Raw genomic sequence first — 115,343 nt, forward strand, 5'->3', positions numbered from 1 at the left:
AAGATCCCGGCGTTGACCGAGGCGTTGATCGGCCGGTTCAGTGAGCATCACGCGTTTATGTCCCGGTTGTTCCTTGACCGCATCGATGCTCACACCGCCGATATCGGTCGCCTCGATGAGCGCATCGAGGAAGCGATGGCGCCCTTTCGCCTCACCCGGGAACTGCTGATGAGCATTCCGGGATTCTCCGGCAAGACTGCCGAGGTGTGAATCGCCCTGGAAATCCCGGAGGCTCCTGACCTTGGAAACGAGGATGCAGGTATGCCGAAGGAACAGTCGTCTGGGAAGCCCACGGCGCGTCGTTACAGCCCGGAGGAGAAGGCCGCTGCAGTGCGGATGGTGCGGGCACTGCGTGCCGAGTTGGGCACCGAGCAGGGAACGGTGTCACGGGTAGCCCGCCAGCTCGGCTACGGGGTCGAGTCGGTGCGCTCCTGGGTGCGTCAGGCCGATATCGACGACGGGTATGCACCTGGGGTGTCCACTGCGGAGTCACAGCGGGTCAAAGAGCTCGAGCAAGAGATACGAGAACTGAAGCGGGCGATCGTTATCTTGGGCGGGCTCGACTGTTTGGGGGCGTGATCTGGGTGTTTGTGTCGTGGACGGTGTCCGTGATGTGGGTGTCGGCGATGCGGTTGGCGCGGAGCTGTCCGTGCAGGAGTGCGATCTGGTTTCGTAGTTGACGGTTTTCGTTGTCGAGTTCGCGGATGCGTTCGTGTGCGAGGGTGAGGCGTTGGCGCAGGGAGGCGTCGGAGCCGCGCTCGACTGGGGCAGGTGGTGCCGGCTCGGGCGTCTCCGATATGGCGGTCAGTCGGCGGAGTTGGTCGCGCAGTGCGGGCTGGGCATACAGCCATGAGCGGGAGACGCCGGCGAGGGCGGCGATCTGTGTGATAGTGCGCCGCTGGCCGGTTTCGCCGAGTTCCTGCAGGGCTTGCCGGGCGCGTTGGAGGGTGTCGGCGCGGCGGCGTTGGGCAGCGGCGAGGAGGTAGTGGCTGTTGTCATGGCGCATCGGATGGTTCCTTTCCGCAGCATGTTTCGCTGCCCGCTGCAGCGCACCGGCAGTCGCGTTGGTCGGTTTCGAGGGTGGCGATGATGGTAAGCAGGTTGGTTTCGACGGTGTGGTTCATCTCGGCCAGGCGGGTGTGGCCGTCGGTTTGAGCACGCGAGATCAACGTGCGGGTGTCATCGAGCTGCTTGCGGTGTTGGGGTAGGAATTCGGCGGTCGTGATGAACAGCGGACAAGTCAAACATGCGTTGGCGTGCGGGCACGATTTCTGTAGTGGCAGACCACAATAGCCGTTGGGCAGCGCTATTTTCGCGCGTGCAAGGTTCTGCTTCATCCACTCGCCATCGGCGAGGGGCCCGTCGACGGTGATGTCGACCGGCTCACCGTGGATGTTGATCTTCTGGGCGCGTTCCCACTGCTCTCGTATGGTGGTGTCGGCCAATCGGGCATACACGGCGGTCATGGTGTGGCTGGTGTGGTCGAGCAGGCGTCGGACCACTTCCTGCGGCACCTCATGGTTGATCCATCGTGTGGCCGCCGTGTGCCGGAACTGATGAGCGGTGATATGCGCTGGCTGACCGAGTTCATCTGTGACACCACATGTTTCGAGCCACTGCCCGAGCTGGAGGTGGAACGTCACGGTGGGAATGGGCAGCCGTCCGTCGGGGTTGGCGCTGCTGCGCGGCAGCAACACGGCGGTGGTTGGAAACCGCTGCCGGGTGCGCTCCTGCTGCGTCTGGATCATGGCGGTGAGTTCGTCGTCGATGGGCACCACCGCGTCGCGGCGCATCTTATGGTTGCGGTAGCGCAAATAGACCGCGCCCTGCGGGTCGCGAACCAGACAGTCCAGCGCCAGCCGGGTGGCGTCGCCAATGCGCAGGCCGGTGCGGATGAGGACCTCCACCAGCAGCCGGATCCGCGGGTCGCTGATCCGGTCGAGGTTGGCCGGGCTTTCCAACTGGCCCATGACGAACTCGGGAATCGCCCGCGGTGCCGGTGTCTCGTCACGGCGGGGCTGGTCGCTGGGATACAGCTGCGCCTCGGCCGGCAGCGATGCCCACCGGTGCTGGCGAACGGCATTCAGAAACCCGGTCACACAGCCGATCTCGGCGCTGCGGGTCTTCGGTTGTGGGATCTCAACGGCCAGTCGAGCCAGGTAGGCCTCCAGCGCTGCCCGCTCGAGCGCACCCGGGCCCGACGAGCTCGCTAGTCCGGGCATGAACTGCGACAAACGAACGAGCGCGAGGCGATCACTGCGTAGCTGCCCCAGCCCGACTCCGCACGACATGCGCCACCGGCACCATCGTTTGGCCAGCTCTCGAAGCCAGACTGGGTGCACCGCAGTGAAATCCAGTTTGGCCCCGTCATGGCCGGAAACACCGAGCCGCCGTAGCCGCCACACGTCACGCTGGTATTCGCTGTCCCAGCCGGTCCCGTCGCGCAAATCGAGCACGCACTCGATCGCGTAACCGAGGAACGCGCGCGGGGTGTTGACCGACGCCGCGGCCGGCAGCCCGGCCAGCCAGTCGGCCAGCGGACGATCCAGCAGCGACTCGGCCCCGGTTGCCGACAAGTGGTCCAGCAGCGGCTTGATCGATCGCGGTGTGGTGCGGGTTCGGTTCAGGTCGACGCGGCATTGCAGCGCGTAGCCGATCTCCAGCCGCAACTGCGGCCGCAGCGGCCGCAAGTCGAAGCGATCCTCGCCGTAGCTGGCGCAGTAGGCGATGAACTCCGCCGCCGACGGGCGACCACGCAGCCGCCACCGCCGGTGGTGGGAATGACACCACCCGGCGTCCAGTTCGGCCCACAACATGCACCCCGGGATGGCGCACACCGCTGCCGGCGTGCCGGCCACGTCCGGCTTCCACCGATCCACCACTGGGCGTCCGGCCTTGTCCCAGGCGTGGGAATGCGTGTAGCACAACCGATACCGATGCTGCCCGAAGCCGCAACCGGGCACCAGGCACGATTGCAGCGGCCGGTACCCCATCACCTCTGGATCAGCGGTCGCCGCCCACGCCCGTCGGTCATCCGGGCGACCCGCCTTTCTCCACCGGCCCAGATGGGCCGGGCAGAGCCCGGCGTAGCGACTCGAACGCACACACCCGGGCACCGCGCATGCCGGCGACCCGAGAATCGGATCCGCGACGGCGGGCACCAGCACCTCGACCCGGAACTCCGCACGCACCGCTGCGCCCAAACGCGCAACCCAGCCGGGCTCAATCGGCGGCGCCAGCACCTCGACGCTCACCACGACCCATCCCGGTCCGCCAGCCACCCCGCGGCCACCAACGCGCGGCGGGTGTCCTCGACCTTCAGATGCGCGTACGCGTCACTGGTCGTCGCGATCGACGCGTGCCCCAACAGATGGGCCACCACCTCGACCGGCACCTGGCGGCGCAACAACTCTGTCGCATACGAGTGGCGAAAAGTATGCGGCCCGAACATGATTCCGGTCCGCTCCCGCAATCGGCAGACCAAATCGTAGACGCTGGCATACGTCAACGGATACCCAATAGGACCGGACCACAAGTTGACGAATACGTAATCGCTGTCCAGCTCGCCGTACTCGCCATGCAGATAATCCGCATACAGCCGGATCACCGCGCCCGGCACCGGCACCTGGCGACCCCCGCCCTTGGCTCGGGCACGATTCGTATTCACCCTCGGCACCACCGTCACCAGCCGAGCAGCCGCATCGATGTCGCTGTGCCGCAACCCCAACGCCTCACCAACCCGCAGCCCGGATGCAGCCAGCAGAGAAAACAGGAACCGATCCCGCAGCCGATCACAGGCCGCCACGATCGCCGCGACCAGTTCCGTGTCCAGCGTGTCCGGGATGCGCCGCTGGGCCCGTAACCGGATCCGCCTGCTGCGCTCCGGTCGAGATCCCAGGTGCGCCAGCAGTGGTCGCCACGATCCACCATGTCCCTTATGCCGCTGCCAGGTCGTCAACAGATCACCCAGGTCCACTCCGTGGCGCTGATGGAATTCATAAAACGCCGAGATTGCCGATAGCTTGCGGTTCACCGTGGCCTCCGAGCACATGCTCTCCGCCGTCGGCAGCGCTGACACATTGCCCACTCGCCCCGCCGCGGGTAGTCGCAGCCACGCCACGAACCGGCCCACCTCCTCCAGTCGCACCCGCGACCACACCAGGCCGCCCCGATCGAGGAACTCGAACCAATCCCGCAGATCATGGGCATAGGCCTTGACCGTGTTCGGTGAGCGCTCGATCGCGTGCAGATGCGACAAGAACGCCTCGACCGGCTCCACCACCACCGCATCCTGATCCACCAGCGTCCACGATTCGCGGTCGCCGAACGGCATCACCACCGACTGCACCCGCAGCCCAGGACTCGTCACAGACACCGAAGATAACTGGTCCACAACGCATTTCCCGGCATCTCCGAACGCGTGTCGTCTACATGGTGAACAGCTTCCTCACGGCCTCAGATAACCAACGAGATTCTGAAACGAGCGGCCAGTTTCTTCGGCGCGGAGCTCGACCGCCAACACAAGAAGTAGTCGACTTCATCGACACCCACCGTGGGGAATTCGGGGTCGAGCCCATCTGCACCGTCCTGCGCACCGCAGGGGTGTCGGTGGCCCCGAGTACTTACTACGACACCAAGGCACGGCCGCTGTCGGCACGGGCCCGTCGAGACGCCGAGCTGGCGCCCGCCCTGGTGGCGCTGTGGGACAACTACCGGGTCTACGGCGCCCGCAAGCTGTGGAAAGCCGCCCGCCGTGCCGGCCACGACGTCGGGCGAGACCAGGTCGCCCGACTGATGCGCGCAGCCGGCATCCAAGGAGCGCGGCGCGGCAAACGGGTCCGCACCACCAAACCCGACCTGACAGCGCCTCGCCACCCCGATCTGGTCAAGCGGAAGTTCACGGCGACTACGCCGAACCAACTGTGGGTCACGGATCTAACATTCGTGCCGACCTGGGCTGGGGTGGCGTATGTGTGCTTCATCGTCGATGCCTACTCCCGGATGATCGTGGGCTGGCGGGTGGCCTCCCACATGCGCACAACCATGGTGCTCGACGCGATCGAGATGGCCCGCTGGTCACGTGGAAACACATTGCCGGGCTTGACATGTCACTCCGATGCCGGGTCCCAGTTCACTTCCATCCGCTACGGTGAACGTCTCGCCGAGGTCGGTGCGGTGCCCTCGATCGGCACCATCGGGGACAGCTACGACAACGCTCTGGCCGAGACCGTCAACGGTTACTACAAGGCCGAGCTGATCTACGGGCCGGCTCACACCGGGCCCTGGAAGACCGTCGAGGACGTCGAGCTGGCGACCCTGGCCTGGGTGTACTGGCACAACACCAGCCGCCTACACAGCTACCTCGCCGACGTTCCTCCGACCGAGTTCGAAGCCACCTTCTACGATGCACAACGGACCGACCAACCCCTGATCGGAATCCAATAACCCGAGCCTCCGACAGAACCAGGGCGATTCATCACGCAGCTCCGGCGGATACCTCCTCAATGAACCACCTGACATGACTCCAACCTTCCCAAGAAGTGGAGTCTCCGGACATGCCGGGGCGATTCAGTGTGGAGCTCTTAAAGGCCATGGCCTGCATTCCAGACGGTCGCGACGAACGCTATAGTTATTGGCCATGAGATTAGATTCGATTCGCCGTTCGGGCGTTGTAGTGCTTGTCTTGGCCACGGCCTCGGTAGCAATGGTCGTGGAGGCGCTGGGGTGGCGCCGTTACCTTGTGCTGGGCACGGCCACACTAGCACTTGTCGTCAAGGCGGCGGGAGGGCGGCGTCGCCTCGGCGTCCGGCGCAGTCTGGGAAGAAAAGGCAAACGAACGGTCGCGTCCTAAAGCCGGTGTAAATGGGCCGGGCATAGGTTCTGCTTCGAGACCTACCAAGTCATCGAAGAAAGGACCTATGCCCGTGCCTGCACGAGTATCGCCGACTGATCGTGTTCGCGCCAAGATCGACGAGCTGTTCGCATCCGATCGTGAGCTGCCCGAGATTCTGGAGGAGGTGGCCCGGCTCGGCGCACAGTTGCTGATGCAGGCCGCGCTGGAGGCCGAGGTGACCGAGTTCCTCGGCCGTGACCGCTACCAACGCGCCGCGGCCGCGCCGGATGCGCAGCCCCGGGGCGCGCAATGGTTATCGGCCAGCGACGGTCAAGACCACCGTCGGCCCAGTCACCCTGGAGCGGCCCAAGCTGCGCGGCACGACCGCCGCGTTCGTCTCACGCCTGTTCGGCAAGCACGTCACCAAAACCAATGCGCTGGAATCGCTGGTGATCGCCTCGTTCGTGCGCGGACTGTCGGTGCGTGATGTCGAGGCCACCCTTGCCGATGCGCTCGGTGATCAGGCCGCGATCTCGAAATCGACTGTCTCGCAGGTATGCCAAGCGATAAAAACCGAGTACAACACCTGGGCGCGGCGCCCCTGGGCGATGTCGTGCTCGATTAGCTGTTCCTGGATGCCTCCTTCTTCCGGATGCATCCCGGCTCGCCGGCCGAGCCGATCCTGGCCGCGTGGGGCGTCACCACCGCCGGCAAGCCCGTCTTTGTTGGCCTGGCCCCCGGCGTGGTGGAGTCGACCGAGGCCTGGGCCGATTTCCTGACCGATCTCACCGACCGTGGGCTAGCGTGCCCGCTGCTGGTCATCTCCGACGGTGCCCGCGGCCTGATCGCCGCGATCGAGCAGGTCTTCCCGACCGCGCTGCGGCAACGCTGCCTGATCCAGCGGTTACGCAACGTGCTGGCCAAGATCCCGGCCGGGATGCAGGCCGAGATCCGCGACGGCTACTGGGCCTGCTTCGACACTGAGGACCTCAAAACCGAGCCCGGTCCGCGGCTGGTCGAACTGGTCGACGCCCGGCTGACCGCGTTCGCTACCCGCTACACGACCACCTACCCGGCAGCGATGAAGATCATGCTGACCGAGCGCGAGGGCCTGACCGCCTATCTGCGGTTCCCGCCCGAACATCATCACCGCATCCGCCACTCGAACTTCATCGAACGCACCTTCGGAGAAACCCGCCGCCGCGCAAAGGTTATCGGCCGCTTCCCTGGCGAGACCAGTTGTAACAGCATCGCCTGGGCCGTGCTCGACCGCGCATCCCGCGGCTGGCGCGGACTCACCATGACCCCCGCCGGGCTGCGCCAGCTCCAAGACCTGCGCCGCAGCCTGCTGCAACCACCCCGGCAACTGTGGCCCCAGCACACCCCGGACTTCGCTAGCAGCACCACCGAAACCGTCAGCGCCACCGCGTAGCATCACTCACCGAAGCCAGAACCTCCGCAGGCCGATTTACACCGGATTCCGGACGCCACCCAAACGAACTAGTGCCCTGAGTCATTAATTTTGGTGCAGTAGTTGCCGACGATGCTGATCAAGATTTGGTCGACGGTCTTGGTCCAGACGTATGGGGGCCCTCGTTCCGGGTTTCGACTACTGCGGTGATCGCCGCCCACTGCGAGGGGTACTGCGGATGCACCTCAGCGACCATGCGCACTGCACGCTCACGAAGCTCGTCGGGATACTTGCTCGGGCGTGCCATAACTCGAATCCTCCCAAGATCGGGAGTCTCCGGAAACGCCGGGACGGCTCAGTGTGTGGGAGCTGTTCAGCAGGTGCGTAGACATTGCCGACGCAGTGCTCGTTCAGTGTGTCGGATACCTGAACCAAGCAACGGCTCGATAGCGCGCTGGAGGACTTTGCCCGCGAGCCCACCGGGGAACTTGTAGTCGGCAGTTATGTCAACGCGGGTCACTGCTGATCCCATCGGCGTCGTGGCAACGGCTGCCAAGGCAACTATGCCGTTGTTGGTCACCAAGGCCTCTGTGATGCGCCGGCACGGCTCCCACTCGGTGATGCGACTCGTTCCGGTCATCGCGATTGGGCCGATCTTGCCGGTTCCTCGAAATTCGGCGCCGACCCCGTCTGATAGTTCGCCGATTGGCGTAATGGTGCGCAACCCAAAGACCCACTCCGGCATCCGGCGGTAGTCGACAGCGTAGTCGAAAACCGCCTCAGCCGGCAATTCTAGAGTGCCAGACGCGAACACCATCGTCATGCGCCACCAGCCCAGGCCAAAGACTCCGCCGTGGCATCGCCTACAGAATGATCCCTGCAGTCAGTGCGCATGGGTTGATGGTGGCATCACCGTCACAACCCGTCAATAGAATTGGATTTCGAATCTCCCTCGTGGTGGGTCGGCCGGCCGCTACGATGAATCGCGTTCATGATGGTGAAGACGGATCGTCACGCGCGGCGCGACGTTCAGGCGCTTCCAGGCGGGCACCGAGAGGCTCAACGCGTGAGGAGTTGCCTGACGCACCGTTGGCTTGTGCAGTAGCTTTAGCTTTTAGATTAGAATTTCGGGGTGTCGATGAACCTGGGTGCCGTGGGGCGGCTGCTACCGGAGTTGACCGGAGATGCCCGAGCCGATCGTTGGCGCGAGCATCGAGCTGCTGTGCGGGCGGAGCTGATAGAAGCGACGCTTCGCGCGATCGACGAGTATGGGCCTGACCTGTCCATCGACGATGTCGTAAAGACCGCGGGGATCCCCAGGCCCAAGCTGTATCGATTCTTCGCGGATAAGGACGCCTTATTCGCCGCGGTCGGCCAGCGGGTGCAGGAGATGATCATCGAGCAAGTCGTGCCGCAGTTTGATGCCGCCACCACGGCGCTGGAGCTGGTCAGCTCCGCGGTGGCCGCTTACGTCGGGCTCGTGGATAAGCGGCCTAATCTTTTTCGTTTCCTGGTGAATTCCCACTTCAGGGACGGGCGTTCGCCCGCGGATTTGATCGAGGGCGGCAGGCCGCTCTCGGACGCCACGGTGGATGTTTGGTCAGCCGCTATCGAGGCGCGTGGTGGCGAGGGCGCCAACTTTGAATATGTTGTGGATGCTGCTCTGGGAGCGGTGGGACTTGGTGTGCTGCGCTGGCTGAATTCCCCGACCGTCAGCAAGGATGCCCTTGTCGAAGAGTTGACCGCTTTTTTGTGGGGCGCCTTTTCGGCAATTGCGGAAGTGCGTGGGGTGCACCTCACTCCTGACACGAAGCTAGAGTCATCGGCCGAGGCAAATTAAGCGGTCGCTTTCCCAGTTCGGGCGGCTGGCGGCGCCGACATGCTGAACCTGCCCTGAACCGTAGAGGCATACACTACGAGGAGTGGATGTGCCGGAGACACGGATCGGGAGTGGAGATATCGTCAAGACCTGTGGATCGGTGAGTTTCAGGCGACCTGCGATCCGACGGTTTGAGGCTCAGCTGCCGACGGTTCGGGTGTGATGTCGATAGGCCGTTCGAGCGGCTTGCCCTTGTGGAAGACGGCGCTGGCACGGACGAGGGCGACCAAGTGTGGTGCGTTGACCGCGCGCCAGCGGGCCTGGGCGGCCTCGATTAGCTTGTAGGCCATCGCCAGCCAGGCCGCGCGGGAGCCCGGCCCTTTGGTGACTTTGGTCCTCAAACGTACTGTCGCAAAGGTACTTTCGATCGGATTTGTGGTGCGAAGGTGGATCCAATGCTCGGCGGGATACCGGTAGAACTCCAAAAACACCTCGGCGTCGTCGACGATCTTGGGCGACCGCTTTGGGGTATTTGGCGCCGTAGTCGATCTCGAACGCTTTGATCGCGAGCTGGGCTTTGTCGATATCCTCGGCGTTGTAGATCTCCTTCATCGCCGCGACTGCACCCTGGGTGCACCGATTTCGGCAGTGCGGCAAGAATATTGGCCTGCTTATGCCACCAGCAGCGCTACTCTCGAATATCCGGGAACACCTCCCGCACGCCTTGCAGAAGCCCAGGGCGCCGTCGCCGACCGCGAGCACCGCTGCGGTCATGGCGCGGCGGCGGCAATCGCGCAGCAAATCAGCCCAGAACTCAGTCGATCCCCGGAAGCCGTCAGCCAGCCCGACGAGCTCCATGCGGCCATCAGCACGGACCCTCGGCACGGGCGCGGGGCTCTCGGTTCCCAACCAGCGCGCCAACGCGATGACCGATGCCCACGTTTCCATGACAACTGTTTTGGACCGTGAAAGAGTTGGCATGCGCGTTCAACCGCCCCGGCATGTCTGGAGACTCCATTTCTTGGAAAGGATGGAGTCATGTCAGGTGGTTTGTCGAGGAGGTACCAGCCAGAGCTGCGGGAGCGGGCGGTGCGGATGGACGCGGAGATCAGCGATCAGCACGATTCGGAGTGGGCAGCGACCAGTGAGATCGCCGGGCTACTTGGTGTTGGCACGGCCGAGGCGGTGCGCAAGTGGGTGCGCCAGGCTCAGATCGATGCGGCGCACGCGGGGATCACGACCGAAGAGTCCTCCGAGCTAAAACGACTGCGGCGAGAGAACGCCGAATTCGGAAGGACCAACGTTATCTTGGGCGGGCTCGACTGTTTGGGGGCGTGATCTGGGTGTTTGTGTCGTGGACGGTGTCCGTGATGTGGGTGTCGGCGATGCGGTTGGCGCGGAGCTGTCCGTGCAGGAGTGCGATCTGGTTTCGTAGTTGACGGTTTTCGTTGTCGAGTTCGCGGATGCGTTCGTGTGCGAGGGTGAGGCGTTGGCGCAGGGAGGCGTCGGAGCCGCGCTCGACTGGGGCAGGTGGTGCCGGCTCGGGCGTCTCCGATATGGCGGTCAGTCGGCGGAGTTGGTCGCGCAGTGCGGGCTGGGCATACAGCCATGAGCGGGAGACGCCGGCGAGGGCGGCGATCTGTGTGATAGTGCGCCGCTGGCCGGTTTCGCCGAGTTCCTGCAGGGCTTGCCGGGCGCGTTGGAGGGTGTCGGCGCGGCGGCGTTGGGCAGCGGCGAGGAGGTAGTGGCTGTTGTCATGGCGCATCGGATGGTTCCTTTCCGCAGCATGTTTCGCTGCCCGCTGCAGCGCACCGGCAGTCGCGTTGGTCGGTTTCGAGGGTGGCGATGATGGTAAGCAGGTTGGTTTCGACGGTGTGGTTCATCTCGGCCAGGCGGGTGTGGCCGTCGGTTTGAGCACGCGAGATCAACGTGCGGGTGTCATCGAGCTGCTTGCGGTGTTGGGGTAGGAATTCGGCGGTCGTGATGAACAGCGGACAAGTCAAACATGCGTTGGCGTGCGGGCACGATTTCTGTAGTGGCAGACCACAATAGCCGTTGGGCAGCGCTATTTTCGCGCGTGCAAGGTTCTGCTTCATCCACTCGCCATCGGCGAGGGGCCCGTCGACGGTGATGTCGACCGGCTCACCGTGGATGTTGATCTTCTGGGCGCGTTCCCACTGCTCTCGTATGGTGGTGTCGGCCAATCGGGCATACACGGCGGTCATGGTGTGGCTGGTGTGGTCGAGCAGGCGTCGGACCACTTCCTGCGGCACCTCATGGTTGATCCATCGTGTGGCCGCCGTGTGCCGGAACTGATGAGCGGTGATATGCGCTGGCTGACCGAGTTCATCTGTGACACCACATGTTTCGAGCCACTGCCCGAGCTGGAGGTGGAACGTCACGGTGGGAATGGGCAGCCGTCCGTCGGGGTTGGCGCTGCTGCGCGGCAGCAACACGGCGGTGGTTGGAAACCGCTGCCGGGTGCGCTCCTGCTGCGTCTGGATCATGGCGGTGAGTTCGTCGTCGATGGGCACCACCGCGTCGCGGCGCATCTTATGGTTGCGGTAGCGCAAATAGACCGCGCCCTGCGGGTCGCGAACCAGACAGTCCAGCGCCAGCCGGGTGGCGTCGCCAATGCGCAGGCCGGTGCGGATGAGGACCTCCACCAGCAGCCGGATCCGCGGGTCGCTGATCCGGTCGAGGTTGGCCGGGCTTTCCAACTGGCCCATGACGAACTCGGGAATCGCCCGCGGTGCCGGTGTCTCGTCACGGCGGGGCTGGTCGCTGGGATACAGCTGCGCCTCGGCCGGCAGCGATGCCCACCGGTGCTGGCGAACGGCATTCAGAAACCCGGTCACACAGCCGATCTCGGCGCTGCGGGTCTTCGGTTGTGGGATCTCAACGGCCAGTCGAGCCAGGTAGGCCTCCAGCGCTGCCCGCTCGAGCGCACCCGGGCCCGACGAGCTCGCTAGTCCGGGCATGAACTGCGACAAACGAACGAGCGCGAGGCGATCACTGCGTAGCTGCCCCAGCCCGACTCCGCACGACATGCGCCACCGGCACCATCGTTTGGCCAGCTCTCGAAGCCAGACTGGGTGCACCGCAGTGAAATCCAGTTTGGCCCCGTCATGGCCGGAAACACCGAGCCGCCGTAGCCGCCACACGTCACGCTGGTATTCGCTGTCCCAGCCGGTCCCGTCGCGCAAATCGAGCACGCACTCGATCGCGTAACCGAGGAACGCGCGCGGGGTGTTGACCGACGCCGCGGCCGGCAGCCCGGCCAGCCAGTCGGCCAGCGGACGATCCAGCAGCGACTCGGCCCCGGTTGCCGACAAGTGGTCCAGCAGCGGCTTGATCGATCGCGGTGTGGTGCGGGTTCGGTTCAGGTCGACGCGGCATTGCAGCGCGTAGCCGATCTCCAGCCGCAACTGCGGCCGCAGCGGCCGCAAGTCGAAGCGATCCTCGCCGTAGCTGGCGCAGTAGGCGATGAACTCCGCCGCCGACGGGCGACCACGCAGCCGCCACCGCCGGTGGTGGGAATGACACCACCCGGCGTCCAGTTCGGCCCACAACATGCACCCCGGGATGGCGCACACCGCTGCCGGCGTGCCGGCCACGTCCGGCTTCCACCGATCCACCACTGGGCGTCCGGCCTTGTCCCAGGCGTGGGAATGCGTGTAGCACAACCGATACCGATGCTGCCCGAAGCCGCAACCGGGCACCAGGCACGATTGCAGCGGCCGGTACCCCATCACCTCTGGATCAGCGGTCGCCGCCCACGCCCGTCGGTCATCCGGGCGACCCGCCTTTCTCCACCGGCCCAGATGGGCCGGGCAGAGCCCGGCGTAGCGACTCGAACGCACACACCCGGGCACCGCGCATGCCGGCGACCCGAGAATCGGATCCGCGACGGCGGGCACCAGCACCTCGACCCGGAACTCCGCACGCACCGCTGCGCCCAAACGCGCAACCCAGCCGGGCTCAATCGGCGGCGCCAGCACCTCGACGCTCACCACGACCCATCCCGGTCCGCCAGCCACCCCGCGGCCACCAACGCGCGGCGGGTGTCCTCGACCTTCAGATGCGCGTACGCGTCACTGGTCGTCGCGATCGACGCGTGCCCCAACAGATGGGCCACCACCTCGACCGGCACCTGGCGGCGCAACAACTCTGTCGCATACGAGTGGCGAAAAGTATGCGGCCCGAACATGATTCCGGTCCGCTCCCGCAATCGGCAGACCAAATCGTAGACGCTGGCATACGTCAACGGATACCCAATAGGACCGGACCACAAGTTGACGAATACGTAATCGCTGTCCAGCTCGCCGTACTCGCCATGCAGATAATCCGCATACAGCCGGATCACCGCGCCCGGCACCGGCACCTGGCGACCCCCGCCCTTGGCTCGGGCACGATTCGTATTCACCCTCGGCACCACCGTCACCAGCCGAGCAGCCGCATCGATGTCGCTGTGCCGCAACCCCAACGCCTCACCAACCCGCAGCCCGGATGCAGCCAGCAGAGAAAACAGGAACCGATCCCGCAGCCGATCACAGGCCGCCACGATCGCCGCGACCAGTTCCGTGTCCAGCGTGTCCGGGATGCGCCGCTGGGCCCGTAACCGGATCCGCCTGCTGCGCTCCGGTCGAGATCCCAGGTGCGCCAGCAGTGGTCGCCACGATCCACCATGTCCCTTATGCCGCTGCCAGGTCGTCAACAGATCACCCAGGTCCACTCCGTGGCGCTGATGGAATTCATAAAACGCCGAGATTGCCGATAGCTTGCGGTTCACCGTGGCCTCCGAGCACATGCTCTCCGCCGTCGGCAGCGCTGACACATTGCCCACTCGCCCCGCCGCGGGTAGTCGCAGCCACGCCACGAACCGGCCCACCTCCTCCAGTCGCACCCGCGACCACACCAGGCCGCCCCGATCGAGGAACTCGAACCAATCCCGCAGATCATGGGCATAGGCCTTGACCGTGTTCGGTGAGCGCTCGATCGCGTGCAGATGCGACAAGAACGCCTCGACCGGCTCCACCACCACCGCATCCTGATCCACCAGCGTCCACGATTCGCGGTCGCCGAACGGCATCACCACCGACTGCACCCGCAGCCCAGGACTCGTCACAGACACCGAAGATAACTGGTCCACAACGCATTTCCCGGCATCTCCGAACGCGTGTCGTCTACATGGTGAACAGCTTCCTCACGGCCTCAGATAACCAATGCGATTTTCAAGACGGCGTCGGCTTTCTCCGCGGCCGAGCTCGACCTGCCAACACACTAATCACCCAGTTCATCGCCGATCATCACGGTCACCGCGATGGCCCTGATGGTTTGCGGTGGGGTGTCGAGTCGATCTGCACACAGCTGACCGAGCTGGGTATGCCGATCGCCCCATCGACCTATTACGACCACATCAACCGCGAGCCCAGCCGCCGCGAACGCCGTGACGACGAACTCAAAGAACAGATCAGCCGGCTCTACGCCGCCAACTACGGCGTGTACGGTGCCCACAAGGTGTGGCTGGCGCTCAACCGCGAGGGCACTCCAGTGGCCAGATGCACCGTCGAGCAGGGTTTGCCTACGTCGCTTTCGCCACCGACGCCTACGCGCGGCGGGATGCTGGGCTGGCGGGTCGCTTCCACGATGGCCACCTCGATGGTCCTCGATGCGATCGAGCAAGCCATCTAGAACCGTCAACAAGAAGGTGTACTGATCTCAAAGACGTTGTCCACCAGACGGATCGGGGATCGCAGTCAATACACCTCGATCAGGTTCAGCGAACGGCACGCAGAAGCGGGCATCCAGTCCTCGGTCCGAGCGGTCGGCAGCTCCTATGACTGTGAGAATGTTGGCGGCTGTCTGGTCGCCTGACTCGTGTTATGACTGACCCAGCGGTATGGGTGTCCTGGCTGTTGATCTGTCGTCCAACGGGCGGTCGTTCCACCTCGTGCTGACCGAGCGGGCAGTGACCTCATAGAAGCCTGACCACACCAGGTCCCATCGCAGTCCCGTCACCCGACCGGCCAGCCTCAACAACCCGCTGAAGGTCGCAATGACAAGCATGGCAACCACACCTCGCCGCGGTCGAGTCGTGATCGGTGTTGATACCCACAAGTTCGTTCATGTCGCCGCCGCGTTCGACGACTTCGGCGCGGTGCTTGACACCGGAACGTTCCAAGCCGACCGCGCCGGCTATGCCGAGCTGATCGAATGGGCTAGCCACCCGGGCCACATCCTGACCTTCGCCATCGAAGGCACCGGCTCCTACGGAGCCGGCCTGACCGCAGCCGTGCGTCGCAGCGACATCGGTGTCGTGGAGGTAATGCGCACCGACCGGCGCGACCGGCGGCTGCGCGGCAAGTCCGACTTCCTGGACGCCGAAAACGCCGCCCGTGCCGTGCTTGGTAGCCATGCCACCGCCACCCCGAAGACCGCCGATGACACCGTGGATATGATCCGACAGATCAAAATCGCCAAAAATATTGCGGTCAAAGCCCGTTCGGCAGCGATGATCTCGCTGAAGACGGTCATCGTTAACGCCCCAGACGAGCTGCGTGAACAACTGCAGCCCTTGTCCAAGATGGCCCTAATCCGCCGCTACGCCGGCCTGAGGCCAGCTGGCATCAGCACGGTCGAAGCCGCAACCAAGCACACCCTGCGCTCGATCGCCCGCCGCTGGCAGCATCTCAACGAGGAGATCACTGAACACGAGAAACTACTCGCCCAATTGGTCACCGAGATCGCGCCAGAGTTGACCGCAGCATTCGGCATCGGCGCCGACACCGCCGCCGAGATGCTCATCGTCGCCGGCGACAACCCCGACCGGATCCGTATTGAAGCCGCGTGGACCAAGCTGTGCGGCGTGTGCCCGATCCCAGCCTCCACCGGCAAAACCGTTCGCCACCTGCTCAACTGGGATGGCCACCGCCAGGCTAATGCGGCGATCTACCGCACCGTCATCGTGGGCATGCAACACCATCAACCCACCCAGGCGTACCTCGCAAGACGCACCGCCGAAGGCAAGTCCAAGGCCGAAATCATCCGGTGCTTAAAACGCTTCCTTGCCCGTGAGATATGGGCCTCGTGCATCCACTGCGCACCACTCCACAAGCCGAAAAACCAGCCGCTTGACGGATATAGGAGCATCAATGCACTAGCCGAGACGGTCAACGGCCTGTACAAGACCGAGCTGATCAAGCCCGGCAAGCCCTGGCGCTCCATCAAGGACGTCGAGCTGGCCACCGCACGGCGGATCGACTGGTTCAACCACCGTCGCCTCTACGAATACTGCGGCGATATCCCCACCAGTTGAACTCGAAGCCGCCTATTGCACTCCACGCCAGAGACCAGCCGCTGGCTGAAATCTCACATCAGAAAGTCTCCGGACTCACCGGGGCGATTCAGGTGGCGGACAGATCCCTGCCGCCGAACGCGGCGACTTCGTCTTGCCACTGGGCGGTCAGCCGGGTAATCGTGGCTGCCGACAACCCGGCCCCCGACCCAGGAACTGCTCCAGGGCTCCGGCCTGAAATCCCCGCTGGACGCCCATGCAGGTACAGCAACGGCAACACCTCGGCCATCTGCGGCGACTTACGCGCTTACGCCGGCACGATCGTCGACGAGAACCGCTGCCGCTCAACGGTATCGGGATCAATACGTTTGTCATTGACCCGCGGGGCCTGCACCTTGACCGCCCCCCCGCGGTCAGCACGTCGCGGGGCTAGCGTTGCGCACCCTGTCGCTTCGCAGTACTGTAACGCCCGACACCCTGTACTGTCAGTATCCGAAACTAGAAGTTCGGGGAAAAGGTAACCTTCGTGGTCGACGGGGGCACAGGCTAGATATATAGGGGGTCGTGACCACTATGAGTGCACCGAGTGGGGTCTCGGTATCCGAGGACTCGGCGGATATGTTTCTCGGTGGGGGGAGGGCAGCAACTATTATCGTGGATGACGACATCATCTTCAGCCACTTTCTGGCGAACTTGTCGGGGTCGTTCCCGCCGGGGGAGGAGTTGTTCATTCGGTCGGTGCGCCGGTTTGCCGATGAGGTCACCGATCCTGGGTTGAAGAAGCGGGTGGCCGGGTTTATCGGTCAGGAATCGGTGCATGGCCAGCAGCATCGGGCGCTCAATGACAAGCTCGTTGACATGGGGTATCCGATTGCGTGGTGGGATTCCGAAAAGTTTGTTGATTGGGTGAAACGCATCGAGGAGGTGCTGCCGGCCCGGATTCCGCTGGCGGTGACAGCAGCCGCAGAACACTTCACCGTGGGTTCGCGACCTATGGATGACCCGGTGATCACGGCCAGAGTCATTCTCGTCGAAGACGTCCGGGATCAGACCTTTTCCAGCGTTGGGAGCTGGCGGCGTGTTTTCGCAGATGCCATTTCAATTCGGCAAAAGGCCGTGCTGAGAGGCCGTTCCAATGGTTTGAGTTCATCGTCCAAGTTGCGGTTTTTGATGCAGATGTCGACCCTGCCAACCATCGCAGCTTCTTCGTCCCTGGCGGCGCTAAGCATCTTCACGCTCAACGTGTTGTTGTGCAACGTCGGCACAACGGACATCTCTGGCGCGAGCGATGGGTTGAGCGCTACCACCCAGTATGGTCTGCTGGTCACGGTTTCGGCGGTCGCGCTGTACGTTGATCGGCTGCTGCAGCGCGACGCACGTGGTGCTGTTGTCGAGGGGCATCGGTGACGGCATCCAACGGTTTGTCGGTATACCTTCGTGAACAACTGCGGAAACCGCTAGGGCAGGTGGCCAGCTTCACTCAGATGTGTGTGCTAACCGGCAAGGCGCTTGCACGTCCGTTCCAATGGCGCGAATTCATCCTACAGGGTTGGTTTCTACTCGGTGTGTCGTTCCTGCCAACCGTTATGGTCGCAATTCCGCTCACCGTGCTAATCATCTTTACGCTGAATATCTTATTGGCCGAATTTGGGGCCGCCGACGTCTCCGGCGCTGGGGCTGCGCTCGGCGCCGTCACTCAACTGGGCCCCCTTGTGACGGTGCTCGTGGTCGCTGGCGCAGGTTCTACTGCGATTTGTGCGGATTTGGGCGCTAGGACTATTCGCGAGGAGATCGATGCGATGGAGGTGTTGGGCATCGACCCGATTCATCGACTGGTAGTTCCCAGGGTGGTTGCATCGACCATTGTAGCCCTGCTGCTCAATGGCGCGGTGATCAGTATCGGGCTGGTCGGCGGGTTCTTGTTCGGTGTGTATATCCAGAATGTTTCGGCCGGCGCATACGTTTCGACCCTAACCTTGATTACTGGATTGCCCGAGGTGCTGATCTCGATTGTGAAGGCCACCTTATTCGGGCTTATTGCCGGGCTGGTGGGTTGCTACCGCGGGTTGACAGCCGGCGGGGGAGCCAAAGGGGTGGGCACAGCAGTCAACGAAACGTTGGTTCTTGCGGTGGTCGCATTATTTGCGGTCAACGTGGTGCTGACTACCATTGGTGTGCGGTTCGGAACGGGGCGTTGAGATTGGCTTCCCCGACGGTCGTGCAATCACGTTTCCCACGCGCTTGGAAGCTAGGCGCCGGATGGGTCGGCGCTCCTGGCCGTGCGCTCGACGCCTCTGGTGATGTCGCGCTGTTCGTCGGCGAAGTGCTCCGTTATCTCGGGTTTACCCTAAAGAATTACCGAAAGGAAGTCTTGCGCCTGATCGCCGAGATCGGCATGGGCACTGGCGCAATGGCCGCCGTCGGCGGCACGGTGGCGATCATCGGCTTTGTGACGCTATCGGCCGGTTCGCTGATTGCGATTCAAGGGTTCGCCTCGCTAGGCAATATCGGCGTTGAGGCGTTCACCGGTTTCTTCGCCGCGCTAGCGAATGTGCGTGTGGTGGCGCCAATCGTAACTGGCACTGCTTTAGCCGCGACCGTCGGGGCCGGTGCTACAGCGCAATTGGGCGCCATGCGGATCAGCGAGGAGATTGATGCGCTTGAGGTGATGGGAATCAAATCAGTTTCGTATTTGGTATCTACCCGAGTTATTGGCGCCTTCATCGTCACTATCCCACTATATTCGGTCGCGGTCCTCCTCTCGTTCTTTTCCGCCCAGCTGGTGACAACTTTGTTCTATGCGCAATCAATCGGAACGTATGACCATTACTTCAACACTTTCCTGAGGGTTAACGACTTCTGGTACTCTCTTGCGGAGACGGTCGCCATTTCGGCAGTCGTGATGTTGAACCACTGCTACTACGGATACAACGCCAGCGGCGGTCCGGTTGGAGTCGGCGTGGCAGTCGGGAGATCGATGCGCGCATCGCTAATCGCCATCGTAATGGTCGTGCTAATGGCTTCGTTAGCGATTTACGGCGTCAACCCCAACTTCAATCTCACGGTGTAAATTATTATGGCAACCACAAGCAAGCGGCTACGGCGACTTATTTCGGTCCGAAAGTTAGCGGGGCTGGCTTTGTGGCTCATCACCGCGGTCGTGCTGATCGTCGTCTGGGTCCAGTTCCGGGGTGGCTTCACACCCAAGATAACCTTAACAGCATTGGCTAGCCGGTCGGGTTTGGTCTTGGATCGGGGGGCGAAAGTCACTTACAACGGGGTGGAGATCGGCCGGGTGGGCAGCATCAGCGAGGTGGAGCGTGACGGAAAGCCGGCGGCCAAGCTGCTGCTGGAAATTGCGCCAAAATACGCCGGGCTGATCGCGCTAAACGTAAATGCCGAAATTACAGCCACCACGGTGTTTGGCAACAAGTACGTGTCGTTGAGTTCGCCCAAACAACCTGTGGCCCGGAAGGTTACACCGGCTGACATAATTGTGGTGAGGTCGGAAACAACGGAGTTTAACACGTTGTTCGAGACGGTCATGCAGATTTCAGAGAAGGTGGATCCGGTCAAGGTGAACTTAACGCTTTCGGCGGTGGCTGCAGCGTTAAATGGGCAAGGCGATAAATTCGGGGCTTCGATCATCAATGGAAACACCATACTCGATGACATCAACCCGCAGATGCCTCAAATCCGCCATGATATTCAACGGTTGGCGGATTTAGCCGATATCTACGGGGATGCCTCGCCGGATCTTTGGAGCGCCCTCGATAACGCAGTCACCACGGCGCGTACCTTCAACCAGCAAAAGAAGGATCTGGACGCCGCACTCTTGGCCGCGGTGGGGGTTGGAAACACCGGTGCCGACATCATTGACCAGAGCAGATCGGACCTGCAGCATGCGGTCAGCGACCTGGTGCCGGTGACTCAACTGCTTGACACCTACAGTCCGGAGCTTTACTGCCTTTTTCACCATGGCGCTAATGTGCTACCGAAAGTGACGGATGGGGAGAGCGGCAACGGTTACTCGGTAAGGTTAACAGGCACGATCTTGGGAGGAACAAATGCGTACGTCTATCCTGACAACTTGCCGCGAGTGAATGCTCACGGCGGACCGGGCGGGAAACCGGGATGCTGGAAGACCATTACCCGCGATCTGTGGCCTGCTCCGTACTTGGTAACGGATAGCGGTTCCAGCATCGCGCCATACACCCACTTTGGAATCCCGCAACCGCAGGCCAATGAATACGTGTGGGGCCGCCAGTGGGGGGAGAACACGATCAACCCATGAAAAAAATCACCGCTACGGCAGTGAAGTTTAGTACTGCCGTATTAACTTTAATTGCCGTGACGGTCATCATTGTCGTGGTGTTCGCCCAGTTGCGCTTTAACAAGACCTCCAGCTACACGGCCGAATTCAGTACTGCGAGCGGCTTGCGCGCCGGCCAGTTTGTCCGTGCCTCCGGGGTGGAGATCGGCAAAGTAAGCAGCGTACGGATCACGGAGGGCGGTCATCGGGTGCGTGTGGACTTCGAAGTAGACCGTTCGGTGCCGCTTTATCAGTCGACGACCGCGTCCATTCGCTATGCCGACCTACTTGGGCAGCGCTACGTAGAACTTAAGCGCGGCGACGGTGAAGGGATGGATCGGGTGTTGCCGCCGGGTGGGTTTATCCCGCTGTCACGTACGGAGCCAGCCCTGGATTTAGATGCACTGATCGGTGGTTTCAAGCCGGTGTTTCGCGCGCTCGATCCCGACAAAGTCAATACGATTGCGACCGCGATCGTCACTGTGTTTCAGGGCCAAGGTGGCACGATCAACGATATCTTGGACCAGACGGCGCAACTAACCGCGCAGATCGCTGGACGTGACCAGGCAATCGGTGAAGTCATCTCAAACCTTAACGTCGTGCTAGAGACCACGGTCAAGCATCGCAAGGAATTCGACCAAACGATCGACAACGTCGATAAGTTGATCACCGGGTTGAGCAATCAAGCCGATCCGCTCGCGGCCAATGTCGCGCACATCGGTAATGTGGCCGGCACGCTGGCGGATCTGTTGTCAGACAATCGGCCACTGCTGCAGAAGGCCGTTGGCTATGTGCAGAATACCCTCCAACCGCTAATTGACCGGCTCGACTACGTCGACGGGGTGTTACGGGACGCCCCACAATCTGCGAAGCGTGTCGCGGGTATCGGGGGGCTTTATGGCGACTTCTTCAATTTCTACGCGTGCGACGTCACGCTGAAGGTTGATGGCCTGCAGCCTGGCGGGCCCGTCCGTACCGTGAAGCTTTGGAGTCAGCCGACGGGGAGGTGCACTCCGAAGTGAGAACCCTTCAAGCAATCAATCCGTATCGGATGGGGGCGATGGGAATCATCGTTGCAGCGGTGGTGACCGGAGTAGGGCAAAGCTTCACCAGCATTCCGATGTTGTTTGCCCAGGCAACCTATTACGGAGAGTTCAAAGACACAGGCGGGCTGAACAAGGGCGATAAAGTTCGCATCGCTGGGGTAAATGTCGGCGAAGTGCAGGGATTTACGATCAATGGCAACCATGTAGTCATGAAGTTTTCCATCGGCTCCAATACAATCGGATCTAAAAGCCGTCTTGCGATCCGTACCGATACCATCCTGGGGAAGAAAGTGCTCGAGATCGATCCCCAAGGCTCCCGCGTGCTCCAACCAAATGCGACACTCCCGCTTGGGCAAACCACCAGCCCGTACCAGATCTACGACGCGTTCTTCGACGTCACGAAGGCGGCTACCGGCTGGGACATCAATACAGTCAAACGCTCCCTGAATGTGCTGTCGCAGACAGTTGAGCAGACTTACCCGCATCTGAGTGCAGCACTGGATGGTGTGGCCAAGTTCTCTGACACGCTAGGGAAACGCGACGAGCAAATCCAACGGCTGCTTGCTGACGCTAGGAAGGTGGCAAGCATACTCGGTGATCGCAGCAAGCAAATCGATCGGATTTTGGTTAACACGCAGATCGTTCTGGCGGCGTTCAACGAGCGCAAGAGTGCCATCGACGGCTTGCTGGGCAATATCGCCGCCGTTTCCGCCCAGTTGAAGGGTTTGATCGATGACAACCCGAATCTGCATAACGTTGTCGAGCAATTGAGGACGATTAGCGATCTGCTACTCAAACACAAAAAAGATCTCGTCGAGTGGGCGCCTAACGTAAGCTATTATGCGTCGGCTTTGGCGGAGTCGGTAGCGTCGGGTCCCTACTTTAAGGTGGCTCTGCTGAATCTTGCACCTTTTTGGATGACTCAGCCTTGGGTCGACGCGGCGTTCAAGAAACGTGGGATCGACCCTGAACAATTCTGGCGCAGCGCTGGTTTGCCCGCCTACCAGTTCCCCGATCCTAACGGCACCCGGTTTCCCAATGGCGCGCCACCGCCAGCTCCGCCGGTAAGGGAGGGCACCCCGGACCATCCAGGACCGGCGGTTCCGCCAGGCGCGTCGTGCGCTTACACCCCCGCAGAGGACGGTTTGCCGCGGCCATGGAACCCGCTTCCCTGCATGGGTTTGGGCGCCGGCCCTTTCGGTGGCCCGTCGACGATCGCGCCGTTTGACGTCCAAACGTCACCTCCCGACCCTAATGGGCTGCCACCAACACCCGGTATCCCGATTGCCGGACGACCTGACGAGCCCCCGCCGAATGTGCCAGGCACTCCGGTGCGGCTTCCCGTAAAAGCTCCACCAGGCGCGCGTACCGAGAACCTGGCGCCGGCCGGCCCGACATCACCGCCGTCGACCTTCGCGCCAGGACTCCCCCCGGGACCACCATTCCCGCCGGGCCCGGGCCCGCAGCTGCCGGGCCCATTCATCACCCCGGGCGGAACAGGAGGCAGCGGCGCTGCGACGGGAGGCAGCCAGAATTGAGTACTGTTTTCGATATACGCAAAATTCAACTCCCGAAGTTTTCGCGAACTGCAATCATCGTTGGGTCCTTGGTGATACTGCTGGCGTCTATTACGACGCTGGCTGCTCGGGATTTCTACGAAAAAATGACCAATAACACGGTGGTTGCGTATTTCCCGGAGGCAAACGCGCTTTATGTCGGGGACAAGGTCCAGATAATGGGTGTGCGAGTGGGCGCGATCGACAAGGTCGAGCCGTCGGGTGACAAGATGAAGGTGACTTTCCACTACGAGAAAAAATACAAAGTGCCCGCTGACGCCTCTGCGGTGATCCTCAATCCCGCGCTGGTCGCCTCGCGCGTCATTCAGCTGGAACCGCCCTATGAAGGCGGCCCATCGCTAGGAAATCATGCGGTGATCCCCATCGAACGAACACAGGTGCCGGTGGAATGGGATCAGTTGCGCAATGGTATCACGGACATTATCTCGAAGCTGGGACCTACGCCCGAGCAGCCCAAGGGGCCTTTCGGCGAAGTCATCGAATCTTTCGCGGACGGCTTGGCCGGCAAAGGCAAAGAGATCAACAGTACTTTGACCGGGCTTTCGCAAGCGTTGACCGCGCTAAATGACGGGCGTGCCGATTTCTTTGCCGTGCTGCGCAGCATGGCCTTATTCGTCAACGCGCTATATAAAGATGATCGGAATTTCGTCGCTTTGAATAAGGACCTCGCCGTATTTACCAGTTCACTTACCAGCTCAGATCCCGGGCTTGCGAAGGCACTGCAACAGGTAGACGATATGCTTCCCGCATTGCGAAAGCTTCTAGCGGACAATCGTGATGGGCTAACCCACGACATCAACACCCTCGCCGATGTGACCACCGCGCTGGTTCAACCCGAGCCGCTGAATGCGCTTGAAACGGCGCTGCATGTCTTCCCCCATTTTGCCGCCAACGCCCTCGCAATCTATGAGCCGGCGCACGGCGCGCTGACAGGTGCAATAGCCCTGCCAAACTTTGCCAACCCATTGCAGTTCATCTGCAGCGCGATGCAGGCCGGCAGCCGTATGGGATACCAAGAGTCTGCCGAACTGTGCGCACAATACTTGACGCCGGTTTTGGATGCGATCAAGTTCAATGGACCCCCGGCTGGCATCAACCTGTACCAAACTCCTGCTGTACTGCCCAAACATATCGCATATTCCGAGCCTCGGTTACAGCCTCCGCCGGGGTTCAAGGACACCACGGTCCCCGGGATTTGGGCGCCGGACTCGCCGTTGTCACATGGTAACCACGAGCCCGGCTGGGTCGTAGCGCCCGGTGAGCAAGGCCTCACAGTGGGACCGGCTACCGAAAGCTTGCTGACACCGGACTCGCTCGCTGAGCTGATGGGAGGCCCGGACACGACACCGCCGCCATCAAGGTTTCAGACGCCGCCGGGGCCGCCCAACGCCTATTCCAATATGGGTCCACCGCCGCCGGGCCCGCCACCCGCCGCTGACGCAGCATCAGTCGCGACAGGATCCGGCCAGTGAGCATGCGGGCGGGAATGTCACGGTTCGTGGCGCTATTTGCGGCCGCTACAGTACTTACCTCGTGTGCTAGCTGGCGAGGTATCGCTAATGTGCCACTGCCTGGTGGCCCGGGAAGCGAATCCGGCTCTTATACGATTTATGTGCAGATGCCGGAAACGCTGGCTTTGAATGCCAATAGTCGGGTACGCGTCGCCGACGTTTTTGTCGGCAGGGTACGCGCAATCGGCCTGAAAAACTGGATCGCGACGTTGACCTTGGATCTAGAAAAGGGCGTCAAGCTACCGAAGAACGCCACCGCGAAGATCGGGCAGACCAGCCTGCTCGGCTCACAGCATGTGGAGCTGGCGTCGCCAGCCAACCCATCACCGCAACTATTGAAGAACGGCGACATCATCCCGCTGCAGAATGCGTCCGCCTATCCCACCACCGAGCGGGTCCTGGCCAGTTTTGCCGCGGTGCTGCGCGGTGGCGGCATCCCTAACGTCGAAGTGATCGCAAGTGAAGTCCGTAACATGCTGACTGGGCGGGCCGATCAGATACATGATTTCCTCAAGAAGCTCGACACCTTCACCGCCCGACTAAACGAGCAACGTGATGACATCACTCGCGCTATCGACTCCACAGACCGGCTGTTGACTTATGTAGCCAAGCAATCAGACACCCTGGACCACGTTCTCACCGAGTTTCCCCCATTGGCAAAGCATTTCGCTGAACAACGACAGCCGTTCCTCGATGCGACCAATGCGTTGGGCCGGTTTAGCGACGTCCTCAATCAGACCTTGACGGCGGCGCGTCCCGACTTGGATAAAGACGTGCGCCAACTGCAGCGTCCCCTGAAACAACTCAGCCGGGCTTCGATGGATCTGGTCGAGACGCTAAAGATTGCCTTGACCCTCCCGTTCAGCGCCGACGCCATCCCGAAGGTGGTACACGGCGACTCAATGAATGTTTCGATAACCTTGGACCTCACCTTGAGTGCAATCGATAATGCGCTCCTCACCGGAACCGGGTTCTCCGGCGCACTGCGAGCGCTTGAGCAATCGTGGGGCCGCGATCCGAACACCATGCTTCCCGATGTCAGGTTCGCACCCAACCCCGCCGACGAACCCCCCGAGCGTGACGAGGAGTAGGCAGCATGTTGACTCGACGCCTTCGCCTTCAGCTAACCGTGTTCACTATCGTCACGATGCTCGCCATGAGCGTTCTTGGGTGGCATTATCTGAGGTTGCCGAGCGTCGTTGGGATGGGCCAGTACAGTTTGGAGGTGGATTTACCCACGTCGGGAGGGCTTTATCCCACTGCAAACGTCACCTACCGCGGAATCACCGTGGGAAAGGTAACTCGGGTAGAGCCGACCGAACAAGGAGTTCGGGCCACATTGCGTATCAGCGACCAGTACAAAATCCCAATTGACTCCTCGGCGAACGTGCATTCGGTGTCGGCGGTCGGCGAACAATACATAGACCTAGTATCCGCGCAGAATCCGGCCAAGTATTTCTCGCCCGGCCAGACCATCACTAACAGCACGGTGCCTAAACGAATTGGCCCGACCCTGGATACCGTTAACCATACATTGGACGTCCTGCCCAAAGACAAGATCGCCGGACTACTCGATGAGACAGCTCAAGCGGTCGGCGGCCTGGGCCCAGCCCTGCAGCGGCTAGTCGACTCGACCCAATCGATCGTTGGGGATTTCAAAACAAACCTTAGCGACGTCAACGATATCGTCCAAAACGCAGCACCGATCATCGACAGCCAGGCCAACTCGCGTGATCCCATCGAGCGGTGGGCGCACAACTTAAATACTCTCGACGCGCAGGCCGCGGAAAAGGACAAACAGCTCAAGAGCATCCTGGGCCAGGTTGCGCCGACCGCCGATCAGATTAAAGCCGTGCTCGGCGACGTTCGCGAAACTTTGCCGCAGACCCTAGCAAATGTTGCGATTGTGGCCGATCTGCTCAAGCGGTACAACAAGAATGTAGAGCAATTGCTGGTCATACTTCCGCAAATTCCCGCATTCGGTGAGACAGTGACCGCTGCTTACCCACATACGTTTTCTCTTTCGTTCCAAACGCCAATAAATATGACCCCTGCTTGCCTGACGGGGTTCTTGCCGGCATCGCAATGGCGATCCTTTGTGGACGAGACTCCCGGGCTTTTGACCACGCGATACTGCAAGATTCCGATGGAGGCACAAAACGCGGTCCGCGGCGCGCGTAATTATCCCTGTGTCGATGTTCCCGGCAAGCGCGCGGCCACGCCGCGCGAATGCCGCAGCAAAGAGCCGTATGTCCCGCTGGGGACCAATCCTTGGTACGGGGATCCGAACCAGATTCTAAGCTGCCCCGCACCTGCGGCGCGCTGTGATCAGCCGGTGAAACCCGGCTTGGTCATACCGGCTCCGTCGGTCGATACCGGCATCAATCCGCTTCCTTCCGACCGGGTGACGGGGACGCCTCCTCCACGAAGCGATCCACTGCAACGGCCAGGTTCTGGGAGCGTCCAGTGCAACGGTCAGCAGCCGAACCCGTGCATTTACATTCCTAGCGGTGCTGCAGCTATCTATAGTCCGCAAAGCGGCGAGTTCCTAGGGCCCGATGGCGTCAAATACACCATCGAAGATTCGGCCAAAATAGGAGACGACGGTTGGAAGGAGATGTTAGGACCTCAACCTCGGTGAAGCGGCCGCCCATCGGTGGTGACATCGAACTGGAAGTCGACCGCCCACACCCGGTTGGCCGCATCGGCGACCGTGGTCGGCGCGGTGGAACTGCCGCGGCGGTTGCGTCGTCACCGCTGCGGTACGCGCAGTCCTTCTTCACGCCAAAGCGGCTCTTCGTAATTCAGAGTGCGTTGACGAGTGAGTGCAGGGCTCCGCTGTGCAGCAGTGAGCGTCATCGGTAGTGGGTTAGGTTTCTGAATCCCAGCGCGTTGCGGCGCAGTGCTTCCAGTCGGCCGTTGATCGCTTCGGTGGGGCCGTTGAGGCGTGGTGGTCGAAGAAGGCCAGGATGTCGTTGCGGCGGCGCCATAGAGTGCGGCCGAGTTGGGCCAGTTCCTCGAGCTCGTCGGGGACGCCATGGCGCAGGGTGTTGATGATCGTGGTCATCATGGTTTTGCCGCGGCGGCGGTCGGGGTGGGCGTAGGCGGCGATCAGGCGTTGGTAGAAGCTCCAGCACAGTTGGACCGCGAGGTGGGCCTCATCGGTGAAAACGGCTTCCAGTCGGGCTTTTTGGTGCGCATTGAGCAGCGGATAGCGGGTGCGCAACGTGCCCCGCACAAGGTAAGCGGGTCACCCGTGCGGCCGCGGTGCCCGCATGTCTGTTGTTGGATGCGCTGGCGGCACAGGTCGAGCTTGGCGCCGGCCAGCGCGACGACATGGAAGGGGTCCATGACCGCGGTGGCCTCAGGCAGCTGATCTGTCGCCGCGGTCTTGTAGCCGCCGAACCCGTCCATCGCCACGACCTGCACCTGTTCGCGAAACGCTTAGCTCTGCTCAGACAGCCAGCTGCTCAAGGCGGCTGCCGAACGTCCGGGGACCAGGTCGAGCAGCCGCGCACGGCCGGTGCCATCGAGCACGGGAGTCAGGTCGATGATGACGGTGACGTAGCCCTCTGAGTCGGGTCGACGCACATGTGACCAGCGATGCTCATCAACCCCGATGACCCGCACGCCGTCGAGTCGGCCGGTGTCGTTGGCCACGATCAGCTGGGTGGCGTCCATGGCGATGGTGTTGACAGTGTCCCAGGACAGGCCGAGCTCGCGGGCGACCGCGGCGACGGTGGCGTGGTCGATCATCAGCCGGTGACAGATGTAGCGGGCGCATCTGCGGGTGGTCGACCATCCTGGCCGCGCTAGCGCAGAGGTGTTGTGGGCGAACACTTCCCGCTCACAGGCGGTGTCGACACAGCGGTAGCGCGGCACCCGCAGGCGAAGTGGATGCCCGACCACCGGCACATCAGTCACGTTGCGGATCACAGTGTCACGGTTGACGTCTCGACGGCAGCCCGGACAATGCCGCTGGCCATCATCGAGCAAGTTGCAAAACACCACCGTGGCCTCGCCGTCGACAGCAGCATCGGTGATCGTCACCCCAAGTTCGACCGTGCGCACGATCGTGTCGGCAACAACAGCAGCAGAACAAGACGTAGGCTCGGACACAGGACTCCCCAGAAGGCAGACGACAAAGGTGTAGGAACCTGCATCCTCTGCCCGCCGCCCGTATTAGCTCACCGACACGACCCAATCAACAAGTCGCCGCAGCGTTTACCTGCACTCCATTTCCGGAAGAGCCGGCAAACGGTTCGCTGACCCCCAGCCGGCACCGACGATCAGAACGGTCGATTGATCGGTCACTTGGAAACCGGTTCGTATGTCATGTCCCCAGCCCAGGAGGGCAGTTTGCCGAACACCTGGACGGGGAAATGGTCGACAAGGGTACCTAGCCCCTGGGAAAAGAAATGGAAAGGTTGAGCGCGGTTGATAGTCGCAGACATGTGCGTCCGAAGGATGTGATAAGCGGGAATTCGGCGGGTGAACTCGCTTCGATCGCCGATATTCGAGTAGCGTGTGACCGCGTTGTATAGCTTCTCCTCCGAGAGGCCCCACGCAGTGAGGTTAGCCATCATCCTGGTGAGCAGCGGTATATACATTAGGGAGCCGAGGAGAATTCTCGGATCAATAATGGACCCCACCGTCTCGATCACGTGCACCCGCACCGGGCTGGCGCCGAGGTCATTGAGAACTTGGAAACCCACTGCAAGATGGCGAGATTCGTCACTATTGACCTTACTGAAGACCTCGCCGCACAACGGGTCTGCCACCTCGTCTAGAAGGAACTTCAGCAACGCGCCGTCGAGGGCGCATTCCAACGCCGGGATCGCAGAGCTCATCACCGTCAACGGGAGCGCATCGCTATAGTGGTCGATCCACTCGATCCCCAGCCGAATATTCTTATTCGGCACAGGTGTCTCTCCTGGCTCGAGCATTCCCCAGCGATGCATGAGGGCAAGTTCGGCATTAGCGTGCCGCTGCTCCTCGGCGTGGAAGTAGTGGTAGATCTCTCTTAACGCCTCGAACGGCGCCTTAGGCGCCATCGCCTCGAAAGCACGCGCTCCGACATGCTCGATCCACACCACATCTGACATGAATTGTTTGAGGTGGGGCCGTTGCTCGTCGGTAATCAACTCCGCGCCTGGGGCTTCCCAATCGATGTCGGCAAGCGCCCACTGTCGGTCTTTAATCGTTTGCAGCATATCGCTGTATTCGAACGCCATTTCCCTACTCCGATCTGGTTCTTCAAATCGCCCGGTGGCTATTTACCGCGCGACCCACTCGATGACACCAAGCCCACCGGTATAGCTCCTGGGCGCCATTCTCTCGGCCTGCCATCACAGGTAATGTCCGAACCTTGACCACCAGCTTGGACGACAAGTCCAACGGTCTCCTTAGCCCGTCCCGGATCGATATCGGCGCAGACACCCGCGCACCCCGACGAGCAAGCTCAACGCCAAAGCCGCGGCCAATGCCGCTGCCAGCTCTCGTGACTACAGCGACAGCACCATGAGTGAGCACATCTGAGCCGCCGAATGGCACCAGCCTCATCGGCGACCGCACGCGCGGGAGCCAGCAGGATCCGCAACCACAAACTGGTGGCACTGGCCCTAAGTGTGGGCGCATGACACCAGTTTTGTGCCGCTCCGGGCGCCTTGTCAAGACGCCGCCTGGACTCAGCAAATGCGTGGGTAGACCCGCTCGTCGCGTCAGCTAAGAATGCGCGCGTGCGGCGCACCTGATCAGCCAAGGATAACGCGCTGGATAGGCCCAGCTGGTGGTACTGAAGGTGAGTCAACGCAAGGTGGTGCTGAGGCGATCGTAACCGCTACGTGGGGACGGACAGGGCCGGCAATGGCCGGAATCTCGACCAGTTGTGCGCCATCACCGGCTGGCGTCGCAATCACGTGCGTAACGCACTCAAGGACACGCTGCGCCCGAAGGTCGTCACGAAAAGACGGCCGCAGCCGCCAAAGAATGGGCCGAAGTCCTTGCGGTGCTGACCTTTGCTGGGAATTGTAGGGCATGCTGGCGGCAGACGACTGCCGCCTTATGCTGGGCGGGTTAGACGGGTATGGGGGGCTGGGGCCTCCGCTCACATGTGAACGTGGGTTGCCGTCAGAAAGTTGGTCCTGGTCGGTAGAGCCACAGTTGTGGGAGGCCCAAGTGGTAGTTCAGCGGACGAGCCATTCTGACCTGGCGCTCGCCCTCAGGAGATGAAAATTATGCAGTGGTCGCCTGTCGACGCCGTCTAACAACTGTGGTCCTACGAGGCCGTGCATCGAGCCGGGCGTCGGATGCCGCTGTTGGGCCCTTCACTGTTGCCGCTAGTTGAGCACGAGGATCAGAATCGTTGTCCCCATGCGTTATCCGCGGGCGGCCGCACCTTGAGATGAACAGGTGTGAGTGTGCAGTGAGGAGATGATGGCGCGCGGATTCCCCGTTTCGCCGCGGCCCGCTGAACACCCTGTCCGACGTCGAACACGTCACCGCCGACTATGTCGCCTGGTACAACCAGCAGCGGCTCATGCACCGCCTCGGACGAGTCCCACGCGCCGAAGCCGAAGCCCAGTACTATTCCCAACACGTGACCGACCAACCGGCCGGCTCACAGAACCCCGAGGGTGCATAGGATGGTTCACTTCGGCCGCACTGCTTGAACACAGCGGCTGGAGCGTGCCTCGAGGACGCGACGAGCGGGATAGTGTACAAATTACTGATCGCTGATGCCCCCAACCTCGGCTCCGGCGACATCGGTGCCCGCGCCCCTGCCAAGCGAGCTAGGAGCGGGCGATATCGTAATGAAAATGACTTTCAATAGGCTCGTGGTGGCGTGGCTGCGCGACGGCCCGAACCTGTTGCGGCGGGTACAAGCCCTTAAATGGACAGGCTTTTGAAAAGTTGGCGATACCAGCGGTACCGTATCAGTAGCTTTTCTGATGTGAACTTTCGGTAGGAGGCTGGCGATGGCCCAGAAGATCGCTCGGACGAGGTTGGTGCGGCGTTGGCGCCGCAACATGGACGTGCTGGACGACGCCGAGTATGCCGACGTGCTGCGCGTCCTGTCTGAGGGCTCAGTGCGACGCAATTTCAACCCATACATCGACATCGACTGGACCGCACCTGAGTACGCGGTAGTCGACAACGACCCCCGCTGGAAGTTGCCGGCGACTGACCCGCTGGGCCGGCACCCGTGGTATCAGGCGCAGTCGGAGGAACGCCAAATCAGGATCGGCATGTGGCGTCAGGCCAATGTGGCCAAGGTGGGGCTGCACTTCGAGTCGGTCCTCATCCGCGGCCTGATGGGGTACGCGTTCTGGGTGCCGAACGGGTCCCCGGAGTACCGGTACTGCCTGCACGAGGCGGTCGAAGAGTGCAACCACACCATGATGTTTCAGGAGATGGTGAACCACATCGGCGCCGACGTGCCTGGGATGCGGCGGCAGCTGAAGTGGCTTTCGCCGCTGATCCCGCTGGTCGCTAGCCCTCTGCCGATCCCGTTCTGGTTCGGCATCCTCGCCGGTGAGGAACCCATCGACCACACTCAGAAGAACGTGTTACGTGAGGGCAAGGAACTGCACCCGATCATGGAGCGGGTGATGTCCATCCACGTGGCCGAAGAGGCTCGGCACATCTCGTTTGCTCACGAGTATCTGCGTAAGCGTGTGCCGCACTTACCGCGGCGTAAGCGGTTTTGGCTGTCGTTATACGTGCCGGTGATTATGCGGGTGGCATGCTCGGCGATCGTGGTCCCGCCGAAGGCCTTCTGGCAGGAATTCGACATCCCGCGCGAGGTCCGCAAGCAGGTGTTCTTCGGGTCCCTGGAGTCGCGCAAGGCGCTGCGTGACATGTTCGGTGACGTGCGGATGCTGTGCTACGACACCGGGCTGATGAACCCGATCGCGCGAATGGTGTGGCGGATCTGCAAGATCAACGGCAAGCCGTCGCGTTATCGCTGCGAGCCGCAGCGCCAGCACCTGGTCGCGGTCGCCTAGCGTTGTGAGTCACTAATTTGGAGCAGTAGTTAGCTGATGCTGCCAGGATTTGGTCGGCGGTTCTGATCCAGACGTAGGGTCGAGGATTGTCGTTCCAGATGAATCGTCCTGCAAATCCCGGAGGCTCCTGACCTTGGTAACGAGGATGCAGGTATGCCAACGTTGTGGCTCCACCAGCAAATCATTTCGCCAGTCGTCAGGGTTGGCTCTTACTACCTGGGCAGGCCGAGGCGTTCGGCGAGTCGACGCCCCGCACCGTAGCGCCCGGTGCGATAGAACGACGCCATGATGTCCTCGTAGCGAGGGCCGAGGATTCGGGGAATGGCATCGAAAACTCTTGCGTCAGGACCGATCAGCACCCGCGGCTTATTCTTCTTGACCCCACGCAGTATCGCCCTCGAGGCTGATTCGGGGCTGGTGAACGCGATCCTATGGAAAAGGCGGCTAAGCGTTTCGGGGTCCGAGCCGTCGGGCAGCCCTCGGGCGTGACCGGCGATGTTGGTCTTCACCCCGCCCGGGTGAACGCAGGTCACACCTACCGGATGCCTGGCGGCCCGGAGTTCTTGGCGTAGGGCCTCGGTGAAGCCGCGGACGGCGAATTTGGCGGCATTGTAGGCGCTTTGTGACGGAATCCCGACGAACCCGAAAACCGATGACACATTGACGATGTGGCCATCGCCGGACGCGATCAGGTGCGGCATGAATGCCTTGGTGCCATGGGCCACCCCCCAAAAGTTGATGCCCATCAGCCACTCGAAGTCGTCCCAATCCATGTCGGCCACGTCGGCCGAGAGTGCCACACCCGCGTTGTTGAAAACAAGGTTCACTCTGCCGAATTCACTGACGACATTCTTTGCGTGTTCGTAAACTGCCGGCCGTTGGGCTACATCGAGCTCGAACGGCACCGCCTTAGCTCCGACCTTCTCGCATCGACCAGCGGTATCGGCCAGCGCGCTCGTATCGATGTCCGACAGCGCCAGCTGCGCCCCCTGTTCAGCCAAGCTCAACGCCAGGTTACGGCCGATACCTGAGCCAGCGCCGGTGATTACTGCCACTTTATTGGTGAAGTCCTTCATAAACTGATCGCCTCCGAATGTATTTGGACTGGCCGACGGCCGGTTCCGCAGATCGTTGACACCGCCCCCATCCTCTTCTGTAACAACCAGAGTCCACTGCACTACACGGCATGGCGCTGGGTGCCAATCCCGTCCGGGATGTTCACCGTCGCCACAGGCGCCCGTAGAGCAGCTAGAACCGCTAGGTATCCCGGAACATGAAACGCGAGCCTCCCTGTTACGCGCCGTACGAGTGGTTGCTGAGAGCCTCGATGCCGGTATCCAGCTTGAACGCTCCCTGCTTCCGAGTAAGCAATTTTCCGAACAAACAGTATACGTAACGACTAGTACTATGTACTGCGGTTTGGGCCGATTGTCAAAACAGTTTAAAGGCAGGAGTCGTGGAGGTGACAGCGTACGCGGCGGTGTGATGCGGCTCTCAAACGCAGCGCTTCTACACGTCATTGCGGAGTCTTGCGCGCCCTGTCGATCCGCAGTAACGTCTCACTAAACACCTAGTACTGTCGGTATCGGAAACCGGGTGTTCGAGGAAGGGGTATCTTGTTATGACGAGCGACCACATAGTGCAAGAGGCAGCGACCACTGCAAATGCGGTGAGTGAGGGGTCTCGGTATCCGACGACCCGGCGGATACGTTTCCCGTTTGCCCAGGGCAGCAAGTATTTCGTTAACGACGACATCATCTTCAGCCACTTTCTGGCGAACTTGTCGGGGTCGTTCCCGCCGGGGGAGGAGTTGTTCATTCGGTCGGTGCGCCGGTTTGCCGATGAGATCGCCGACCCTGGGTTGAAGAAGCGGGTGGCCGGGTTTATCGGTCAGGAATCGGTGCATGGCCAGCAGCATCGGGCGCTCAATGACAAGCTCGTTGACATGGGGTATCCGATTGGGTGGTGGGATTCCGAAAAGTTTGTTGATTGGGTGAAACGCATCGAGGAGGTGCTGCCGGCCCGGATTCCGCTGGCGGTGACAGCAGCCGCAGAACACTTCACCGCCGTACTTGCTGAGCGGCTGCTCGGCGATGAGGAGATCCAGGCGATCCCGGGTGATGCGGAGGTGTGGAACCTGCTGAACTGGCATGCGCTGGAGGAACTTGAGCACAAGTCGGTTGCCTTTGATGTATTCCGCTCGGTGCGGGGTACCGAGCGGGTGCGTCGACGTGTGATGGCGGTAATGATCCCCCTTCTGCTCCTCCTCATAACCGCCGTACTGGCTTGTTCGGTGGCGCGGGATCCCGAAGCGCGCCGTCAGCCAGTGCGACTGGTGCGTGAGACCTATCGGCTCTACCGCGGCCCCATTCTTCGTGGCGTGATCCCAGAGCTCAGGCAATACCTGCGACCGGGATTTCATCCCGACGACATCGACACCAACGCGTTGCTGGAGCAATGGCAGGAGGAACTCTTCGGCACCGAGGGGGCCCTGGTCGGCTACCTGAAGTGACCGACCACCACACTCAAAACAAAGGAGAGTGTCATGGTAGCTAGTCACGCAGCAGTTGCGAACACAGGAATGGCACCGGAAAGACCAGCAAAAAAGGCGTATCCGAAAACTCGCCGGATTCGGTTCTCATTCGGTGATCCGCAGCCGATGCAGCGTCACTTCGTTGAGGGCGACATCGTGCTTAGCCACCTTGTGGCGTTGCTGTCGGGCATATTTCCGCCCGGCGAGGAATTATTTATCAGGTCGGTCCGGCGCTTCGCCGATCGGGTGACCGATCCGGAGTTAAAGAAGCGGGTGGCCGGATTCATTGGTCAGGAGTCGGTGCATGGGCAGGAACACCGCCGGCTCAACGAGCAATTGGTGGACAGGGGCTATCCCCTGGTCAGTTTTTTCATGTTCGATGCCAATAGTCGGCGGCAGCGGCTGTTGGTGCGGATCGAAAACCTGCTGCCCGCGCGGGTACCCCTGGCGGTCACTGCAGCGGCTGAACACTTCACTGCCACGCTGGCTGAGCGAATGCTAGGCGAGGAGTTACAGAAGATCCCTGGTGATCCCGAGGTGCGAAACCTGCTCAACTGGCACGCGGTGGAAGAGCTGGAGCACAAATCGGTTGCCTTCGACGTTTACCGGTCGGTCCGCGGGCCGGAGTGGCTTCGCATCGGTGTGATGGGGGTTTTATACGTTCTGGCCATCCCGGTGATAACGATCGGCGTGTTGCTGTCCATCGCGACGGACCCTAAAGGGTGGCATCCGATCAAAGTGACGCGTCAAGCGCGTGCTGTGTTTCGAGGCCCGCTGCTCAAGGGTTTGATGGCCGACCTGCGCATCTACATGAAACCCGGCTTTCATCCCGACGATGTCGACACCCGTGCGCTGCTGAACAAGTGGCAGCAGGAACTGTTCGGGACCCATGGCACCCTTGTGGGTTACCAAAAGTAGCAGCAAGTCCGGCGAGCCCGAATTGAGTACAAAAGTCGAGATTGAACAGTTACCTGCTGCCGAGCGTGTCACTCCTGACCATGACGTCGTCATTGTGGGCGCTGGGTTCGGCGGTATCGGCGCCGGTATCGCCTTGCAACGGAGAGGTATTCACGACTTTGTCATCGTCGACAAGTGGGATCGGGTGGGCGGCACCTGGCATGCGAACACATATCCGGGTGTGGCGGTGGATATTCCGTCGTTTGTCTACAGCTTTTCCTACGAGCAGCGCGGTGATTGGTCGCGGATCTTCGCTCCGGGTGACGAGCTTCGGGATTACGCCGATGACGTCGTGGACCAATACGGCCTGCGTGAGAAGCTTCGGTTGAACACCACCGTCGCCTCGGCGGTGTTTGATGAGCACAACAGTCTATGGCGATTGACCGCCGCCGGCAACCAGGAGATCACGAGCCGATATGTCGTAATGGCGGTCGGCGGCCTGGAACGCCCGAAGATGCCCGATATCCCAGGTTTGGACGAGTACGGGGGTGCGCTCGTGCACACCGCGCTATGGGATCACGACGTGGTGCTGGCCGGTAAGCGCGTCGCGGTGATCGGCACGGGCGCCACGGCGCTCCAGCTTGTCCCGGCCATCGTTGACGAGGTCGAACATCTGACCGTCTTCCAGCGAACGCCGATCTGGGTGTTCCCCAAACCGGATATGGAGATCAAGTCCGTCGGCCGATGGGTCCTGGGCCGTAAACGAATCCGCTCGGCTATCCGCACGGTGGGCACTGTCGCAACTGAGATCGGGATGGCGGGGATGTGGGTCGGTCCAGGGTGGCTAGTGAACGGGACTCGCCAGCTGCTCGAGCTAGCTACACGCCGCTGGATGCGTCGGCAAATCGAGGATCCAGTAATTCGGGAGAAGCTGATCCCACACTATGGCTTGGGCTGCAAGCGCCCATCGATGTCAAACGACTACCTCCGCACATTCAACCGCGAAGATGTCAGCCTGGTCACCGATGCGATCGAGTGCATAACCAGGAAGGGGGTGCGGACAGTGGATGGTGTAGAGCACGAGGTCGACGTGTTGATATGCGCGACCGGGTTCAAGCTGTGGGATACGGGTGCAGTGCCACCCTTTCCCGTCATCGGGCGCGACGGCATCGATCTCGGGCGGTTCTGGTATGAGCAGAGATACCAGTCGTATCAAGGCGTGTCTGTTCCCAAATTTCCGAACATGTTCTCCATCACTGGGCCTTATGGCTTCGTGCTGGGATCATATCTGTGGATGATCGAAGCGACGTCGGCTCATCTGAGCCGCGCTATAGCCGAGGCGAAGCGCTGCGGCGCGACGGTCTGCGAGATACGTCAGGAAGTCCACGACGAGTATTTCCGGAAGTGTTTGAAGCGCCAGGAAAAGAACTTTCTGTTCACTCCGACCTGCGCGGATTCGAATACCTACTATATCAACAGCCAGGGCGATTCACCGTTTCGGCCGTCGACGCATGGCGAAATGTATTGGCAGAACCGACATTACAACCTTGATGTCTACCGCTACAGTACGGGCGTTAAGCTTCCGGGTGCGATCGGGGCCATGAGGAAGGAGAACGCGTGAAGGTCAATCGGTTGCGTCCACGCGTGGTGGTGGTCACCGGGGCTGCAAGCGGTATTGGCCGGGCGACAGCGATCAGGTTTGCCAAGCTCGGCGCCCATGTCGTGGTGTCCGACATCGATCTGGATGCGGCACAAGCGACCACGGCGATGATCCGTGGTCATGCCCGCAGCGCGTCGGCGGCGCAATTGGATGTTATCGACCCCGATGCCTGGGAGGCGCTCGCTCGCAGCGTGTTAGCCGATTACGGATACGCCGATGTGCTGGTCAATAACGCAGGAATCTTGGTGGGCGGCCCGTTCTTAGAGCTGCGTCCGTCGGATTGGGAACGCCAACTCGGTGTGAACCTAATGGGCGTCGTTCATGGGTGCCGTTTCTTCGGCGCCCAGATGGTTGAACACGGCGGTGGCCATATCGTCAATATCGCCTCGGCGGCGGCATTCACGCCCACCCCGGTTATGTCGCCGTACTCGGTTTCCAAAGCGGGCGTGAAGATGCTGACCGAATGCCTGCGGCTCGAGCTCGGACCGAAAGGCATCGGCGTCAGCGCGATATGCCCGGGTGTGATCAATACCAATATAGGTGATCGCGCGGTGGTTGTCGGCGTCAACCACGAACTGATCGAACAAGGAAAACAGTTCACCAAGAAGCTCCAGGAATTTGGCGAGAAGTTTCCGATCTCACCGATGAGTCCCGACCTCGTCGCTCGCGCCGCCGTGCGTGCTGTACGGTTTGATCTCGCGGTCGTACCGGTGCGCACCGAGGCCTGGCTGGGCTATTTCATGCTCCGCATTGCCCCCGCTGTCAACCGCCGTATGACACAACCATTCTCAGTGGAGGCGTTGCAGCGGCTGGGCACTCGCCTGTTGAGCACCCAGCGCGCCACGAACCAGGACAAACTTGTCCCCCGTCGAGCCGATTCGGCGGCGTCGGTCGTCAGCACGGGAAAGTAGTCTGCTGACGATCAATGGCCATTCCGAAGTCGAGTGTTTCCGACATCATCAGTCCTTCCCGCCAAGCTCACGCCCGGCGTGTCAGACCAAGATCAGATCCACCGTTGTTCAGACAGTCCCAGGTATGGAAAATGACCCCGACGAAATCCTGCCCCACACCCGTAAACGGGTTTCAGACGCAGGACCCTAGTAGCGCAGGGCTTCAAGTGCGGCGCGGACCAAGACGCCGGTCGCAGCGACCAGGCCGACGCTTATCCGGCCCGTTCGAACATCTACGCTCGAGGAGCTTGATGTACGCCATACAGCTTGACGACTTGTCGACGCGCGTCAAACAACCAGCAGGTCAGTACGGCCCTCAGCCCGCAGCAGCTCCTCGTACCGCGGGAAAAGCTTCTTGGCGACGGGAATAAGCTTCAGGATCTTTGGAACCGGCCCCTTGGCGCGGACCTGGCCTTTGGCCAGCGCGACAGCGAGATTGAGGTTGCCCTGCCAAAACCGGTTGGCCATGTCAGAGGTCATGAACATCGCTACGGTAGGCTTGATGTCACAGTTCCCGGTGAACACCTTCTTATTAGGCATGTCGACCGTAACCTGGATATCCGGGTCAGAGCAGTTGAGCTGCAGCACAACACCGGATGCCGCTAGTTGATCGGCGATCGACTCATCGTCCACCGCCTCCTCGAAGATCCCGGCAATGTACTTCGTTGCCTCGACGCCGTCTTTGAAAACGCCCATGACACAACTCCTAGTCATTTGATGGGGTGGTGATGGTCGGGACGCCGCGAGGTCTGACCGAAAAACCACGATGATGATGTCGTGATAGATCGGCAAAGCTGACGGCGACGCGGCGGGAGCTCATGCGGCAGCTGACATTGTGGGTCGAAGCCACAGCTATCGCCTGTCCGAATTTTGGCAGAGAGGTCAGAATCAACCTCCGCGCCAAGCGGCCGCGCGACACGTGGCCCCGGCCACCAATCTGATGCCAATCCCTCAGCTCCTGGATCTTTTGATGTATCAGCTATCTTTGCGCGCTGCCCAGTCGTATAGCTTTCCGATCTTCGTGTAGCCATTGTCCGGGACAAATGCCGCCTCGACCCGCCCGTCGTGAATACAATCGACGGGGCACAGCGGGACGCACTTCCCGCAGTCGATGCATTCATCGAGGTCGATGACGAATCGGCCCAGGAAATCGTCGGCCTTCTTGGATATGGCATCGACCCGTCCCGGGCACGAGTGCTCACACGCTCCGCACCCGATGCACGTGTCATCGATGTAGAAATGGCCTCGCCGAGTGCCGCTCATGCTCTTTCCTTTTCTTCAGCGGCGACTCACAGCCGAGCGCTCTTGTTGATGAAATGCTGCAAACTCTGGTTGTAGCGGAAAAACATGTCCTTGCCCAGAGGATCAGATGACCAGACCCGTATCGGCGTCGACGCCATGCTCAAGGCGTTGAGGGTGTGATCGAGGTCCGGTCGGCCGTCTCCGGCGCGGATGTTGTCCACCATGTCCAGCCACGAATCACGGTCGGTTTCGATGACGAAATCCATCGACTCCAACCCTGTGTCGCTGATCTCTTTGATCTCGCTCACCTCGAAGCCGTCGAACGTGAGCTGGACAATCAACGCAGACCCATCTGGGCCGCCATCGAAGATGTTGACGGCAAACCGGCAGTCGACCTCGCCGAGTTTACGGAACTCGGCGAGGTCAGCCTTACTGACCTCCGCCAGCCTGGTGAACCACTCAACGGTAGGAAGATCTGCGCTCGTACTTACGCCGTCCACGGCATCTCCAAGGGGATCGTCACCTTCTCGCGACGGTCAAACCCGGCCCGCTCACAGCGCTGCAGGTACTCCTCAATAATCGTCCCCCACAGGAACGACACACCCTCCATACCTTCGTCGATCTTGTCCACTCCACCGCCCATAAGAACGGCCAGCGGTTCCAACAGCCCGGGACTGCTCAGTGCGGTGAGGATGATCTGCTCGCCAAGATCGGCGAAGCGATGCATATCCGAAAGCGCCTTTTCCCGATCAGTCGAGCTGTCGAGGAAGTTCTTCAATTCCAGGGTCCCGTACGACACGTGACGGGCCTCGTCCTGCATGCAGCGCCGGAAGATCTCCTTGTCGACATGCGTCTTGGACAGGTACTCCCCGGCCCGGAAAATCGTAAGGACAAGCCCTTCGCCCAGCACGTTCAGCAGGAACGTGCCCTGGGTGTGGCTCGGCGACTCGAGGATCGCCTTCAGTGCCCACTCCAGGGCCGGGCTGGCGTGCAACAAGCCTCCCCCGCCGGCGAGGGCACGCTTTCGGAACACCTCCATGTGGCGGGCCTCGTCCATCATCTGCGTCACGAGGAAGTTCTTAACCTCGTAGAAATCCGGTGAGGTGCGATACACCCACCGCGACGGAAAGTCACCGGCGACGAACTCAACCTCCGTCAAAGAGGTAGCCAGCTGGCACGCCGCCTTCTCCAGATCCTCACTGGCGGGCTCCAGCTCGTTCCACGGAATATCGCTGGTGGAGTTCCACTGCCGTGCCTTGGCCTCCTCATACAGCGTCATGACGTTGTCCGCCCAGGCCTCCTTCTTGTCGAGGATGTCATAAGCGTCGATGGTCGGCATCTGGTCAACATAGGGCTCACGCACAGAGCCGCGCGGGGCGAAGTTGCGCCACGTCGTGTGCTCGGGCAGCGTGCCGTAGGCTGGCGGGCGGTTGATGTCGGTATAGGTCAACCCCCGCGAACTCGGGCGCGCGCGAACACCCCAATTGGCCTTGTCGGTGTTCATCCAGTGCAGCGAAAACGAGCCGCGCCCGAGCCGGTCGAGGTTCTCCTGCAACAACTCAGCCCAAATCGTGTTGTCCTCCCGAAACTTCTTCTCGTAAGCCGCCAACGCCTCGTCTTCGAGCGGAGTTTCACTGGGAAGCGCCTGCATCTGGGTCAGCATCTCGGTCATGTGGTGATCCTTCACATTAGTGACCTAATCCATTCGTAGCGCCAGCGTATGGCGCCGCTCACATCGCGTGTAAGGTCCGGCAGGTGTCCGTGGCCATGAAAAAGTACCCACTGGTGGCCAAGTGGAGGTATCCGCTGGTGGCCGGATAAAAGTACCCACCCCGTGTTCGTCGTGTCGATCAGGAACTGCGGGCCCCGGTGGTGACGGTGAAGGTGCCAACCACTCATCGTCACCACCGGGGAGTTCCATTGAAGTCTGCGAGGGACCGCATGGACATCATTTCTGCTTATCAACAAGTCGGGTCATACCGCGGCGCCGCGCAGCTGTGCGGCACCACCCATAGGACCGTCAAGAAAGTCGTCGAGAAATTCGAAGCCGGTGAGAGCGCACCGCCGCGGGTCGAGCGGGCCCACAATTACGATGCGGTGGCCGATCTGGTCGCCGAGCGTGTCGAGAAGTCGGCGGGTCGGATGTCGGCGAAGCGGATGTTGCCGATCGCGAAGGCCGCCGGTTACGACGGGTCGGCACGCAACTTCCGTCGCCTCGTTGCTGAGGCGAAGGTGTTGTGGCGCAACGAACATCACCGGGGACGTCGCCCGGCGGTGTGGTCACCGGGTGAGTATCTGGTGATCGACTGGGCCCAAGCCGCACCCGGGTTGTTCCTGTTCTGCGCAGTGCTGGCGTTCTCCCGGTGGCGCTTCGTCGCGTTCGCCACCGACCAGAAGGCGTCCACGACGTTGGCGTTGATCGCCGAAGCGATGGCCGGGATAGGTGGTGTCCCGGCCCGGGTGCTGGCCGACCGGATGGCCTGTCTGAAGGGCGGCGTGGTCGCCAACGTGGTGATCCCTACCGCCGAATACGTCCGGCTGGCAGGTCATTACGGTTTCGCGCCGGACTTCTGCCATGCATCCGACCCTAAATCGAAGGGCATCGTGGAGAACTTGTGCGGCTACGCCCAACGCGACCTCGCCGTCCCGCTGCTCACCGACGCCGCCATCGCCGGGGTGCCGGTTGATCTGCGTGCTGCCAACGTTGCGGCCAGGGCGTGGTGTCTGGAGGTCAATGCCGCGGTGCATTCGGAGATCTGTGCGGTCCCCGATGAGCAACTGCTGATCGAACGGGAACTCCTGCAACCGTTGCCGTCGCTGCAACTTCGAATCGGGGCACCGTCGGTGATCCGCAAGGTCGACCGGCTGTCGTGTGTCCGGTATGCCTCGGCCCGCTACTCGGTGCCCACCCGACTGATCGGGACCAGCGTGGCCGTCGTCGTCGATCACGGCGCGCTGTGCATCGTGGAGCCCGCGACTGGGGTGATCGTGGCTGAGCACGAACTGGGTGCCCCAGGCAGCGCATCAGTCCTCGACGATCACTACGACGGTCCCCGCCCGGAACCTAGCCGCGGACCACGACCCAAAACTCATGCTGAGCAACAGTTCTGCACACTCGGCGAGGATGCTCAAGCATTCCTGGTCGGGGCCGCCGCGATCGGCAACACTCGGCTGGGCTCCGAACTGGAAGTCCTACTGGCGTTGGGCGCCGCCCACGGCACCGACGCCTTGGTCGGCGCGCTTCGCCGGGCGGTCGCGTTCCGGAGGTTCCGCGCGATCGACGTGCGGTCCATCCTGGCCGCCGGCGCCGGAACGCCGCAGCCCCGCCCCGCCGGGGATGCGTTGATCCTGGACCTCCCAGTCGCCCCGACCCGATCCCTGGCTGCCTACACGGTCAACCCGGCCGCAGACGGTGGTGCCACGTCATGAACGGCACGCCAGCCAAGGCAACCAAACCCGTTGCACCACTGTCCACTCCGCAATTCGCCGCTGATCTCGACGCCGGGCTGCGGCGGCTCAAGCTCGCCGCGATCCGGCGCACCGCCCCCGAAGTCCTAATCACCGCCAAGACCCAGCGCTGGACCCCCGAAGAAGTGCTACGGACCCTCGTCGAGACCGAACTGGCGGCACGGGATGCCTCCAACGTCGTCAACCGGCTCAAGGCTGCCGGGTTCCCGGTCACCAAGACCTTGGAGTCCTTCGACGTGGCCGCATCGTCGATTCAGCCCAAGGTGTTCGACTACCTGTCGAGCCTGGAATGGGTTCGCACACAACAGAATCTGGCGATCATCGGACCGGCTGGGACCGGCAAGTCCCACACCCTGATCGGACTGGGGGTCGCTGCGATTCATGCTGGGCACAAGGTCCGGTACTTCACCGCTGTTTAGCCGGAGTTTTTGGTAGCGGGTGCGTGACGAAGTGGTAGCGCGGGCGCGGGGATCTGGTAGCGGTCCCCGCGCCCGCGTTCGTTCATGTGGAGTCGGTGTGGTGGCTGTGTCGGCGCATGTTGGGTCCGTCGAGTTGGACGAGCTCAGCGGTGGAAACGATGCGGTTGAGGATGGATTCGGCGATGACGGCGTCGTGCAGGGATCGGTACCAGTCTTCGGGGTCGAATTGGCTTGTCACGACGGTGGATCCGCGGCCTTCTCGGGCGGCGAGGATGTTGAGCAACTCGGCGGCGGTCTCGCCGGTGATCGGGGTGGTCAGGAAGTCGTCGAGGACGAGGACCTCGCAGCTGTGCACGCCGGTGAGAAACGTCAGTCGTTGGGTGTCGCGGCGTTGGTAGACGGCGAGCTGGTTGGCCAGATCATCGAGGCGGAAATATCTGGCGGTGTAGTCGCGCCGGCAGGCAGCGTTGACCAGCGCTTGGGCCAGATAGGACTTGCCGACGCTGGATTTGCCGAGGATGACCAGGTTGGTGGTGTTATCGATCCACCGGCACGCGGCGAGGCGATTGATCAAGTCGCGGTTGAGGTTTCGGCCGTCGAGGTAGTGGATGTCTTCCACGCACGCGGCCGGGTTCGGGGTGCGGGAGGCTTTGAGCAGTTTGAGCACGCGCCGCTCGGTGCGGGCGGTGGTCTCCTGTTCCAGGGCATGGCGGATCTTCTGGGAGAAGCTCCATTGGTCACAGGCGGGGTCGTTGGCGATCTCGATGACGGCTTCGCCGAACGCGGTCATCCGCAGTTTGGTGAATAGCGGCATGTCATCGACGCTGAGGTGTTGGTCATTCATCGCCGGACTCCTGCCGCGGCGTCATCGCCACCATCGTCGGCGCGCCGATCGCCGGTGGTGAGCGCGTCAAGGCTGAATGCTTTGGCCCCGGCCAGATGCGCGCGGCTGGTGTCACGGCCGCCGGCCCGGGCCACGGCGCCGCCGGTCCTGGGCACGGGCGTGATCGGGCCACCGCCACCGTCGTCGCTGGTGGTGGTGGGGCGTTGGCCGGCGGCGGCGCGCAGCGCGCTGATGCGGTGTTTGACCGCGGTGTAGGTGATCGGCCGGTTGGGGTCTTCGGCGACGAGCTCCCGGCAGGCCGCCTCCAGCAGCGCTCGGTTCTGGCTGGAGCGTTTGCCCAGGTCCAGGATGTTCATGCACGACCGGTAGCCCTGGGCTTCGATCGCCTTGCCGTCGAGCAGCCTCGTGAGCGCTGCCGCCGTGGCCGGACCCACCTTGGCCCCCTGGCGCAGGAAGTAGCCGCGGGTCCACAGCCCGGCCACCGACTCATAGTGCGGGGGCGCGTGCTCGGGGTCGGTGACATAGCCGTTGCGGTGCCGGCCCTGCTGATGGACCGCGATGATCTGCCCGTCGGCGAGCACCTCGATCGCCGTGCCGACGATCCGCACGTCCACACCGAGGCCGGCGAATCGGTAGGGCACTGAGTATTTGATGGTGCCGAGCTGGATATGCCAATCCCGGTGGACCTTCGCCTTACGCCAGGTCACCGGCTCCCACCGCTGCGCCGGCAACGCCATCAGCTCATCGCGCTCATGGGCGTCGAACCAGTCACGCCGCGACCGCGGCTCCCCGCGAAACGGGGTGCGGTCGTTGATCGCCTCGACCTGTGCGGCGACTGCATCGTTGAGGTCATCGAGGCAGGCGAACACCCGATCGGCCAGGAAATGAATTACCCAGTTGGTGACGACCTTCACCCCAGCTTCGGCGTTTCCCTTGTCCCGCGGGCGATTTGAGCGTGTCGGCACCGCCGCGGCCCCGTAATGTGCCAGGAAATCCGCATACGAGGCGTTGACCTCGCGGGCCCGGTCGGCGCGGCTGATCTGGTTCGACGCCGTCGAAGCGTTGTCCGGGACAATCACCTGGGCGACCCCGCCGAAGTACTCGAACGCCCGCCGATGCGCATCGCACCAGGCGGGCTGTTTCTCATCGAGGTAGCCGTAGGCGAACACCATGCCCGAAAACGGCAACGTCGCCACGAACACCGGTACCGGTGTCACTGCCCGAGTGATCGGGTCGGTGACCTGCATCGCCGTGCCAGCCCAATCGACCTGCATCGTATGCCCGGGCACGTGGGCGATCGGCAGACTCAGATCGTTGACCCGGACGTGCTCGGTGACGATCTGGCAGAACCGCTCATACCCGTAGAACCGGGCACCCGGGGCGGCCTCGGATTTCAGGTACCGGCCCCACAGCACCTTCAGCGGAGGCTTCTTACGGCCCAACCGCGCCGTGACGACCTTGTCGATGTCGACCGGCACGAACTCGCCCACCACGCTCTTGCGGCCATCAGCGAAGAGACGATCCAGATCCTCGGCCGACAATCCCGCGACCTGCTCGGCGGTGCTCAGCTGCTCGTCGTCGAGCACCCGGCGGGCCCGGGCGATCGCCCGATGCGAGCACCCCGCCATCGCCTCGATCTGCCTATAGGCCAGCCCCTGCACCAGCAGGCCCATCACATACCGGTAATCCGTCATCGGCAGAAGATCCCTCTCGCTTGCCGCGACCCCTGCGGTCACGGATGAAAGCGATCCTCCACAGCGCTACCAGATACCCGCGCCACCGCTACCAGATAGTTACACAGGTGCTACCAGAAGTGCCGACTTAACAACCGCCGCCGACCTCGTCGAAACCCTCTACCGCGGCTTGGCCGACAACACCGTCGGCAAGATCATCGAATCCCTGCTCCGTGTCGATCTGATCATCCTCGACGAACTGGGCTTCGCCCCACTCGACGACACCGGCACCCAGCTGCTGTTCCGCCTCGTCGCCGGCGCCTACGAACGCCGCTCCCTGGCCATCGGCTCGCACTGGCCCTTCCAAGAGTGGGGTCGATTCCTGCCCGAGCAGACCACCGCCGTCAGCATCTTGGACCGGCTCCTGCATCACGCCACCGTCGTCATCACCGACGGCCAGTCCTACCGAATGAAGGACGCCCAACACCGGAAGGAGAACCCCCAACCAATCTAAGAATCACTGCACGGGGTGGGTACTTTTATCCGGCCACCAGCGGGTACTTCTACTTGGCCATTGACAGCAGGGTCAACTCTGACCCGAGTGGGCCATCCCACTATCGAAACTTTTGGCCCGCCGCCGTAGCGCGAGCCGATAGGCTGAAGCTCAAGCGCTCCGCGCGCAACTACCTGGGCGTCTGGTTCCATTCCCAGGTGGTGGTGGTAATCAGCAGCTGACGCGACGAACAGCGGTTCAACGTAGGGCTGAACGCCGCTCCCCGCCGAATTACGGGCGAAGCTCTGTCTTTGAATACCTCGCCCGCGGCAGTTCGCGGCATGTCGGGAACGAGATGCACACAGAATGCGGTCAGGGGCGGCGGAAGGTAAATCCCTCCCACGCCTGGCGCCGAACCGCAAGCGGGTCACACTCGACCCGCGATGTCCTGTCGAAGATCATCACCGCATGGTCGGCACTGACGTGGCTGGGCCAACCCGCGCCAGGCACGCCTGTGCGGGCGAAGGCGCACCACCGCGACTGGACATCCTCGGTAATGCGCAGCGCCGTATATTTGTCGCCTGCCGCGCTGAGCAGCCGACCCAACCGCGTTCTGTAGACGTCGAAAACTGCGAGCAATTCGGTAGCATGAGTGGCCCCCAGCCCGGACCATCGCAACGTGCGCGGAGCGTAGTCATAGCGGTACACGTATACCGGAGCGTGTGCGCTGTGCGCGTCGGCGATCTGCCATACGACCGATGCGAACGTGAAGTCGCCTCCCAATTCAATACAAGCAGCGGCTTTCGGATAAGAGGGGTACGCCGCCGTAATCCGCTCACGGTCAGCAGATTCCACAGTCGATAGCAGCAGCTCGATCTTGGGTTCGTTCGTTGGCAGTAGTTTCAGGAAGCGGGTGAACAGCTTGGCTTCTTCCGCATTGTTACCCACGACGAGAGGCACTCGGTGTGCTTTTCCCAAGCGCAACGAATCCATTGGATCCAGCGGCAGGTAGTCGGTTCCATATGTGGGACCGACCGGATATACGCCCGGCGCGTTGCGGCTTTCCTGCATGATCAGATGATCCAAAGTCGCTACGAGGTCGGTCGGCGGCGCGGTCAGCAAGACCGCGGCAGCGTCTCGCCTCCGAGCTCCGAGAATCGCCGCAAACCTTGCGGCGTATTCTTCAGATTGTTCACGGGAACTAGCCAAACCTCCCGCGGGGCTCTCAGAAATGGCTTGAGCGAACAGCCCTTTAGCAGCTGGAACAGCCAACAGCGTCGCCACTGCGTGTGCCCCTGCGCTCTCGCCGAATATCGTCACAGCGTCGGGATTGCCGCCGAAGCTTGCGATGTTGTCACGCACCCAACGGAGCGCCATAACCAGATCACGCAGATAAAGATTGTCGTCGATGCGGAAGGCGTCGGTAGACAGAGACGAGAGGTCAACTGCTCCAAGCGCGCCCAGCCGGTAATTAACTGACACGAACACGCACCCCTTGCGAGCCAACGATGCCCCGTCATATACCGGTGTCGCGGAGCTGCCGAGGAAGTATGCGCCGCCATGGATGAACACCATCACAGGTAACGGCCGCTCGTATCTGGTGTCGGGCGCGACGACGTTCAGCGTCAGGCAGTCTTCGCTCATCGGCTGATATTTGCCGAGGCCAACAAAAGTGTATTTGCGCGGCTGTGGTGCACAGTACCTGAAACGGTGACACGGCAAGACTCCCTCCCACGGCTCGATTGGCCGGGGGGCTCTTAGGCGCAACGCCCCGACGGGCGGCTCGGCGTAGGGGATGGATCGCCACCTGGTCACGCCGTCTCGGGAGAAACCCTCGACCAAGCCGGAAGTTACTGTGGTGCAGACGGTACGAAGGTGCATCGCTCGACTGTAGCTAATGGCCATTCACATCCTGCTTAAGTGGATGGATGTCACGCATATCTTGGTTTTGGTAGCTGTCGGCTGCCCTTAACTATGGCCAGCTTTGGGCTGCGCCACACAGCTCAGAGGTTCTCAGGCCGAATTGGCTATCGTGCGGTCGAGAAATCCGGCGACTGCTGCAGTGAAGGCGTCGTTGTCGTCGCCGGCCACCATGTGACCTGTGCCGGAAACGTCCACCGCTTCGGCGTGCGGGACAACCTGGAGGAATTCATCGACCGACTGCTGCGATGTCACATCCGAGAGGACGCCGCGCACCAGAAGCGTTGGTGCCTGCACGCGACGGGCCCCCTCAACAAGCAGTTCGCTGATCGCGTCGAACTGTTCGGCACCAGTGGCGGGGTCACCTTGCAGGAACTGAAAATTAGAGGTGATGAAAGCCGGATCCCATCGCCAAATCCACCTGCCATCGTCGCGTTGGCGCAACACTTTTCGCAGTCCGTCCAGGCTTTCGGGACGAGCGCGGTGCGGATTGTATTGGGCGATGACGTCGGCCGCGTCGTCGAGCGTGCCGAATCCGTCGGGATGGGCGGCCATAAATGACACGACGCGGCGTGCACCGTGGAACTCCATTCGCGGGGTGATGTCGACAAGAACGACTGCTGACCACAAATCGGCTGGTGCCAGCAGATGGGTTCCCAAAATGGTCATGCCACCCAACGACGCACCAACGACCACCGGCGGGCGGTCGTCACTCGCATGTTCGCGCACAGCCAGCAGATCGGATGTGAGTCCTGCGAGTTCGTATCGCCCAGTCGGGTCCCACCCGCTATCGCCGTGGCCTCGGGCATCGTAGGCGACGACGGTGTAACCGCGCGCATGCAACCGGCGCGCCGTGGTGGTCCAAGCGTGGCGATTTTGACCACCACCATGCAGGAGAAGTACGACGGCGCGGGCGGTGTCGTGCCGGTAGAAATCCGCCGTGAGGGTGACGCCGTCTTCGGTGCGGATTCGCTCGCAGGTAACAGTCATTTGATTAGGCCGCGATAGCCAATTCGGACGGCACTCGTGCTCAGTCTCGCCATCAACCGGAATACCCCCTCGGGCTAACCACCGTCACGGTTCCCTGCGCCGCGCATACCGCGCGCCCCGCGTTGGAGACATCGATTCTGGCGACACCGCTACGCTTGCCCAGCGCGATGATCTCGGTGACCGCAACGCACACTCCGCTCGACACGGGCTGCAGCAGATTTAGCTTGAATTCCGTTGTGGCCACCCATGATCCCGCTGGGATAACCGGATAGAACACCACGCCCAGACAGTGGTCTACCATCGCCGACAAGCATCCGCCGTGCAGGTTGCCGAACGGCGTCATCAGGTCGTCCCGAGCATCCATCTCCACAACCAGACGTCCCGCGGCGAATTCGGTGTGCCGAAATCCCAAGTAGCTGGACAGCCCACCCGCGGTTGCCGCCGCATTCTGCAACTCGTCGGCAATCTCTTGGCTGAACTGCTCGAACTTCATGTCTAGAGCCCCTCGTCGTTCACCGATACTGCTGCCACTAACGAGACATTACTCCGTACTTGTTGCATCAGCGCAAGACCGGGTGGTGGTGAGCAGAGGAGGAAGCAGGAATCTTCGTAGAAAAGCATCGAGGCCCTCCGGGCTGCGCTGCCTTGGGCCTTCGACCGTGAGTAGGCTGAGGATAGCCCGCAGTATCCACTCGGATGCATCGTCGACCGACACCCCACGCTCAAGTTGATCCCAGTGCGCGGCGAAGACAGGGCGAAGGAACTCGGCGACGAGTTCGAACAAAGCCACCGACGTACCCTTGGCCAGCCCTACGCCGGCGAGTTCGTCGTCACTGCCGAATAGCAATCCGATTATGGGTTCACGGTGGGCCGCACGGAGTGTAACCTCGACGAAATCCAGTATCGCCGAGCCTAAATCGGCATGCGCTGCGATCCGCGCACTAATGCGGCGGAGGTAGCGTTCGGCTGACCGCAAGATAACACCGGAAATGACGGATTCACGACTCGGAAAGTAGCGATACACCGTGGCGCGGGACACCCCGGCCTGCCTGGCGATGTCCTCCATCGTGGTGCCCGGTAGCCCCTTGTTCTCGAGGGACGTTGCGGCGGCATCGAGCAGATGGTCTCGGGCGATGTCGCGGCTCGCGGCGGTCGCCGTGCCCCATCGCAACGATTTTTTCGTCACCATTCAAGTATGCCGTCCCGTGCCGTTCGTGGGCTGACGATCGAAGCAGTTGTCGTATAGCACCTTATGTGACAATATCGCAGATATGTCGCAAAGGCGTCGACGATGACCGCGGCCTGACCGTTGCCGATTCCACGCCGCACTCCGGTCGTCGTCGCAGTTGGTGAGATCACGCACCGCGACGACGGTGTCGTTGACCCCATCGATTTGGCTTCCGAGGCCGTGCGTCGAGCATTGCAGGACTCGGGCGCTGCTATCGGGCATCGAATCGATATGGTGGCGACGCCCGGAATCTTGATGATTCCGCGTGACAATCCTGCGACGAGGATTGCCGAAGCGGCTGGGCTGGCGCCAATACGGCGCATCAGTTGTCCGGTTGGCGGTAATACGCCTCAGTACCTCGTTGAGGTGCTCGGCGCCCGCATCGCGCGCGGTGTCAGCGACGCGGTGTTAGTCGTCGGAGCGGAGAGCGGCGCGTCAGCTCGTAGGGTTGGATCGGGTCAGGTGCGACGAGACCCGAAACCCGTTGAGGGCCGGGATGAGTCACTTGGCGATACTCGCCCCGGTCTGAGCGCGGCCGAGATGTGTGCTGGACTGCGTTGGCCGCACCAGGTGTACCCGGTCTTCGAATCGGCGATTGCGGCTCGATCGGGCCGGACCTTCGATGAGCAGCGTCGCTGGCTGGGAAACCTGATGGCCCCCTTCACGCTCGAAGCATCGAGGCATCCCGGCCAGGCATGGTTTCCGCGCGCGCGCACTGCCAGTGAGCTCAGCTCGGTCTCGCCAACTAACCGGATGGTGTGCGAGCCATATCCCAAGATGCTCAACAGCATTATCACCGTCGATATGGCAGCCGCCTTCGTCATGATGGCTGCCGAAGTCGCCGACGAAATCGGTGTTCCTCGTGACCGATGGGTTTTCCCATGGTGCGCGGCCACTTGCAACGACGTGTACTTTCCGGTTCAGCGGCCCGATCTCAGTCGGTCCGCGGGAATTCGCGCTGTCGGACGGGCGCTCCTAGCTGCCTGCGACCTTTCCGCCGATGACATCGGATGGTTCGATTTGTACTCCTGCTTCCCTTCCGCGGTCGAAGTTGCGATCGAGGCGCTCGATCTCGATCCAGCGGATCCACGCGGGTTCACGGTGACCGGTGGATTGCCCTACCACGGAGGACCGGGTAACAACTATGTCAGCCACTCGATTGTGGAGATGGTTCGACGCTGCCGAAGCGAACCGGACGCCCTAGGACTGGTTTCCGGATTAGGTTGGTACATCACGAAGCACTCGTTGGGCCTATGGTCGGCGACGCCGCCGCCGACTGGGTGGCAGACACCGGACATGGCGGAAGCGCAGGCCGCGATTGATGCGACTGCGGTTCCAGTCGCTTCTGCCGCCGACACATCCGGTAGGGCAACGATCGACGGCTACACGGTGGTACACGACCGCGACGTTGGCCCTTCGTGGGTGCCTGTTCTCGCGCGTCTACCCGACGGCCGGCGCGTCGCGGCTCGCAACGACGATGCGAAGGTGGCGAAGGAAATGTCAAAAGAGATGATGGTCGGACGTCAGGTAACTGTGCGGCCCGCTGATCAGCGCGTCGAATTCGAACTGCCATGAAGGCCGATGCGCTCGTGCTGACCAAGCCGCGCGCCCTCGAGCGGCGCACTCTTGCGGTACCGCCCGTCGACGGCCACTCCGGAGTCCTTCGGATCGAGGCGTGCGGGCTCTGCGGAACCGATCACGAGCAGTACAGCGGTCACCTACCAGCGGGCTTCGCCTTCGTCCCGGGACATGAAATCGTCGGTGTCGTTGAGGCAGTCGGTGACGCCGCAAGCGCGCGTTGGGGTGTGTCGGCAGGTGATCGGGTTGCGGTCGAGGTTTTTCGATCGTGCCGGGAGTGCGACGCGTGCCGCCGAGGTGAGTATCGCAGGTGCTCGCGCAACGGACTGGCCACGATGTTCGGCTTCGTCGACGTAAACATCGATCCCGGCCTGTGGGGAGGGTACGCAACGCACCTGCATCTGCCCTTCGATTCCATGCTGTTGTCGATTCCAGACAGACTCGACCCGATTGTCGCTACGTTGTTCAACCCGCTGGGCGCGGGAATCAAATGGGCTGCCACGCTGCCGGAGACCGCGTCAGGCGACGTCGTCGCAGTCCTGGGGCCAGGCATCCGCGGCATCTGCTCGGCCGTAGCAGCGAAGGAATCCGGAGCGGCATTCGTCGCTATGACCGGACTCGGACCACGCGATCGACCACGGTTAGCCGCAGCGTCCAAGTTCGGCGTGGACCTGACCATTGACGTGACCCGTGAAGACCCGGTCAAGGCCCTGCAACGAGCGACCGGTCAACTCGCAGACGTCGTCGTCGACGTCACCGCCAAAGCGCCAGGTGCATTCGCTGACGCCGTCGCACTTGCTCGACCAGGCGGACGCGTGGTGATCGCCGGCACCCGCGGCGGCGGCGGAGCACCAGGCTTCGAGCCAGACCTCCTCGTTTTCAAAGAACTACGCGTCCTCGGCTCGCTGGGGGTCGATTACCCCGCCTATCAGAGCGCGATCGAATTGCTCGTCTCTGGGCGTTGGCCCTTCGATGAACTATCCCGGGACGTCGCCGGTTTCGCGGGCCTACCACGATTACTCGACGTCTTAGCCGATGGCGAGCCGGGCACGATTCCGGCCTTGCACAACGTCTTCGTACCGATGGCCTGACGTGCCAGCAGTGCCCAACTGAAAGGACTCTCAATGACGATGTCAAGCCGCCGACTGAGTGATCGGGGGTGAGTCGGGTTGCCAGGTGCGGTTGTCGCGGATGAGTGCGTAGAGGACGTTGGTGCGGCGTCGGGCCAGGCAGATGGTGGCTGGGATGGGTCGTTTGCCTTGGTTTCGTTTGCGTTGGTAGTAGGCGCGGGAGGCCGGGTCGCAGCGGATGGCGGTCAGTGCGGACATGTACATCACCCGGCGCAGCCGGCGGCTGTAGCGCTTGGGGGTGTGCAGTCGTCCGGTGCGTTTTCCCGAATCTCGAGATACCGGTGCGAGCCCGGCCCAGGCGGCGAGCTGGTCGGCCGAGCCGATCAGTTCGGGATCGCCGACGGCGGCCAGGAATTCAGCACCGAGCCGAAATCCCATGCCTGGGATGCTGGTGATCACTTCGGCCAGTGGATGGCGGCGAAATCGGTCCTCGATGTCGGCATCGGTGGTCTTGATGCGGTCATCGAGGGCAATCACCCCCTGCGCCAGATCAGCGATCAGTCCGGCGGCCACTTGTTCGCCGGGCAGTCGGACCGTTTGAGTTTTGGCGGCCGCCACCGCAGCCGCCGCAATGGCCGCGGCATTACGCACTCCGGCGTCGGCCAGGATCCGGGTCAGCCGCGAAATACCGGTCTGGCGGATGGCTTTGGGGCGCTGGTAGCGCGCCAGCAGCACTACCCAGCCCCGGTCAGCGCTGAGCTGGGCGGCCCGCTCCAGCGCCGGACACACCGCAACGAGTTGTTGGCGCAGTCGGTTGATCGTGCGGGTGCGGTCAGCGACCAGGTCGGCGCGATGAGCGGTGAGCAGCCGCAGTTCGGTGATCAGATCGTCGTCGGGATGCAGCAGTGGCAAGTCATCGCCGCGCATCCGCGACTGATCAGCGATCACCCGGGCGTCTTTGGCGTCGGTCTTGGCTTCACCACCTCGATAGACCGCCGAGGCTTGCCAGACCGCACGGCCCGCCAGGTAGCGCACCGACTTGCCGGCATCAGCCAACACGGTCAACAACAGGGCGGCATACACCGTGGTCAGGTCCACCGTCCAGGCAACCTGATCAGCCAACGAGTCAATCTCGCCGATCAGCGCACGGATCGGTTGCTCCTCGTTGCCGAGTCTGCGCGACAACACCACCGTGCCGCTGTTGTCGACCACGCACACCCAGTGATGTTCCTTGCCGACATCAACCCCAGCCCACAACTGGCCCGCTGCCATCGATCTCCTATCCGCTTGTCTGCCAACACGATCCCCACGGACAACCCCGCCAGCATTTCCTTAAACAAGCGATCACGTCGCAGATCTCAATCAGCGGCCCGAGGAAGTCCAGGAAGGCCGGGCGGCCAGTCCTTTCAAGCCGCACCACCAGGCCGGCAACCGACATGCCGCCTCACCCGACCCACCCGGGTCACAGCACAACGTAACAACACGAAGTAACTGCACCTACGAACTTAAGGACCGACTGTGGGCAGTGGAAACCGCGTCGAAATGCTCGGCCTGACAGACGCGCGCCGGCGCGCTGCTCAATGTGGCATCCCCGAAGCCATAGCGGAGTTGTCGATATTCCGAATCGCGCTTCACCAGCCTAGTGTGGCAATGGCCTTGAACGGACTGCTGGAGGCGTTGCTGTGGACCGGGGACCTCGACGCGCGGCTGCGAGAGCTGATCATCATGCGAATCGGCTGGGTCACCGGCTCGGTCTATGAATGGACGCAACATTGGCGACTCGCACGAATGCTCGACGTGTCCGAGCGTGACCTGCTCGCGGTGCGAGATTGGCAGAATGCTAACCACTTTGGCGATGCCGAACGTGCTGTACTTGCGGCGACCGATGAGACACTGCGTGACGGCACCATCTCGGATGGCACGTGGGCTGTGTGCCGAGATGCGTTGCAAGCAGACCCGGGGCTCCTTGTAGAACTTGTCGCGGCGATTGGCAACTGGCGACTCTTTTCTGCGCTCCTGCGATCTCTGGATGTGCCGCTCGAAGACGGCGTCGACGAATGGCCCCCTGACGGTGTTCGACCATCGTGACGCAGCGTGTCCAAAATGCCTGCGGTACCGTGCTAACGGTATCGCGCCGAAGCGGACCGTACTGGCGCTTGGATCGCCCGGCGCGGCTCGCCGTGACCATGAGCTGCACTTTGCCAGGTCGGCATACGCCAAGTTGCTGCGTTCGGCACCTTAATGCGGGATTTCTCGTCGTTTAAGGCCGCAATGGCCGAAGTTATCGAACACGTCCAACCGGAAACGAGGCCGCAACCTTGGATGCTCCAAATTCAACTGAACCGCAACGCCTGCCGTCACACACGCCTACCTGTATGGGTTGCGGGACCCGAGAATTCCAGTGGCCTGCAGCTAGAGGTCTATCGTCTGGACGATGAGGTATATGCCGATGTGGCATTCGATGAGCGTCATATCGGTGCGCCCGGCTTGGCGCACGGCGGGGCTATCGCGGCGGCGTGCGACGACCTTTTGGGCTTCACCCTGTGGATCGCCGGCACGCCTGCGGTCACGCGCAATCTCGCGATCGAGTATCTAGCGCCGGTTCCGCTACACCAGCCCCACCGCATTAGCGCACGTATCAGCGTGCGGCAAGGACGTGCCTTACACTGGCGAGGGGGTCGGTGAAGATGGCGTCATTCGTTTCACCGCAACAGCGGTTTTCATCACGGTAGAACCCGAACACTTCGCCGCCCACGGCGACATCGCCGGTTTCGGAGAGCTTCTTGACCAGCTCGTCCGCTTCGCTGGACCCAACACCGCTCATGACTCAGATGAAGGTGCGTAATCGTCGGTATTTTAGTCAAAATGCAAGAGTTTCAAGCGTCCTCACGTTTACGTTGCGGCCACCAGCTGGTCTCACGGAGCAATGTGGCGATCGCGGGAACCGTGAGAGTGCGGACAACAAAGGTGTCGAGTAGTAGGCCACAGCCGATGATGAGCCCGGCTTGGATCATGATCGCGACCGAACCGACCATAAGGCCGAACATGCTGGCCGCGTAGATGAGCCCGGCGGAAGTGATGACTGAGCCGGTGTTTGCGACCGTGCGCAGTACGCCGACGCGGATGTTGTGAGCGGATTCCTCGCGTAACCGCGAGATCAGCAGCATGTTGTAGTCGGCGCCCACCGCGATCAAGATGATGAACGCCAAAAGCGGTACCAGCCAAGCGATTTTCTTACCGAGGCCGTATTGGAAAACGAGCGTCCCGATGCCCAGTGCGGCTGCGTAGTTGAGCACGACCGTACCGAGCAGGTAGAGCGGGGCCACCAAGGCGCGCAGGAGAACGACGAGGATCAGTCCGACGATGACGAGCGTGGCAATGGCCAGCAGATGGAAGTCGGCCGACAGAAGGCGCTGGATATCGGAGTTGACGGCGGGGAATCCGGCCATCGATATTTTGGCGTTGGCCAAGGAGGTGTTGGGCGTGCAGCATCGGCAACTTGGGTGATCTTCTGAGCGAGATCCATCGCTTCGCTGCTGTAGGGGTTGTAGCTGGATTCGATGGCGAAGCGTGCGGTCTTGCCGTCAGCGGACAGGAAGTGCTTTGCCACATCGGAGAACTGGCGATTCTCGAAGGCGTTAGCCGGGAGGCAAAAGCCGCTGGAGTTGTCCGAACCGGCGCTGGACCGCGCGGAATTCTGTAGTTGGGTGGCGATCTGACTCATGCCGGACAACATTTCGATGTTGCTGTCGGCAAGGGTATGCACACCGGTGGCTAGGGCTTGTGCGCCCGATGCGAGCTGGCTGATGCCGTTTTGGAGGCGGCGGATGTTGCCGGCCATGTCGGCGGGGTCGCCGAGCGCTCCGAACGCCTTGTTCAGCGAGGTGACCGTGTTCTGCAGGTCTGCCATGGTGCCCCCCGCAGTATCGCCGCCCGGCTGGTACATGTCGCCGAGGTTGGCGAGCTGGCTGAAAAAGCCGCCATCGCGCAAGGTCACCAGAATCCGTACCTGGTCGCGGATCTGGGTGCACTCGGGTGTGGAGGCAAACCAGGGGGAGGTGTTGAGCGCACCGACCAGCGGGTCGATCGTGGCGATCGCATTCTGAGCTTGTTGAGCTTCTTGACGTAGCCCAGGTCCGGCTCGGATAGCTTGGTCGATGGTCGGTGTGGTAGTCGAAAGTTGCTGCAGCAGAGGGCGAAAGCGCTGAAATTGCGAGCCGCTGGACTGGGCTTGGTTAAGGATACCGGTCAGCGGAGTCAACGCTGTGCGAAGGGTGGTGTCAAGTTGCGCCAGGCCGCTGGCGAGTTGGTCGGCACCGCCGGTGAGTTTGGTGAGATCGGTCTTGTGGGCGTCTCCTTTGGCGACGGCATCGGCCATCTTGTTGCCGATCTGGACGTTTTGCCAAGAGAGCTGTGCCTGATCGAGTCGTGCCCCGGTGGGCCGGGTGACGCCGGATACTTTGGTGACGCCCGGCAATTGCGACACGCGAGACGCCATCTCATCCAGGTCGGCCAGGCCTTTACCGGTGTGCATATCGGTCCGTGATTCCACGACCATGAACTGGGTGATGACGATATCTTTGCGAAAGTGCCTGTCCAGCAGGTGATAACCTTCGTTGCTGGCGGTTGTGTCCGGCTCTCCTTGGCGGTCGTCGTAGCTCATGCGCATGGTCAGCGCGACAGCCGCTAGCCCTAATACAAGGGCCAGGCTGGCGGCCAGCAGTGGGGTGGGTCGGCGGACTACGGCCACGGCGATCCAGTTCCAGTAGCGGCGTGTGCGGTCGGCTTTGGGTTCGCCAATGCCGCCGTTTGGCGGCCAGCGCCAATACCGGAGGGAACAATGTCACGGTGGCCGCGACTCCGACGAAGACGGCTATCGCGCACGCTGGGCCCAGCGCGCCAAAAACGCTCAGCTTTGCAAAGAACCATGGCCAGAAATGCAAACGCCACAGTCGCGGCGGAGGCCAGGATCACCCGGCCGATGGTGGCGGTTGCGTTGATCACCGCGAGGTCAGCCGAGACGTCCTGGCGGCGCTGCTCGTGATACCGGCTGATCAAAAATGCCGAATAATCGGTGCCGGCGCCCAACAGAATCGCCGTCATGAACGCGATGGTGAATCGCGACACCGGCATTCCCGCTTCGCCCAGCGCCGAGAGCACTCCGCGCCCTACCGCAAGGCTGACCCCGATAACCAACAGAGGCAGCAACGCGGTAAACAGTGACCTGTAGATGACCAGCAAGATCAGCGCTATCAGCCCGGCGGTCACGACGGAGATGACAATCAAATCCTGCTCAGCCGAATCGATTTGATCGCTGAACGTCGCGGGAGGGCCGGTTACGCGGACCGTCGTGGATGTGCCGCTAAAGGACTGGGCGGCGATAGCGGTGATGGCTTAGTAGTGCGGTGAGGCCGCCGGGAACCGGTCGGTGGTCGCCGACTGCGGGTCATCTTGCCGGGGCAGCAGGTAGGCGCGAACCGCCGAACGTGGCCCGTAGGGCCGAAGTAGCTGGCTGGCCGGGCGAGTGCGTACCTGCTGCGGCCACCAGAACCAGCGCCCCAGCAGCGCGGCGACGGACGGCATCATGAATGAGCGCACGATCAGGGTGTCGAACAGCAGACCCAGGCCGATGGTGGTGCCGACCTGCCCGACGACTTTCAAATCGCTGAATATGAACGAGGCCATGGTGGCGGCGAAGACCAGGCCCGCAGACGTCACCACCGCACCGGTGCCGGCCATCGAGCGGATGATTCCGGTTTTCAAACCGGCACCGATTTCTTCTTTGAAACGGGACACCAGCAGCAGGTTGTAGTCGGATCCGACGGCCAGCATCAAGATGATGGACATCGCCAGCACCATCCAGTGCAGTTTGAAGCCGATGATGTCCTGCCACACCAGCACGGACAGTCCGAACGAGGCGCCCAACGAGATCAGCACCGTGCCCACGATGGTGACCGCGGCGACCAGGCTTCGGGTGATGATCAGCATGATGATCAAAATCAGGCTGGCCGCAGCTATTGCCGCGATCATCAGGTCGTATTTGGAGCCGTCGCGCATGTCCTTGTAGACCGCGGCGGTGCCGGCAAGGTAGATCTTGGCGCCCTCCAGCGGAGTTCCCTTGATGGCTTCCTTGGCTGCGTTCTTGATCGGCTCGACGTGCGAAATGCCTTCCGGGGTCGCGGGATCCCCTTCATGGGAGATGATGAAGCGGGCCGCGTGCCCGTCCGGCGACAGGAACATCTTCAGACCGCGCTTGAAGTCGGGGTTGTCGAAGACTTCCGGCGGGATGTAGAACGAGTCGTCGTTCTTGGCGGCGTCGAAGGCCTGGCCCATGGCGGTCGAGTTTTGGCTCATCACGTCCATCTGGTCATACAGCGACGACATCGAGCTGTGCATGGTCAGCATCATTTGCTTCATGGTCGTCATGGTGGCGATCATGGGCGGCATCTGCGCCAGCATCTGCGGCATCAAGGCGTCCAGCTGAGATATGTCGCCGGCAAGATAGGTGAATTTTTCGGTGATCTGATCCAGACCGTCGAGCGCGTCGAAGAGGGATCGCAGCGACCAGCAGCCCGGGATGTCGAAGCAGTGCTTTTCCCAGTAGAAGTAGCTGCGAATCGGCCGGAAGAAATCATCGAAGTTGGCGATGTTGTCGCGCAATGTGTTTGTGACATCCAACATTTCATGCGTGAGGCCGTCCATGTGGTGGGTGACCGCGGCCATCTGCGAGGTGATGTTGTACATGCGCTGCATGGTGTCGATGGACTGTTGCATCGCGTCGGCCTGCTTGAGCATGTCGTCCATGCGCTGGTGCATGTACTGCTGGTTTTCGACCTGCGTGGTGTTTTGCATGCTGATCTGGAACGGGATTGAGGTGTGCTCGATCGGCGTTCCCAGCGGCCGGGTGATCGCCTGGACGCGCGCGACACCCGGGATGTGGAAGACCCCCCTGGCGATCCGGTCCAACACCAGCATGCCCGCCGGGTTGCGCATGTCGTGATCGGTCTCGATCATCAACAATTCCGGATTCATCCGGGACGCGGGGAAATGCCGTTCGGCGGCGGCGTAGCCGATATTCGCGGGGACGCTCGGGGGTAAATACAGCCGGTTGTCGTAATTGGTTTGATAACCGGGTAGGGCGAGTAGACCGATGAGGGCGATCGCGACTGACACCGCGAGAATTGGCCCGGGCCAGCGCACGATCGCGGTGCCCACCCGTCGCCATCCCCGGGTCCGCATCTTGCGCTTAGGATCGAACAGCTTGAAGAAACTGCCGACGGTCAGGACCGCCGGACCCAAGGTCAGCGCGGCAGCAACGGCGACCAGCATCCCGACCGCACAAGGGATACCCATAGTCTGGAAATACGGAAGCCGGGTAAAGCTCAGGCAATACATCGCACCGGCAATAGTCAGGCCAGAGCCAAGGACGACGTGCGCGGTTCCGTGGAACATGGTGTAGAAGGCTTTTTCGCGGTCCTCGCCTAGGCCGCGCGCCTCTTGATATCGGCCGAGAATAAAGATCGCATAGTCTGTCCCAGCGGCGATGGCCAACAGCACCAAAATATTAACCGCGAAGGTCGACAATCCCATGATGTTGTTGTAGGCCAGGAAAGCGACAACCCCCCGAGCCGCCATCACCTCGATCACCACCATGAACAACGTGCTGAACACGGTGATAATCGAGCGGTATACCCACAGCAACATCACGATGATCACCACGAAGGTGATGATCGTGACCTTCTGGAGGCTCTTTTGTCCGGCCGAGTGCTGATCGGCGATCAACGCCCCAGCGCCGGTCACATAGGCCTTGACCCCCGACGGCGCAGGCACGCTGTCCACGATCTTGCGGACCGCCGCGACAGACTCGCTGGCCAGGCTCTCGCCCTGGTTACCAGCAAGATACGCCTGCACATAGGCGGCCTTGCCGTCGGAGCTTTGCGAACCGGCGGCCGTCAGCGGATCCCCCCAGAAGTCCTGGACGTGCTGGACGTGTTTCGTGTCAGCCTCGAGTTTGCGGACGATCTGGTCGTAGAAATGGTGGGCCTCATCGCCCAGCGGCTTGTCACCTTCCAGCACGATCATGACCGCACTGTCACTGTTGAATTCGTTGAATACTTTGCCGATGTGCTTCATCGCTTGCATCGACGGCGCGTCCTTGGGGCTCATCGACACGGTGTGTTCTTCGGCGACCGCGTCCAGCGATGGAACCAAGACGCTGAGGACGACGACAAGCCCCACCCAGGCAAAGACGACGGGCACCGCGAGTTTGTGGACCGTTCGCGCGAAAACCGGCATATGCGGCAGCCCTGCGGCCCGGTCATCGGTCATGCGGACTTCACTATGCAGAACGTTTGCGCATTCATACCCTGACTCGACCTTTCGTCCTTGACCACCTCGTCCACGATGATCCGGCAGCCGATTTGGTTGCTGTCGCCCTGCGCGACGATGTTGACGCTCACCGAGGGCAGCGTCGAGGTAACCGAGAGCGTCCAGGGCAAAGGCACGTTGCTAGCTTTCTGGGGCTGGGCATTGATGTCCAAGTAGTTGATGTTGGCCACCGTCCCCGGGGGACCATAAACCTGGTAAACCACGCGCTTGGGATTGAACGGCTTGATCTCATCGGCGATGCCGCTGGTCATCGTCTGATCGTCGTGGACGCCGAAAAAGGTGCGAAGCCGCAGTACGCAGAAGCCCGCTACCGCCACCACCGCCACGATGACCAGGACGATCCACATTTTCTTCATCGCAGCGCCAACGTGAATCCTCCCCAGCCAACCATCTCCCGCTAGTTGGGCGCCCCACCGCCCATTCGACTGGATCGGTCACAGCCAATTGGACCGCAGCGCGGCTAGTTCGCCGACCAGGAGATCGGCAACGACAAATAGCCTCGGATCGGGCCCGACCGCAGGCGCTGCGCGCGGCCCAAGTCGACTTCCCAGTTGGGCACGCGGGCCAGCAAGGCGCGCAACGCGATCCGGGCCTCCATCCGGGCCAAGGACGCACCGAGACAGAAGTGAATGCCTCGGCCGAATGCCACTTGGTGTTCGGGTTTGCGCCCGATGTCAAACACGTCGGGATCAGCGAACACGCGTTCGTCACGATTAGCCGAGCCGAACAACAACAGCACCGAATCACCCGCCGACATTGTGACGCCATGCACTGTCACGTCGCGGGTCAACGTTCGCGAAAGTCCTTGAGCCGGTGAGTCATACCGCAGCAGCTCCTCAACAGCTGCCCCGAGCAAGCTCTCATCGCCAGCCAGCCGGTGGCGGGTGTCGCGATAGTCGGCCAGTACCACCGCGGCGTTGGCCAGCAGATTCGACGTCGTCTCATGACCGGCGATCAGCAGCAGCAGGCAAAAGCCAAGCAGTTCGTCGTCACTAAGGTGCTTTCCGTCGATCTCGGCACACACCAACGCTGACATCAAATCGTCGCGCGGTTGGCCGCGGCGGTCGGCGAGGAAATCGGTGAAGTAGCCATAGATCGCGGCCGCGGCTGCCAAAGCCTCGCCGGTCTCGCCGTGGGTGGGATTGGACTGCACCAACGCGTTCGACCATCGCCGAAATTGTGTACGGTCCTCGCGCGGCACACCGAGCAAATCAGCGATCACCATCGCTGGTAGTACAGCTGCGAAGTCGGCGACGAAATCGGCCGAACTGGCTTCCTGGATCAGGCCGGCCGTCAACTGATCAGCGAGGTCCTCGATCGCGCACGTCAGCGCCGCGATTCGTCGCGGGGTGAAGGCCTTGCTAACCAATGCCCGCAGCTGATCGTGTCGCGGGGGATCCATCAAAATCATCATCGGCAGCAGCGATTCGCGAAAAGTCGAGCCCGGTGGAGTCGGAAATACTCCGTCGACCGACGAGTAGCTGTGATGGTCAAGCAGCGCGCTGATGACATCCGCGTGGCGACTAAGTACCCAGGTGTTGGTATCGGCGGCGTGATAGACCGGTGCCGCGTCGCGTAGCTGCCGGTAGACGGGGTAGGGGTCGTCCTGAATTTCCGCGTCAAAGGGATCGTAGCGAAGTTGTACCGTCGACATAGCGTCTCCTGCCACATTGCAGAACGTCGGTTTAGACTGAGAGTTTAAACCGAGGGGAGGACTTTATGCGGAAGATTCCCGCTCAGATTGCCGACCGGTTGCCTGCCGCGGCCGAACTCTTCGCCGAGCGCGGGCTCAACGACACAAAGATCGAAGACGTCGCCGCGACCACGGGCATCGCCAAGGCCACGCTCTACTACTACTTCGCCGGCAAAGAAGAAATACTCGCCTTCCTCCTCGAAGACGCCCTACAACACGTCGCGCACGAGGTCACCGCGATCGTCGAGGCAGACGGCGCCGCCGCCCAACGCCTGCACGACGTCATCAGTGCCCAACTGCGCGTGATGGCCCAGCGGCCCGCTGTCTGTCGCGCCCTCATAGGAGAACTGGGCCGCGCCGCCCGCATGCCCGTCATCGCCAACATGATCAGCACTGCCTACTTCGAACCCGTCGAGACCTTGCTTCGCGCGGGCGCTAACGACCGTTCACTCGAGGCTCTCGACAACCCCAGAGCTGCCGCCATCGCGCTATTCGGTGCAGTCACCACCAGCGCACTGACCTACCTAATCACCGACGATACGCTCGACGAAGATCTAATCGCACGAACAATTCACGACGTCGTGTTTACCGGCATACGGCCACGCTAGCTCCCCCCGCAGACCAATCTGCGACCACGCGTGTGCTCGATAGTCAACGACTTTGAGCATTTCTGAACATCTCCTACCGCAACAGCTCACCCCCAGAACGCCCGCGTCCGATGGAGGTTCGCGGCCGGCGAGATCCGGGCACCTGACCAGTGCAGCCAGAACGTCGGACCCGAAAACCGCTAGCCCACCACGGCAATACCGCAGGTTTCGAATACGACCACTCCACCAGCACAGTGCCAACACACGACTTACACACCGCCCCTTGGTGTTTCGTGCACTGTGCAAAGTCTCGATGGTCGTCGCACACCAACCATGCGCCCGCACACGACGGGTCAAGTAGCCCGTGGCCGCGGGCAAAATTAGCGTCAGACGGGGGACTTGCCAGGGCTACGGAGGCGTGGCACAGCCTCGAAGCATCCAGGTCTCGAATGGCTCCGCCGGGCGGCGGCCGCAATAGTCAGATATGGCCAATCCGACCCGCGTCTCGGCAACGTGGGATGTCCACATCGCGATATTCGGTATCGCCGGTGGATCCTCACCCGAAGGCTGTCCCCGACGGCCTTCCGTTGTGTGGGCCACAGCCGCGAACCTCCGCGACCGGGCTTCCTTGGAGGCGCCGGGGGAGACCTCGACGTGATGGACGCTCTACGTCTTGACGTCGGGATCGTCTGTGTCACGCTGCGGGTTGGAAAGTCCTGGCGCGGGTGTATTTGATTGAGCTGCTGGCGGATTCGCCCCAGTCGTGCCAGTACCAGCAGTGCCAGGCGCCTTTTTCGTAGTGGTGTCTGCTTCGGGTTCAATCGGGTCGCGCAGATCGATCATTTCGGTGCCAGCCTGGGGAGATATGGTCTTGGTCGTCCAGGTGGACTTGACCCTCGACGATTTGCCTTTGTGTTCGACGTGTACCTCGATGGCATCGGTTGCACTCGCCCCGCTGGTGAGTGTGAAGTAGACGCGAATCTTGGCTTTGCCGCCATCGAAGTTGATTGGCCCGGCACCAGTTTTGGAACGTCCGATTAATGGCAGCTTGGTGTTGGTGCCAGCTGCCATGAGTTCAACCGAATCGACTTGCGCGGCCCCGCTTCCCTCCTTGGCGAGGACGACTTCCACGAACCCGGTCTTGTCGAATTCGCTTGTCACCGTGATGTTGGCGCGGTTCTGACGGATGTAGAGGACGACCGGCACGCCGATTGCGGCCCCCAACGTGGCGGCGGCAATGATGACGCCCCAAATAATCCAGTCGATGCCGAACATCAGGGACACCCGCACGGAAATGACTGTGCGCCCGTTATGGGGTCCACCTCGATGCCTCTATGACACACCTCGCTGCACCCGACCACCTTGCATTGCAAGAGGCCGTTGAAGAATCGTCTGAGATGGCAGCGGTCGTCGTTGTCCTCCCACACGACCTCATACGGGCCCCTCGACGCAGTGCCCACGCGAAAATCGATCGCACCCTCGTCGTCATTGCGCGTGGCTCGATAGAACGACACCGCTTCAGGGTGACCCGGATCCGGGGTCAACAGGTAGTCACCGTTGACCAGCGGAACCGCCGTGTGCCAGATGGCCGCGATGCGCTCGCCCTGACCCCGCTCAACGATGCCCAGACCTGAGCGCGCCTGAGCCCACGATTCTGCGGTGAAAGACAATACGGTAGGGGTGTGGAGCGACGGATGATCCGCATCCGAGAACACGATATCTTGTAGCGAGGGTTCTTCCGCTAGACGCTGCGCGAGCTCGACACTCTCTTCGTCTTGAGCCAATTCATTTCGCACTCTTGGATCTAGCGGTGGCACGATCCCGGCGAGTTCGAGCACGAATGCTGCCATTGTTGCCGGCCACGCCGGCATGCCTACCCCCGTCATGGCACAAACGATAGGGCGATCGCCGCAGCATGGGGCGCATTTCGGCATTTTCGCAGCGGTGGTCAATTTCATTGATCAACGCTGCGCCCCTCGCGGTCCGCGGTGTCGGCGGACGGTGGCTACGGTCTCCACCTTGTCGTAGGGAGACGTTCCCAGGTCGCTGCTTCGACGAGGCCCACCGTGATGAGGAAGGGCACGAACATGCGTTGTTGGGCTTCGGGTTGGCGGGCCAAAGCAGGCTCCAATCCCCCGGCGGGGGAGCGGCTGCGCAGTAGGACCACAGGCAGGAGCGTTTGCTGGAAACGCCCGCCCGCTCGACCGCTCGCCCGGTTATCGGCCCTAGGAATTGACTCATCGAGTGAATCACAATGCGTTAGTGCCACACTCGCTGCATCACGTCGAAACCGGTTGCAAGAGCGTGCGATGCGTATGGCGGCGGATTATCGGGAATGTATAGTGGCGCTCGACTACGTTGAAGTACAACCGATTGCGCTATATGCGGTAGTTAACCAACAGTCGACGGGTTCCTGAGCCACCGAGTGGTGTGCGCCAGCCCGTCGAGTGCCTGGACCAGCTGTTGTGGGCGTGTCCCTGCTGCAAAACCCGCGAATGAAGTGGCATCATCTTTGCCGACTGGATAACTGATCAGCTGATGATTCTTCACTGTGGGTGAAGTTGAGGAGGCGTGGGTTGGCTCTGGCTGTCGTGCGGGACCTGAGGGAGCAGCGGGCACCGGCGACCGAGGATGAGCTCGCCGGCTTCGAGACCGATGTGCTGGCCGGATTCGTCCTTGCCCGGGCATCGGCCGGGTTGGTCGACTCGACCATCCGCAACGACGTGAATCACCTTGAGCTGATCCGGGACTGGTTCGGTCGGCCGCTGTGGGAGATCCAGCCTGCTGACGCCGACACCTACTTCGGCAAGGTGCTGCGTGATGCCCGGGCGTCGACTCGGACCGGGCGGGCGGCCGCGCTGACGGTGTACTTTCAGTTCCTCGAACTGCGTCACAAGGTCGAGTTGCACAATCTCAGCGGCCGGGTCATCGAGTGCCCGCTCGATGAGATCAACCGACCGCGGGCGTGGGTGGATCCGCAGCTGCGCATCCCGCCGACCGCCGACGAGGTGGAGCAGCTGTTCGCGGGGTGGCGCGGGGAGCTGGTCACCTGCCGCAAGTTCGCCCCGACCGCCCGAAACTACGCCGTGGCTCGCCTGGTGGCCGATGTCGGATTGCGGATCAACGAGGCGCGGATGCTCGACCTGGATGACGTGCGCTGGGAGCTGGGCCGGTTCGGCAAGCTGAACGTCCGTCATGGCAAGGGATCTCGTCGCAAAGGTCCCAAGCCGCGGGTAGTGCCACTGATCAACGGCGCCGACCGCAGCCTGCAGTGGTTCATCGAAGACGTGCTGGGCCTGTTCGATGTCGACCCGAAAAACCATGCTGCGCCGCTGTTTCCGTCCGAACGCAAGAACATCGACGGGACGTGTATGCGCGCGACCGCCGACGTCTATCGCCGCGCCCTGGCCGAGGCCACCGACCGATATCTGCCGAGGTGGTCGGGGAAGCTGACACCGCATGTGCTGCGGCATTTCTGCGCATCCCAGCTTTATCTGGCCGGTATGAACCTATTCGCGATCCAGGAACTATTAGGTCACGCCTGGACGGGCACAACGGCTCGGTATATCCACGTGCACGCCACCCACGTCGAAGATGCCTGGGTCACCGGGCAACGCCGGGTCGCCGATCGATGGAAAGGACTCGCTCGATGAAATGGAACCTGCGATTGGCCGCGGCCAATCGCGGCATCTGGAAGGCCAGCGAACTCCAGCGGATGCTCGCCGACCGCGGTCTGGTCATCAGCGCCGGCAAGATGTCGGGCCTGTGGTCGGGCAACCCCAACGCCATCAAACTGAACGACCTGGACGTCATCTGCGCCGTCCTCGGCTGCGGGGTCGACGAGTTGCTGATTCCCGAACCCGAAACCGTGGCAGCGGCCACGCCCGTCACCGACGACGAGTCAGCGGCGGTCGGTGAGGCCCGGTCGGTCACGCCGCGCACTCGCGCCGGCAGGTCGCTGCCGCCGCGATGAACTGCCTGCACTGCGGGACTGCGCTGCCTGCCAACAGTCGCCGCGACCAAAAATACTGCGGCAGAAGCTGTTCAAGAAGAGCGTCCTACCAACGCAGAAAGGCGGGACTGCCTCCTCGCCCGCCCCGGCGGCATCCAGCCTTGGAATCCGACGACCCCGTGCTCGCGGCCGCCGCGATACACGCCCGGGAACTCGGTGCCGCCCACGATTGGTGCGGTGAGACCACAAACCGATGCCTCGACGCCCTGCTCACCCTTCTGGCCGGTCGGCCCACCGGTGATCGCGTGCCGCTCACCGAGGTTCGAACCCGGCCGCATCGGCTCGCGTCCCGTCGCAGGCTCGTCGAAATCCTATCCCACTTCGACCTGCTGAAAGACGACACCGAACCTCCGATCCGTGCCTGGATCGACCGCGTCACCGCGGAACTTCCGCCAGGATTCGCCGAGCCGGCCCACCACTGGCTCCTTACCCTGTTGGTCGGCGGCGCACGTGCTCGCCCACGATCACCGAGGACGCTCTACAGCTACTTCGGCTCGGTCAAGCCCCTTCTCGCGCACTGGTCCACCTCCTACGAGCATCTCAGGGAGGTCACCAGGGCCGACGTCGACGCGGCGCTGCGGCCGTTTCAGGGAAACCAGCGCCACAATCTGATCAAGGCGCTGCGGTCGCTGTTCCGGCACGCCAAGAAGAATGCTCTGGTCTTCAGCAACCCAACAGCGGGTTTGAAGAGCCAACCAGTAGACCAGGACCTCCTGCCCATCACCGATGACGAGGTGCGCTCGATCGAACAGCTCGCCAGCGAACCGCTTGAACGCCTCGTCGTGGCGCTGAGCGTCGAACATGCCTGCCGCACAGCCGTTATACGCAAACTCACGCTCGACGACATCGACCTGCCGAACCGGCGGATCACCCTTGCCGGACACAACCAACGGCTCGGTGAGCTCACCCACATCGCGCTGAACACATGGCTCGACCACCGCCGGGACAGATGGCCCCACACTCCGAACCGGCACGTTCTACTCACGACGAAAACTGCATTGCGCACAACGCCGGTCAGTCAAAAATCGGTGAAACCATCGTTGAGCGACAATGGATTCACGATCGAACGCATCCGTGCCGACCGAATCCTTCACGAAGCGCTGACCGCAGGCCCGGACCCACTGCACCTGTCTCTCGTCTTCGGCATCTCCCACAACACCGCACGGCGCTACACCACCGTGGCCGAACGGCTGCTCAGCGACGAACTCGAGCAGCCGGTAGAACCGTAGTGCCACCCAACGCCGCCAGACTCAGGGCCCGCGAACCCGCCGCAGTTATGAACCTTCACAGCCGAAAGGCCGTGGGTTCCAACTGAAATCGCTTCAATCCGGCTGAACTCACGGGAAACTCACTGGTAACCCGCCATATTCGATTCGGTCGTATTGCCGCTTGACAGTGTCGGCGTCGTCTGAAAACTGACCCCGTGTCGACGCGGTGGTTTCTAGGTGCGGTCGCAACACTTCTCTAGATTCTGGAGGTTGTGTTGGCATCGTCGCGTCGGGTGAAGAAGGGGCCGGGACGTCGTCCGCAGTCGGCCAAGCGTCAGCGGTTCATGGAGTTGCGGGCTCGCGGGTGGAGCGTGCGGGCCGCGGCCCGCGAAGTCGGTGTGTCCCGGTCCGCTGCGACGAACTGGACACGCGGTTACAAGACCTACCGCAACGGCGTCGCGGTCGGGTTCGTCCCGCCGCTAGATCGACTAGCGGTCCGCCAGATCAGCACGCGATACCTGTCCCAGGACGAGCGCATCGAGATCGCCGATCTGCATCACTCAGGGCTGAGGGTGCGGACGATCGCCACCCGACTCGGTCGAGCGCCGTCGACGATTTCGAGGGAGCTACGGCGCAACGCACCAGCCGGCCGCGGATATCAGCCCTTCGATGCCCACCGGCGAGCCACCGCGCGACGAGCACGTCACCACCGCCGTCGGGTCGACACCAACGACCAGCTCGGTAACGCGGTCGCCGAGCTGCTTCTTCAGCGTTGGAGCCCCCAACAGATCAGCCGTCACCTCCGCCACCGCTTCCCCGATGATTCATCGATGTGGTTATGCCACGAAAGCATCTATCAAGCTGTCTATCAACCGAATTCACGTTTCATGCGGCCCTCGCGATTAGCGCCGCACCGACGCTCACCGCTGCGCACCGGTCGAGATCACCGCCGAGCGCATCACCGCCAGAGTTGCCGGCGGCCGCGGTTCCAGCAGCCGATGCTCACCATCCACGACCGGTCCTTCTCGGCTGTCGACCGGTCTGAAGCCGGCCACTGGGAAGGCGACCTTATCATCGGTAATAACCACCTCTCGGCGATCGGCACTCTGGTCGAACGCCAGACCCGGATGCTGCGGTTGGTGCATCTGCCTCGCAGTGACGCCGACTCCCTGCACGCGGCCTTGGTGGCCCGCATGAAGGATCTGCCACCCACGCTGATGCGGTCGATCACCTGGGACCAGGGCACCGAGATGGCGCGCCACCTTGCCACCACCGACAAGCTCGGCGCGCCCGTCTACTTCTGCGACTCCAGATCACCCTGGCAACGCGGCACGAACGAGAACACCAACGGACTGCTGCGCGACTACTTCCCGAAGGGCGTCACCCTCATCAGCCACCCGCCGGAGCAGTTGTTGGCCGTCGAACACGAACTCAACCATCGCCCCCGCATGGTCCTCCAAGACCGTTGCCCCGCCGATCTATTCGCTGCCCTGTTAGTCTCGAGTGATCCGTCGGTGTTGCGACGTTGAGTAGAACCCACCCCGTCGAAAAGGGGATGCTCCTATAGATTGTCAAGGGCTGACCGCTGGGTCTTCGGGTGTGGGTGTGAATCGTGTTGGGCGCGTGAGTTCCTGGTAGATCTCGCGGGCGATGGCCCGTTTGAGGCAGCGCATGATGTCCTTCTTTGACAGTCCTTCGGCGGTTCGCCGGCGAGCATAGGCGCGGGTGCGTTCGTCATATTTCAGCCGCACGACAGCGACGGTGTGAAGTGCTTTGTTCGCTGCCCGGTCGCCACCCCGGTTGAGCCGGTGGCGGTTCGTGCGTCCCGAGGATGCCGGGATAGGAGCAACACCGGCGAGATGGGCGAAGGAGGCCTCGGAACGAAGCCGTTCGGGGTTGTCGCCGGCACTGACCAACAGTTGTCCGGCGACCTCGGTGCCGACGCCAGTCTTGGCCAGCAGACCTGGAGCAGCAGTGGTGGTCAGCTCATCCAAGACGATGTCGAGCTCTTTGATCTCGTCATTGAGCGCCAGGTGGCGGCGAGCCAGGGATCGAAGCGTAAGTCTGATCGCTGCCGCTGGCGCCGAGAGGTCTGTTCCGGGGCGCAGACGCGACAGCGCCTGGATCAATGCAACGGTTCCCAACGGTTTCATGTGCTCACGCAAGTCCATCGGGCCGGTGATCAGCAGTCCGCGAATCTGGTTGATGCACTGAGTCTTTGCCTTGACTGCCGATCGCCGAGCCACGCGAAGACAACGGATGGACTCCACGATGCCGTCTCGTGATTTCGGAACGCTGTCGGCTCGCCCGGAGGCTACCGCTTGGGCTGCTGCGTAGGCATCAACGGGATCAGACTTGCCATTGGCGCGCCGGGTCGCACGGTCGGGCCGGTTGACCTCGAGCACCGCCAGGCCCGCTGCCGTCAACACCCGGCCCAGTTGGGCTCCGTAGGTTCCGGTGCCTTCCACTCCCACACCGGCGACCGATCCGATCGAGGAGATCCAGTCCAGGAGGCTGCGGTAGCCGTCCGGATCGGCGGGGAATTCTCGGTCGCCGAGGTGGCGTCCGAGTTGGTCGATGACAGCAACGTGGTGCGTATCGGCGTGGGTGTCGACCCCGACAAAGACAGCGGTCGATGCGGCAGGCATTGGCCTCCTTCAGTGGTACTGATACGGACAGCACCCTGAGCGCGGGCCGATGGGACAAGACAGTGATGGGCCCCGTTGCTACGACAAGCTCCTATAAGGTCACCAAGCACGCCCTCAACGGGTGCATGGGCTCAGTGACGGACCGGCAGATCCCACTCAAAGGCAGCCATCCGGCGCCGGTCAATTTTCGGGCCAGGCCCGCCACCAAGCTCCGAAACAATGATCACTGTCAATTTTCGGCCGCCGTTGACAGCGGTTGTGCTAAGTAGTTGGGTGAGGGCGAATCGCTCTACACCCGAGTCGATTCCAGCCAATCTTTGACGTCATCCAGTAACCATCGACGGTGCCGATCGCTAAGCCTGAGGTGATGTGGACCAGGCGCATCAATCCCACGTTCCCGCCTGGCCGCCCATTCATGCAGCGTTGAGACCGGAACTCCGGTCATCGCTCGAACTTCATGAGCGGTGAGCATGACCGACGCATTTTCTATCGTCATCGTCTCCAACCCCAGTTGCGTCCAGCAGAGTGGTGTACGAGCCGGTGATGACCGGCGTGTCGTAGCCGGATGAATGAAGGTCATCGCGTGATTCTTCGAGGGACCGACCAAAGTCACTCGAGCAAAGGAATCAACGCGATGACCATTGCCCACGATATCGACCTGTCTGCCGTGCTGGCCGAACGACTCACCACCACGCACCCTGATGTGCTGCGCGAGTTGTTGGCCGCCTTCATTCACGCCCTGATGGGCGCCGAAGCCGACGCGGTGTGCGGTGCCGGCTACGGCCAGCGCAGCAGCGAGCGCACCAATTCCCGCAACGGGTATCGGCACCGCGAGTTTGACACCCGCGCAGGCACATTGGATCTGGCGATTCCCAAGCTAAGGCAAGGTTCGTACTTCCCGGACTGGCTGCTGGAACGGCGCAAACGCGCCGAGCGGGCCCTGACCACGGTGGTGGCTACCTGCTACCTGCTGGGCGTTTCGACGCGGCGGATGGACAAACTCGTCGAGACTCTGGGCATCACCAGCTTGTCGAAGTCCCAGGTCAGCGTGATGGCCAAAGAGCTCGACGCCGCGGTCGAGGCGTTCCGGACCCGGCCACTGGATGCAGGCCCGTACACGTTCATGGCTGCTGACGCCCTGGTGCTCAAGGTTCGCGAAGCAGGCCGGGTGGTCAACGTGCACGCGCTGATCGCCACCGGGGTCAACGCCGAGGGCTACCGCGAAATCCTGGGCATCGACGTCACCACCGCCGAGGACGGGGCCGGCTGGCTGACCTTCCTGCGGTCGCTGACCGCCCGCGGCCTATCAGGGGTCCGTCTGGTCACTTCCGACGCCCACGCCGGTCTGGTGGCCGCGATCGGCGCCACCCTGCCTGGGGCATCGTGGCAACGGTGTCGCACCCACTACGCCACCAACCTGATGGCCATCACTCCGAAATCATCGTGGCCGTGGGTACGCACACTACTGCATTCGGTCTTCGATCAACCTGACGCCGGTTCCGTTGCAGCCCAATATGACCGCATCATCGACGCACTGGCCGACAAGCTCCCCAAGGTCGCCGACCACCTCGAAGACGCCCGCGCCGACCTGCTCGCCTTCACCGCCTTCCCCAAACAAATTTGGCGGCAGATCTGGTCCAACAACCCACTATCCGTTAACCGGCTCTCCGGGGACACGGTTCGGGCTGCAGCGTGAGGTTCACGCACAAGCGCTGAGCACGGATGGATGCTGTCTGCATCTCGGTGGGGGAAGGCGGAGCGGCGATGCGGGTACTCAAGAGCGACAGCGGATATGTCCTGGAGGGCGACTGGGACGGGCAGGACGCGGTGAACGCGTTTCTCAACCATTTGGCGGGACGGGGGTTCAGCGCGGCCACGGTGCGGGCCTACGCATTCGACGTCGCCAATTTGAGCCGGTTCCTCGTCCAGCAAGCGGTCGGGCTCGCCGCGGTCGATGCGCCGTTGGTGTTCGACTGGATCGACTGGCAAGGCGTCCGCCGAACGGACCAGCCCACCGGCGGTCACCGCTCGTCGACCCCGCCGGCAGCTTCGACGGTGAACCGCCGGGTCGCGGCAGTGCGCGCGTTATTCGAGTATCTGGTGATGACCGGTGTCTGCACCGACAATCCGGTGCCGTCGCCGCGGCGGGGACAGGGGCTGCGCCAGTCGCAGCGGGGGTTGCTCGGTCATCTGGGTCCCGGGCGTGCACGCAGTGGCGGTAGGTTGGTGCGTCAGCCGCAGCGTCTTCCGGAATCGTTGTCCACCAACGATGTCGACGCGTTCCTGGCGACACTGGCAACGCACCGGGACCGGGCGATGGTGCTGGTGATGCTACTCGGAGGGCTGCGTTCGGCCGAGGCGCGTGGCCTGCTGCTCGCCGACGTCGATATGGGCCGGCGCCGGCTTCGGGTGATCGGCAAGGGCGGCAAGGAACGTCATGTCCCGGTCGATGCGGCGTTCTTCACCGAGCTCGCCGCCTACCTGCGATGGGAGCGGCCGCCGGGGTTGGCGACGCCGCAGTGCTTCGTAGTGCTGCGCGGCCCGACGACCGGTGCACCGGTCAGCGAGGCCGGGCTGCGCAGCCTGTTCCGTCGGCACCGGGAGACCTCTGGCGCCACAAGAGTCCGCCCGCACCGTTTACGGCATACCTACGGCACCGAATTGTCGGCGGCCGGAATCGATCTGCTGGCGTTGCGGGCGTTGATGGGGCATGTCTCGCCGGAGACCACGGCCCGCTACGTGCATTTGTCGATCGAGCAGCTCGCCGCCGAATACGGTGCTGCTCGTGCGACGTTGGCCGGAGCCCGGCAGTGACCACGGTGTTGGTCGGCCAACCCGTAGGCGCCGACGAGGTGGTGGCGGATTATCTCGACCACGTCGCCACCCTGGGTTTGAGCGGGCGGGCGGTACGCGACCGGATTCGGATCGCTCGCGACTTCACCGCACGCCACCGCGACCTGCACGCCTGGATGACGCTGCCGGCAGCCGAGCGGATCGCCGAGATACGGGACACCGGGGCGTGGCCGCTGATCTGTCACACGATCGGCACCGGCCGGTTACGGCTGGACGTCGAGCTGGCCGCGGTCAAACAGTTGACCGGGCTGGGCCGCGCAGTGGAGGACCGGGATCCGAGCGGATTCGCCGCGTTGCGGAATGCGGGAATTCGGTTGGGCTGGAGGAGTTCCTGGGTCGAGACGGTCCTCGGCGAATGTCTGGCGGTAGTGCTGGCACACCACGGCGGAATGGTCGCCGACCTGACCGGCGACGCGCTCGACGACTTCGACGCCGCGCTGTCACGTACCGTGGTGCCGCCATCGTCGCGGCGGGCATACAGGGGGCGGCTGGCCAGCCTGCGGCAGCTGTTGTTCGAGACCGCGGTCATCGACACCGCGCCGAAACGCCGGCGGTGGGCCCGTAGCCTCGAGCAGCGCTTCACCGAGGTGGAGATGCCCGACCCGATCCGTCAGACGTTGCTGCGCTACATCGGCGTGCGCGCGGCGGTGCTGCGGCCCAAATCGGTCGAGTCGCTGATCAACGACCTGCTGCCCTTCGCCGAATACCTCACCGCTCACCATCCCGACGTCATCAGCCTGCGTGAACTCGACCGGAGCTGCATCGAGGGCTACCTGAAATGGAATCGCACCCGGGGCTGGCGTGGTCAGCGCGCCGCCGCGGGCGCCGGGCGCACCGTCTCGGCCGCGGTGGCCCAGTCGGCACCGTCTCGGCCGCGGTGGCCCAGTCGGCAGTGCTCAGTCTGCGCAACCTGCTCGACGACATCACCGCCTGGGGCTGGGCGCAGGCCCCACCACGGCGGTTGGTATTCGCCGCCGACGTCCCCAAACTCGACCAGCCGTTGCCACGCGCGCTAGCACCCGATGTGGACGCGGCAGTGATGAACGCCGTTGCCCACCTGCAGGATCCGTTCGCCCGCATCGGCCTGACCGTGCTGCGTGGTGCCGGCCTGCGGGCGGGGGAACTGCTCGACCTCGAACTGGGCAGCATCATCGACTACGGACCGGCCGGAACCTGGCTGAAGGTGCCACTGGGCAAGCTCGCCACCGAACGCATGGTCCCGCTCTCCGCCGCGACCCTCGCCGCGCTCGACGAGTGGGTCGCCCTCCGCGGCACGCACCGGCCGCTGCCGCACCCACGCACCGGCGTGCTCACCGACTTTCTGTTCACCCGGCACGGACGCCGCCTGGGCTACACCCGGCTGCGCAACGGGCTGCTCACCGCCGCTGAATCCGCCGGGTTGCACCGTCCCGACGGCGGCGTCCTGATGGTCACTCCACATCAGTTGCGCCACACCTGGGCCACCGAACTCGCCAACGCCGGGATGAGTCTGCAGGCCTTGATGTCCTTACTCGGGCACGTCACTCCACAAATGACGATCCGCTACGCCACCCTGGCCTCGCCCACCCTGCGCGCGGCCTACGACGAAGCGATGGGCAAGATGCGCCGCCAGTTCACCCTCACCCCGGTCGGCAAACCGATCCTGCCCGACAAGGTCGGCTGGCTGCACAGTGAAATGCTGAAAACCCGCGTTGCACACGGATACTGCGCTCGCCACGAATCCGCGGGCGCGTGCCCTTATGCCAACATCTGCGAAACCTGCGACAACTACGTCACCGCCCCCGAATTCCGCGACACGCTCACCGACCAACTCGCCGACGTCCAGGCCCTCAGAACCGACGCCGAGTGCCGCGGCTGGACCGACGAAGCCGCCCGCCACGACCGCGTCGCCCACGCCCTTACCGACCACCTCCAGCGCCTCGATCGATGAACATCCCACCCCGACGGGTTGACCCGCCCCCGAGGGCCGGATAAAAGAACGACTCAACAAGGAAATCCGCCGGCGCACCGACGTCGTCGGAATCTTCCCCGACCGCAACGCCCTAATCCGCCTCGTCGGCGCGGTGCTGGCCGAACAACACGACGAATGGGCCGAATCCCGCCGCTACCTCGGCCTCGACGTCCTCAGCAAATCCCGCGCCGACCACACGCCATCAACAGAACAGGAGGACACCCCGGCGGCACTGACCGCCTAAACCACCAAGTCGAAGAATCACACGACGACGTCGTACACCACGTCCCTGGACTTGACCCCAACCCCGTCTCCCGCCGTTGGTACTGGCCGGCAGGTCATACCGAGATCATGAGGCATAGTTTTCGATTCCCGCTACCAGCAGTGCGACATTCGATCGGAAATGCACCGTCGAGTGCGGTCAGGGGGTCGAATCTGCGAGACCGGCTTTAGGAGAGCGGTCAAGCCCTTCTGGTTGAGGTCCAGAAGGGGTGTCTGAGCTGGTCATATAGCGCCATCGCACACCAAGCGAAACCACCGCGTGCCGACCAGTGCAGATAGCGGGTTTCAGGCTGCTGTGGTACGGGTCTCGTTGGCATAAGTGTGTCGTAGCGCGTGAACGAGCGCACCCGACCGTTTCCCGGATCGGACAGGTGGTTGTGGTGAGTGGTGCGGATCGGTGCGGATGTGTTGCATTGGTAGGCAGTCGATTTGGCGACAAAGGGTGCGGACAAATGGGGACACAGATGATGTTGGTCAGGATGGTAGAGCACGACGATGGGTGCGTCCTATGGTTCCCACGTGGTGAACATCAATTCGAAATCGGCAGCGCGCAAGCGTGTCCGGGAGGCGCAGAACAAGGCCAACGAGGCACGTCTGGAGCGTGAGCGTCAAAATGTCGATGACGCTGCGTCGTTCCTCGTCGAGCTTGGGCGGCTGGCCGCCGTCGACGAGTGGGAGCGCAACCGTATCCTCGAGATACACGCAGAGGGAGAGCGGCGCCGTCACGAACACCGCCAGGCCGGCGCGACAGCGTTGGCCCGGATGCAAGGCCGCGGTGAAAGCCTCACTGCGATCGCTGAACTGGCGGGAGTCAAAGTCGGTGAGGTAGCACACATCTCGGCTGGGCTCAATCCGGGACGTGTGTCGCCAAGTGACTCATCCTGTGCATCAACGGGTTTCGGATCGCGGAGCGCATGACCCGATTTGACTCTGCGGGCGGACTCGCCGGTCTCGGCTCCGACGACCAGCACCGCATCGCTGATACCGCGCACAATGTCCCCACCAAGGACCTCGACGAGGTATTGCGGTGTATTGCCGCCAATCGGGCAGCTGATGCGACGCCGGGGCGCCAGCCCAACCGCTTCGGCAATTCTCGACGCGGGATTGTCACGCGGAATCATCAGAATGCCCGGTGTCGCCACCGTATCGATCCGATGCCCGATCGCAGCGCCCGCGTCTTGCAATGCTCGACGCGCGGCTTCGCAAGCCAAATCGATGGGATCGACGACGCTGTCGCCGCGGTGCGTGATCTCACCGACCGCGACGACAACGGGAGTGCGGGGCGGAATCGCCAACGGTCAGGTCACGTTCATCGTCGGCACCTTTGTTGCGACATATTTGCGATATTGTCACATAAGTAGCCATGCGACAACCGGTTGGGTCGTTAATTCACGATCGGTCCGAGGCTGCATACTTGCTTCGTGACGAAGAAATCGTTGCGCTGGGGCACGGCACCTCCCACGACCCGCGACGTCGCCCGAGACCTCCTGCTCGATGCCGCCGAAGCGTGCCTGGAGGGCAAGGGGCTGCCGGGCACCACCATGGAGGACATCGCCAGACAGGCGGGGGTGTCGCGCGCCACGGTGTACCGCTACTTTCCAAGTCGTGAATCCGTCGTTTCCGGTGTCATCCTGCGTGCGGCCGAACGCTACCTAGACCGCATGCGTCGACGGATCGCAGTACATCGCGATTTGGGCACGGCAATACTCGATTTCGTCGAGGTCACGGTACGCGCCGCTCATCGCGAGCCGACAATCGGATTGCTGTTCGGCAGTGACGAGGAACTCGCCGGCGTGGGGTTGGCCAAGGGAACGTCGGTGGCTTTGTTTGAACTCGTGGCCGAGTTCCTTCGACCTGTCTTCGCTGCGCACTGGGACCAACTCGAGCCCGGGGTGTCGGTCGACGATGCCGCCGAATGGATCCTGCGAACCGTCCTCAGCCTGCTGTCGGTCCGCGGCCCCAGACACCGCAGCCCCGAAGGCCTCGATGCCTTTTTACGCCGATTCCTGCTTCCAGCTCTGCTCACCAACACCCAGCCTTGCGTCGATGCAACAAGTGCAGAGTAGTGTCTCAAACCATCGCATCGATATCCGTGGATGAGAAGGGGCGCTAACCATGGAGTTCGCGCAGTTCAATCAGCAGATCGCCAAGGAATTGCAGAACGCGGCGGCAACCACGGGAGGACTCTCCAAATACCTGGATTTTCGCCACACCGAGTTCGCCGCCGGGCGGCTGGTTGTGCAGATGGATGCTCGGGACGACCTTTTGACTCCGTTCGGCAATCTGCACGGCGGATGCCTGTCAGCAATGGTCGACCACTGCTTGGGCGTGGTGTTTTACCCGGTGATCCCCGCTGGATCGTGGGTCGCCACAACCGAATTCAAGCTGAACTTGCTGCAGCCCGTGTCAAGCGGAGTATGCGTCGCCGTCACCGAGATCATCGCGCTGGGCAAGCGCAGCGGTGTCGCCAGAATCGACATCACCAACGACGGGCGCGCGGTATGTGCCGCCCAAGGAACAGTGACCGTCGTTAGCCCTAGGGGGAATTCCTCGTGATGAAAAGGACCGATGGTATTGTCGTCCGACTTCACAACGGCGAGCGCACCCGATGACCGTTACGCTCGAGCGATTCCGCACCACAGACGGCGTCACCCTCACGGCGGATTGCTACCGGCACGACGCTGCCCGCGCCGTTGTGCTGCTCCTGCACGGCGGTGGTCAAAACCGACACGCCTGGGCGACCACAGCGCGCCGCTTGCACGCTCGTGGGTACACGGTCGTCGCGTATGACGCCCGAGGTCACGGCGACAGCGCGTGGGACCCTACCGGAAGATACGACCTCGGACGGCTAGCGTCCGATCTGCTGGCCGTGCGTGAACACGCGAGCACCGACCGCCCGCCGGCCGTCGTCGGCGCATCCTTGGGCGGCATGACCGTCCTGGGCACGCACTTGCTGGCGCCCGCCGACCTGTGGGGAGCCGTCGTCCTGGTCGACATCACTCCGCGAATGGAGTTTCACGGAGCACGCCGCGTCGTGTCGTTCATGGCCGCCCATCCTGACGGGTTCAGCACGCTCGACGACGCCGCGGACGTCATTGCCGAATACAACAGACATCGCACTCGGCCCAAGAACCCGGACGGACTCCGTAAAGTCTTGCGGCAACGCGACGATGGTCGGTGGATCTGGCGATGGGATCCGGCCTTCATCACTTCCAACTTCCAGTTTCTGCAAGGTGACCCCGCGACTGGTGCCGAAAAGTTCGACGCGATCAGCGAACTGCTTGTTGAAGGGGCCCGCCGCGTGCAGGCACCCACTCTTCTGGTGCGCGGCGTCCTTTCAGATGTGACATCGCAGCAGTCGGTCGACGAATTCCTCAAGGTCGTACCGCACGCCCAAGCGGTGGACGTCTCCGGCACCGGCCACATGGTCGCAGGCGACGACAACGATGCCTTCACCGCAGCCGTCGCCGGATTTCTCGACCGCACGATAAGCACTTCAGCGTGAAAAGCTCTGGGCTATCTGGCGCAGCCCGGGCTGGCCGCGCCAAAATCATGGCCGAGCTCGGCATCAAGGGGATCAGTCCGCGGAGGTTTAAGACCACCACGGTGGTCGATCCGGCCTCGTTTCCGCCGGATCTGATCGGCCAGCGCTTTGATAAGGGCCGACTCGACGCGGTGTGGTCCTCGGATATCGAGCGCCGTGAGGCGCTGTTCAACCGAACGGAGGTGAGAGACCACCGTCGCCGAGCCATCGCAGTGGCCCGGTAGAAGCTGGGGGCAGCCTGATCTAAAGAGACTTTGGTGAGGGTGGGAAGCAGCCCCGACAACGCCGGGACGGCCTGGTACTGCCAGACGGGTCGGGTCCGGCTAGCGAGACGGGAAGGTGTACGCGAGGAACCAGCGGCTGAACGCCTCTTAAGAGAAGACCACCAGCTCCAACCTGGCGGATGCGGGCTGGGCAGCGACGCGCACCCGCCCTGAGGGCGGGGAACTCGTGGGCCGGTTGATGTCGCCGGTTCGGGAGGTCACGGTGAAGGACTGCGGCGTAGCCGTGACGAGGTCGCAGGGGCATAGCTGGACACCTCACCCGTCAAACGGTTGACAGTGAACACGGGAACCACCGCGCCGGTCCCCGGTCAGATCCGGCAGCCAGCCGGGCTGGAGGGGTAGGCAGTCGTCGGCTGATGCCGGTGTGGTGGGGCGGAGGAGCCGTAGTAGTCCGAGGCCGGGAAAGCCGGTCGCATGGCAAAGGGCTCCAGCGGGTTCGCGGCGAGTACGCAGACTGTGGAGGTCACTTGTGAATACGAGTGCTTTGTGGCCCGACCCGGACACGGCCGAGCTGCGGGTACGCAGGATGCAACGCAAACTGCACCATTGGGCGGTTGATGAAAGCGACCGCTGTTTCGATGATTTGTACAACCTCGTTTATGACCCCGCATTCCTCACCCTCGCGTGGGAGCGGGTGCGGACGAACAAGGGTGCGCGCTCAGCCGGTGCCGATGGGACCGCACCGCGGTCTGTCGGTGCGGCAGAGGCGGTCGGACTGCTTCAGCGGCTCCGCGAGGAACTCAAGGAGCGGATATTCCGGCCGGATCCGGTGCGGGAGGTGATGATCCCGAAGGCGAACGGCAAGCTCCGCCGCCTGGGTATCGCGACCGTCGCCGACCGGGTCGTGCAAGCTTCGCTGAAGCTGGTGCTGGAGCCCATTTTCGAGGCGGACTTTCATCCGTGCGCATATGGGTTCCGGCCGGGCAGGCGAGCCCAGGACGCCATCGCTGAGATCCATCACCTCGCCAGCGGCTCACGGGCCTATCACTGGGTTTTCGAGGGAGACATCACGGCGTGCTTCGATGAAATCTCGCATTCGGCCCTTATGGGCCGGGTGCGGCGACGTGTCGGGGACAAACGCGTTCTGGCCCTGGTGAAGTCGTTCCTCAAAGCCGGGATTCTCTCGAAAGATCTCGGCTACCGGGACACCATCACCGGCACTCCGCAAGGCGGAATCCTCTCACCACTGCTCAGCAATGTCGCCCTGTCCGTTCTCGACGAGCACTTCGCCGCGAAGTGGAAGGCGCTCGGCCCGGAATGGACACGTGCCAAGCATCGACGCGCCGGAGTTCCGACCATGAAAATCGTCCGCTACGCAGACGATTTCTGTGTCATGGTCCACGGCACTCGCGCTGATGCCGAAGCGCTTTGGGACGAGATCGCAGCAGTGCTCGCGCCGATGGGCCTGCGCCTGTCGGTCGAGAAGAGCAGGATCTGCCACGTCGACGAGGGGTTCGAGTTCCTCGGCTTCCGCATCCAACGGCAGATCAAAAGGGGCACGACCAAGCACTACGTCTACACCTGGCCGTCGAAGAAGGCACTTATGTCCATCACCGACAAAGTCAGGAATCTGACGCGGCGACACAAACATCGAACGCTCGCTGATCTGCTGCGCCAACTCAACCCCGTCCTGCGGGGATGGTGCAATTACTTCCAGCACGGGGTGTCCAAACGCACCTTCGACTACCTCGACCACTTCACATGGTGGCGGGTGGTGACTTGGATGCGCAAACGGCACCACGGGCTGGCGTGGGGCGTCTTCCATCGACGGTTCCTGCCCAATTGGCAAATCCGCGAAGGCAAGACGGCGATGTTTCGGCCGCAGAAGGTAGAGGTCACCCGATACCGCTACCGGGGCACGAAAATCATCACCCCTTGGACAGCGAGGCCGACGGACATCACTGCACCAGTGGCCTGAATCCGTGGAGAGCCCGTTGCGGAGAAATTCGCTCGGCGGGTTCGGAGGGCGGGCCGGGGAAACGGATCGGTAGAAATGCCGACACCGCGCCCCGGTCCGACCCCTACACCTATCTGGGCTGCGGGGAGGGCGACATGTTCTTGTGCGCGATCCGCGACGAGCACTCGCGGCGGGCACTGGGTTGGGCTGTGGATGATCACATGCGCACCGAGTTGGTCACCGTGGCCGTGCAGCGGGGGGTGTTCGCGCGCGGTGGGCGCTGCGCGGGTAATGCTGGGACAACGTCGGCGCCGAGTCGCTGTGGTCGAGTTTCAAACAGGAATGCTACTACCGGCACACCCTACGCGACCAAAGCGGAATTGATTGCAGGAGTTGACAATTGGATGAACTTCTACAATAATCAACCAAGGCATTAAGCGATCGGGACGCGCTCACCTATCGACTACGAGCGGACGCTGAACCCTGTCGCGGAAGCAAGTTATCCGTGTCCATTTTTTCAGGGGAACCCCAGACTTCGATCGCGACGTTGGCATCAGCTCGAAGCGTGGCGGTCGCCAAGCCGATGTCGCGAGTTCCACCGGATGATGACAGTGCCATGGTGAGAAGTAGCGGAACCCGGACAGCCAAACCGGCGAAGTGCATTGTTGTCGGCGTGGTCCTCGATAGCCCCGACGGAACACTTGTGCAAGACGCATATCCTGCTCACCATGCCAACAGAGTCCGTTCGCCTCTCGTTTCGCCGGCATATGCGTGAGCAAGTCTTGAGGGCTGCCCGGACCCTCACTATCGAGAAGGGCTGGGATCGCGTTCGCATGGGTGAAGTCGCAGAGCTTGTCGGCGTGTCCCGCCCGACGCTCTACAAGGAGTTCACCGATAAGCAGGGACTGGGCGACGCGCTGGTTGTGGCCGAAGGCGAACGCTTCTTGAATGGCATTCACGCAGTTTTGGCACAACACGCCGGAGACGTCGGCGGGGGCATCACCGCTGCGGTGTCGTACACACTGAAGGAAGCGGAAGCGAGCCCGCTCTTGAAGGCGGTGCTGACATCGAACCGGCCTACGGACAGGACGGTCGCTGAGTCAACCGGTATGTTGCCGCTCCTGCCGACCTCTGCGTCGCTACTGGAGCTGTCCTCGGCAGCCCTCGTGACCTGGTTCAACGAGCACTTTTCAGGCCTGGACGCCAATGACGTCAATGATGTCGCCGATGCACTGGTAAGGCTGACGGTGAGTCACGTCGTGCTTCCGACCGCCGACGCCGAGACGACCGGGGAGCGCATCTCGCGGATCGCACTTCGCTATTTGGGCGTTCATTCCTCCGCAGGCGAGGCGCGTTAACACTAAGGATTTTATGTTCAAATGTTGACTCTGAAGGAATAATTGTAAACACTTGGAGTGGGGCCGCACGAACCTTAGGAGATTCTCATGATTGCCAGCACGACGTCCGCACTGAAAACGTCGGCGGAGCGGCGTTCAGCACGTCCATATGATTCTGCCGACTTGTCCTCGACTGCATTTTGGGCCGGCACCGCCGCCGACCGGGAGAAGACATACGCCGAACTGCGCAAACGTGCTCCCATCAGCTGGCACCCGCGAGTCGAGCACACCATGATCGACGACGGGAACGACCGGGGCTTTTGGGCTGTGGTTACGCATCCGTTGCTTGTCGAGGCGACCCGGCGACACGACGATTTCCTGTCAGGTCAGGGCATTGTCATGGAGTCGATCCCGCAGGAATTGCTCGACACCGCTCAAGGCTTCATTGCGATGGATCCGCCGCGTCATACCAAGATTCGACGATTGCTGGCATCCGCATTCACGCCGAAGCAGATGCGACTGATCCACCATCAGATCGAGGCCAACGCGAAGCGCGTCGTCGACGACCTGGCTCCACAGGGCAAGGCCGACTTCGTCGACGAATGCGCGGCGTTGCTGCCGATGCACAACATCTTCGACATGATGGGCGTGCCGGACTCGATGCGCCGCGACATCGCGTGGGAATCACGGTATGCCGGTGGGTGGAGCGACCCCGAGGTGATGGGCGACGACCCAGTCATACCTCGCCTTTTCCAAGCGATGGGATTCCTAGGCGACGGCGCCCGCGAAATCATCGCTGCACGTCGCCGGCAGCCCGAAGACGACCTCATGACGAACCTCGTTCAGGCTGAAGTGGACGGTGAAAAACTCACCGAAGATGAGATCGTCTCGTTTTTCATACTTCTCACGATCGCTGGGAACGACACCACGCGCCAAAGCACCAGTCATGCGATGAAAGCCTTGACCGACTTTCCCGATCAACGAGCGTGGCTGATGGAGGATTTCGACGGACGAATCAAAGGAGCGGTCGAAGAGTTCGTCCGGTGGGCCACCCCGATCATGACCTTCCGCCGAACGGCAGCTCGCGACTGCGACCTGGGCGGACAACAGATCACCGAAGGTGACAAGGTCGTACTTTTTTACAGCTCGGCCAACTGGGACACCACAGTGTTCACCAACCCGGAAAAGTTCGATTTGTCACGGGACCCCAACCCGCACGTGAGCTTCGGAGGTGGAGGTATCCACCACTGCTTGGGCAATCAGCTGGCGCGGCAGCAACTCGCCGCGCTCTTCCGGGAATTGCTGCACCGCCTGCCTGATATTGAAGTCTGCGGGCCACCCAGCTATACCGTTAGCACTTTCTTCCACGGGGTGAATCATCTTCCCGTCCGCTTCACCCCGACTACGTGAGGCAGCGTGGCATGAAAATCACAGTCGACCGCGATCGATGCTCGTCAATCGGGATGTGTGAAGGCCTGGCTCCCGACTTCTTCGAGGTCAGTAACGATGGGAAACTCCACATCCTGAATCCTGGGCCACCCGAATGTCACAGGGCACTGATCGAAGATGCCGTGGCGAGTTGCCCCACAGGCGCGCTCGCGTTGCACGATTGACAGACTGGCAGCAGCGAGATCCGGTGCAGCTGTTCGGCACTGGCTTCCGGCCGGTCCACGATGACTGCTCCTCGTCCAACGGGCTCGCCGACATCGCTCAGGAGCACAACACAACGCAATGGAGCCGCAGTAGTGAGTACCTTTGGACTCTCTGTCCTAGCCCCTGACCTTGCCGCGATGAAGGTCACCGCCACCGCGGCCGACCAGGCCGGGTTCGACGCGGTGTGGGCATCGGAGTTCTATACCCGGTCGGGATCCATCTCGATGGCGGCAATGGCCACCTCGACTGACAGGTGTCGCATCGGGTCGTCGATTCTCTACGGCGTCGGACGCAGCCCGCTGGTCTTGGCGACCGAGGCGCGCGATCTCGACGAACTGTCCGGCGGTCGCATCGTGCTCGGCATCGGCAACGGCACCAAACGGATGATGAGCAACTGGCACAGCGTCGCCGATACCAGCGCCCCCGCCCTGCGCGTCGAGGAACTCGTACCCCTTATTCGGCGCATCTGGAACCTGCACGAGGGACCAGTCCGCCACGAAGGCCGCTTCTACCAGATGAATCTCATCCCCAGCGGCCCGGTAGACCCGCCTGCGCGCGATATTCCGATCATCACCGCCGCGGTGCGCCCGCGGATGTGCGAAGCCGCCGGCCGGGTCGCTGACGGGCTGGCCGGGCATCCGCTCTTCACGACCGCCTACGTGGAGGAAGTCGTGCGGCCCGCGGTGGCCAAGGGCGCCGCACGCACCGGGCGCGATCCCGACGACGTCGAGATTGTGTCAATGGTCATGTGCTCCATCCACGACGACCCGGAAATCGCCCGTCGCGAGGTCGCGCAACAGATCGCGTTCTACGCATCAGTCAGAACCTACCAACCGCTGCTCGACTTCTGCGGATTCGCCAAACAGGGTGCCGTTATCCGAGAAGCCTTCGCACGCGGTGACTTTGCGGCCATGTTCGACGCGGTGACGGACGACATGATCGACGTGATGGGCGTCGCTGGCACCGCCAGCGAGGTGCGCGCCGGGCTGCGCCGCTACGAGGGGGTACTCGACCACATCATGCTCTACCCGCCGTCGGTGGGTATCGCACCTGAGCGGGTCGGCCAAAACCTCGGTGAGATGATCAAGCACTGCGCCCCCGGCCAGTAACATCCCGGTTCATGTAGGTGCGCCAGCGTCTGTGTCGACGACAACCCGCGGCGGTGAATGAGTCTCCCGTCTAATTCGAAATGACCGGTTCATCGACGGTGTGCTCCTGCCGGTACCGTAGGGATCGCCTTCGACGACGAGTTCGTAAGCCACCTAGTGCCAGTGCTTCTCTGCTCGCGCTCACCGTTGATGCTAGACGCGGCTCCCGATTCGCTGGGCGCCATCGGAGTCGAAGAGTTCTTTGGCCCAGCGTTCGAGGACTTCGGTGCTGTCCCAGTCGTCGGGGTGGAAGCCGGCGCGGGTGTAGGAACGGAAGCGCTGCACCGCGTCCGGGCTGAACAGTGGGGAACGACGGAAGGCTCGAAGGCTGCGCAGTAAGCGCAGTGGGTTGTAGGCTGCGCGGTCACCCGCCAGAGAGCGAGTGGTCTGGATGACCAACTCGGTGAACAAGATGACTGTGGCAATCCGCATTCCCCAGACCCTGGTGCGTTCGGTTCCACCGACCGTCTCGAAGACGTCGAAAGCGACGGCCTTGTGCTCGGATTCTTCTAAAGCGTGCCAGAGCAGAATCGGCCGGACCTCGGTGTCGCCGATCAGCTCTTGTGCCTCGTCGCTGGTCAGAATGATTTCGGCGAACGTCGCCGTGTAGTGCTCAAGGGCAGCCGTCACGGCCAGGCGCATCTTCGGAGAGAATCGCTTCTCGAGCCGGTCAACCAACTTCTTGATGTGCCGATCGATCCCGTCGGTCGGATAGCCCATCGCTTGGAGCCGCTCGTTAAGCAGCCGATGCTGGTGCCGGTGGGTGGCCTCCTGCGCGATGAATCCCTTGACCGCCTCTTGGAGGTCGGGGTCGCTGACCTGGTCACGGTACTGGCGCACCGATCGGATGAAGAAGTCTTCGCCCTCGGGGAACGTTGCCGACAAGGTAGAGACAAAGTGGCTCATCACCAAGTCGCCGTCGACGAAGTGCTGGCGACTGGTCCCAGCAGGCATTGCGAAACGGACACGGCGAGCCTTTGGCAGCACCCTCTTTGCTGGCCGTGTGGGCGACTCACTGGTCATGTGCTACTCCCATCTCCAAGCGGACCTCAATAATCTGACTTTATACCTAGTCAGATTTAGATGACAAACTGTGTCTATGCGTTCAGTCCGGGTGTATCGCGGAGTGTCTGCAGAGCAGCGCCATCAGCACCGGCGTACACGTCTCATCGACGCCGCTATCGAGCTGATCGGTACCCGAGGCGTGGCCGCCACCACCGTGACTGCCGTCTGCGCCGAGTCACGTGTCACCTCGCGTTACTTCTACCAGCATTTCTCCGACCGCGACGCGCTCTTGCGGGCCGTCTACCAGCAGCTCTATGCCACCTTCCAAGACGTAATAGTCCAAGCGATCCCAGACGCCGGCGCGCCACCCGACGTGTTGGCGTATGCCCCCATCCGCGCACTGGTCAACATGATCGAAGACGATCCTCGGCTGGCCCGCATTTTGTTCGTTGAATCCGCAACGGAGCCACTCCTTCGCGAGTTGCGGAGCCAATTGATGGCCGGTTTCGCCGACCTCGTGCTGCGCGAGGCCAGACTTCACCTGGATATCGCCGACTCTGCGGTGGGCGTCGCGCATCTGGCTTCAACCCTCGGTGTCGGAGGACTCTTCGAGGTTCTGCGCCGCTGGCTGGACGGCGAACTGGACTTCAGTACTGATGAACTCGTCCAACACTGCGCAGGTTTCCTGGGCAGCCTCGGCACCTACGTGCTGCTGCAGAACATAGGCGAGGCGCCGGTTCCTGAATCCGGGGCATCGGCAAACGCTCTATCGGCTCGCGGCCACGCCCGGCGATGCTGAGTGCGTGTCCGGTTTGACGCCCACGATCAGGACGGTAGCGTCCCGGGCACGTCATCGACGCTGAGCGCGTGCACCAGATAACGTTCAGCTAGGGTTTCGGCGAGCCGACTGGTGTGTTCGACGATCTCCTCCTGACTTACGTCGAGCAAGCCGGCATGCCAGGCGGTGATCAGCTCGACGAAGCCCCCAACCGCCACCAAGGTGTCCATGCGGAGCGCGGTTTCATCGGCATCCGGTCTCAGATGGGGCTTGCTCGCCGCGACCACGAGGTGCGTCGCCTCTTGCAGGGCAACAGCGCGCCGGTCTTGCAGCGGTGAGCTGCCCACGTGCTGGGTCAGCAAGATCTTTGCCCTGCCGGGATCTTGTGTGATGCGGTCGACCACCATAGAGATGGTCATGCGAATAGTCTCGAGGGGCGGCTGCCCGACGCGTTCTGCGAGGGTCGCGGAAACCTCACCGAGCATCTCGTTCCGTACCCCGTCCCAGGCGGCAACCAGCAACTCGTCGCGGGTCTTGAAGTCTTCATAGAAGTAGCGGTCGTTCAGGCTGGTCCGGGAGCAAACGCCCCTCATGGTGACTGCGGCCCAACCGCTTTCGCTCCAGATCTCGGTCGCGGCATCGATCAGACGCTGCCGACGTTCCGCGCGGCGTTCCGCGCCGGTACGCCCGCCCCATCGTTTCGCCTTCGTCCGCACATTTCCATCTTGACAAAGCAACGTAGGTCACACCAAACTGACGGCATGTGCCCACAATGGTGGCTGGTGCCACCAGTTGCTTTCGAGGCAGCGACGGAATCAACCGTCAGATCGCAGCAACGGCGGATACTCCGATGAGGCTGCTGCCGTTTGGGAATCCCCCCCGCCGGAGTGACCGTGCCGACGCGGTGATCACCGGTGCAGGCAGCGGCATTGGCCGCGCATTTGCCGTCGAGCTGGCGCGCCGGGGCGGCCGTGTGGTGTGCGCCGACATCGACGGCATTCGCGCCAAGGAGACAGCGGACCTGATCTCCAAGCTGGGCGGTCATGGCATCGGCGTTGTTTGCGACGTCTCAGACGAGCATCAGGTCCGGGATCTTGCCGATTCGGCCGAGAAGTGGTTCGGCGGCGCTCCCGGACTGGTGATCAACAATGCCGGAATTGGCGCTGGAGGCAACGTCGTCGGTGCGACATCCACGAGCGATTGGTCCGCGACGTTGTCGGTCAATCTGTGGGGAGTCATCCACGGCTGCGAAGTCTTTGTCCCGCGGCTCCGGGAACGTGGATTCGGAGGGCTCATCAACGTCGCGTCGGCGGCAAGCTTCGGTGCGGCCCCCCGCATGGCCGCCTACAACGTGAGCAAAGCGGGCGTACTCGCGCTGTCCGAAACCTTGGCAGCCGAGCTCAGCGGAACCGGCGTCACGGTGACCGTCCTATGCCCCACCTTCGTCAAAACAAATATCGTCGACAATCCACGCATCGAGGAATCGGCGGCCACGCTAGCCGCCAACTTGATGAAGTGGACCGGCGTATCACCAGAGTCGGTAGCACGAACCACCCTGGATGCGCACGACCGCGGCCAGCTATACGTCCTGCCGCAACTCGACGCCAAAATCCTCTGGCAGCTCAAGAGAACCATGCCGGGTACCTTCACCCACGCGATGGGACTCATCCAGCGAATAACGCGTTGACACAACCTAGGAGGAGACATGGCTTTCGAATACGGCGATATGCTGCAGACGATTAAAGACCGCCAGTGGGCGCTGGCCGACATCGACTGGGACGCACCGGGTGCCGAGTTGATCACCGACGAACAGCGCCCCAGCCTGAAACAGTTCATGTCAGACGTGGTATGGATCGAGCATGTCGGTGCCCGCGCTTTCGCGGCCATGGCCCCCAAGGCGCCGTTCGACGCGTTGGGTGAGATTTACAGGTATTTCCACGCCGAAGAGCAGCGGCACGCCAACGTGGAGCTCGCTCTCATGCATCGCTGGGGGATGCTCGAGGAGGGCGAGACTCCGGTGCCGAACAAGAACATCCGGCTGGTCATCGAATGGCTGGACCGATACGCCGAAGCACTTCCGTTGACGGTGATCGGTGCTGCCATACCGGCTTTAGAAACCGCTCTGGACGGAGCACTGTTGAAGTTTTTGGTGGACGAGGTGTCAGATCCCGTGTGCGGCGAAGTTTTCGCCAAGGTCAACAGCGACGAGTCTCGCCACCTGGCGGTGGGTTTTCAGGTGCTCAACGACCTGGGCGCCAGCCCAATGAGGATCCATGCGATTCAGACGGTGGGAGCTCTTATCGACCCGAGGGTACTTACCGGTGCGTTGCTTTACATCCCGCTGCTGACCCGGATGCTGATAAACCTGAACGCCTGGGGCCTGTCCGAGGAAAGGCTGTACAACGCAGTCACCCGCTACTCGAACGTCGGCGATCGCAGCGAGCACACCCGCCGTGTTCCCCCCTATCACATCCTCAAGGCCCATATGTCTGCCACGATCAAGCACTCCCAACCGCTGCACTTCATCTCGCAGCGCCTCGGTAGGGTGATCGACCACTTCCCCACGCAAGTGCTCGGCAAGACGCCGTCATGGACTGATGAGCTGACCTATGAACCGGTGGCCAGATGAGCGACACGACCAGTGTTCTGATCATCGGAGCCGGCTTTGCCGGACTTGGCACGGCGATCCAACTACTCAAGCGGGGTATCGACGATTTCGTCATCCTGGAGCGCGCGGGCGAGGTCGGAGGAACCTGGCGTGACAATAGCTATCCCGGTGCCGCCTGCGACATTCCGTCATTGTTGTATTCGTACTCCTTCGAACCAAATCCGGACTGGTCGCGTGCGTACTCGGGAAGCAGCGAGATACTCGCCTACATCAAGGCCATGGTCGACAAGCACGCGCTGGCGCGCTTCATCTGTTTCCACGTCAACGTGACCGGCCTGGCGTTCGACGAAGACAGCGGCACGTGGACCGTCGAAACGGATGGCGGGTCAAGCTACCGGTCGCGCACGGTGGTGATGGCAAGCGGCCCACTGGCCAATGCAAATTTTCCTGACATTCGCGGACTGCACAGCTACGCAGGCCACAAAATCCACAGCGCGCGCTGGGATCACGACTATGACATGAGCGACAAACGTGTTGCGGTAATCGGTACCGGGGCGAGCGCGGTGCAGATTGTTCCGGAATTGGTGAAGACGGCGCGATCAGTCAAAGTGTTTCAACGGACGCCCGGTTGGGTGCTTCCCCGGCCTGATTTTCCGCACCCCAGTGTTGCCAAGGCCGCGTTTGGTCGGCTACCGATTCTGCAGAGCGCCGCTCGCCAGGCATGGTTTTGGGCGCACGAAGTCATGGCCGTCGGCATGGTGTGGAACACCCCGGCCACTACCGCCATCGCCTGGGCGGCCAAGGCGAACCTTCGTCGCCAGGTGAAAGATTCGTGGATGCGGCGACAACTGACGCCCGACTTCCGGCCCGGCTGCAAGCGCATGCTGATGACCAGCGACTACTATCCGGCTCTCCGACAGAACAATTGCAAACTCATCACCTGGCCGATCGCGACCATCTCGCCCATCGGCATTCGCACCGCGGACGGCATCGAACACGAGGTGGATTGCATCGTATTCGCGACCGGCTTCGATGTGTGCAAGGCCGGCACACCGTTTCCCATCACCGGCGTGGACGGTCGAAAGCTTGCGGAGGAATGGTCTAACGGCGCCTACGCCTACAAGAGCGTCAGCGTCTCAGGCTATCCCAACCTCTTTTTCACCTTCGGGCCGAATTCCGGGCCAGGACACAACTCGGCCTTGGTCTACCTGGAAGCGGAGATCCGCTACATCGTCGACGCCATCGGCATAATCATCGAAGGCGGTATTCAGACCTTCGACGTCAAAGAGGACCGGCAGAACAGCTATCACGCCCAACTCCAGCGTCGGCTTGCCGGCACGACGTGGAACTCCGGATGCAAGAGCTGGTACCTCACCGAAGACGGCTATAACGGGACCATGTATCCCGGCTTCACCACCCAATTCGCCCGACAACTAGCGAGGGTCGAGCTCGACGATTACTCGATGAGTTCACAGCCCCCTCCCCGCAAGAAGCCCAGGCGGGCGCGGCCCGAGTTGGCCGCGGAGAGTTCGCACGGCGCAAGCAAAGGAGGACGGCAGCGCAACGACGATCGCGTGTCCGTCGACAAGCGCGAAGGTGTTCGTTTCTCGGCGCAAACCGCTTCACCCGAGGCAGCATCACCGCGGATGGTGGATCGTGCTTGAGCCGCGACTGGCTCCGGCTAGGCAGTCGGCGACAGGTGCCTGGCATCAGCCCCCAGATAAGCCAGAAGGACGGTATGGACCACAGCGATAAGCACCGCTTCGAAATCATCGTGATCGGTGCAGGATTCTCCGGGATCGGAATGGGGATAAAACTCCTGAAAGCCGGCTTTTCGGACTTTCTTATTGTCGATGAGGCAGACGACGTAGGCGGAACGTGGCATTGGAACACCTATCCGGGCATCGCCGTCGACATTCCGTCGTACAGCTACCAATTCTCCTTCGAAAAACGGTCGTCATGGTCGCGGACGTATGCGCACGGCAACGAGTTGAAGGACTACGCAAGACACTGCGCGCACAAGTACGGTCTTAGCCCACGAATCCGCTTCGCCGTCAAGGTGACTGAAGCTTGGTTCGATGAGGACGCGACCCTGTGGCGCTTGCACACGGCCGCAGGACAGGACCTATCCGCGCGCTTCGTGATCAACGCCTCGGGCGTCCTGACACGCCCCAAGCGGCCGGATATCTCCGGTGTCGATGATTTCGGCGGGATCACCATGCATACATCCCGCTGGGACCACAACGAAGACATCGCCGGCAAGAGGGTGGCTGTCATCGGAACGGGCGCGTCGGCAGTGCAGTTGATCCCGGCAATCGCGAAAGACGTCAAGGCGCTGACCGTGTTCCAGCGCACACCGATCTGGTGCCTGCCGAAACTGGACTTCCCGGTGCCGCGGCTGGCAAGAGGGTTCCTCAAATACGCTCCCGGCGGACAACTCGCGGCGCGCGCAGCGAGTCAAACCTTCGTCGAAGTCACGTTCCCTGTCGCCGCTCACTTCCACACCGCCATTCCCTTGGCGTCACTCATCGAGCGTGCCGCGTTGCGGTACATGCGCAGCCAGGTGACCGACCCCGCCGTCCGTCAAAAACTGACCCCCCGTTACGCGCTCGGGTGTAAGCGCCCAAGCTTTCACAACGAGTACCTGGCCACATTCAACCGAGACAACGTCCACCTCGAGACCAGTCCGATAAGCCACTTCGATGCCGCCGCCGTCCACACCGTCGACGGCCGATCGCACGAGATCGACGTCCTCATCCTCGCCACAGGCTTCAAAGTGATGGAACCGGAGAACATGCCGACCTATTCGCTCAGGGGGATCGGTGGACTCGATCAAGCCAAGTGGTGGGACGAGAATCGGCTCCAAGCGTACGAAGGCGTCAGCGTGCCCGGATTCCCCAACCACTTCTCCATCTTCGGACCCTATGGATACAACGGTTCCTCGTACTTCACGCTCATTGAAGCCCAGACCAGGCACATCGTGCGATGCCTTCACCATGCGCGGTCCCGGCACGCCAACTACGTCGAAATAACCCGGCAAGCCAACGACCGCTTCTTCGCCGAAATGCTCAAACGCCGCCACCGCCAAGTCTTTTGGCAACCCAGCTGCGCAACCGCCAATAGTTACTACTTCGACAAACACGGCGACGTACCGCTACGCCCGACGACCACCCTCGAATCTTTCTGGCGTAGTCGCACCTTCGACCTTGGTGACTATTCGTTCGAGCGGCGCACCACTGAAAAGGTACTTAGCTCATCGTGACAACCCTTTACTCGGAACAGCATCCGAGCACGGCAAGTTATCTCATCGCGACGTCGGCCCGCGGGATCCTGCGCCCACTGACGCAAGCACTACCGTCTAACCAGTACGGGCTCGCGGTAATGGACCGGGTGCTTCGGGCGGCGCTCATTGCGTCCCGCCCGCGGCGCGGATTGCGAGTTGAACAGGTCGACACCGTCTTTGCTGGCGATCGGGTGAGAGGCGACTGGATCGTTGCCCCGGACGTCGACCCGGACGGGCCGCCGATTCTCTATATCCACGGCGGCGCCTTTTCCATGTGCTCCCCGCAGACCCATCGTGGTCTGCTAGGCGAACTGTCTGCCGCGTCGCTCAGGCCGGTGTTCGCCGTCCGCTACCGCCTGGCTCCGCGATACCCGTATCCCGCGGCCGCCGACGACGCACTGAGGGCCTACCGGTGGTTGACCGGCTCTGAAGAATCGGCGTCAAACCGCACGGTGGCGATCGCGGGAGATTCGGCGGGCGGCCAACTCGCCGTCGCGACCTCGTTGGGCGCGCTCGCACATCGCTCCCCGCCGCCCGATGGCATGTTACTCATGTCCCCCGTCGTCGATCTGACGTGCCAGCTGGCGATGGCACGTGAAACTCGCCGCCGCGATCCTTTCGCATCGGCCCGGTCCGCAACGCGTGCGCTCAGCCTCTATGTAGGCGATGCCCACCCGACCGACCCCCGCGTCAATGTCCTCGCCGCAGATCTCACCGGCTTGCCGCCGACATTGATCCAGGTCGGTGGAAGGGAGATGCTGCTCGACGACTCCCGTCAACTCGCCGAGCGCATGCGCGCCGCAGGAGCATCCGTGCGGCTTCAGGTGTTTCGCGGCCAGATTCACGTGTTCCAAGCCCTGTTTCGACTCTTGCCCGAGGCGCGTCACGCTTTGCACCTCAGCGGAGCGTTTCTCACAGACAGGGCCGAAGACACGTTTCCTTGACGCACGGGCCGAACGCAGGCAGGCGGCTAGCGCGCAGCAACCGCTTTTGTCACGCCCCACCGCGAAGGACCCGTTTGACAAACAGGGCAATTATGTATAACTATTAACATTGGTGGCCCAACTGTAAACAGCTGGTCGATCCTCCATCCCACGACGACCACAGGCCGGGGAGCGACAATGGTTAACCCGCTACACGCACCCGTCGATAAAGCCCGGGAACGGTTATCTTCGGTCATCTTGATTCCCGCGCCGCAACGGGTGGACGACGGACTTCGCCGGTGGAGTCGGCGGTGGCCAGTGCGTGAACTAGCCGCGCCCCCGGCCGGAAGCGGATTGCGACCGGTTCTCGGTGATGCCGGGCTCCCCTTGGTCGGGCACACCCTCGACTACATCCGGTTTGGGTCCGACCTGGGCAGAGAGCGCTACGAACGGTTCGGATCTGTCTCGTGGATGGGAGCGTTCGGTACCAAAATGGCGGTCATCGCGGGCCCCCAAGCTACCCAGGAGGCGCTCACCACCAACGCAAAGGCGTTCTCGCAAGACGGCTGGGCCTTTCTCATCGACGCGTTCTTCCACCGCGGATTGATGCTGATGAGCTTTGACGAACACCTCATGCACCGGCGCATCATGCAGGAGGCCTTCACGCGGCCGCGACTGGCCGGCTACGTCACCCAAGTGACCCCTTGCGTCCGCGCAACCCTGCCCACGTGGCCGACCGGCCCGTCCGTCCGCATGTACCCGCTGTTGAAAAACCTGACCCTCGACATCGCCACCGATGTGTTCATGGGTGGCCGAGGCAAAGACAGCAGCGACGCCATTAACCAGGCGTTCGTCGCTACGGTACGCGCGGCCAGCTCACTCGTCCGCGCGCCGCTTCCCGGCACCCGCTATCGCGCCGGGGTCCGCGGCCGACGGGTGCTTGAGGAATACTTCGCCCGGCACTTGCCGGCCGCCCGGGCCGGCAACAGCAATGACCTGTTCGCCGCGCTGTGCCATGCCAGCACCGAAGACGGACAACGTTTCAGTGACTCCGATGTCATCAACCACATGATTTTTCTGATGATGGCCGCTCACGACACATCGACCATCACCACCACCGCGGTAACTTATTACCTGGCAAAGCATCCAGAATGGCAAGATCGGGTTCGCGCCGAAAGCGATGCTCTCGGCGACCGATCACCCGAGATCGACGATTTGGAAGCGCTCAGGTCGCTCGATCTGGTGATCAAGGAATCCATGAGACTCGTGGCGCCGGTCCCGCTAGTCATGCGCAAAACAGTGCAAGACACCGCAATAGACGGCCACTACATTCCCCGCGACACGCTTGTGGCGATCACTCCCGCCGTCAACCATTTCGTCCGCGAAGTCTGGCATAACCCGGATCGCTTCGACCCCTTACGTTTCGACGACCCGCGCCGCGAGGACCAAGCTCACCGCTTCGCGTGGCTGCCCTTCGGCGGTGGCGCGCACAAATGCATCGGCATGCACTTCGGCACCCTCGAGGTCAAAGCGATCCTGCACCAGATGCTGCGCACGTTCACCTTCGGCCTCGACACCGACTACCGCATCCGCTGGGACAACACATCGCTGCCGATCCCGGTCGACGGGTTACCGATCACGCTGCGCCGCCGATGAAGACAGAATTTGCGCGGTTCCTCGCAGCCACCGAATTCCTCGACTGGAAACACGATGCCGTGCAGCAGTTCACCGAATCGGCGACACGCAACGCCACCGATTCCGTCGATAAGGCGTGCCGCATCTTCACCGCTGTCCGTGATTCGATCTGGTACGACCCGTATTCCGTCTCCGACGACCCGCGCCAGTACCGAGCCAGCGCGGTCGCCGTCGCCGAGCGCGCCTACTGTGTCCCCAAGGCGGTGCTCTTGACGGCTGCATGTCGCGCCGCGGGGATTCCGGCGCGGTTGGGTTTCGCCGACGTCCGCAACCATCTACAGACCGCGAGTCTCCGTGAACGGATGGGTGGTTCGGACGTTTTCGTCTACCACGGCTACAGTCAAATACTGCTGAATGGTCGGTGGGTCAAGGCCACACCGGCATTCAACCGCGAGTTATGCGCGCGCTTCCGCGTCGCTCCCATCGAATTCGACGGTCAGCGAGACGCCATGTTGCACGCCTACACAGGCGACGGCTCTCAACACCTGGAATACCTCCATGACCGTGGTGTTTTCGACGACCTTCCCCTCACGGAAATCATCGACGCGCTGCGCGACAATTACGGCGAACTCATCTACGAACCTCCTCCAGTGCCGGACTCATTCACCAACTAGCAGTTTGAAGGATTGTGCCTGTGCAAAGCACCATGCAGGATATCCCCTTGACCGTAGCCTCGATCGTCAGGCACGCGACATCCATCCACGCTGACAGCCAAGTCGTCACGCCGACCGGATCGGGCTACCGCACAACGACCTACGGTGCGCTCAAGCGACGAATCAGCCAGTTGGCCAACGCACTACGGAGTCTGGGCATAACTGACGATCAGCGCGTGGCCACCTTCCAATGGAGCAATCAGGAACACCTGGAAGCCTACTGTGCGGTGCCGTCGATGGGCGCGGTGCTTCACACCCTCAACCTTCGACTCACCGCAGAACAACTTGGCTACATTTCAGATCACGCCGACGACAAGGTCATCATCGCGGACGTCTCTGTGGCACCGCTTCTAGCGAAGGCACTGCCGACGATGTCGTCGGTGCACACCGTGATCGCAGCGGGCGACGGCGACCTGGAGCCGCTGCTGGCCAGCGGTAAAAACGTGCTGCGCTACGAGGACCTGCTTGCTGATCAAGACGGCGAATTCGACTGGCCAGAGCTCGATGAGAGGTCGGCCGCGGCGATGTGCTACACCAGCGGCACTACCGGAAACCCGAAAGGTGTTGTCTACAGTCATCGTTCCACCTATTTGCACTCGCTGACTGGCTGCACACCCAACGTGCTGTCCATCGGTGAAGAAGACCGCGTCTTGGCGATCGTCCCGATGTTTCACGCGAACGCATGGGGGCTGATCTATTCCGCGCTGATGTGTGGAGCCGACCTCGTGCTGCCCGACCGATACCTGCAGGCGGCACCGTTGGTTGCCATCATCGAGGACACGCAGCCGACCGTGGCCGGTGCGGTACCGACGATCTGGAATGACGTGCAGCATTTCCTGGAATCCGAACCGGAGCACGATATTTCGTCGCTACGCCTGGTCGCCTGCGGCGGGTCGGCCGTTCCAAGGTCACTGATGGAGCACTTCGAGAGTGAATTCGGTGTCCCGATCCTGCAGGCCTGGGGGATGACCGAAACCTCGCCGCTGGCAACCGTGGCGCGCGCGCCGAAGGGGACCAACGGCGAGCGCCAATGGGAGCTACGCGCTTGTCAGGGTCGTCCCGTCTGCGGTGTCGAGATTAGGCTGCGTGGCGACGATGGCCGTACCCTGCCCTGGGACGGACGGTCTATCGGCGAGATCCAGGCCCGCGGACCGTGGGTCACCGGCTCGTACTTCGGCGACAACGACTCCGACAAGCTCGACGAAGGATGGCTGCGCACCGGCGACGTGGGTCGCATCGATCAACACGGCTACCTTACGCTTACCGACCGGGTAAAAGACGTCATTAAGTCAGGTGGCGAATGGATTTCCTCGGTCGACTTGGAGAATGCGCTCGTTGCCCATCCAGCCGTGCATGAGGCGGTGGTGATCGGCGTGCCCGACGAGAAGTGGCAGGAAAGACCCTTGGCGTTGATCGTCACGAAGACCGAAACCAGCTTGGATATCAACGAATTGCGGGTCTTCCTGGACGGCGCGGTCGCCAAGTGGTGGATCCCGGAGCGCTGGGCGTTCATTGCTGAGGTTCCCCGAACCAGTGTGGGCAAATACGACAAAAAATTGCTGAGAGCACGCCACGGCGCCGGCGAATACCAGGTCGTGTACTGCGGCTAACCCGAAAAGCCGCCAACGTCGTCAGCAGCACCTAACCGAAAGGACACCATGACAGTCGCCTCACCTTGGCTCAGCCCGGAATTGGAAGCGCTTCGTGATCTCGCCGCAAAGTTCGTTGCCACTGAGATTGCACCCCACTCAGAGCGCTTCGCCGAGCAACACCATGTCGACCGGGCGGTGTGGGAACGAGCAGGCGAGCTGGGCCTGCTGTGCATGTCGATGCCGGTCGAATACGGCGGCGGCGGCGGGACGTTCGCGCACGAAGCAGTTCTGCTCGAAGAGCAAGCTCGAATCGGGGACAGTTCGTGGGGCGCCGGCCTGCACAGCGGCATCGTCGCACACTACATCCTGCACTACGCACGGGAAGACCTGAAAAGGCAGTGGTTGCCCAAGATGGCGTCGGGCGAATTGATCGGTGCCATTGCGATGACGGAGGCTGGAACCGGATCTGACCTTCAAAGCGTGAAGACGCGCGCCGTCCTCGATGGGGACGAGTACGTCATCACCGGCTCGAAGACGTTCATCACCAATGGTCAGCAAGCCGATCTCGTCGTCGTCGTGGCCAAGACCGACCATACCCAAGGCGCCAGCGGTATCTCGCTGATCGTCGTGGAAGCCGATCGCCCCGGGTTCCGGAGAGGACGAGTCCTCAGCAAAATAGGTCAGCGCGGTCAGGACACATCTGAATTGTTTTTCGACGGCGTGCGCGTCCCCAAGACGCATCTGCTAGGCGACACCGAGGGGCAAGGCTTCTTTCAGCTGATGACGCAACTGCCGCAGGAGCGACTTATCGTCGCGGTCGGAGCGGTTGCCGCCATGGAATTGGCCTTGCACCAGACGATCGAATACACGCGCCAACGAGAAGCATTCGGGCGAACGATCTTCGGGTTCCAAAATACCAAGTTCACCCTCGCTGAAGCCGCCACCGAAACAAGGATTGCGCGAGTGTTCCTCGACCACTGCATCTGTCTGCATCTCGACGGTAAGCTCGACGTGCAAACTGTCGCGATGGCCAAATGGTGGACGACGGAACGGGCGATGAAAGTCCTCGACGACTGCCTGCAGCTGCACGGCGGGTACGGATACATGACGGAGTATCCGATTTCGCGTCTCTGGGTTGATCAGCGAGTACAGAAAATCTACGCGGGGTCTAACGAAATAATGAAAGAGATTATTTCGAGGTCGCTTTGACAAGATAGCGACGACCGAACGCCCGGTGTATCAACGCAGATGAGGATCTGCTATTCGAGACAGGCAAGCTCCACTGCAGACAAAAGCCATCCCGGTGCCGTATCGGCGGACACGGCGGATCCGTCAAGCTCCCGCGGTTCCCCCTGGCCTCAGGGCTTATTCGCGGACGAGGAGTGTCCGGCTGCAGCTGTCCTCTCGCCACGATTCGTTCTCACGACGTGAATCCCGGAATCCGGCAACGCCGTCAGCCCACGTTGCCGACCTCGGCGATCTTGATTCCAGTAAGGAAACTTCTCACATGCTGCGTCGGGGGCGTGATGCATCACGTCAAGTTGCCCGCGAAACCTGATCCATGCATCACGTAAGGAATGCCCGCGAAAACGAGGTCAACTGGCGGTCTTGTTCTGGATGCGGATGCCGGATCTGACCTCGGGTAGGGCGGTGGGGATGGCGGCGAGGTAGAGGTGTTCGGTCTTGTTCTTGGCGAGTCTGAGCAGGGCGGCTTGTAGATCGGCGATCTGGCGTGCGATCGCGGCGGGGTTCAGGGTGTCGCGGTAGGCAAGCAGCTCCGATTCTTGGGCTGGCGAGAGGACCCCGGCTGCCAGCAGCCGGTCCAGTGGGGTCATGGGCTCGTCGTAGAGGCGGCGGCGCTGGCCGTCGCGGCCAGCGCCGTAGCCGATGGGTTTGATGGCTCTTCGTAATTCAGAGTGCATTGACAAGTTGGTGGAGTGCTCCGCTGTGTAGTAGTGAGCGCCAACGGTAGTGGGTGAGGTTGCGGAATCCGAGGGCGTTGCGGCGCAATGCTTCCAGGCGGCCGTTGATGGCCTCGGTGGGTCCGTTGGAGACGTGGTGGTCGAAGAAGGCCAGGATGTCGGCGCGGCGGCGCGATAGCGTGCGGCCGAGTTGGGCGATCTCCTCCAATCCGGCGGGTACGCCGCGCCGACTTCCAGGCGGCCGTTGATGGCCTCGGTGGGTCCGTTGGAGACGTGGTGGTCGAAGAAGGCCAGGATGTCGGCGCGGCGGCGCGATAGCGTGCGGCCGAGTTGGGCGATCTCCTCCAATCCGGCGGGTACGCCGCGCCGTATCGACTCGATCAGCCTGGTCATTGCCTTCTTGCCGTGACGTCGGTTCGGGTCGGCGTAGGCGGCGATGATCTTCTGATAGATCAGCCAGGCGACCTTGACGGCGAGATGGTCGTCGCCGTCGAGCACCTCGGTCAGCCGGGTGTATTGGCGTGGGGAGAGCAGCTGCAGGCGGGTTCGGGCGATGCGCCGGATCCCATAGAGCGGGTCACCGGTGTGTCCGCGCCGACCCAGGGTCTGCTGCTGGATGCGTTGGCGGATCAGGTCGAGCTTGGTCCCGGCCAAAGCCACAACGTGGAAGGGGTCCATCACGGTGACCGCGTCCGGGATGACCTCGGTGGCGGCGGTCTTGTAGCCGGCGAACCCGTCCATCGCAATGACCTCCACGGCCCGGGCAAAGTCGGTGGGTTGGGCGGCCAACCACGTGGCCAGTGCGGTCGCTGAGCGTCCTTCGACCAGGTCGAGCAGGCGTGCCGGGCCGGTCTGGTCGTGGGTAGGCGTGAGGTCGATGATCAGCGTGACGAACCCCTCTGTGCCGCGACGCCGAGGCGCCCAGCGATGCTCATCGACACCGATCACCGTCACCCCGGCCAGCCGATCCGGCCCGGTTGTGGCGATCAGGCCGGCGGTCGCACGCATCGCGATGGAGCTGACAGTATGCCAGGACACCCCGAGTTCGGCGGCGATCGCCGAAATGGTGGTGCGGTCGATCATCAACCGCCGCAATACATACCGGGCACAGCGCCGCGTCGTCGATGAGCGCGGGGCCGCCAACTTGCCCAGATCCTGGTTGAACACTGCCCGCCCACACGCTGGCGTTGTGCAGCGGTAGCGAGGTAGGGCACCCTGCAGCACCAGCGGGTAGCCGGCCACCGGCAGATCCGTCAACGGCCGAGTCACAGTGTCGCGGTAGCGGCCCTCCCGGCCGCAGTCCGGACACCTGGCGTCACAGGCCACCGGCCTGCAGAAGATCGTCGTCGTCTTCTCGTCGACCGCGGCGTCGGTGATCGTCACCCCCAACTCGATGGTGCGCATGATCGTGTCGGCAACAACAGACGGCGGGCAGGCAGTAGCCTCAGGCAAGGGTCACCTCGGTGGTGTTGGTGAAGCGGCGTGTAGGAACCTGAATCGTCACCCACCGAGGCCCCACCTCAGCTCAACGACACGAACCCCCACCGCGGATATCCGCCAACCACTGCTGCACGCTCATTTCCGCAGAGCCGGTTTGATGGTGGGCGTCAGGTAGTTGAGCCGGTCGTTGACCAGCCTCCAGAGCCGGTTGAGCACCGCACGTTCCTCGTCGGTGTCATAGCGGTAGTAGAACCCATACTTGCGGACGAGGTGGTTGTTCTTGGACTCGATTGTGGCCTGATCGTTCTTCTTGTACGGCCGCGACCTGGTGAAGAAGATCTCCATCTGCGCAGCCCACTTGATGACGGCCTTGTTGAGGAATTCGGTTCCGTTGTCGAAGTCCAAACCGGTTACCTCGTAAGGTATTTCATGGACACCGGCTTTGAGGGCGCCGAGGATGTGAGTGTGGGCGTTGTTGCGTTCGGTGCGGGTGAAGACCCAACCGATATGCATATCGGTGAGGTTGACGGTCCGGGCGAACTCGCCTTTGAGGGTTGGACCGCAGTGCGCGACGGTGTCGCCTTCGAAGAACCCCGGAGATCCCTCGACCTCGTCGGTTGCCTTGCGGATCTTGATCGAAGACCGCAGCAACGGGGAGGCCTTGGTGGTCGATTTCCCCTTGATCTGGTCGCGCGCCTTGACCGCACGCAGGTAGCGGTCGATCGTCGCGCTGCTCATCGCCAACAGCTCGGCACGCACCTGCGGGCTGTAGCGGTCCACACCTGCGCGTCCGGCCGGGTTTCCAGCAGGCGAGGTACGACGCGGCGACCAATAAACCCGGTACCGCCGGTAACGACATAGCGCATGCAAGCCATCGTGGCGGGTCACACCGCGCACGTCAACCATGCTGTCCAGGCATCAGCCGGCGAAGTTGCGGATGCCGTCCCAGTCCACCAGCGTCCAGCCGGTCATCGGGTTTCCGGTGATCACCACGCGGCCGACGTTGGGCAGCGGATGACTGGTCGCCAGGCTGTCCTTGGCGTTCTTCGTGTTCATCAGCGTCCAGTACTCGATGGCGTACAGATGCGAGAACACCACCGGTTGGTTGTGGCCGCTGTTGTAGATCTTCTGCACGGCCGCGGTGAACCAGTCGTTGAACTCCTTGCCGGTGATCGACCCGGGGATGCGGTCTCCGACGTCGCCGTTGAGCCAGTCCGCCGGTACGTCGAGGGGGCCATCGAGACGGGCTTGCCCTCGTACCAGCCGGCGTTGATCTCTTGGATGCCTTGCAGCACCTCGACTTGCTTGCCGAGTTCGGCGGCCAACGGCGCGGCGGTCTGTTGCGTTCGCACCATGGTGGAGGCGTAGACGGCGTCGTACTTGTTGTGGGCGAGTTGGTGCGCGACCTGTTCGGCCTGCCCCTTGCCCTCCGGGGTCAGGCCCGGGCCCGGCACGTCGGTGTCGATGACGCCGCTGGCGTTGGTCTCGGACTCCGCGTGCCGGACGAACGTCACGGTGATGCTGTGGGCCTGCGGTGACCCGCCGCAGGCGCCGACGATTACCGTTGCGGCCAGCACGGCTACCGCTTTTGAGGCCTTCCTGATCAAGCTGGGATTGCGCATGGCGATAGCCTGCCCCGCCGACGGTGCCGGTGGGAAGGGTTTGCGATGGTTGGGTGGCAGAAAAGCTTGAAGGGAGACTCGTATGGCGATTGACCCGAGTGCCGTCGGTGCGACGACGGAGCCGATGCTGTTCGAATGGACGGACCGGGAGACGCTGCTCTACGCGCTCGGTGTCGGCGCCGGAACTGACGACCTATCGTTCACCACCGAAAACAGCCACGACATCACCCAGCAGGTGCTGCCCACCTATGCGGTGATCTGCTGCCCGGCGTTCGGTGCGGCGGGCAAGATCGGAAAGTTCAACTGGGCCATGCTTTTACACGGGTCGCAGGGCATCCGGCTGCACGCACCGCTGCCGCCGGCGGGCAAGCTGTCCGTGGTCTCCGAGGTCGCGGACATCCAGGACAAGGGCGAGGGCAAGAACGCGATCATCGTGCTGCGCGGCCGCGGCACCGACCCCGACTCGGGGGAGCTGATCGCCGAGACACTCACCACGTTGGTCATCCGGGGCGAGGGCGGGTTCGGGGGAGTGCCGGGTCAGCGGCCGATCGCGCCGGAGTTTCCCGACCGCGAGCCCGATGCCCGGATCGCGCTGCCCACCCGTGCGGACCAGGCGCTGATCTATCGGCTCTCCGGTGACCGCAACCCGCTGCACAGCGACCCGTGGTTCGCCAGGGACATGGCCGGTTTCCCGAAGCCGATCCTGCACGGGCTGTGCACCTACGGGGTGTCGGGCCGCGCGCTGGTCGCCGAGCTGGGCAAGGGCGTGGCCGCCAACGTCACGTCGATAGCGGCGCGATTCACCTCGCCGGTGTTTCCAGGGGAGACGCTGACCACGCTGATCTGGCGGACGGAACCGGGCAAGGCGGTGTTTCGGACGGAGGCTTGTGGCGCCGAAAGCGCGAACGCGCGGATCGTGTTGGACGACGGCGCGGTGGAGTACGCGGAGGCCTAGCCGATGGCTTAGAACCCGGTACGTCGCCCCGGCGCGCAGGCGTTCACTGGTGCGCCTGGCCTGCCGTCCAGCCATGACCTGTCCCGCATTCGGCGGGCTTCGGGGGGATCGCTCGGGCGCTAAGCTAAACAGCTATGTGCTACAGTTAGCACATGTCTACGGTGGGCGTTCGTGAGCTGCGGCAGCGGGCCAGCGAACTCCTCCGTCGGGTCGAGGCCGGCGAGACGATCGAGATCACCGACCGTGGTCGGCCTATCGCCCTTCTCTCGCCGATGCCGGAGGGCGGTCCGTACCAGCAGATGCTGGCAAGCGGCGGGATCGAACGTGCGACGCTTGACTTTGATGACCTTCCCGAGCCGGTCCGACTCAAAACGGGTATCGAGCTGCCGTCCGTGACGCTTGCGCGCCTGCGTGAGCACGAGCGTTGATGGCGGCCATCTACCTGGACTCGTCCGCAATCGTCAAGCTTGCAGTTCGTGAGCCAGAGTCGGATGCGCTGCGTCGCTACCTTCGCACCCGGCTGCCGCGGGTGTCGAGTGCCCTTGCGCGGACGGAGGTCATGCGGGCTCTGCTCCACAAGGGTGAATCAGCCCGAAGAGCCGGACGCCGGGCGCTCGCGAGCCTAGACCTACTACGCATCGACAACCGATTGCTCGATCTTGCTGGTGGGCTGCTGCCAATCGAGCTACGCACCCTCGATGCAATTCACCTGGCGACTGCCCAGCGGCTCGGCATGGATCTTGGCCGGTTGTGCACTTACGACGACCGCATGCGCGACGCCGCCGAGGCGCTCGGCATGGCAGTGATTGCCCCGTCTTGATCGGCTACCTAGGGTGGCGCGTGAGGCGGCCAACGCTTCATGTCCCGGCATGTCGCGCCAACCTCGTGCCACCGCCGAATGGGGACACCGTCGTGCTGGATCACTCGAATGTTGGCACCCTGAGCGCCGTTAGAACCGTTGCCGTCGCTAATTTACGCGGGCGTCACTTAACCGCTGTGCCAACCTTTCGGTGAACTCGGCGGCGCGCGCGGGACTGTCCAACGCAAACAGCGCGGCGGTGGCGCGGTCGCCGTCTTCGCTGTGTCGCACCAGGATCGGGATACCATCATCGCGGACCGCGTCGAACGCGTCCTCGTCGGTGATGTCGTCGCCGAGATAGATGGGCACCAGCGGACGCGCGTCGGCCTCGCGCAGGTGATCGATCACCCAGCGAAGCGTCTTTCCCTTGTCCCAGTCCATGTCCGGACGCAGCTCGATGACTTCGCGACCCGTCGTCACCCGAAGTCCGTCCCGCCGGCCCGCCGCGCGCACCGCCGCGGCAACCTCGCCCACGCGGTCCCGCGCGGCGTTGCGGTAGTGGACCGCAACGCCAAATCGCTTGTGCTCCATCATAACTCCGGGGATCGAGTCGAGCCGGTCGCGCAGCTCGGCGGCGGCCTGTTCGAGCACCGGTGTGGCCGCCGCCGCGGCGTCGTTCTGGTGGTGTGTGCCGTCGGGTGCGGTCAGCTCGAAACCGTGGCTGCCGGCATACCAGATCCCGGGCACACCGAGGCGCTGTGACACGTCGGCGAGGTCGCGGCCGGACAGAACCGCGACCGGGCATTGCGCGGCCAGCTTCCGCAGCGCCTCGACCGCGGCGGCGACGGGCCGGGCCGCGGCGGGATCGTCGACGATGTCCGACAGCGTGCCGTCGAAGTCGAAGAACATATGGCCGGCCTCCGGTCGGTGAGGGCACCGAGGGCCTGCACAGCATCGGGTAGCTGGGACATCCGGTGGTCCCCGGTGCGCACGGCGACCTCATCCAGATCGCCGACCACGGCGTCGGCGCCGACGCGCCGCAGGGCGTCACTTTGCCCTGTTCGGTCGAGGCCGATGACCAACGCGAATCCGCCGTCGCGCGCGGCCTGGACGCAAGCCGCGTTGTCGGTAAGGACGGCGCATCGCCCCGGGCGGACCGACAGCTTGTCTGCTGCCTCACTCAGGGTGTCGCGGACGTTACCGTTCGACGCGAAGACGCCGGTGTCGACGCCGGCTTCGCGCAATCGCCGGGTCAGCGCCTGGGTGCGGTCCAACGCGGTGTCGAACAGCACCGCGTCATGGCGGCGCGGGTCGATGGTGACCGGCATTGACCAACCTTCTCACGGTGTTCAACGCCGGTGAGAGCGGGTCAGTGACGTGCCGGCGTGGGTGCCGACGGTCGCGGCCGCTGCGCCTGGCCCGGAAACGCGCGCGCCGCGCGCGTGCGCCGGCGGTCCTTGCTGAACAGCAACACCGAATCCTGGCTGAGCGCCACCATCCGTGCCATGCCCAGCTCGATACCGGCTGCCAGCTGCTTGACGTCGGCCGTGGCGTCGTATTCGGCGGTGATGCCCGAATACCAATTCGTCGCCGTAGCTGAGCATCGCGACCCCGGTGCTCAGCTGCAAGGCGATCGGGGGGATCGGCAGCAGGCGCTCCATCGTCTGGCCCATCAGCCGCAGCTGATGGCGAGGCCCGGGCGCGTGGTTCGCCAGCGTTACGAGGCCGCGCTGCGGGAGCCTGGGTAACAGTTGTATGAGGTTGCCGCGCAGCATAGTTGGCAGACAATTGATCGCAGACTCCACGATACCGGGCGGAGATTTGTCGGCGTGCTGCGCTTTCCACCGGCTGTGCACGGTCCGCAATTGCTGGACCGGGTCGTCATGCTCGACGGGCAGGTATGGCAGTAGTGCCGAACGTACCGGCATCGGCACCAGGGTGCGCAGCGAGTCCGCCCGCGGTTCTTCGCCGCGGCGTAGCAGAACCCTTCGGAAGCCCTCGGTGATGGCCGCCAGCGCGACATCGTTGACGGTCACACCGAATTTGCGGCACACGCACTCGACGTCGGCAATCGGGACGCGCACCGTGCTGTAGCGCCGCAGGACCGGGTCGACCGAGGGCCGTGCCGTCGGCCAGATCGCCCCGACGAAGTTGCCGGCGAGTGCCCCAGCCCACTCCAGGGGCCAGCCGCGCTTCGAGGCCTGCGGCGGCGAATCATGTTTGTCGCCAACACCGTTCGCGAATGCATCGTGGTCGGCGTCGTCGCAAAGCCGGGTGAGCAGGTGGGCGGCTGAGTTCCCGTCGGCCAAGCCGTGGTGGATCTTCATCAAGATTGCCCACCGGCCGCCTTTCAGGCCCTCGATCACCCAGCACTCCCACGGCGGACGGTCCAGGTCGAGGGGACGCTCCAGGGCGTGGGCGATCGCGCCGGACAGCTGGGCGTCGTCGCCCGGGCGCGGAATCGCCACCCAGCGCACATGATGGGCCAGGTCGAATCCGGGACAGTCGATCCACTCGAAGCTCTGCGTCCGCAGCACCTGTGTGCAGCGCGGTATCGACTGAATCCGTTCCGCCAGCAGCTGTTTCAGCAGTGCGTAATCGGGGACGCCACCATCGACGATGGCGACCGCGCCGATCACCAGGCTGGCGTACTGATCGGGATCTTGAGCTCTCAGGTACGCCGTATCCAGTGTTATCGCTTGCGCCATGCGCAGTCCCCGCCCCTCGTTTCTCGCACTTGTACCAGTATTTGCGCGGGACCTCCGGGGCGGTAGGCCAGGAGCGTTAAGAATGTGTTTAGACCCGTTAAACAGCTCGCCTAAGTCGAACATACTTATTGCTTATCTGCTTAAGTGGACTCGTTTGCTTAAAAAAATTCGTCAAAAGTACTGCCGGGCAGTGGTTTAGCAGTTGCTCGCAGAGTTTGCTCTTGGCCTTCGGCGGCGCCGATGAGGTCGGCTAGTGGGTGGGGATCGGTGTTGACGCTTTGTTGCAGGAGTCGGTAGAAGAGCATTCCGCGGGCTTTTGACCTGCGGCGATTGAATCTGAAGGTGAACTCGTCGAGGTAGTACTGCAGGTGCTCGCGTTCCACGCGGGTGTAGCGGCCATGACAGGAGCGATCGTCGGCGCCCGCGACGGCGTTGAATCCATCCCTGCTCGCTGGCTCGAAGCACTCGAAGACGGCGACCGCGGACGCACCCACGTGAAGCAGCTCGCCGCGCTTCTGCTCAGGTAGCGCGCTCTGCGCCCTACCCCCCCGCTCACCTAGGTGCGTGGGTCGGTATCCACGAGTTGTTGGTGTGTCACGCTGATGGCGACGTGGATGGTCGGGAAAACTGTGTCCATGGATTTGATGACGGCCCAGGATCAGCTGTTTGAGACCGAGTCCGCGCGGCCTCGCTCGTCATCGTCACCGGGCGAGGTTTCGGTGGACAAGACGTTTCGGGCCTATGACCAGGATCAGTCGTTTTTGATGCCGCCGTCGTTGCGGGATTGGTTGCCTGACGATCATCTGGCGTTGTTTGTGTCCGAGTTGGTCGATGAGGTGCTTGATCTGGCAGTGTTTTTCGCCTCCTACAGCGAGGCCCGGGGCTTTCCGCCGTATCACCCGCGGCTGATGCTCAAGCTGCTGCTCTACGGGTACACCAGCGGGGTTCGTTCATCTCGCAAGATCGAAGCCCGTTGCCATGACGATGTGGCGTTTCGGTACCTGGCCGCCAACACCGCACCGGACTTTCGCTCCATCGCCCGCTTTCGGCGCCGTCACCTCGCCGCGCTGGAAGCCCTGTTCCTGCAGGCGCTGACCCTGTGCCAGCAGGCGGGCATGGTCACGATGGGCCGGGTGGCCCTCGATGGCACCAAGGTCAAGGCCAATGCCTCCCGTCACAAGGCGATGAGCTATGACCGGATGTGCGAGGCGGAGCCGGCCCTGCAAACCCAGGTCGAGCAGATCATGCGGGAGGCCGAACGCGTCGATATCGACGAGGACCAGGCCCACGGCCCGGACAATCGTGGCGGTGACCTGCAGGGCGAATTGGCCCGCCGTGAGAGCCGGCTGGCCAAGATCCGCAAGGCCAAGGCCGACCTGGAACAACACGCCAAAGACCAGGCCGCGGACAAGGCCCGGGCAAGGGCGCAAAACGCCGGCCATGATGACGACGCGGCCGCGCGGGCCGCCGAGCAGGCAGCACAGTGCGCGACCGTCAAGCCCAAGGCGCAGCGCAACTTCACCGACCCTGACGCCCAGATCATGAAGACCGCCGACGGCAGCTTCCACTACTGTTACAACGCGCAGGCCGTCGTCGATGAAGAACATCAGGTGATCGTTGCGACCGACTTCGCCGAATCCGGCGCCGACAACCCCGCATTCGGCGAGCTGCTCGCCCAGACCATCACCAACACCGCGACCACACCGCGTCAGACGCTCGCCGACGCCGGCTACTTCAGTGAGAACAACATCGACGCCGCCCACAAGGCGGGCACCGATCCGCTGATCGCGACCGGCCGGCTCGCCCACGGCGAGCAGGTTCCCGACGCGCCACGGGGACGGACACCGAAAAATGCGACACCAAAGGCGCGGATGGCCCGCAAACTTCGCACCAAGAAGGGCAAGGCCGCATATTCGCGGCGCAAGGTGATCGTCGAGCCGGTGTTCGGGCAGATGAAGACCACCCAGGGGGCGAGTCGACTCCTGCTCCGCGGCCACCATCACGCCCGCGCCGAATGGCGCCTGCTCGCCGCCTGCCACAACCTGCGAACCCTCCTACTACAACATTGCAGCGCAGGCTGCGGCCGGCTGAAAGGGTCGTGCGCAGCGAGTTACGGCCACCGATCCGCCATCCCGCGGAATGCGGCCCGCCCGATCACACCACCAGGCCAACAAAACGCCGCCCGATGCCCTCCGTCCAGGACAAATCCACCTGCCGACCCGACAAATCCGTTACCGACCCACGCACCTAGCCGGGGGCAGCAGGAATCAAGATCACTACAAGTCAAGTCCCCACGGAATCAGGGGAACCCCTTCACCCGAGCTGCACGGCGTATTGACGGCAGAGCACCTACGATTGGCCGCTGATCAGCCCGCACCCTACTTTCCCGTGCTGGTGACCGGTGCCGCCGCCTCGGCTCCACCGGCGGCAAGCTCACCCTGGTCCGCAGCACCCACTGTCTTTGACAGGCGAGCACCCAGCCGCTGAAATGCGTCCACCGAGAATGGCTGCATCATACGGCGGTTGACACCAGGGGCGATACGGAGCATGAAATAGCCCAGCCAGGCCTCGGTGCGCACCGGCACGACCGCCAAATCAAACCGTACCGCACGTACGACGGCACGAGCTACGAGGTCCGAGCTCATCGGCGAGACCCTAAACTTCTCGCTAAATTCCTGGAGCTTCTTCGTGAACTGCTTTCCTTGTTCGATCAGGTTCTGATCGACGCCGACTACGATCGCGCGATCAGCGATGTTGGTGTTGATCACACCCGGGCACACGGCGCTGACGCCGATGCCTCTCGGTCCGAGTTCGAGCCGCAAGCACTCGGTCAGCATCTTCACGCCCGCCTTGGACACCGAGTACGGCGCCATCACCGGCGTGGGTGTGAACGCCGCCGCTGACGCGATGTTGACGATGTGGCCACCGCCGCGCTCAACCATCTGGGCGCCGAACACACGACATCCGTGGACGACACCCATTAGGTTCACACCGAGTTGGCGGTCCCAATCCGAGGGACTCAGCTGCAAAAAGTGGCCGCCCACCAAGATACCTGCGTTGTTGACCAATACATCGGTGTAACCGTGATCGGCTAACACATCGCGACCGAACACCGCCCAGGCGTCGGGGTCGGTGACGTCCAACTGCGCCGCCGACGCGCCGAGGCCGTAACCGCGGATCATCGCGGTGGTCGCTTGTGCCGCATCCAGATCGATGTCGGAGACCACGACGTGGGCGCCGAGCTTAGCGAACCTGATCGCTGTCGCCCGGCCAATGCCGCTTCCAGCCCCGGTGACCACCACCAGGCGCGGTCGCAATCGGTTGAACTTCACAGGCTCTCCTTCGTCATGGCCGCGGCTGCGTCCAGAACCGCAACGCCCCTGCTGTATCGGTAGACATCAAGGTTGTAATAGCGGTTCTGCCAGTACATTTCGCCGTGCGTCGACGGCCGAAACGGTGAATCGCCCTGGTTATTAATGTAGTAGGTGTTCGAACCCGCACACGCCGGAGTGAACAGGAAGTTATTCTGTTGGCGCTTCAGGCATTTCCGAAAATACTCGTCGTGGGCTTCCTGACGAATCTCGCAGACCGTTGCACCGCGGCGCTTCGCTTCGGCTATGGCGCGGCTCAGGTGAGCCGATGTCGCTTCGATCATCCACAAGTACGAGCCGAGCACGAATCCGTAGGGCCCGGTGATTGAGAACATGTTCGGAAATCCGGGAACCGAAACACCCTGGTACGACTGGTATCTCTGCTCACTCCAGAACCGCCCGAGATCGACGCCGCCCCGCCCGATGACGGGGAAGGGAGGCACCGCGCCCGCCTCCCACAGCTTGAACCCGGTCGCGCAGATCAACACGTCGATCTCGTGCTCCACGCCGTCCGCCGTCCGTACCCCCTTCTTGGTAATGCACTCGATCGCATCGGTGACCAGGCTGACGTCGTCGCGGTTGAAGGTACGCAAGTAGTCGTTTGACATCGACGGGCGCTTGCAGCCTAACCCGTAGCGTGGGATCAGCTTCTCCCGAACGACCGGGTCATCGATCTGGCGGCGCATCCAGCGGCGGGTAGGAACCTCAAGCATCCGGCGGCTCGCGTTCGTCAGCCACTGTGGACCGACCCACATCCCGGCCATGCCGACCTCGGTTGCGACGGTTCCCACCAGGCGGATACCCGAACGGATTCGCTTACGCCCCAGAACCCACCGGATGGCGGACGTGACCTCCTTGTCAGGTTTTGGGAACACCCATATCGGTGTTCGTTGGAAGACTGTCAAATGTTCGACTTCGTCGACAATGGCCGGGACGACCTGCAGCGCCGTTGCGCCAGTGCCGATGACCGCGACGCGCTTGCCCGCCAGCGCCACGTCATGGTCCCAGAGTGCGGTGTGCATGAGCACACCCCCGAACTCGTCGAGACCCGGGATATCAGGCATCTTCGGGCGTTCGAGGCCACCGACCGCCATGACTACATTTCGGCCGGTAATCTCCTGATCGGCGTCGGTAGTCAATCGCCATAGGCTATTGCGCTCATCGAGCACCGCCGAGGTGATCGTAGTGTTCAGCCGCAACTTTTGAGCTAGGCCGTACTTGTCCACAAGGTCGCTGGCGTAATCGCGAAGCTCGTAACCCGGAGCGAAGATCCGCGACCAATCACCACGCTGCTCGTAGGAAAAGCTGTAGACAAACGAGGGAATATCCACCGCCACACCCGGATAAGTGTTCGCATGCCAGGTGCCGCCCACCTGATCCCACTTGTCGACAATCACGAAGTCGTGAATGCCTCTGCGTTGCAAGGAGATACCAGCACCGATACCGCCGAATCCAGCGCCGACGATCACGACTTCATGGTCTGGAGTGACACGCTCGACAGTCGGTAACTGCTCGATGTCGATCGTTGTACTCAACTTGAACTCATGGCCTTCCTGCTACTTGAGATGACCGACAAGGGCACCGTCGTCGCCGAACAGCTCCTGCCGCCACTGCTGCACCAGCGCGGTCGTGTCGATGTCGTCGGGATGGAAGCCCGGCTTTAGGTACATGCGCAGATCGGCCATCAGCCCCTGCACCAACGGGTCCCGGAACACCGCACGCGTTTGACGCGCCACTTTGATCGGGCGCCATCCCCGCGGATCGGCCAAAATAGACAACAGCACCCCGATCGACACCACCGGGATCGTCAGGATGTACAGCACCGCCATCACCCCGATCCGGAGCCACTCCGGCCCATCGACGGCCCGGTAGACGTCGAACGCCACCGACTTATGTTCCAGCTCTTCCACCGCGTGCCAGTTGAGCAGGTTTCGCACCTCGGGATCGCCAGGAATCTTTTGTATCTCTTCGCCCAGCATGCGCTCAGCCAGTGTCGCGGTGTAGTGCTCGGCCGCCGCCGTGACCGCCAGGGGTACCCGCGCTGGCAGCAGGTTCTCAATTCGCACGATCAACCGGCTCCCGGCGGCTGTCATGCGGGAACATAAACAGCCGGACAATCGGGTAGCCCATCTCGATGAGCTTCTCGTTGAGCCGGCGGTGTTCCTGGCCGTGCACCGACTCCTGGCCAAATGAATCCGGCCACCCGCTTCATCAGTACCGGATCGGTCATCTGATCGGCAAAGCGCCGAACCGACCGGATAAACAACTCCTCACCTGGCGGAAACACGCCGGACAGCAACGCCACAAGGTGGCTGAACACGATATTGCCCTCAACGAAATGGTGGTCCATCGGCTCGGGATCGCCGAACCAAAACCGAATCCGCCGAGCCTTAGGATACGTACTCTCGGCTACTTTTTCGGCTGCTGTTCCGCTTTTCGCAGCCATTGCCTGACTAGCTACCATGGCAATCCCTTTTGTTGTGGATGTTCGCAATCACTTCAGGTAGCCGACGAGTTCTCCGTCGGTGCCGAAGAGTTCCTCTTGCCAGTGCTCCAACAACGCGTTCGTGTCGATGTCGTCAGGATGGAATCCCGGTCGCAGATATTTCGTAAGGTCTGGGATCAAACCCCGGAAGATGGGGCCACGGTACAGCCGATAGGCCTCCCGTATCACCCGTAGCGGCTGACGACGCCCATCCGGGTCGTGCGCCAGCGAGTAAACCAATG

The 115,343-nt window shown here is 62.5% G+C and carries 80 protein-coding genes, 32 pseudogenes and 1 other annotated feature (2 of these 113 only partly in view); of the genes and pseudogenes, 64 read left to right on the top strand and 48 right to left on the bottom strand.

Annotated features, from left to right (window positions below; all coding sequences use genetic code 11):
- Positions 1 to 207: pseudogene (locus AC0KTM_RS00775) on the top strand (IS110 family transposase); its annotated part reaches 672 nt to the left of the window's first position; the annotation flags it as partial.
- A gap of 54 nt (positions 208 to 261) precedes the next feature.
- Positions 262 to 552: pseudogene (locus tag AC0KTM_RS00780) on the top strand (transposase); the annotation flags it as partial.
- Here AC0KTM_RS00780 and AC0KTM_RS00785 read toward each other — a convergent pair.
- From AC0KTM_RS00785 to AC0KTM_RS00795, 3 genes are read right to left on the bottom strand one after another with little or no spacing between them, the layout of a single operon-like run.
- Positions 545 to 1,006, bottom strand: a complete 462-nt coding sequence (locus AC0KTM_RS00785) for a DUF6262 family protein (protein WP_007172469.1) — start codon at positions 1,004 to 1,006, stop codon at positions 545 to 547. The pseudogene AC0KTM_RS00780 and the gene AC0KTM_RS00785 overlap by 8 nt on opposite strands.
- Positions 996 to 3,281, bottom strand: a complete 2,286-nt coding sequence (locus AC0KTM_RS00790) for a tyrosine-type recombinase/integrase (protein WP_225325992.1) — start codon at positions 3,279 to 3,281, stop codon at positions 996 to 998. Before AC0KTM_RS00790 ends, AC0KTM_RS00785 begins: the two co-directional genes overlap by 11 nt.
- On the bottom strand, positions 3,251 to 4,333 hold the full coding sequence (locus AC0KTM_RS00795; protein WP_033717226.1) for a tyrosine-type recombinase/integrase: 1,083 nt from the start codon (positions 4,331 to 4,333) through the stop codon (positions 3,251 to 3,253). The genes AC0KTM_RS00790 and AC0KTM_RS00795 overlap by 31 nt, the downstream gene beginning before the upstream one ends.
- A gap of 132 nt (positions 4,334 to 4,465) precedes the next feature.
- Here AC0KTM_RS00795 and AC0KTM_RS00800 point away from each other — a divergent pair.
- Together AC0KTM_RS00800 and AC0KTM_RS00805 are read left to right on the top strand one after the other, a co-directional pair.
- Positions 4,466 to 5,445, top strand: a pseudogene (locus tag AC0KTM_RS00800) (IS3 family transposase); the annotation flags it as partial.
- Positions 4,486 to 4,617, top strand: a sequence feature (AL1L pseudoknot). It overlaps the preceding pseudogene by 132 nt.
- Before the next feature lie 479 nt (positions 5,446 to 5,924).
- A pseudogene (locus tag AC0KTM_RS00805) lies at positions 5,925 to 7,265 on the top strand (IS256 family transposase).
- Positions 7,266 to 7,617: 352 nt separating this feature from the next.
- Here AC0KTM_RS00805 and AC0KTM_RS00810 read toward each other — a convergent pair.
- Entirely contained in the window at positions 7,618 to 8,067 is a 450-nt protein-coding gene (locus tag AC0KTM_RS00810; RefSeq protein WP_007172254.1) for an SRPBCC family protein, read from the bottom strand.
- A 315-nt stretch (positions 8,068 to 8,382) separates the two neighbouring features.
- Here AC0KTM_RS00810 and AC0KTM_RS00815 point away from each other — a divergent pair, with 315 nt between their 5' ends.
- Positions 8,383 to 9,084 (top strand): TetR/AcrR family transcriptional regulator, encoded by a 702-nt coding sequence (locus AC0KTM_RS00815; RefSeq protein WP_033721584.1) that lies wholly within the window; start codon positions 8,383 to 8,385, stop codon positions 9,082 to 9,084.
- Between the two features lie 146 nt (positions 9,085 to 9,230).
- Here the strand turns inward: AC0KTM_RS00815 and AC0KTM_RS00820 are convergent, their stop codons facing one another.
- Both AC0KTM_RS00820 and AC0KTM_RS00825 read right to left on the bottom strand, forming a co-directional pair.
- Complete coding sequence (locus AC0KTM_RS00820; RefSeq protein ID WP_268988642.1) at positions 9,231 to 9,554, bottom strand: transposase; 324 nt, start codon at positions 9,552 to 9,554, stop codon at positions 9,231 to 9,233.
- A gap of 76 nt (positions 9,555 to 9,630) precedes the next feature.
- A pseudogene (locus AC0KTM_RS00825) lies at positions 9,631 to 10,044 on the bottom strand (transposase); the annotation flags it as partial.
- 57 nt (positions 10,045 to 10,101) lie between these two features.
- Between AC0KTM_RS00825 and AC0KTM_RS00830 the strand changes: the two are divergent.
- Positions 10,102 to 10,374 (top strand): annotated as a pseudogene (locus AC0KTM_RS00830) (transposase); the annotation flags it as partial.
- Here AC0KTM_RS00830 and AC0KTM_RS00835 read toward each other — a convergent pair.
- The 3 genes from AC0KTM_RS00835 to AC0KTM_RS00845 are packed head-to-tail and all read right to left on the bottom strand — an operon-like array spanning position 10,367 to position 14,155.
- Complete coding sequence (locus AC0KTM_RS00835; RefSeq protein ID WP_007172469.1) at positions 10,367 to 10,828, bottom strand: DUF6262 family protein; 462 nt, start codon at positions 10,826 to 10,828, stop codon at positions 10,367 to 10,369. The pseudogene AC0KTM_RS00830 and the gene AC0KTM_RS00835 overlap by 8 nt on opposite strands.
- Positions 10,818 to 13,103, bottom strand: a complete 2,286-nt coding sequence (locus tag AC0KTM_RS00840) for a tyrosine-type recombinase/integrase (protein WP_225325992.1) — start codon at positions 13,101 to 13,103, stop codon at positions 10,818 to 10,820. The genes AC0KTM_RS00835 and AC0KTM_RS00840 overlap by 11 nt, the downstream gene beginning before the upstream one ends.
- The gene (locus tag AC0KTM_RS00845; RefSeq protein ID WP_033717226.1) at positions 13,073 to 14,155 is read right to left on the bottom strand and encodes a tyrosine-type recombinase/integrase; all 1,083 of its coding nucleotides are present in this window, start codon (positions 14,153 to 14,155) and stop codon (positions 13,073 to 13,075) included. Before AC0KTM_RS00845 ends, AC0KTM_RS00840 begins: the two co-directional genes overlap by 31 nt.
- Before the next feature lie 132 nt (positions 14,156 to 14,287).
- On the opposite strand from AC0KTM_RS00845, the pseudogene AC0KTM_RS00850 reads away from it, so the two are divergent.
- From AC0KTM_RS00850 to AC0KTM_RS00860, 3 pseudogenes are all read left to right on the top strand, one after another.
- Positions 14,288 to 14,907: pseudogene (locus tag AC0KTM_RS00850) on the top strand (DDE-type integrase/transposase/recombinase); the annotation flags it as partial.
- A 223-nt stretch (positions 14,908 to 15,130) separates the two neighbouring features.
- Positions 15,131 to 16,006, top strand: a pseudogene (locus AC0KTM_RS00855) (IS110 family transposase); the annotation flags it as partial.
- Between the two features lie 210 nt (positions 16,007 to 16,216).
- Positions 16,217 to 16,430, top strand: a pseudogene (locus tag AC0KTM_RS00860) (integrase core domain-containing protein); the annotation flags it as partial.
- Between the two features lie 42 nt (positions 16,431 to 16,472).
- Here AC0KTM_RS00860 and AC0KTM_RS00865 read toward each other — a convergent pair.
- Positions 16,473 to 16,786: pseudogene (locus tag AC0KTM_RS00865) on the bottom strand (IS256 family transposase); the annotation flags it as partial.
- Between the two features lie 190 nt (positions 16,787 to 16,976).
- Here AC0KTM_RS00865 and AC0KTM_RS00870 point away from each other — a divergent pair.
- The 9 genes and pseudogenes from AC0KTM_RS00870 to AC0KTM_RS00910 form a co-directional block, all read left to right on the top strand.
- Positions 16,977 to 17,338 (top strand): annotated as a pseudogene (locus tag AC0KTM_RS00870) (metal-dependent hydrolase); the annotation flags it as partial.
- A gap of 506 nt (positions 17,339 to 17,844) precedes the next feature.
- Positions 17,845 to 18,558, top strand: coding sequence for an MlaE family ABC transporter permease (locus AC0KTM_RS00875; RefSeq protein WP_085981747.1), 714 nt, complete (start codon positions 17,845 to 17,847; stop codon positions 18,556 to 18,558).
- Between the two features lie 110 nt (positions 18,559 to 18,668).
- Positions 18,669 to 19,430, top strand: a complete 762-nt coding sequence (locus AC0KTM_RS00880) for an ABC transporter permease (protein WP_371869965.1) — start codon at positions 18,669 to 18,671, stop codon at positions 19,428 to 19,430.
- A gap of 6 nt (positions 19,431 to 19,436) precedes the next feature.
- Positions 19,437 to 20,654, top strand: a complete 1,218-nt coding sequence (locus AC0KTM_RS00885) for an MCE family protein (RefSeq protein WP_007172259.1) — start codon at positions 19,437 to 19,439, stop codon at positions 20,652 to 20,654.
- Positions 20,651 to 21,694, top strand: coding sequence for an MCE family protein (locus AC0KTM_RS00890; RefSeq protein ID WP_007172260.1), 1,044 nt, complete (start codon positions 20,651 to 20,653; stop codon positions 21,692 to 21,694). The genes AC0KTM_RS00885 and AC0KTM_RS00890 overlap by 4 nt, the downstream gene beginning before the upstream one ends.
- Positions 21,691 to 23,256 (top strand): virulence factor Mce family protein, encoded by a 1,566-nt coding sequence (locus AC0KTM_RS00895; protein ID WP_007172261.1) that lies wholly within the window; start codon positions 21,691 to 21,693, stop codon positions 23,254 to 23,256. Before AC0KTM_RS00890 ends, AC0KTM_RS00895 begins: the two co-directional genes overlap by 4 nt.
- On the top strand, positions 23,253 to 24,767 hold the full coding sequence (locus AC0KTM_RS00900) for a virulence factor Mce family protein (RefSeq protein WP_007172262.1): 1,515 nt from the start codon (positions 23,253 to 23,255) through the stop codon (positions 24,765 to 24,767). The genes AC0KTM_RS00895 and AC0KTM_RS00900 overlap by 4 nt, the downstream gene beginning before the upstream one ends.
- A gap of 2 nt (positions 24,768 to 24,769) precedes the next feature.
- Positions 24,770 to 25,897 carry a virulence factor Mce family protein gene (locus AC0KTM_RS00905; RefSeq protein ID WP_033721559.1) on the top strand — a complete coding sequence of 376 codons (1,128 nt, stop codon included), beginning with the start codon at positions 24,770 to 24,772 and terminating at the stop codon, positions 25,895 to 25,897.
- Positions 25,898 to 25,902: 5 nt separating this feature from the next.
- Entirely contained in the window at positions 25,903 to 27,447 is a 1,545-nt protein-coding gene (locus AC0KTM_RS00910) for an MCE family protein (RefSeq protein WP_007172264.1), read from the top strand.
- On the opposite strand, the pseudogene AC0KTM_RS00915 reads toward AC0KTM_RS00910, so the two are convergent.
- The 4 genes and pseudogenes from AC0KTM_RS00915 to AC0KTM_RS00930 all read right to left on the bottom strand — a co-directional run.
- Positions 27,447 to 27,596 (bottom strand): annotated as a pseudogene (locus tag AC0KTM_RS00915) (IS3 family transposase); the annotation flags it as partial. The gene AC0KTM_RS00910 and the pseudogene AC0KTM_RS00915 sit on opposite strands and share 1 nt — an antisense overlap.
- Positions 27,597 to 27,661: 65 nt before the next feature.
- Positions 27,662 to 28,880: pseudogene (locus AC0KTM_RS00920) on the bottom strand (ISL3 family transposase).
- Between the two features lie 236 nt (positions 28,881 to 29,116).
- The gene (locus AC0KTM_RS00925) at positions 29,117 to 30,040 is read right to left on the bottom strand and encodes a ferritin family protein (protein WP_007172267.1); all 924 of its coding nucleotides are present in this window, start codon (positions 30,038 to 30,040) and stop codon (positions 29,117 to 29,119) included.
- A gap of 113 nt (positions 30,041 to 30,153) precedes the next feature.
- Positions 30,154 to 30,368, bottom strand: a pseudogene (locus tag AC0KTM_RS00930) (SDR family NAD(P)-dependent oxidoreductase); the annotation flags it as partial.
- An 877-nt stretch (positions 30,369 to 31,245) separates the two neighbouring features.
- Between AC0KTM_RS00930 and AC0KTM_RS00935 the strand changes: the two are divergent.
- Together AC0KTM_RS00935 and AC0KTM_RS00940 are read left to right on the top strand one after the other, a co-directional pair.
- Positions 31,246 to 31,449: pseudogene (locus AC0KTM_RS00935) on the top strand (IS3 family transposase); the annotation flags it as partial.
- Positions 31,450 to 31,795: 346 nt separating this feature from the next.
- On the top strand, positions 31,796 to 32,812 hold the full coding sequence (locus AC0KTM_RS00940) for an AurF N-oxygenase family protein (RefSeq protein WP_033721575.1): 1,017 nt from the start codon (positions 31,796 to 31,798) through the stop codon (positions 32,810 to 32,812).
- 212 nt (positions 32,813 to 33,024) lie between these two features.
- On the opposite strand, the gene AC0KTM_RS00945 is transcribed toward AC0KTM_RS00940, so the two are convergent.
- A complete protein-coding gene (locus AC0KTM_RS00945; protein WP_007172270.1) occupies positions 33,025 to 33,888 on the bottom strand; it encodes an SDR family NAD(P)-dependent oxidoreductase in 864 nt (287 codons plus the stop codon).
- Positions 33,889 to 34,433: 545 nt separating this feature from the next.
- Between AC0KTM_RS00945 and AC0KTM_RS00950 the strand changes: the two genes are divergently transcribed.
- The 4 genes from AC0KTM_RS00950 to AC0KTM_RS00965 all read left to right on the top strand — a co-directional run bounded on the left by AC0KTM_RS00950 (position 34,434) and on the right by AC0KTM_RS00965 (position 38,813).
- Positions 34,434 to 35,324 (top strand): metal-dependent hydrolase, encoded by an 891-nt coding sequence (locus AC0KTM_RS00950; protein WP_170826031.1) that lies wholly within the window; start codon positions 34,434 to 34,436, stop codon positions 35,322 to 35,324.
- Positions 35,325 to 35,393: 69 nt separating this feature from the next.
- The gene (locus AC0KTM_RS00955; RefSeq protein WP_007172273.1) at positions 35,394 to 36,263 is read left to right on the top strand and encodes a metal-dependent hydrolase; all 870 of its coding nucleotides are present in this window, start codon (positions 35,394 to 35,396) and stop codon (positions 36,261 to 36,263) included.
- Positions 36,235 to 37,863 (top strand): flavin-containing monooxygenase, encoded by a 1,629-nt coding sequence (locus AC0KTM_RS00960; protein WP_007172274.1) that lies wholly within the window; start codon positions 36,235 to 36,237, stop codon positions 37,861 to 37,863. Before AC0KTM_RS00955 ends, AC0KTM_RS00960 begins: the two co-directional genes overlap by 29 nt.
- Positions 37,860 to 38,813 carry an SDR family NAD(P)-dependent oxidoreductase gene (locus tag AC0KTM_RS00965; RefSeq protein ID WP_007172275.1) on the top strand — a complete coding sequence of 318 codons (954 nt, stop codon included), beginning with the start codon at positions 37,860 to 37,862 and terminating at the stop codon, positions 38,811 to 38,813. Before AC0KTM_RS00960 ends, AC0KTM_RS00965 begins: the two co-directional genes overlap by 4 nt.
- A gap of 327 nt (positions 38,814 to 39,140) precedes the next feature.
- Here the strand turns inward: AC0KTM_RS00965 and AC0KTM_RS00970 are convergent, their stop codons facing one another.
- The 4 genes from AC0KTM_RS00970 to AC0KTM_RS00985 form a co-directional block, all read right to left on the bottom strand.
- Entirely contained in the window at positions 39,141 to 39,548 is a 408-nt protein-coding gene (locus AC0KTM_RS00970; RefSeq protein WP_007172276.1) for an SCP2 sterol-binding domain-containing protein, read from the bottom strand.
- Positions 39,549 to 39,827: 279 nt separating this feature from the next.
- The gene (locus AC0KTM_RS00975) at positions 39,828 to 40,115 is read right to left on the bottom strand and encodes an NADH-quinone oxidoreductase subunit I (RefSeq protein WP_007172277.1); all 288 of its coding nucleotides are present in this window, start codon (positions 40,113 to 40,115) and stop codon (positions 39,828 to 39,830) included.
- Positions 40,116 to 40,141: 26 nt separating this feature from the next.
- A complete protein-coding gene (locus AC0KTM_RS00980) occupies positions 40,142 to 40,594 on the bottom strand; it encodes a hypothetical protein (protein ID WP_007172278.1) in 453 nt (150 codons plus the stop codon).
- Positions 40,582 to 41,766 (bottom strand): ferritin-like domain-containing protein, encoded by a 1,185-nt coding sequence (locus AC0KTM_RS00985; protein ID WP_007172279.1) that lies wholly within the window; start codon positions 41,764 to 41,766, stop codon positions 40,582 to 40,584. Before AC0KTM_RS00985 ends, AC0KTM_RS00980 begins: the two co-directional genes overlap by 13 nt.
- Before the next feature lie 248 nt (positions 41,767 to 42,014).
- Between AC0KTM_RS00985 and istA (AC0KTM_RS00990) the strand changes: the two genes are divergently transcribed.
- A complete protein-coding gene (gene istA / locus AC0KTM_RS00990; RefSeq protein ID WP_079669096.1) occupies positions 42,015 to 43,523 on the top strand; it encodes an IS21 family transposase in 1,509 nt (502 codons plus the stop codon).
- Positions 43,520 to 43,975 (top strand): annotated as a pseudogene (locus AC0KTM_RS00995) (ATP-binding protein); the annotation flags it as partial. The gene istA (AC0KTM_RS00990) and the pseudogene AC0KTM_RS00995, both read left to right, overlap by 4 nt.
- An 88-nt stretch (positions 43,976 to 44,063) precedes the next feature.
- Here the strand turns inward: AC0KTM_RS00995 and AC0KTM_RS01000 are convergent.
- Positions 44,064 to 44,825, bottom strand: coding sequence for an ATP-binding protein (locus AC0KTM_RS01000; RefSeq protein WP_054586254.1), 762 nt, complete (start codon positions 44,823 to 44,825; stop codon positions 44,064 to 44,066).
- Positions 44,822 to 46,519 carry an IS21 family transposase gene (istA, locus tag AC0KTM_RS01005; RefSeq protein ID WP_054586253.1) on the bottom strand — a complete coding sequence of 566 codons (1,698 nt, stop codon included), beginning with the start codon at positions 46,517 to 46,519 and terminating at the stop codon, positions 44,822 to 44,824. The genes AC0KTM_RS01000 and istA (AC0KTM_RS01005) overlap by 4 nt, the downstream gene beginning before the upstream one ends.
- A 133-nt stretch (positions 46,520 to 46,652) precedes the next feature.
- Between istA (AC0KTM_RS01005) and AC0KTM_RS01010 the strand changes: the two are divergent.
- Positions 46,653 to 47,012, top strand: a pseudogene (locus AC0KTM_RS01010) (ATP-binding protein); the annotation flags it as partial.
- Positions 47,013 to 47,363: 351 nt separating this feature from the next.
- On the opposite strand, the gene AC0KTM_RS01015 reads toward AC0KTM_RS01010, so the two are convergent.
- From AC0KTM_RS01015 to AC0KTM_RS01030, 4 genes are all read right to left on the bottom strand, one after another.
- Positions 47,364 to 48,872: a carboxylesterase/lipase family protein gene (locus AC0KTM_RS01015; RefSeq protein ID WP_033721569.1), complete on the bottom strand. Its 1,509-nt coding sequence runs from the start codon at positions 48,870 to 48,872 to the stop codon at positions 47,364 to 47,366.
- A gap of 132 nt (positions 48,873 to 49,004) precedes the next feature.
- Positions 49,005 to 49,901 carry an alpha/beta fold hydrolase gene (locus AC0KTM_RS01020; protein ID WP_033721570.1) on the bottom strand — a complete coding sequence of 299 codons (897 nt, stop codon included), beginning with the start codon at positions 49,899 to 49,901 and terminating at the stop codon, positions 49,005 to 49,007.
- A 52-nt stretch (positions 49,902 to 49,953) separates the two neighbouring features.
- Positions 49,954 to 50,394 carry a PaaI family thioesterase gene (locus AC0KTM_RS01025; protein WP_007172283.1) on the bottom strand — a complete coding sequence of 147 codons (441 nt, stop codon included), beginning with the start codon at positions 50,392 to 50,394 and terminating at the stop codon, positions 49,954 to 49,956.
- 48 nt (positions 50,395 to 50,442) lie between these two features.
- Entirely contained in the window at positions 50,443 to 51,090 is a 648-nt protein-coding gene (locus AC0KTM_RS01030) for a TetR/AcrR family transcriptional regulator (RefSeq protein ID WP_046182710.1), read from the bottom strand.
- Positions 51,091 to 51,210: 120 nt separating this feature from the next.
- Between AC0KTM_RS01030 and AC0KTM_RS01035 the strand changes: the two genes are divergently transcribed.
- Together AC0KTM_RS01035 and AC0KTM_RS01040 are read left to right on the top strand one after the other, a co-directional pair.
- Positions 51,211 to 52,704 carry an acetyl-CoA acetyltransferase gene (locus tag AC0KTM_RS01035; RefSeq protein ID WP_007172286.1) on the top strand — a complete coding sequence of 498 codons (1,494 nt, stop codon included), beginning with the start codon at positions 51,211 to 51,213 and terminating at the stop codon, positions 52,702 to 52,704.
- A complete protein-coding gene (locus AC0KTM_RS01040) occupies positions 52,701 to 53,798 on the top strand; it encodes a zinc-dependent alcohol dehydrogenase (RefSeq protein WP_007172287.1) in 1,098 nt (365 codons plus the stop codon). The genes AC0KTM_RS01035 and AC0KTM_RS01040 overlap by 4 nt, the downstream gene beginning before the upstream one ends.
- Before the next feature lie 42 nt (positions 53,799 to 53,840).
- Here AC0KTM_RS01040 and AC0KTM_RS01045 read toward each other — a convergent pair whose 3' ends face one another.
- Positions 53,841 to 55,049, bottom strand: a complete 1,209-nt coding sequence (locus AC0KTM_RS01045; protein ID WP_007172600.1) for an IS110 family RNA-guided transposase — start codon at positions 55,047 to 55,049, stop codon at positions 53,841 to 53,843.
- A gap of 246 nt (positions 55,050 to 55,295) precedes the next feature.
- On the opposite strand from AC0KTM_RS01045, the gene AC0KTM_RS01050 reads away from it, so the two are divergent.
- On the top strand, positions 55,296 to 55,865 hold the full coding sequence (locus tag AC0KTM_RS01050) for a carboxymuconolactone decarboxylase family protein (protein ID WP_372457562.1): 570 nt from the start codon (positions 55,296 to 55,298) through the stop codon (positions 55,863 to 55,865).
- Between the two features lie 287 nt (positions 55,866 to 56,152).
- Positions 56,153 to 56,622, top strand: a pseudogene (locus tag AC0KTM_RS01055) (PaaI family thioesterase).
- Positions 56,623 to 56,653: 31 nt separating this feature from the next.
- On the opposite strand, the pseudogene AC0KTM_RS01060 reads toward AC0KTM_RS01055, so the two are convergent.
- From AC0KTM_RS01060 to AC0KTM_RS01075, 4 genes and pseudogenes are all read right to left on the bottom strand, one after another.
- Positions 56,654 to 59,171 (bottom strand): annotated as a pseudogene (locus tag AC0KTM_RS01060) (MMPL family transporter); the annotation flags it as partial.
- Positions 59,172 to 62,105, bottom strand: a complete 2,934-nt coding sequence (locus AC0KTM_RS01065; protein WP_007172562.1) for an MMPL/RND family transporter — start codon at positions 62,103 to 62,105, stop codon at positions 59,172 to 59,174.
- Complete coding sequence (locus tag AC0KTM_RS01070; protein ID WP_007172563.1) at positions 62,102 to 62,521, bottom strand: MmpS family transport accessory protein; 420 nt, start codon at positions 62,519 to 62,521, stop codon at positions 62,102 to 62,104. Before AC0KTM_RS01070 ends, AC0KTM_RS01065 begins: the two co-directional genes overlap by 4 nt.
- Positions 62,522 to 62,625: 104 nt before the next feature.
- A complete protein-coding gene (locus AC0KTM_RS01075; RefSeq protein ID WP_007172294.1) occupies positions 62,626 to 63,819 on the bottom strand; it encodes a cytochrome P450 in 1,194 nt (397 codons plus the stop codon).
- Between the two features lie 65 nt (positions 63,820 to 63,884).
- Here AC0KTM_RS01075 and AC0KTM_RS01080 point away from each other — a divergent pair, with 65 nt between their 5' ends.
- On the top strand, positions 63,885 to 64,466 hold the full coding sequence (locus tag AC0KTM_RS01080; protein ID WP_007172295.1) for a TetR/AcrR family transcriptional regulator: 582 nt from the start codon (positions 63,885 to 63,887) through the stop codon (positions 64,464 to 64,466).
- A gap of 645 nt (positions 64,467 to 65,111) precedes the next feature.
- Here AC0KTM_RS01080 and AC0KTM_RS01085 read toward each other — a convergent pair.
- The 3 genes and pseudogenes from AC0KTM_RS01085 to AC0KTM_RS01095 all read right to left on the bottom strand — a co-directional run.
- Positions 65,112 to 65,735, bottom strand: a complete 624-nt coding sequence (locus AC0KTM_RS01085; RefSeq protein ID WP_033717424.1) for a hypothetical protein — start codon at positions 65,733 to 65,735, stop codon at positions 65,112 to 65,114.
- On the bottom strand, positions 65,720 to 66,331 hold the full coding sequence (locus tag AC0KTM_RS01090; RefSeq protein ID WP_087139652.1) for a hypothetical protein: 612 nt from the start codon (positions 66,329 to 66,331) through the stop codon (positions 65,720 to 65,722). Before AC0KTM_RS01090 ends, AC0KTM_RS01085 begins: the two co-directional genes overlap by 16 nt.
- Positions 66,332 to 66,450: 119 nt before the next feature.
- Positions 66,451 to 66,564 (bottom strand): annotated as a pseudogene (locus tag AC0KTM_RS01095) (hypothetical protein); the annotation flags it as partial.
- Positions 66,565 to 67,021: 457 nt separating this feature from the next.
- On the opposite strand from AC0KTM_RS01095, the gene AC0KTM_RS01100 reads away from it, so the two are divergent.
- The 4 genes from AC0KTM_RS01100 to AC0KTM_RS01115 all read left to right on the top strand — a co-directional run bounded on the left by AC0KTM_RS01100 (position 67,022) and on the right by AC0KTM_RS01115 (position 71,194).
- Positions 67,022 to 68,098, top strand: a complete 1,077-nt coding sequence (locus tag AC0KTM_RS01100; protein ID WP_007172298.1) for a tyrosine-type recombinase/integrase — start codon at positions 67,022 to 67,024, stop codon at positions 68,096 to 68,098.
- On the top strand, positions 68,095 to 68,418 hold the full coding sequence (locus AC0KTM_RS01105) for a helix-turn-helix domain-containing protein (protein ID WP_007172299.1): 324 nt from the start codon (positions 68,095 to 68,097) through the stop codon (positions 68,416 to 68,418). Before AC0KTM_RS01100 ends, AC0KTM_RS01105 begins: the two co-directional genes overlap by 4 nt.
- Before the next feature lie 158 nt (positions 68,419 to 68,576).
- Entirely contained in the window at positions 68,577 to 69,686 is a 1,110-nt protein-coding gene (locus AC0KTM_RS01110) for a site-specific integrase (RefSeq protein ID WP_225330576.1), read from the top strand.
- A gap of 254 nt (positions 69,687 to 69,940) precedes the next feature.
- Complete coding sequence (locus AC0KTM_RS01115) at positions 69,941 to 71,194, top strand: IS30 family transposase (protein WP_101930934.1); 1,254 nt, start codon at positions 69,941 to 69,943, stop codon at positions 71,192 to 71,194.
- Between the two features lie 42 nt (positions 71,195 to 71,236).
- On the opposite strand, the gene AC0KTM_RS01120 is transcribed toward AC0KTM_RS01115, so the two are convergent.
- Positions 71,237 to 72,313 carry an IS110 family RNA-guided transposase gene (locus AC0KTM_RS01120; protein WP_238955752.1) on the bottom strand — a complete coding sequence of 359 codons (1,077 nt, stop codon included), beginning with the start codon at positions 72,311 to 72,313 and terminating at the stop codon, positions 71,237 to 71,239.
- Positions 72,314 to 72,947: 634 nt separating this feature from the next.
- On the opposite strand from AC0KTM_RS01120, the pseudogene AC0KTM_RS01125 reads away from it, so the two are divergent.
- The 5 genes and pseudogenes from AC0KTM_RS01125 to AC0KTM_RS01145 all read left to right on the top strand — a co-directional run.
- Positions 72,948 to 73,961, top strand: a pseudogene (locus tag AC0KTM_RS01125) (IS256 family transposase); the annotation flags it as partial.
- A 116-nt stretch (positions 73,962 to 74,077) separates the two neighbouring features.
- Entirely contained in the window at positions 74,078 to 75,127 is a 1,050-nt protein-coding gene (locus AC0KTM_RS01130) for a tyrosine-type recombinase/integrase (protein WP_007172498.1), read from the top strand.
- Positions 75,124 to 77,096, top strand: a pseudogene (locus AC0KTM_RS01135) (tyrosine-type recombinase/integrase). The gene AC0KTM_RS01130 and the pseudogene AC0KTM_RS01135 overlap by 4 nt, the downstream one beginning before the upstream one ends.
- A 46-nt stretch (positions 77,097 to 77,142) precedes the next feature.
- Positions 77,143 to 77,361 (top strand): annotated as a pseudogene (locus AC0KTM_RS01140) (transposase); the annotation flags it as partial.
- A 557-nt stretch (positions 77,362 to 77,918) separates the two neighbouring features.
- Positions 77,919 to 78,317, top strand: a complete 399-nt coding sequence (locus AC0KTM_RS01145; RefSeq protein ID WP_174814222.1) for a hypothetical protein — start codon at positions 77,919 to 77,921, stop codon at positions 78,315 to 78,317.
- On the opposite strand, the pseudogene AC0KTM_RS01150 reads toward AC0KTM_RS01145, so the two are convergent.
- Positions 78,233 to 78,694 (bottom strand): annotated as a pseudogene (locus AC0KTM_RS01150) (acetyl-CoA acetyltransferase); the annotation flags it as partial. The gene AC0KTM_RS01145 and the pseudogene AC0KTM_RS01150 sit on opposite strands and share 85 nt — an antisense overlap.
- Before the next feature lie 126 nt (positions 78,695 to 78,820).
- Between AC0KTM_RS01150 and AC0KTM_RS01155 the strand changes: the two are divergent.
- The 9 genes from AC0KTM_RS01155 to AC0KTM_RS01195 all read left to right on the top strand — a co-directional run bounded on the left by AC0KTM_RS01155 (position 78,821) and on the right by AC0KTM_RS01195 (position 87,223).
- Positions 78,821 to 79,465: a TetR/AcrR family transcriptional regulator gene (locus AC0KTM_RS01155; RefSeq protein WP_007168379.1), complete on the top strand. Its 645-nt coding sequence runs from the start codon at positions 78,821 to 78,823 to the stop codon at positions 79,463 to 79,465.
- 49 nt (positions 79,466 to 79,514) lie between these two features.
- Complete coding sequence (locus AC0KTM_RS01160) at positions 79,515 to 79,955, top strand: PaaI family thioesterase (protein ID WP_007168380.1); 441 nt, start codon at positions 79,515 to 79,517, stop codon at positions 79,953 to 79,955.
- Positions 79,956 to 80,007: 52 nt separating this feature from the next.
- Entirely contained in the window at positions 80,008 to 80,904 is an 897-nt protein-coding gene (locus AC0KTM_RS01165; protein ID WP_007168381.1) for an alpha/beta fold hydrolase, read from the top strand.
- Positions 80,905 to 80,951: 47 nt separating this feature from the next.
- Positions 80,952 to 81,167, top strand: a complete 216-nt coding sequence (locus AC0KTM_RS01170) for a hypothetical protein (protein ID WP_019732564.1) — start codon at positions 80,952 to 80,954, stop codon at positions 81,165 to 81,167.
- Between the two features lie 529 nt (positions 81,168 to 81,696).
- A complete protein-coding gene (ltrA, locus tag AC0KTM_RS01175) occupies positions 81,697 to 83,145 on the top strand; it encodes a group II intron reverse transcriptase/maturase (protein WP_007168383.1) in 1,449 nt (482 codons plus the stop codon).
- Positions 83,146 to 83,891: 746 nt separating this feature from the next.
- Positions 83,892 to 84,482 carry a TetR/AcrR family transcriptional regulator gene (locus AC0KTM_RS01180; RefSeq protein WP_007168385.1) on the top strand — a complete coding sequence of 197 codons (591 nt, stop codon included), beginning with the start codon at positions 83,892 to 83,894 and terminating at the stop codon, positions 84,480 to 84,482.
- Between the two features lie 87 nt (positions 84,483 to 84,569).
- A complete protein-coding gene (locus AC0KTM_RS01185) occupies positions 84,570 to 85,871 on the top strand; it encodes a cytochrome P450 (RefSeq protein ID WP_007168386.1) in 1,302 nt (433 codons plus the stop codon).
- 11 nt (positions 85,872 to 85,882) lie between these two features.
- Positions 85,883 to 86,074, top strand: a complete 192-nt coding sequence (locus AC0KTM_RS01190; RefSeq protein WP_074021704.1) for a ferredoxin — start codon at positions 85,883 to 85,885, stop codon at positions 86,072 to 86,074.
- 132 nt (positions 86,075 to 86,206) lie between these two features.
- Entirely contained in the window at positions 86,207 to 87,223 is a 1,017-nt protein-coding gene (locus AC0KTM_RS01195; RefSeq protein ID WP_033717470.1) for an LLM class flavin-dependent oxidoreductase, read from the top strand.
- 192 nt (positions 87,224 to 87,415) lie between these two features.
- Here AC0KTM_RS01195 and AC0KTM_RS01200 read toward each other — a convergent pair whose 3' ends face one another.
- Positions 87,416 to 88,285: a metal-dependent hydrolase gene (locus AC0KTM_RS01200; RefSeq protein WP_033712834.1), complete on the bottom strand. Its 870-nt coding sequence runs from the start codon at positions 88,283 to 88,285 to the stop codon at positions 87,416 to 87,418.
- Positions 88,286 to 88,361: 76 nt separating this feature from the next.
- On the opposite strand from AC0KTM_RS01200, the gene AC0KTM_RS01205 reads away from it, so the two are divergent.
- Positions 88,362 to 89,066, top strand: coding sequence for a TetR/AcrR family transcriptional regulator (locus AC0KTM_RS01205; RefSeq protein ID WP_057969459.1), 705 nt, complete (start codon positions 88,362 to 88,364; stop codon positions 89,064 to 89,066).
- Positions 89,067 to 89,092: 26 nt separating this feature from the next.
- On the opposite strand, the gene AC0KTM_RS01210 is transcribed toward AC0KTM_RS01205, so the two are convergent.
- Entirely contained in the window at positions 89,093 to 89,761 is a 669-nt protein-coding gene (locus AC0KTM_RS01210; protein WP_023900852.1) for a TetR/AcrR family transcriptional regulator, read from the bottom strand.
- Between the two features lie 134 nt (positions 89,762 to 89,895).
- On the opposite strand from AC0KTM_RS01210, the gene AC0KTM_RS01215 reads away from it, so the two are divergent.
- The 9 genes from AC0KTM_RS01215 (at position 89,896) to AC0KTM_RS01255 (ending at position 101,008) form a co-directional block, all read left to right on the top strand.
- Entirely contained in the window at positions 89,896 to 90,732 is an 837-nt protein-coding gene (locus tag AC0KTM_RS01215) for an SDR family NAD(P)-dependent oxidoreductase (protein WP_007168393.1), read from the top strand.
- An 18-nt stretch (positions 90,733 to 90,750) separates the two neighbouring features.
- Positions 90,751 to 91,674, top strand: coding sequence for a hypothetical protein (locus tag AC0KTM_RS01220; RefSeq protein WP_007168394.1), 924 nt, complete (start codon positions 90,751 to 90,753; stop codon positions 91,672 to 91,674).
- Positions 91,671 to 93,317 carry a flavin-containing monooxygenase gene (locus tag AC0KTM_RS01225; RefSeq protein ID WP_007168395.1) on the top strand — a complete coding sequence of 549 codons (1,647 nt, stop codon included), beginning with the start codon at positions 91,671 to 91,673 and terminating at the stop codon, positions 93,315 to 93,317. Before AC0KTM_RS01220 ends, AC0KTM_RS01225 begins: the two co-directional genes overlap by 4 nt.
- A gap of 74 nt (positions 93,318 to 93,391) precedes the next feature.
- Positions 93,392 to 94,915, top strand: coding sequence for a flavin-containing monooxygenase (locus AC0KTM_RS01230; RefSeq protein WP_007168396.1), 1,524 nt, complete (start codon positions 93,392 to 93,394; stop codon positions 94,913 to 94,915).
- Positions 94,912 to 95,880, top strand: a complete 969-nt coding sequence (locus tag AC0KTM_RS01235) for an alpha/beta hydrolase (RefSeq protein ID WP_007168397.1) — start codon at positions 94,912 to 94,914, stop codon at positions 95,878 to 95,880. The genes AC0KTM_RS01230 and AC0KTM_RS01235 overlap by 4 nt, the downstream gene beginning before the upstream one ends.
- Positions 95,881 to 96,057: 177 nt before the next feature.
- Positions 96,058 to 97,515, top strand: coding sequence for a cytochrome P450 (locus AC0KTM_RS01240; protein WP_186246574.1), 1,458 nt, complete (start codon positions 96,058 to 96,060; stop codon positions 97,513 to 97,515).
- Positions 97,512 to 98,168, top strand: coding sequence for a transglutaminase-like domain-containing protein (locus AC0KTM_RS01245; RefSeq protein ID WP_007168400.1), 657 nt, complete (start codon positions 97,512 to 97,514; stop codon positions 98,166 to 98,168). Before AC0KTM_RS01240 ends, AC0KTM_RS01245 begins: the two co-directional genes overlap by 4 nt.
- A gap of 32 nt (positions 98,169 to 98,200) precedes the next feature.
- The gene (locus AC0KTM_RS01250) at positions 98,201 to 99,817 is read left to right on the top strand and encodes a long-chain fatty acid--CoA ligase (protein WP_085981616.1); all 1,617 of its coding nucleotides are present in this window, start codon (positions 98,201 to 98,203) and stop codon (positions 99,815 to 99,817) included.
- A 48-nt stretch (positions 99,818 to 99,865) separates the two neighbouring features.
- Positions 99,866 to 101,008, top strand: a complete 1,143-nt coding sequence (locus AC0KTM_RS01255) for an acyl-CoA dehydrogenase family protein (protein WP_033712837.1) — start codon at positions 99,866 to 99,868, stop codon at positions 101,006 to 101,008.
- Positions 101,009 to 101,713: 705 nt separating this feature from the next.
- Here AC0KTM_RS01255 and AC0KTM_RS01260 read toward each other — a convergent pair.
- The 4 genes and pseudogenes from AC0KTM_RS01260 to AC0KTM_RS01275 all read right to left on the bottom strand — a co-directional run.
- Positions 101,714 to 103,173 (bottom strand): annotated as a pseudogene (locus AC0KTM_RS01260) (ISL3 family transposase); the annotation flags it as partial.
- Positions 103,174 to 103,296: 123 nt separating this feature from the next.
- A complete protein-coding gene (locus tag AC0KTM_RS01265; protein WP_019731991.1) occupies positions 103,297 to 103,941 on the bottom strand; it encodes an integrase catalytic domain-containing protein in 645 nt (214 codons plus the stop codon).
- Positions 103,920 to 104,027: pseudogene (locus AC0KTM_RS01270) on the bottom strand (NAD-dependent epimerase/dehydratase family protein); the annotation flags it as partial. The pseudogene AC0KTM_RS01270 and the gene AC0KTM_RS01265, both read right to left, overlap by 22 nt.
- A 52-nt stretch (positions 104,028 to 104,079) precedes the next feature.
- Positions 104,080 to 104,783, bottom strand: a pseudogene (locus tag AC0KTM_RS01275) (histidine phosphatase family protein).
- Positions 104,784 to 104,865: 82 nt separating this feature from the next.
- Between AC0KTM_RS01275 and AC0KTM_RS01280 the strand changes: the two are divergent.
- The 3 genes from AC0KTM_RS01280 (at position 104,866) to AC0KTM_RS01290 (ending at position 106,558) form a co-directional block, all read left to right on the top strand.
- The gene (locus tag AC0KTM_RS01280; protein ID WP_007168405.1) at positions 104,866 to 105,738 is read left to right on the top strand and encodes a MaoC/PaaZ C-terminal domain-containing protein; all 873 of its coding nucleotides are present in this window, start codon (positions 104,866 to 104,868) and stop codon (positions 105,736 to 105,738) included.
- A gap of 152 nt (positions 105,739 to 105,890) precedes the next feature.
- Positions 105,891 to 106,166 (top strand): type II toxin-antitoxin system Phd/YefM family antitoxin, encoded by a 276-nt coding sequence (locus AC0KTM_RS01285; RefSeq protein ID WP_007168406.1) that lies wholly within the window; start codon positions 105,891 to 105,893, stop codon positions 106,164 to 106,166.
- Complete coding sequence (locus AC0KTM_RS01290) at positions 106,166 to 106,558, top strand: type II toxin-antitoxin system VapC family toxin (protein WP_007168407.1); 393 nt, start codon at positions 106,166 to 106,168, stop codon at positions 106,556 to 106,558. The genes AC0KTM_RS01285 and AC0KTM_RS01290 overlap by 1 nt, the downstream gene beginning before the upstream one ends.
- A gap of 147 nt (positions 106,559 to 106,705) precedes the next feature.
- Here AC0KTM_RS01290 and otsB read toward each other — a convergent pair.
- From otsB to AC0KTM_RS01305, 3 pseudogenes are all read right to left on the bottom strand, one after another.
- Positions 106,706 to 107,865 (bottom strand): annotated as a pseudogene (otsB, locus tag AC0KTM_RS01295) (trehalose-phosphatase).
- Positions 107,866 to 107,906: 41 nt separating this feature from the next.
- A pseudogene (locus AC0KTM_RS01300) lies at positions 107,907 to 109,245 on the bottom strand (wax ester/triacylglycerol synthase domain-containing protein).
- A 158-nt stretch (positions 109,246 to 109,403) separates the two neighbouring features.
- Positions 109,404 to 109,631 (bottom strand): annotated as a pseudogene (locus AC0KTM_RS01305) (IS1595 family transposase); the annotation flags it as partial.
- A gap of 333 nt (positions 109,632 to 109,964) precedes the next feature.
- Between AC0KTM_RS01305 and AC0KTM_RS01310 the strand changes: the two are divergent.
- A pseudogene (locus tag AC0KTM_RS01310) lies at positions 109,965 to 111,323 on the top strand (IS1182 family transposase); the annotation flags it as partial.
- Positions 111,324 to 111,623: 300 nt separating this feature from the next.
- On the opposite strand, the gene AC0KTM_RS01315 reads toward AC0KTM_RS01310, so the two are convergent.
- The 4 genes and pseudogenes from AC0KTM_RS01315 to AC0KTM_RS01330 form a co-directional block, all read right to left on the bottom strand.
- Complete coding sequence (locus AC0KTM_RS01315; RefSeq protein WP_007168413.1) at positions 111,624 to 112,577, bottom strand: SDR family NAD(P)-dependent oxidoreductase; 954 nt, start codon at positions 112,575 to 112,577, stop codon at positions 111,624 to 111,626.
- Positions 112,574 to 114,151 carry a flavin-containing monooxygenase gene (locus AC0KTM_RS01320; protein ID WP_007168414.1) on the bottom strand — a complete coding sequence of 526 codons (1,578 nt, stop codon included), beginning with the start codon at positions 114,149 to 114,151 and terminating at the stop codon, positions 112,574 to 112,576. Before AC0KTM_RS01320 ends, AC0KTM_RS01315 begins: the two co-directional genes overlap by 4 nt.
- A 21-nt stretch (positions 114,152 to 114,172) precedes the next feature.
- Positions 114,173 to 115,062: pseudogene (locus AC0KTM_RS01325) on the bottom strand (metal-dependent hydrolase).
- Between the two features lie 48 nt (positions 115,063 to 115,110).
- Positions 115,111 to 115,343: the 3' portion of a metal-dependent hydrolase gene (locus AC0KTM_RS01330; RefSeq protein ID WP_080576326.1), read on the bottom strand. The gene runs 457 nt beyond the window's last position; only the last 233 of its 690 coding nucleotides appear in the window; its start codon lies beyond the right edge, outside the window; its stop codon occupies positions 115,111 to 115,113.

Source organism: Mycobacterium sp. NTMscope_Eco_3, assembly GCF_976985685.1.

Bases quoted from the DNA above. Each gene is read 5' to 3' on its own strand.
- AC0KTM_RS01170 (WP_019732564.1), top strand. From the start codon at position 80,952: ATGGCCGAGCTCGGCATCAAGGGGATCAGTCCGCGGAGGTTTAAGACC.
- AC0KTM_RS01205 (WP_057969459.1), top strand. From the start codon at position 88,362: ATGCGTTCAGTCCGGGTGTATCGCGGAGTGTCTGCAGAGCAGCGCCAT.
- AC0KTM_RS00835 (WP_007172469.1), bottom strand. From the start codon at position 10,828: ATGCGCCATGACAACAGCCACTACCTCCTCGCCGCTGCCCAACGCCGC.
- AC0KTM_RS00925 (WP_007172267.1), bottom strand. From the start codon at position 30,040: ATGGCGTTCGAATACAGCGATATGCTGCAAACGATTAAAGACCGACAG.
- AC0KTM_RS00875 (WP_085981747.1), top strand. From the start codon at position 17,845: ATGTGTGTGCTAACCGGCAAGGCGCTTGCACGTCCGTTCCAATGGCGC.
- AC0KTM_RS00970 (WP_007172276.1), bottom strand. From the start codon at position 39,548: ATGGGCGTTTTCAAAGACGGCGTCGAGGCAACGAAGTACATTGCCGGG.
- AC0KTM_RS01225 (WP_007168395.1), top strand. From the start codon at position 91,671: ATGAGCGACACGACCAGTGTTCTGATCATCGGAGCCGGCTTTGCCGGA.
- AC0KTM_RS01160 (WP_007168380.1), top strand. From the start codon at position 79,515: ATGGAGTTCGCGCAGTTCAATCAGCAGATCGCCAAGGAATTGCAGAAC.
- AC0KTM_RS01075 (WP_007172294.1), bottom strand. From the start codon at position 63,819: ATGTCGACGGTACAACTTCGCTACGATCCCTTTGACGCGGAAATTCAG.
- AC0KTM_RS01190 (WP_074021704.1), top strand. From the start codon at position 85,883: ATGAAAATCACAGTCGACCGCGATCGATGCTCGTCAATCGGGATGTGT.
- AC0KTM_RS01080 (WP_007172295.1), top strand. From the start codon at position 63,885: ATGCGGAAGATTCCCGCTCAGATTGCCGACCGGTTGCCTGCCGCGGCC.
- AC0KTM_RS01215 (WP_007168393.1), top strand. From the start codon at position 89,896: ATGAGGCTGCTGCCGTTTGGGAATCCCCCCCGCCGGAGTGACCGTGCC.
- AC0KTM_RS01000 (WP_054586254.1), bottom strand. From the start codon at position 44,825: ATGAATGACCAACACCTCAGCGTCGATGACATGCCGCTATTCACCAAA.
- AC0KTM_RS01250 (WP_085981616.1), top strand. From the start codon at position 98,201: ATGCAGGATATCCCCTTGACCGTAGCCTCGATCGTCAGGCACGCGACA.
- AC0KTM_RS00815 (WP_033721584.1), top strand. From the start codon at position 8,383: ATGAACCTGGGTGCCGTGGGGCGGCTGCTACCGGAGTTGACCGGAGAT.
- AC0KTM_RS00890 (WP_007172260.1), top strand. From the start codon at position 20,651: ATGAAAAAAATCACCGCTACGGCAGTGAAGTTTAGTACTGCCGTATTA.
- AC0KTM_RS01065 (WP_007172562.1), bottom strand. From the start codon at position 62,105: ATGACCGATGACCGGGCCGCAGGGCTGCCGCATATGCCGGTTTTCGCG.
- AC0KTM_RS00945 (WP_007172270.1), bottom strand. From the start codon at position 33,888: ATGAAGGACTTCACCAATAAAGTGGCAGTAATCACCGGCGCTGGCTCA.
- AC0KTM_RS00975 (WP_007172277.1), bottom strand. From the start codon at position 40,115: ATGAGCGGCACTCGGCGAGGCCATTTCTACATCGATGACACGTGCATC.
- AC0KTM_RS01015 (WP_033721569.1), bottom strand. From the start codon at position 48,872: ATGCACCTTCGTACCGTCTGCACCACAGTAACTTCCGGCTTGGTCGAG.
- AC0KTM_RS01220 (WP_007168394.1), top strand. From the start codon at position 90,751: ATGGCTTTCGAATACGGCGATATGCTGCAGACGATTAAAGACCGCCAG.
- AC0KTM_RS01040 (WP_007172287.1), top strand. From the start codon at position 52,701: ATGAAGGCCGATGCGCTCGTGCTGACCAAGCCGCGCGCCCTCGAGCGG.
- AC0KTM_RS01230 (WP_007168396.1), top strand. From the start codon at position 93,392: ATGGACCACAGCGATAAGCACCGCTTCGAAATCATCGTGATCGGTGCA.
- AC0KTM_RS01030 (WP_046182710.1), bottom strand. From the start codon at position 51,090: ATGGTGACGAAAAAATCGTTGCGATGGGGCACGGCGACCGCCGCGAGC.
- AC0KTM_RS01255 (WP_033712837.1), top strand. From the start codon at position 99,866: ATGACAGTCGCCTCACCTTGGCTCAGCCCGGAATTGGAAGCGCTTCGT.
- AC0KTM_RS01200 (WP_033712834.1), bottom strand. From the start codon at position 88,285: ATGACCAGTGAGTCGCCCACACGGCCAGCAAAGAGGGTGCTGCCAAAG.
- AC0KTM_RS01090 (WP_087139652.1), bottom strand. From the start codon at position 66,331: ATGACGGGGGTAGGCATGCCGGCGTGGCCGGCAACAATGGCAGCATTC.
- AC0KTM_RS01120 (WP_238955752.1), bottom strand. From the start codon at position 72,313: ATGCCTGCCGCATCGACCGCTGTCTTTGTCGGGGTCGACACCCACGCC.
- AC0KTM_RS01180 (WP_007168385.1), top strand. From the start codon at position 83,892: ATGCGTGAGCAAGTCTTGAGGGCTGCCCGGACCCTCACTATCGAGAAG.
- AC0KTM_RS00905 (WP_033721559.1), top strand. From the start codon at position 24,770: ATGCGGGCGGGAATGTCACGGTTCGTGGCGCTATTTGCGGCCGCTACA.
- AC0KTM_RS00810 (WP_007172254.1), bottom strand. From the start codon at position 8,067: ATGACGATGGTGTTCGCGTCTGGCACTCTAGAATTGCCGGCTGAGGCG.
- AC0KTM_RS00960 (WP_007172274.1), top strand. From the start codon at position 36,235: ATGGCACCCTTGTGGGTTACCAAAAGTAGCAGCAAGTCCGGCGAGCCC.
- istA (WP_054586253.1), bottom strand. From the start codon at position 46,519: ATGACGGATTACCGGTATGTGATGGGCCTGCTGGTGCAGGGGCTGGCC.
- AC0KTM_RS01020 (WP_033721570.1), bottom strand. From the start codon at position 49,901: ATGACTGTTACCTGCGAGCGAATCCGCACCGAAGACGGCGTCACCCTC.
- AC0KTM_RS01105 (WP_007172299.1), top strand. From the start codon at position 68,095: ATGAAATGGAACCTGCGATTGGCCGCGGCCAATCGCGGCATCTGGAAG.
- AC0KTM_RS01245 (WP_007168400.1), top strand. From the start codon at position 97,512: ATGAAGACAGAATTTGCGCGGTTCCTCGCAGCCACCGAATTCCTCGAC.
- AC0KTM_RS00955 (WP_007172273.1), top strand. From the start codon at position 35,394: ATGGCACCGGAAAGACCAGCAAAAAAGGCGTATCCGAAAACTCGCCGG.
- AC0KTM_RS01285 (WP_007168406.1), top strand. From the start codon at position 105,891: ATGTCTACGGTGGGCGTTCGTGAGCTGCGGCAGCGGGCCAGCGAACTC.
- AC0KTM_RS01290 (WP_007168407.1), top strand. From the start codon at position 106,166: ATGGCGGCCATCTACCTGGACTCGTCCGCAATCGTCAAGCTTGCAGTT.
- AC0KTM_RS00985 (WP_007172279.1), bottom strand. From the start codon at position 41,766: ATGACCGAGATGCTGACCCAGATGCAGGCGCTTCCCAGTGAAACTCCG.
- AC0KTM_RS00910 (WP_007172264.1), top strand. From the start codon at position 25,903: ATGTTGACTCGACGCCTTCGCCTTCAGCTAACCGTGTTCACTATCGTC.
- AC0KTM_RS01130 (WP_007172498.1), top strand. From the start codon at position 74,078: ATGCGGGTACTCAAGAGCGACAGCGGATATGTCCTGGAGGGCGACTGG.
- AC0KTM_RS00785 (WP_007172469.1), bottom strand. From the start codon at position 1,006: ATGCGCCATGACAACAGCCACTACCTCCTCGCCGCTGCCCAACGCCGC.
- AC0KTM_RS01070 (WP_007172563.1), bottom strand. From the start codon at position 62,521: ATGAAGAAAATGTGGATCGTCCTGGTCATCGTGGCGGTGGTGGCGGTA.
- AC0KTM_RS01185 (WP_007168386.1), top strand. From the start codon at position 84,570: ATGATTGCCAGCACGACGTCCGCACTGAAAACGTCGGCGGAGCGGCGT.
- AC0KTM_RS01240 (WP_186246574.1), top strand. From the start codon at position 96,058: ATGGTTAACCCGCTACACGCACCCGTCGATAAAGCCCGGGAACGGTTA.
- AC0KTM_RS00845 (WP_033717226.1), bottom strand. From the start codon at position 14,155: ATGCCGTTCGGCGACCGCGAATCGTGGACGCTGGTGGATCAGGATGCG.
- AC0KTM_RS00885 (WP_007172259.1), top strand. From the start codon at position 19,437: ATGGCAACCACAAGCAAGCGGCTACGGCGACTTATTTCGGTCCGAAAG.
- AC0KTM_RS01025 (WP_007172283.1), bottom strand. From the start codon at position 50,394: ATGAAGTTCGAGCAGTTCAGCCAAGAGATTGCCGACGAGTTGCAGAAT.
- AC0KTM_RS00795 (WP_033717226.1), bottom strand. From the start codon at position 4,333: ATGCCGTTCGGCGACCGCGAATCGTGGACGCTGGTGGATCAGGATGCG.
- AC0KTM_RS01165 (WP_007168381.1), top strand. From the start codon at position 80,008: ATGACCGTTACGCTCGAGCGATTCCGCACCACAGACGGCGTCACCCTC.
- AC0KTM_RS01045 (WP_007172600.1), bottom strand. From the start codon at position 55,049: ATGGCAGCGGGCCAGTTGTGGGCTGGGGTTGATGTCGGCAAGGAACAT.
- AC0KTM_RS00950 (WP_170826031.1), top strand. From the start codon at position 34,434: ATGACGAGCGACCACATAGTGCAAGAGGCAGCGACCACTGCAAATGCG.
- AC0KTM_RS01280 (WP_007168405.1), top strand. From the start codon at position 104,866: ATGGCGATTGACCCGAGTGCCGTCGGTGCGACGACGGAGCCGATGCTG.